Origin of the sequence: Marinifilum sp. D714 (assembly GCF_030851345.1) — a bacterium.
Taxonomy (GTDB): domain Bacteria; phylum Bacteroidota; class Bacteroidia; order Bacteroidales; family Marinifilaceae; genus Marinifilum.
Genome location: NZ_JALPNU010000017.1, coordinates 1 through 89,854, shown reverse-complemented (window position 1 = coordinate 89,854; position 89,854 = coordinate 1). Strand labels below are relative to the sequence as shown.

The window sequence follows — 89,854 nt, the reverse complement described above, 5'->3', positions numbered from 1 at the left end:
GAAAAGGATATGCAGAGTTTTATCCCTTTGCCTTGGTTTTTAACCCGAGGATTTGAAGATGTGTTTTTACAACCCTCCACTAAAGTAGAGGGTATTGGAAAAGGATGTGCAGAGCTTTATCCCTTTGCCTCTGGATTCATTCAGAGGAATTGTTTTGTTTAGTAAAAAGCTGTATTTTTTCTTTAAATAGAAAAATGAAGATTATGCCACATGTTAGGATCTACATTCATGCCGTTTGGACTACCAAATACCGCGAACCTTATTTACATTCCAATTTACTAAGAACTCGTGTTTGGAAACACATTAAGGAAAATGCATTAAATAAGGGTTTATGTGTCAATTTTGTTAATGGATATACGGATCATTGCCATTGTTTAATTGAATTGCAGGCTAATCAGAGTATCAGCAAGGTAATTCAGTTGATAAAAGGAGAGTCCTCTCATTGGATTAATGAAAATCGATTGTGTAAGGGATTTTTCGAATGGCAGAATGATTATTATGCAGTATCGGTTAGCAAATCGATGTTACCCATAGTAAGAGATTATATCAGAAATCAGGAAGCACACCATTCCAAAAAATCATTTGAAGAAGAAGAAAATGCATTGGTTGAGAAATAGGGTTTCGAAAAGGTAATGGGATGATATGCTTTAGAACCTTTCACTAAAGATTGAAAGATGTATTTAGATGTCCCCCTGTTAAAACAGGGGAGATTGTGAAATGGTTTGTGCGGAGTTTATCCTTTGTATTGGGTTTTAACCCGAGGATTTGAAGATGTGTTTTTCCAACCCTCCACTAAAGTAGAGGGTATTGGAAAAGGATGTGCAGAGTTTTATCCTTTTGCCTCTGGATTCATCCCGAGGATTTAATTCAGGCAAAAGCTTTTCTTTGTTACATTTTATGTTGTGAAACATTCTGTAAAGTCTGGAAAGAGTCGTTCTATCCTGAACCTGTTTTTATAACTTTAAGGCTCACACACAAAAAAACAACAAACACGATGAAAAAAAACAGTATTTTGATGCTTGCACTTTTGGTGAGCGGTTTTTTTATGAGTTGCAGTCAAAGTCATGATGAGGAAGAGGTACCCGAGTTGAAAAATCACATTGAGGTGGGCGAGAATTTTTACGAGGACATCCACATGATGCTGGCCTATGCCCCAGATCAAAGCGAGCAGGGAGTAACATCTTGCCCTTTGCGAATCTACTTGTACGAGGGCGATATTGCCTACAGCGACATTGAAGGATTGATAGAGAATGGCTTTGCCAACATTCGCCTCGATTTGCAGGTAAGTCAAAATGGAAAAATAGATGCCGGCACCTACACCTGGGATATGGAGGGGAGCACAGCCTTAAGCATTCGTGATGCCCAGCATCTGACCAATCAGGTAGGCACGCAAATTATTCCGAATACCGGAATTCAGAATACACTCTATCACAAATTTGAGGGGAATGGTATCCGCGAACCTGAGCTAAGCATCAAGATTCTGAACCAAAATCAATATGAATTCCACCTGAAAGCCACAGACATGACTGGCCACAAGGTATCGGCCTATTACAAAGGTGGGATCAGCAGAACAATGATTTATGGGAAATCCTCAAATGAATAAGAAACACGGATCACACAAAATATTTTTATTGTAGGGACACGCCATGGCGTGTCCTTTCATTATTTAAAGGCGTGTCCTTTTTTTATATAAAGGTATGTCCTTTTTGTTTGTTGTTTGTATAATCGGACATGCCATGGCATGTCCCTACGGTGTTTTATGTTTGAAATAATTTATGTAAATTTTGTATTCAAAATTTAATGGCATGAGAGCCCGTAAAAACATTCGATTAAGAAATTACGATTATCGTTCCCAAGGATGGTATTTTATTACCATATGTACCCAAAATCGAGAACATGATTTTGGAGATATTCGTGAAGGTAAAATGGAATTATCTCCCATTGGCAAGCAGGCAAATGTGTTTTTGGAGGAAATCCCAGAACATTTTACACAGGTTGAATTGGGCGAATTTGTAGTCATGCCCAACCACATTCACATTTTAATAGGTATCGGCGTAGGGACACGAGATATCGTGTCCGCTAATAATTTGAACAACATGTCCGGAAATAATATTGACATGCCCGATAATAAAGAACAAATCGAGCAATTCGGAGGATCATTGTCTGGCTCCATCTCGACAATCATAGGTCAATTTAAATCAACATTAAGCCGATGGTGCAATAAGAATGGCTATGCATGGTTTGCATGGCAATCGCGATTTCATGATCATGTGGTTCGCGATCAAAAGGATTACGATCGAATTCAGGAATACATCATCAACAACCCCACCAATTGGACCACCGATAAAATGTTTATCCCGTAGGGACACGCCATGGCGTGTCCTTTTTTATATAAAGGCGTGTCCTTTCATTATAATAGGCGTTTCCTTTTTGTTTGTTATTTGTATGAACGGACACGAGATCTCGTGTCCCTACGGTATGGCAATTTATTATTTAAACGCACATATCATTATGTGTCCCAAAGGAATTGGTTTATCTGAATTTATTCTAAATATAAACTGTATAAAACGATGAGATTATCTTTTTATCTGAAAAGGTTCTCTATCTATTGGATAATGGGGTATTCAGACATTATTATCTTTAATTGCGATTTAAAACACATCTAGATATCTAAACATAACGGGAGTCATACACACCTATATTTCATATATTTATTAGGATTATTGATAGCTAACTCAATAAATAAATCTATGAAACGTCCATGATAAAAGGAATGATCAAGCTACCACATGAATCAAAACCTTCATCATTGGAATGTTCCATCTGCTAAAAAGAAAACCTAAAAGAAACAGATGAACATGGCGAATAAAACCGACAAATCGAGAAGAAGATTCCTGCAAAAATTGGGCATTGCAGGAGCGAGTACCGTTGCCGGATCGGCCTTGCTGCTGCAAGGATGCTCCGATTCGAACAAAGCCAGCGGTAACAAAGTAAAAGTACTTACTGCCGACAATAAATTGGTAGAAGTAGATGTAGCCCATCTAAAACCTGGAGATAAGATTCAGGATTTATCCTACCTACAAAAAAGAGGTCGCGAAGGGATTCCGGGAAAGAAGTTTGTAATGGTGGTTGATTTGGCCAAGTGTAAGAATGCACGTAAGTGTATGAAAGCTTGCCAGAGTGCACATCAGCTAAAGCCAGAAATGCACCACATCAATGTGTTGGAAATGGAAGATCCGGTGAAGAAAACCTCCTACTGGATGCCTAAAACCTGTCAGCATTGCGATAACCCACCCTGTGTATCGGTTTGCCCGGTTGATGCAACCTTTAAGCGTCAGGATGGAATTGTACTCATCGATAACGAGCGTTGTATTGGTTGTAGATTCTGCGTGGCAGCATGTCCTTATTCGGCACGTACCTTTAACTGGACCGAACCTAAGAATTCCGATCAGTATGCAGAAGTAACCTACGATATGGAACTGAATGTTCCTCAGAAAAAAGGTACGGTTACCAAGTGTGCCTTCAGTGCCGACCGTTTGCGCGAAGGAAAACTGCCTTATTGTGTATCGGCATGTCCGAATGGGGTATACTACTTTGGCGATCAGAACGAAGATTTGGTGACCAATGGGACTACCAAGAAAACCGTGCGTTTGAGTCACTTGTTGGAAGAGAATGCTGCTTACACGCTAATGCCTGAATTGGGTACACAGCCTAGTGTTTACTACTTGCCTCCGAGAGAGGATAAAGGATAAGTTTGAGGTTGATGCACCCCTCTGTCCTATCGGACATCTCCCCTTAGAAGGGGAGAAAGAACAAATAAGCGTTGTGCTTATAAATAAGAATCTTTCCCTCTTAGGGAAAGTGCCGACAGGCGAAAGGGTGAAGGAAGAAACCATATACTATTGACTAATTACTAAAAATATGAACGAAACAATAACAAAAGGTCACCTGAGCGAGGAGCAAATTGATCGGGATCTTTTAAAAAATGTGAACTGGGGAGGCACTTTCAAGCTTTGGATGGGATTTCTTACGGTATCACTAATAATCTGCTTGTATTACTATTATCAACAATTGCGAAACGGTTTGGGTGTAACAGGTCTTCACGACTATGTATCGTGGGGCATCTACATTTCAAACTTCGTTTTCTTTGTAGCTACTTCTTTAATCGGGATGCTGGTATCCTCGGTATTAGGCATGATGAAAGTGGACTGGGTACGACCAGTGGCACGAATTGCTGAATTGGTAGCTGTTGCCTTTGCCATGGTAGCAGGTTTAATTATCATTACCGATATGGGACGCCCAGATCGTCTGTTGAATGTATTCATACACGGTAGGGTGCAATCGCCAATTGTTTGGGATATTGCTGTTGTGGTAACCTATGTAGCGATTAGTGCTTTACTCCTTTATATTCCCATGTTGCCTGATATTGCTTTGTGTCGCGATAAGCTAAACAATGTGCCCAAGTGGCAACAGAAAATGTACAAGAGCCTGTCTTTGGGATGGAACAATACAGCAAAACAATTCCGATTGATGAATCGTTACACACGCATGTTGCTGGTTCTGATTATCCCGATTGCATTATCCATTCACACCGTTACTTCCTGGTTGTTTGCCATGACATTGCGTTCGGGATGGGATTCGCCAATTTTTGGGCCATACTTTGTTTCGGGAGCATTCGTAGCAGGTTGTGCTGCGGTAATTATTGCCATGTACTTCTTCCGCAACAATTATAAACTTAAAAATTATATCACTGCCGACCATTTCGACAGAATGGGAAAACTATTGGTTCTGGTTGCTTTGGTGTATGTGTACTTCAATATCAATGAAATTATCGTTCCTGGTTATAAGGCCAACACAGCCGATGCAAAGCATGTTCACGAAATGCTTTATGGACACGATTCGGTAATGTTTTGGTTGGTTCAGTTGGGTGGTTTGGTGATTCCTTTCCTTCTGATTTTGTTCAAGCCAATGCGCAAGCCATTGCCGTTAACCCTTATCTCAGTTATTGTTTTGGCCGGAGCCTGGTTCAAGAGAGTATTGATTGTAGTTCCTACCCAATTGGCTCCTTACTATCCGATTCAGAATGTTCCTGAAGGCTGGACAGGCTATACACCAACCACACCTGAGATTGCGATTACCGTAGCATCATTCATTTTGGTATTGATGATTATCACCGTATTGGCAAAATTATTCCCTGTAGTTCCGATTTGGGAAGTAAAAGAGGACATGAACCACAAAAACAATTAATGCGATGAAGAACAATAAAGGATATCATATAATCATTCTGTTCTGCCTTTGCTTTTTGGCTGTGGCAAATGTGAATGCACAAAGCGATTGGCAAGTACCCGTGGAAGCCAACGAAAAACTAAGCCCTTTCCTTTTCGACGATGATATGGTTTTGGAAGGGAGAGTTGCCTACGAGAATTCTTGTACATCTTGTCATGGTACCCCAAGTCAGGATGATTTCACACCTATGTCGCCACCTCCGGGCGATCCAGCATCAGAGCCATTTCAAGCGCAAAGCGATGGATCGATGTTTTATAAAATTAAAACGGGACGTGGAACCATGCCAAAATTCGCCGATGCTTTCGCCGATGATGAATTGTGGAACATTGTAGCTTACATCCGTAGTTTTAATGAGAACTACAAGCAGGAATTGCCAAATATGGAAGGCATTGTCATTCCAGAATATGCCATGAAATTAAGCTTTGATGAGAACGTTGATAAATTGGTTGTAAAGGTATTCGCTGAAGAGCTGCCACAACCTGAAGTTAGCGTAAGCGCCTATGTAATGGGAACTTTTGGGAAGCATTTATTGGGCAAGGCTCAAACCAACGAATTGGGTATTGCTTATGTAGATGTTGATCCAACTCTGCCAGGTGATGAGGAAGGAAGAGTGAATGTAATGGTAAAAGCCACCAAAGGATTTGCTCGAGCAAAAGTGGAGGAGCACATGGTAATGGCTAAAGCTACAGAACGTCACTCTGCAATAGAAGGACGCCACATTTGGAGTACCGATAGAATGGCTCCAATCTGGCTGAAAATCACCTTCTTCGTTTCGGTATTCGGAGTTTGGTTTGCCCTGCTTTTTATTGTTTTTGGATTGAGGAATATCAAGAAGGCAAGAAAGGAAGCTTAACCAATTTTTGGTTTTTAACACCCTTCTCCCTGCAGGGATCTCCCCTGGAAGGGGAGAAAGAACAAATAAGCTCAGTGCTTTAAAATAAGAACCTTTCCCTTTTAGGGAACCGTAGCAAAGCGGAGTTCGTGAACATATTTAAATTAAAACACGAGTGAACAAAGTGCTGGTAGGCAAAGGGGTGCCGAAGAAGCTTTAGTAACAATTTTAAAAAATAAAAAAATCAAAATATATGAAACTTGCAAGGCGTGATTTTTTAAAGAGTTCGGCAGCCATCGCCGCAGCAACGGCAGTTGGAGTTGCTGTTCCGGAAACTCTGAAAGCAGAAGCTCGTGAGGCCGAAAGTGGCTGGACTTGGGACAAGGCTGTATGTCGATTCTGTGGAACTGGTTGTGGTATCATGATTGCCACCAAAGACGATAAAATACTTGCTGTAAAGGGTGATCCATTGGCTCCGGTAAACCGTGGATTGAACTGTATCAAAGGATATTTTAATGCCAAAATAATGTACGGTGCCGACCGTCTGAAAAAGCCTCTGCTTCGTGTCGACGAAAATGGCAATTTCAGTAAACAAGGAAAATTTAAGGCGATTAGCTGGGAACGTGCTTTCGACGAAATGGAGAAGCACATGAAATCGGCTATGAAAGAATTGGGACCAACGGGGATTGGAATCTTTAGTTCGGGTCAGTATACCATTATGGAAGGATACGCTGCTTCGAAATTGATGAAGGCTGGGTTCCGTTCTCACAACATCGATCCAAATGCCCGTCATTGTATGGCATCGGCGGTAGTAGGATTTATTCAGACTTTTGGTATCGATGAGCCGGCAGGAAACTACGATGACATGGAAATTACCGATACGGTAGTAACCTGGGGAGCCAATATGGCTGAAATGCACCCAATTCTTTGGTCGAGAATTACCGAAAACAAATTGAGCCATCCGGAAAGAACCAAGGTGGTAAACCTATCTACCTATACCAACCGTACTTCTGATTTGGCAGATATTGAAATCATCTTCAAGCCCAATACCGATTTGGCGATCTGGAACTACATAGCTCACGAGATTGTGTACAATCATCCCGAGTCTATCGATTGGGATTTTGTGAAGAAATATACTGTGTTTGCAACGGGTTTTGTGGATATCGGTTACGGAATGCGTACGCCTGATCATCCTAAGTTTACCGATAAGGAAAAAGAGACTGTGAAACATGAGGTGGCCAAGAAGTTGACTGCTGATGAGGGAAAGACTTTGGCTTACCTTGGCTACAAGGAAGGGGATGTGATGGAAATGAAGCATCGCAACAAGGCCGTAAATCACTGGATCATTCAATACGAGGAGTTTAAAAAAGCATTGAAGCCTTATGATTTGGATACGGTAGCCAAAATTGCAAAAGGAGATCCCGAAGAGTCAATTGAAGATTTCAAGAAAAAATTGAAGGCATTGGCCGACTTGTATATAGAGAATGGACGTAAGGTTTGTTCCTACTGGACCATGGGATTCAATCAGCACACCAGAGGTTCTTGGGTGAACGAGCAGGCATATATGGTACACCTATTATTAGGAAAGCAATCGAAGCCAGGTGATGGAGCCTTTAGTTTGACAGGACAGCCATCGGCATGTGGTACCGCTCGCGAGGTGGGAACATTTGCACACCGCTTGCCAGCGGATATGGTGGTTGCCAATGCCAAGCATCGTGAGATTTCGGAGAAATTGTGGAAAGTACCTGCGGGAACCATTAACCCTAAAGTGGGTAGTCACCTGATGAAAATCCACAGGGACATTGAGGATGGAAAGATCAAATTTGCATGGATAAATGTTTGTAATCCTTATCAAAATTCGGCCAATGCGAACCACTGGATTCGTGCAGCTCGCCAAATGGATAACTTCATTGTTTGTTCCGATGCCTACCCAGGAATTTCGGCTAAGGTTTCTGATTTGATTTTGCCTTCGGCGATGATTTACGAAAAGTGGGGAGCTTATGGTAATGCAGAACGTAGGACCCAGCACTGGAAACAGCAGGTAACTCCTGTTGGTGAAGCAATGCCTGATGTTTGGCAGTTTGTTGAGTTATCGAAGCGATTCAAGCTGAAAGAAGTTTGGGGAGCTCAGAAAGTTCCTGGATTGAAGAATGGTTTGCCAGATGTTTTGGAAGGAGCCAAGGCCATGGGTTACTCTCCTGAAGATACCTTATACGATGTGTTGTTTGCCAACCAGGATGCAAAGAAATATGCATGGCCTGATCCGATTGGAGAGGGTAAGATCAATACCGAAGCCGGAGGAGACAAGCGTAAGGTGAAGGGATCGGATGGAAAACCATTTGAAGGCTACGGATTCTTCATCCACAAATACATTTGGGAAGAGTATCGCAAGTTTGGTACGGGCAATGGGCACGATTTGGCTGACTTTGATACTTACCACCACTGTCGTGGATTAAAGTGGCCTGTTGTGGATGGCAAAGAAACGCTATGGCGCTTCAATTCGGAATATGATGTATATGCCAAGAAAGCAGATGTTGGACCATTTGCATTCTACGGAAAGGCATTGAAGAATATGCCACAAGGATCGATTGCAAAGCCTGATATGTCGAAGCCAAAAGTTGATTTGAAAAATAAAGCGAAGATCTTCTTCCGTCCATATATGGAAGCACCCGAGGTACCGGATAAGGAATATCCTTACTGGTTGTGCACCGGTCGTGTATTGGAACACTGGCATTCGGGAACCATGACCATGCGTGTACCTGAATTGTACCGTGCGGTGCCGGAAGCACTTTGTTACATCCATCCGAAAGATGCCGCTGAGCAAGGTTTTACAGAAGGCGATTTGGTTTGGGTTGAATCAAGACGAGGACGGATTAAGGCGCACATCGAAACTCGAGGAAGAAACCGTGTGCCAAGAGGTTTGGTATACTTACCATGGTTCGACGAGAAGGTGTTTGTAAATAAACTTTGTTTGGATGCCACTTGTCCGATGTCGAAAGAGACAGACTTTAAGAAGTGTACGGTGAAAATAAGCAAAGCGTAAAACTCATAATTCCTAATTCATCATTCTAAAAAAAATATGGTGTCAAGAAGAAAAGTAATTCAAAGAGTACTGGAAGGAGCTGTATTTGTTGGTGGTGGCGGTTTAATTTGGGGGAAGTCCATTAACGCAACTACCAAGGCAGACTATGTGCTTCGTCCTCCTGGTGCTTTAAAAGAAAAAGACTTTCTGAAAGCATGTATCAAGTGCGGACAATGTGTTGAAGCTTGTCCGTATGATACGCTGAGTCTTGCAGAGCCAGGTGATGGCATTGCAAATGGAACACCCTTTTTCGAACCAAGAACGATTCCTTGCTACTTGTGTACCGATATACCTTGTACTGATTCTTGTCCTTCGGGAGCTTTGGATTTAAAAAAACTGACCAAAGAAGAAGAGAAGCCAGATATAATGAATTCTAAAATGGGCTTGGCAGTGATTCATAAAGAATCTTGTTTGGCGTATTGGGGAATTCGTTGTGAGGCTTGTTATCGCGCTTGTCCGTTAATTGATAAAGCCATAACGCTGGATTATGAGGTAAATGAAAGAACTGGAAAACATGCCAAGCTACTTCCTGTAGTTCACTCTGATGTTTGTACTGGCTGTGGAGTATGTGAGCAGGCATGTGTTGCCGAGAAGGCTGCCATTTTTGTTCTGCCTTTGGATAAAGCAACTGGTAAAGTTGGCGACCATTACATCAAAAGCTGGGAAAAAGAAGATGAGAAACGAATCCATGAGAAAGTCGAAAAAGATGATAATGACAAGGATGTGAAATCGGCTATCGATTACTTGAATGATGATGATTTAATTGATGACTAAAGATAATTGGATGAAAACGATTAAATATACCATACTAAGACGAATCATTCAGCTGTCCTTTCTGTTGCTTTTTGCTGGAGGAAACTATTTTGGATGGGAAATCCTTCGAGGCAATTACAGTTCTGCCATCATTGCTGATTCTTTACATTTGAGCGATCCTTATGCTGTGCTGCAGATATTGGTGTCTGGATTTATTGCGTCTAGCTCAGTGTTGTTGGGGGCATTATTAATCTTTCTAATTTATGCATTGATTGGAGGAAGAATGTTCTGTTCATGGATTTGTCCGATGAATATTATAACCGATATTGCATTTCGCATGCGCAGAATATTTAAGATAGAAACGGAAGCGAAAGTTTCCATTTCTAGAAATCTGAGGTATTACATTTTGGCTTTAAGCCTAATCGTTTCTGCGGTATTTGGAATGGCTGCCTTCGAAATTATCAGTCCGATATCTATGCTTCACAGAGCCATTGTATTTGGTTCGGGAGCTGGATGGGCAATTGTTGCAGTGGTTTTCTTTGTCGATCTGTTTGTTTTAAAAGCAGGTTGGTGTGGACACATTTGTCCTTTGGGAGGATTCTATTCCCTTATAGGAAAGCAAGCTGTAATCAAGGTGAAGCACGACAAAGAAAAATGTACCCATTGCATGGATTGTTTCGATGTTTGTGTGGAAGAGCCTGTTTTGGATATTGTAGGCAAGGAAAGTGATTTTATACGCGGCGGAGCCTGTACCAATTGCGGCAGATGTATTGAGGTTTGTAATGATAATGCGATGAAATATTCGCTAAAATTCGATTTTAAAAAATAATGAAGAGATTAAATAAAATCTAAAAACATGAAATATCTATCCCTAGTTGCTTTGTTCTTTTTGGTAGCTTGTAATCAGCCTAAAGAGAAACAAATTGATGAAGATCAATTGGGTTTTATTGATGCAGATTTGCATTCGGATGAAACCAACTTTAAAATGAAGGCCAATTTTAATGAGGATAAACCAGAAGTAGGAAAAACCATCGAGCGTTCTTTCGAAAATGCTCCTCCTATGATTCCGCATACAACTGCTGGATTCTTCCCAATTAAAAGGGACAATAACATTTGTTTGAGTTGCCACATGCCCGACAAAGTTGAGGAATCGGGGGCTCGTGAAATCTCTAAAACCCACTTTCAAAGCTGGCGTCCACAGCTGGATGTAAAAGCTGGGGTATATTCAAATCCTAAGGAAGATAACCAAGTGTATGTAAAGGAGGTGAAGGATCTTAATATGGCGTACTTTAACTGTTCACAATGTCATGTTCCTCAGGCGGATGTAAGTATTGATATCGAAAACTTGTTCACCGCTGAATTTCGAGAAAAATTTGGTATTGAGGAATCCAATTTAAAGGATAAAGTTTCTGAAGGAGTAAACAATTAAAAATTAAACAGTAGAGACGCAAAGCCTTGCGTCTCAATATGATATAAAGATTAATAATATGAATATATCCAGTATCGTAATTCGTGTCCTTCCAGAGAATACCGAACATTTGGTAGGTCAACTTAAAGACAGTGATTTGTGTGATTATCACCTGCATGATGAGGGAAAGATAATTGTCACAATTGAAGGAGATGGAATTAGTGAGGAGATTGCCAAACTGAAGAAGATTCAGGCAATGAAAAATGTGCTTTCAGCTGATATGATGTATTCTTATTCCGAAGATGAGTTGAATCAGGAAAGAGACAAGATTGATAAATCTGATGGAATCAAACCCTGGTTGAATGACAACAGCAAAGATGCTGGTATTATTAACTATGGAGGAGATTTGAAAAAGAAGAATTTGTAAGGTGAAGACACGCTGCGGCGTGTCCCTACGGCAATAAATCACAAATCATACCCAATCTTATCCGAAGAAGAAATCACGAAAGTGCTGTTAAATCGAGTAATGTATTCGAACTTCGATAATTTTTCTTGTATAAAATACTGAAAGGCATTCATGTCCTTTACCATGATTTTTAGCATGGCATCAAAATTACCTGAGGTAATGTAAAATTCCATTACTTCGGGAAGTGCCAACACATCCTTGCTAAGCTGATCGACCACATCGCGTGTATGTCGTGTAATCGACACCGAAATGAACACTACCATATTTCTATCGATCTTTTCAGGATCGAGAACAGCTACATAGTTTTTGATAATTCCGCTTCGTTCCAGCTTTTTTACCCTTTCGTAAACGGGTGTATTACTCAGGTGCAGCTTTTCTGCTAACTCCTTAATTGTGATTCTACAATCTTGTTGAAGAAGTTCTAAAATTTTACGATCCGTTCTGTCTAGATTTTCCATAGGAGAAAAATTTTCTATTGATATGCTTGATTTAGGCTTCTGTAAAGATATAAATTCTTTAGAATTACATGTTACATAGAGTAGTTTTCTATATTTATTTAATATGCTAGTAAATCATTTGGTTGATGGGTATTTTTACAAGACAAAATTACGCCTGCGATCAATTAATAATTGGTAAAGACAAAAATAAGTCTTTAGAAGTTGATGTTGAATTTCTCTCCATTTTGAAGTGATTGAGACAGGTAGAGTGGCAATAATTGAATTGAAAAAACAAACACTAAATAGATAATGAAAGAAATCAGATGGCACGGACGAGGAGGTCAAGGAGGATTTACCGCTTCTCGTTTGTTAGGAATTGCTGCCAGTGTTCATGGCGGAAAGCATGCTTTGGCTTTCCCATCATTCGGACCAGAGCGTAGAGGAGCGCCTGTATTGGCATTCACTAAAATTGATGACACAAAAATTCATGATCGAAGCGAAGTTCAGGAGAGCGACTTTGTTGTGGTTATGGACGAAACGCTAATTGTTCCTGGATTCGAAAAAGGAATCAAAGAAAATGCATGTGTATTGATCAACACCAGAGATGTAGAACAATATCGCGAGCAATTGAAAGGATTCGATTTACGAGGAATTGATGCTACCACTCTTGCTATGGAGGTTTTGGGCAGACCAATTACCAACACTGCAATGTATGGTGCTTTGGCTGCTGCTTCAGGCTTGGTAAGCAAGGAAGCTGCAATTGCAAGTATTCATACCGAGATGAAGCCAAAGTTGGCTCAGCTGAATGAGAAGATCGTAGAGAGAGCTTTTGAACTAATTAGTCAATAGTCATTCGTCAATGGTTAGTGGAAAATTAGTGAAACGATTGACTAATGACCAGTTAACCAATGACCAAATAATTGAAAAGATGAGTCGTCCAAAACATACAGAATATAAAACTCCAACTCATATTGATGATTACCCAACCGGGCCACAATACGAAGCCGGATTTCTTCCGGAAAAGAATGCAGGTTGGAGAACCTTTAAGCCTGTAGTGAATCATGATGAATGTATTTACTGCTTGCGTTGCTACTTGCTTTGTCCTGATGGAACCATCATGAAAGACAATGGCAAAATCAAAATCGACATGGATTATTGCAAAGGCTGTGGGGTTTGTGCCCACGAATGTCCTAAGGATGCAATTGAAATGGTGAAAGAGTAAGCTAAACAGTTATCAGTTATCAGTTCCGATTGTCCGTTTAACAGATAACGGAAAACCGATAACCGACAACGAAAAAATCGAAAACAATGAAATCAAATAAAATATTCATATCCGGTGATGAGGCAGTAGCACAAGGCGTGAGACTTTCACGTCCACATGTGGTGGCTGCATATCCAATCACTCCGCAGACCATTACGGTTGAGCGTTTGTCCGAAATGGTAGAGGCAGGCGAGATGGATGCGGAATACATGCATGTAGAGTCTGAGCACTCTGCAATCTCAGCTACAATGGGTGCCAGTGCAGTTGGTGCCAGAACATTTACAGCATCTTCTTCTCAAGGTTTGTTGTATATGGCCGAAGGGCTTCACTACTGTAGTGGTGGTCGCTGGCCGGTGGTAATGATGAATGCCAATCGTTCCGTTGCTTTGCCATGGAGTATCTATGGTGATCAACGCGATTCACTTTCTCTTTTGGATTCAGGTTGGATTCAAGTATATGTGGAAGATGCACAGGAAGCATTGGATTTGATCATTCAGGCATACAAAATTGCTGAGCACAAAGATGTACTAACGCCAATGATGGTGAACCTTGACGGATTTATTCTGACTCACACTTACGAGTTGGTTGATATTCCAGATCAGGATATGGTAGATCAGTTCTTGCCTCCATTCCAAACGCCAAACAAGATGTCATTCGAGAATCCTAAGAACCTTGGATTTAGTTCTCGTCCTGATGACAATACCGAGTTCAAATATCAGCAGAACGAAGCCATGTTCAATGCCATTGATGTTATTCGTAAAACCGATGAGGATTTTGCTGAAATGTTCGGCAGAAAATATCATGGAATGGTAGAGGAATACATGTGCGAAGATGCTGATGTGGTATTGGTAGCATTGGGAAGTGTTTGCGGAACTGTGAGAGTGGTTGTTGACAAGCTTCGCGCTGAAGGTAAAAAAGTTGGATTGTTGAAGATCCGTTACATGCGTCCTTTCCCGGTTGAGGAAGTGAAAGATTTGGCCAGGAGAGTAAAAGCAATGGGTGTTATCGATAAGGATATCTCATTCGGATACGAAGGAACAGTTTACACCAATCTGAACTCAGCCATTTCTCAGATCGACAAATATGTGTACAAAAGCAACTTTGTTGGCGGTTTAGGTGGTCGCGATATCACCAAGGCAGAAATTGAAGACATGTACAACAAATTGTATGCAGGATTGGAGAACAAGAGTGAAGAGACAGTAGAATTTTTCAGCTTAAATGTAGAAGGCAATGACTAAAGTATTAGATATCCCAAAAGTGAATGCGAAAAACATGACCGAGAAGGAGTTTTTCTATGGTCATAAGGCTTGTGCCGGATGTGGCGGTAGTATTGCTGTACGTTTGGCATTAAAAGTATTGGGCGAGCGTACCTATTCTGCTCTTCCAGCTGGTTGTATGTCGGCAGTAGGATTTATTTATCCACAAATGGCATTCAATTCAAATGCAATTATTACAACTTTCCCTGGTTCGGCAAGTATGGCTGCAGGTATTGCTGCAGGTGCCAAAGCTTTGGGACAAAAAGATTTCAAAACGGTAGTATTCGCCGGTGATGGTGGTACTGCTGATATCGGATTCCAGGCATTATCAGGAATGATCGATCGTAACGATGATGTATTGTACATCTGCTACGACAACGAAGCCTATATGAATACCGGAATTCAGAAGAGTGGTTTGACTCCTTACGGAACCAAAACTACGACTACTCCTGCTGGTCAGAATATCCCGGGAACGATAACTCACAAGAAGAACTTGTTTGAGATTATTGCTGCTCATGATATTGCTTATGCTGCTACTGCAAGTATTGGTTATCCTCAGGATTTTATCAATAAGGTAAACAAAGCGAAGCATGTTAAAGGTGCAACATTTATTCATGTTTATGCATCATGTCCAACAGGATGGGGAACTCCAACCGAAACATCGGTAGAGATTGCCAAAGATGCTGTAGATGCAGGATTAATTTTCCTTGCAGAATATGAGGATGGAGAATACAAATTGAACAGAAATCCTAAGGAATTCAAATCGGTTGAAGAGTACCTGAAAAAGCAGGGACGTTTCAAGCACATGAGTGATGCGGATATCCAATGCGTAATTGAAAACCGCGACAAAAAGTGGGAACGCATGCGCAAAAATTGGCTGTAAATCAATTGATAATTATCAATTAGTAATGAATAATTGCACCCCTCTGGCTGTAGCCTCCCGAAAGCATTCGGGATCACCTAGGAGGGGAGAAATCCTAAAATGAATGTAGAACTTCAATTTTAAGTCTTCTCCTTTTAGGGGAAGTGCCGATAGGCGAAGGGGTGCAAGAATCCAAAATAAACAAAACAACAAACAATACAGATGCAAGGCATTGCGTCTCAACAAAACAAAAACCAAACACAATGATCAGCGATTTAAAAGGAACATTTTCCAACATAAGCAACAACATCAAAAGATCTGCTATTCGTGAGATCCTTAAATTGACCCAAAACCCTGAAGTAATTTCTTTTGCAGGAGGATTGCCGGCACCAGAATCTTTCCCTGTTGACAATTTGGATGAGATTATCTCAACCATGTTGAAAGAAGAAGGAGCAGAGGTATTACAGTACGACGCAACGGAAGGGGTTACGGAGTTAAGAGAGCTTCTTTTGAAGAGATATCAGAATGAAGGTGTTCAGTGCGAATTGGACAACATGATCGTAACAACTGGATCGCAGCAAGGTTTGGATTTGGTTGGAAAAGTTTTTGTGAATCAAGGAGACGTTGTGATCTGTGGATTACCTTCTTATCTTGGTGGGATTAGTGCTTTCCAAGCTTATGGCGCTAAAATGGAAGGAGTGCCAATGGATGAGAATGGTATGAGCGCTGAGCTTTTGGAAGCCAAGTTGATAGCATTGGCGGAGCAAGGCATCAAACCTAAATTCATCTATATCATTCCTGATTTCCAAAATCCAACAGGAATCACCATGCCTGAATCTCGTCGTTTGGAGATTATCGCATTGGCACACAAATACGATGTTTTGATTGTTGAGGATTGTCCTTATAGAGAGGTGAGATTCGAAGGAGAACCACAACGCATGATGTATGATTTGGACAATGATGATCATGTACTGACACTGGGAACTTTCTCGAAGACATTTGCACCAGGCTTGCGTATTGGTTGGATTTTAGGTCCGAAAGAAGTAAATGACAAGATTGTGATTGCCAAGCAATCGTCTGACTTGTGTACACCAACTTTCGTTCAGAAAATGGCGATTCGTTACATGAAATCAGAGCATTTTGAATCAAATCTTAAAAAGACCATCGATTTGTATCACCAGCGTAGAGATGTAATGTTGGCAGAGATGGAAAAATGCATGCCTGAAGGTGTGAATTGGACGCATCCGGAAGGAGGAATGTTCCTTTTCATTACTTTACCTGAGCATATGGATGCCTTGGAATTGTTCCACAAAGCAATTGAAAAGAAAGTAGCATTCGTAACAGGTAATGTTTTCTATTGCGATGGAGGTGGAACCAATACCATGCGTTTGAATTTCTCATACGTGAACAACGAAAAAGCGATTGCAGGTATTCAGCGTTTGGCTCAAATCATCGAGGCAGAAATGAAAGTTTGCAATGAAGAATTAGTAAAGAACAATTAATAAATAGAATAGTTGAGATAATATTTCAATTGCCTCGGGTTTTAACCCGAGGATGATATTAATTATTGGGAGTATTTACATGATTCAGATTGTGTATCTGCTCCCTTTTCTTTTTTTTATTAATTTTCCATGAATTTTGAGATTACAAACCTATGAAGACCTATTCAACAGCTTGTCCGAGAAATTGCTACAGCACCTGTAGTATTAAAGTTCGTGTAGAGAAAGATAAAGTGATTGGAATTGACCCACATCCTGAAAATCGTGCTACACCAGAAGGACCATGTATTAAAGGTTTGGCTTATGTGGAACGTGCCAATTCGAAAGAGAGAATTTTGTATCCGCAAAAGCGAATAGCCGAAGGAAAATACGAACGAATTTCCTGGGATGAGGCATTGAATACCATTGTTGAACAGTTGAAGAACTGCAAGGAAACTTTTGGTCCGCATTCAATCCTTTATTTTGCGGCTAGTGGCATGTCTGGTTTGTTGAATGGAGTAGGAGCAAACTTTTGGAAACTGTTTGGAGGCGCAACAACTACTTATGGAAATCTTTGTTGGCCTGCAGGATTGGAAGCTACTCGACTGACCTTAGGTGCCAACAAACACAATGCACCCTGGGATTTGGAGAATGCCAAACTGATTTTGTTGTGGGGAAAGAATCCTGCTGAAACCAATATTCAGGAGATGATTCCTGTTGAGAAGGCACAGGAAAAAGCTGCGAAATTGATTGTGGTTGATCCTCGCAGAACACCTTCCAGCGAGCGTGCGAATTCACTCTTCCAAATCAAATCGGGAACCGATGCAGCCTTGGCTTTAGGCGTTGCAAGAGAATTGATTCAGAATGATTGGATTGATTATGAATTTATAGAGAATTACGTACTTGGCTTTGAGCAATTCAAAGAGCGAGTTGATGAATATACATTGGAAAAAGTCTCTGATATCTGTCGCGTACCAGAGGAAGCCATTCAGGATTTGGCAAAAGAAATTGGAACAACAGATGCCATGACATTGATTCCTGGATACGGCATGCAGCGATATGAAAACGGTGGTCAAACCACTCGCTGTATATTAGCATTGTCGGTAATTACTGGAAATATTGGGAAGCCCGGTGCTTGTTTCCATTATGCAAATCTTCAGAGCTATGTGTTCGATGATTTAAAAGAGCCGGAATCATACTTTCCAGGATGCGAGCATCCAAGTTTCAGGAGGAAGATATCTGTAGCCAAATTGGGTGAGGATTTATTGAATATCAAAGATCCTGAAGTGAAGTTCATTTGGGTAGAAAGGGGAAATCCCTTATCTCAAAATCCCGATACCAATAAAATCCGTAAGGCATTCCGAAAGGCTGACTTTAGAGTGGTTGTGGATCAGTTCATGACGGATACGACATTGGAAGCTGATATCATTCTGCCAGCAAAAAACATGTTCGAGCAATCTGATATCATTGGCTCTTATTGGAATCCGTATGTGCAATTGCGACAGAAAGTAATGGAACCGGCAGGCGAGGTAAAACCTGAAACGGAAATCTATTATCTGTTGGCAAAGCAATTGGGATTTACCGATGAGGAGATCAAAGGAAATATTCCAGAACCTACTGATGAGGCAATTGAAGAATATCTGAACGGATTCCTGAAAGATTTTCCTGAATTAAGTCTGGAACAATTGAAGAAAGGCCCGCAATTGGCAAACTCTTTTGAGGAAATACCATTTTCAGATTATCAGTTCCCAACACCTTCCGGCAAGATTGAGCTGTATAGCGAGAAAGCCAAGAAAATGTGGGGAGTGGATGAACTGCCCGATTACGCTCCTTTGCCTGAGCAAAGTGAATTTGAGTTTCAGTTGATATCACCAAACTCAAAGAATCGAATTCATTCACAGTTTGGCAATTTAAATGTGATCAAGCAATTTGAACCCGAAGCCTATCTTTTTGTTCATCCATTGGATGCTGAAGAGAAACAGATGAAGAATGGTGAAAAGGTTGAAATTTATAATCATCAGGGAAAAGCAGAAGTGAAACTGCAATATGATTTGGGTTTGCGTAGAGGAAATGTAGTGCTGACCAATGGTCATCAATCTCACTTGGGTGCTGCACCAAACCTGTTTACCAAAGGATGCGAAACTGATATGGGACATGGTACCGCTTTTCACAATACGTGGGTAGATTTGAAGAAAATTAACAATGAGTAATTATCAATTGATATTTGAAGTGACTTAAAGTGAGAAGTGCCTAAAATACTTGCAGTGCCTTGAGTACTTAAAGTTGAAAATAAAAATATTCTGAATGTAAGACAAATTAGTACTGTGCCATAAATACTTTAAGTACTTTAGGCACTCAAAGTACTCCAAGTACTAATAATTATATGGAAAAAAACTCATTCATATTCAACACAAACCGATGCGTAGGCTGTAATGCTTGCGTGGCGGGTTGCAGCATAGAAAACGGAACCGATTTTCGTGTGAACTGGCGAGAGGTAAACACTGGAAACAAAATCAAACATCCGGGATTGCCTGTTTTCCATTTTTCATTGGCCTGTAACCATTGCGAGGATGCTCCTTGTATGAAGAACTGTCCGGCGCTGGCTTATACTAGAGATGAAAAAACGGGAGCCATCATTCATCATGCCGAGGCATGCATTGGTTGTACCTATTGCACCTGGGCTTGTCCGTACGATGCGCCAAAATTCAATCCGGCTAATAAGATCGTAGAGAAATGTAATTTCTGTGTGGATAGAATCTCAGGTGGGAAACGTCCTGCCTGTGTGGAAGCTTGTCCGGTAGGAGCACTTGACTTTGGGTTGTTGGACTTGAAAGAAGAAGATCGTGTGACACCAGGTTTTGTGGATATTGGTATCAAACCATCCATTCAATTGATACCACTTAGAGAAGAAAATGCGACACCCAAAGTAGAGAATACCGATAAGGTAGAAATCGATGAGAAAAAGATAGAGGAGTGGCTGCCAAAGCCAAAAGATAAGGTGGCTTTGGACAAGGAATGGACCTTGGTGCTGTTTACCATAGCAGTAGCAGAATTGGTAGCTTGGCAGGCAGCTCATTTGATGGGTGCCATAGGCATGCAGTTGATTCCTTTTGCCATAGTTTCTGTTTTGGCCATTGGATTAACATCGCTGCATATTGGAAAGAAAATGCGCATGTGGCGATTTATTCTCAACCTAAAAGGCTCTTGGTTAAGTAGAGAAATCTTCTCCTTTTCAGGATTCCTTGGGCTTACGGGTTTGCATCTGATTACAGGAAATATTTGGTTTGGAATTTTAGCTTTAGTTTTTGGGATTTGTAGTTTGATATCTGTTGATATGGTTTACAAATTCTTGACGCGAAAAGATGGTCTTCTAGTGCATTCAGGAATGGTAAGTCTTACAGGAATTTTGTTTTTTGTTTGGCTGATTGAGGTGCCGATTGTTATAGAACTTATAATTCTATTAAAAGGAAGTTTATACATTGGGAGGAAAATATCTTTACGTCTAATGAGATTGAAACATTTTCCAGCTCTTTCATTGCTAAGAACGCTCTGTTTATTAATTCCATATTTTCTGTTGGGTACGCAATGGGAATTGAGCTTAGCAATATCTTTAGCCATTATACTCGCCGGAGAAATTATCGATAGGGCAGAATTCTATTATGAATCAGATGTGATAACACCGGAGAAAGAATTACGATATTAAATAGTACAGACGCAAGGCCTTGCGTCTCGACATTATCACCATTATACTATGAAAAAAAACATCAACGCATCGCACACACCGCTTTACCGAGAAGCGGGATTCAACCTAAAAGATTCGAAAACCACCCAGAAAGCATTCGCGGCAGAATTGGATCATCCGCATGAGCCAGAGAATTACATCTATTCGCGCTATAGAAACCCAACTACGGTTGCAGTTGAGCAGCAAATTATGGAACTGGAAGGCTGCAAGTGGGCTTTGTTGGTAGAAACAGGAATGGCTGCCATTGACGTGGCAGTATCGGTTTTCCAAAAGGGAAAAGATACCAGACCATGGCTGTTCTTCCACGAAATTTATGGCGGCACCAATTCATTTATCGATACGGTTTTGATTAAGCGTCGCAACTTAGATGTGCACCGTTTTTATGCCAATGATGGGCTGTACGATTTCGAGGAATTGGAGCGCATGTTGAAGGAGATTCAACCAGAATTCCTGTATTTCGAAGCAGTTTCGAACCCGATGTTGATTGTGGCTGATGTGAAGCGAATCATGGAGTTGGCAAAGCAGTACGATTGCAAAATTATTGTAGACAACACCTTTGGAACTCCATATTTGTGGAAGCCATTAGTGGATGGAGCAGACCTTGTGATCCATTCGGCAACCAAATACATGAGCGGACATGGTAACATTACAGCCGGTGTAATTTGTGGTAACGATGAGGAGCTGATGAAGGAAGCCATTGAGTACCGAAAATGGGCAGGACACTTCCTTAGTCCTGATGATGCCTACCGTTTGGGAACGCAGTTGAAGAGCTTCGACCTGCGCTTTAAGCAGCATTGCGATAATGCACTTGCCTTGGCAGAATACCTGCAAAAACATCCTAAAATTGAAGAGGTATTGTACCCAGGATTGGAATCTCACCCAACCCGAAAAGAAGCTGTTGCCCTATTTGGCGACAAAGGCTTTGGTGGCATGGTCACCTTCGACATCAAGGGAGCATCGGACGAGGACAAACGCGAAAAATGCAACCGCTTTATAGCTGCCTTGGAAGATCATATTCCTTTGGTACCAACCCTTGGAGAAGTAGACACCATTCTTCTGCCGGTAGAACCTGTTTGGGGTGCCAAATATCCACTGCCGGGAACCATTCGATTATCGGTAGGAATTGAGAATATTGAGAAATTGAAGGGGTGGATTGATAAAGCTTTGGAGGAAATGTAAAAGAACAAAAGCTCACTGTAATGTGAGCTTTTGTTAGTGTTTCAAATTATTTTTTTGTAAAAAATTATTCTTTAATAAACTTGGAAGTTAAAATATTTGAATCAGATAACATCTTGATTGTGTATAAACCCTTAGGTAATTGAGAAATATTAACAGATAACTTACGTTGTTTTTTAAAATCATCTTTTAAAATAAGTTGTCCAATCGCGTTATGTATAGATAATTGAATGTTGTTAGAACTACCTTTTATTTCAATATTTATAAAATCTTTTGCAGGATTAGGATAAATGATAAAACTTTCTTTGTTTTTTGTTGGAGTAATAGAATTGGCAATAATTGAATAGCATTCAGAAATTTCCGTACAACCATTTTGAGTTATCATTACAGCATAATTTCCATTTTTTGAAGCAGTAAAAGTTTGATTTATTTCACCTTCAATTGGAATAAAATCCTCATTACATGTGCCCCATTGATATTTATCCGCAGTTTCAGTAGCAGTTAAGCTATATCCATCTTGATAAACTTTTGTATCCACAGAATTAACTATTAAATTAAGATTAACCGTGGAATCACATCCTAATTCAGATTGAAATACTTCGGTATATTCTCCGGATTCTGTTAGTGTTTGGGAACCAAAAATATACTTATTTCCATTACATATCTCAATTGTAGCTTCATTTGTTGTGGGAGTACAATTTTTGTAAATAAATACTAAACCTGAATTCTTCCCATGTAAATCATCCCATGGAGATCCTACAAAAAGATATTTTTTAGATATACCAACTCTTTCGCCAAAGCCATAATGATCATTTTCATTTGAAGAAAGAAACATTTCTGATTGTACGTATTCATCATTGTTAGATTTAAAAAGGAAGGCTTTTTTCCCTTGTGTACCGATAATTAGACTGTTTTCTAAAGCATCAATTTTTATTCCAAATCTATCATATTGAGATCTTTCATTTGATATTATCTTTTGTTTTTCCTCCCATTCCTTACTCTCTGGATTAAATTGAAAAAAGTATACAGAACCTGAATAATCAATTGCATTTTCATTTTCAGATCCACTTTCATCATCCATTGCACCAATAAAAAGTTTGTCATTAATTAATGATACATCGGAACCAAAACCATCATAAGTATCACGATCTTTCGCTGTTAAATTGTATTTTTCAACCCATTTTTTTGAATCATTTTGTTCATATACAAAAACTACTCCACCATAAAGATATGTATCTGAAACTCCTTCAGAAGTAGATGGTGATCCAATAACTAACCTTTTATCATCGATTGCTAGAGACAAAGTTGAACCTGATTGAAAACCATCAACAGAAATTTCCTGTTTTTTAACCCATTCATTTTCGTATTCAAATATATGAACTGTTCCTCTGGTAGCAATTGCAGCATAGTTTTCTGAAATACAAATATCACTTACTTCTTGTTGAAAATTAAAATGATTTACTATGCAATCTTCACCAAAATTATTTTCATCATTCATTTTTAATATATAAGCGTTATTATCATAGTTAGATCTGCCGCTTACTAACAAAAATGGTTTTGAGAAACTAATTAAACCACCAAAATGATCTTCAGAACCTAATGAATTTGGACGAATCTTTTGTTTTTGAACCCATGTGCCATTTTCACTTAATTTAAATAAGTAAACAGCTCCAATATCTGTTAAAGTACTTGTTCCTTTGTTTATATCATCTTCAAATGGAGCTCCTATTAATAATATATTTTTAGATATTGCAATAGAATTTCCAAACCAATCTTCAGTTTCAATGTCATAAGAAGTAAGTTTTTGAATTTCAGCGTAATTTTGATTAAATGCTATAAGGTTTATTAAAAGTAAAGTTGTAGTTAGAAATAGTTTTTTCATAAATAATTGGCGCATAAAGTTCTTTAGGTGTATTCCTAATATGATAAAAATAATAAATCACAATGAATATTAATTACTAATCTTCCCAAAGAATTATTTTAAATAAAACCAATGTCCATTGATACAATCCAATCATCCCACAAACAAAGCCCTATCGCCCCAATGCATATACCTATCTTGAGTTTTGATGTTGCTTTCGGCAAATTAATATGCCTATCGACTGTTTTGGTATTCCTATCGCCAAAATGAGGGGCCTATCGAGTAAATGGACTCACCTATCGCAAAAGAGCTCAACTATCGCAGGGGGTTCAGAAGGAATATAGGGATTAGTGGTAGAAGGCAGCATTAATGCTGTCTTTACATATTTTGTAAATCATCAGCAGCCAAACTTTATACTCCAGATTACTTACAACATACTCCTGCTTACAAAATGAGTCCCCTGATTAATGAATTCATACATCTGATATCCAAATCAAGCCTCCTGATTAAAAACAAGCCAGCAGATATAGACCTTTCAGAAGATTTTAATGCCAATTGTCAGTTCCTAATCCAGTTAGGCATAAATAGCTTCTGTTGCAGAAAATCACCTTCGGTTAGATGATTTTATGCTCCTGTTAGACTCATTACCCTCTAGTTAGCAAAACTACCCTTCAGTTAGGAGATAGACCAACAGATATAGGGCTTTCAGAAAGAGATGTCAGTTTTTATTATCGTACAGACGGCATTTATGCCGTCTCTGCAAAGAATCCCACAACAAAAAAGCCACGAAAAATCGTGGCTCTATATCATCTTTGTTCTTATTAAATAAGAATCTTCGTGCTATTTGTGAGAAACCGAAACTACTCTTTCAATGTCGGAGCATCATCCATTCTATCGATTAAGGCTTGCGGTAGTTTTTTCTTCACCTTAGCACCCAGCTCTCTAATTTTTTCTGCACTTCGAATTAGGTTACCACGACCTTCGGTTAGTTTGTTCATCGAGGTAGCATAGGTTTTCTTTGCCGTATCCATTTGTCTGCCCAGGCTGATCATATCATCAACAAAACCTACAAACTTGTCGTAAAGTGCTCCACCTTGGCGGGCAATTTCCAATACATTTCGGTTTTGATGTTCCTGCTTCCAGATAGAGGCAATGGTACGCAAGGTAGCCAATAGGGTAGAAGGACTCACAATTACAATTTTGTTTTCCCATGCATAATTAAACAATTCCTGGTCAGCTTGTACGGCCATGGCAAATGATGATTCGATTGGCACAAACATCAAAACAAAATCAGGAGAGTTTAATGCTTCTGAACTTTGGTAATGTTTATCGGCCAATTCCTTCACATGCGCTTTCATGGAAATAATGTGATCTTTCAAGAACTTGTCCTTGTCTTCTTCGCCGTTTGAATTTACAAATCGTTCGTATGCTACCAGCGAAACCTTCGAATCAACAATTACGTGTTTCTCTTCGGGCAAACGGATGATCACATCAGGGCGAATGGTCTGTCCTTCGCTATTCTGAGTTACTACTTCGCGCTCGTACTCTTCCCCTTTCGAAAGGCCCGAACGTTCTAGTATTCTTTCCAATACAACTTCGCCCCAGTTTCCCTGTTTCTTCACATCACCTTTTAGGGCTTTGGTTAGGTTATTGGCTTCATCACTAATCTTTGCATTCAGGTCATAAAGCTTTTTCACCTCCTCTTTCAGGCTGATTTTATCGCGCAATTCTTTATCGTAAGTTTCCTCAACCTTCTTTTCGAATGATGTCAGCTTTTCCTTGATTGGTCCAAGAATATCATCCATATTCTTCTGGTTCGAAGTAGTAAATTCTTTCGTGTTTTCCTTCAGGATTTTAGAGGCAATGTTTTCGAATTCGGTCGTGAACTTCTTTTGTAATTCTTCCAGTTCCTGCTTTTGGTTTTCCAAACGCTCTTCCAAATTCTTTCTTTCAGTTGCCGAAATAGATACCGAACGGGTTAGCTTTTCATTTTTCTCCCTTTCTTCGCCCAGTAAATTTACTATTTCCTCTTTTTCGCGTTTTATGTTATTTGCACGCTCTTCCAATATCGATAATTGGTGTGATAGTTCACTTTTTTCGGTGATAAAAGCATTTTCCTGCTTTAGTAATTCCTCACGATGCAGAGATGCTTGATGTGATATTTTTTTTCTGAGAATCAACCAGGCGATAATTACCCCTTTGGCAATTCCAATAGCGATGTATAAAAATTCCATTTCAATATTTTTTGATGTACAGACTACGTCTCTACGATAATCTAAACAGGTTTTTCGAATTCTTTCAATTCCATTACACCATTATCCAACACGGCATAGGTAAAGTGAGTTACCCAATCGCCAGTATTGATGTATCTGCTTTCGCCATTCAAATCGATATTGCAAGGCCAGTGGCGATGCCCGAAAATGAAATAGTCGAAATGTTCCTTTTTTAATTCATCTTTGGCATATAGCACCAACCATTCTTTGTCTTCCCCTCTAAATGTATCTGCTTCAATCTGACCGTTTTTGAGTCGGCTATGTCCCGACCAATTGTGAGCCAGCCAAATGGCAAAATTAGGATGGACTCTGGCAAAGACCCATTGCAGAAATTTATTCGTGAAAATCTTTTTCAGAATCTTATATCCTTTATCGTATGGCCCTAATCCATCGCCATGTCCTAAAAAGAATTTCTTACCCTGAAGTTCGGTTTTTACAATATCACGATGAACGATTACACCAGTTTCGCTTGGCAAATAATCGAACACCCATATGTCATGATTTCCGGTAAAGAAATGCACAGGAATTCCCGAATCGGTAATTTCGGCTAGCTTTCCTAATACGCGTGTAAATCCTCTTGGCACTGCACGTTTGTACTCAAACCAGAAATCGAAAATATCACCCATCAGGTAAATAGCTTCAGCATCTACTTTTACGGTATCCAACCATTTTACAAACAACAATTCGCGTTCGCGATTATTATTTAAAGCGGGAGCTCCCAAATGCACATCAGATGCGAAATAAATTTTTTTGTTTTTACTCATGAGAAAGTATCATATACTTAAAATGCCTAAAGTTTAAAAGTAGTGAAAATAAGTTTTCACCTTTGTACTTTAGGCACTTAATAATATTTTAGTTGTATTACTTTACGTATTCAGCAACTTTTTCTTCCAATCTTCTTGCAAAAAGATCTTTACCAACAATCTCACCTCTCTGGTCGATAAGATAGTTAGCAGGCACTCTTTGTACGTTTAACAAGCGAACCGCATAAGAACTTCCGTTTTCAACATCACAAACATTTGTCCAGTTCATGTTGTCTTCCTTAATAGCTTTTTTCCAAAGCTCTTCATCCTGATCAACAGAAATCTGGTAAATTCTTAATCCTTTGCTTTTATACTTGTCGTAGATTTTCTTAAGCGTTTTATTTTGCTTGCGAGAATTTGGATCTTGAGATGCCCAGAAACTCAACACAATAAATTTTCCTTTTAAAGATGAAAGAGCTACTTCCTTACCATTGGTGTCAGGTAATTTGATTTCAGGAAAACTAGCACCTTTTTCTTTAATCATTTTAACAATATTTAGGTTGGACATTCTCTTTTCAAGAGTTTTGTAGTTGGCTAAAATTGCTTTGGTATATTCATGTTCAGGGTAAAGTGCTCTCATCGATGAAGCTACAATTTTTACAAACTGAATGTCCTTGTTCTCATTTAAGGTGAAAGTATTATCATCAATTTTTTGATACAATGCCATGTAACTTGCTAAAGAAGTAGCATTTTGCATGATAAAATCGACAGAGAATTCTCTTTGTGCCTGAATAGCTTCAACATATTCTGCCACCAAATTTTGCGATACAGTTGAGAAATCAGCATCATTTTTCTTTTCTTCCAATTGCTTGCGGATATATGCAATTTTGGCCTTGGTAACATTTAAAGTATCATTAATCTGTTTTACCAATTTCGAACCTTTGGATCCTTCAACGATATATTTTTTATTCATGTTTTCGGCCTTGCTATACACCAACATATTATCATTTTCTTCTGCCAAAAGGGTAAGCAATTTACCGTTTGATAAGCGCAACAAATAAAATTCAGGCTGTGTAACGTTTAAATCAAATTCAAATCGACCTTCTTCGTCAAGTTTTACCGAATCAACAGTAGTTGTGCTGGCAACATGTAAATGATCCAAATATAAAGTTTTACCTTCTGCGTTATCGATTTTACCTTCGATGCTTACATTTCCTTTTTGGCCACAAGCCCAAAATAAAACTAGTGGAAGTACAAATAATAATTTTCTCATACTATGGATTAGATTGTGTTATTTAAACTGCTAAAATACTTGGTTTCGCTATCAAATAATTTATAATCAAAAGCTTTGGCTGATTTGATCTTAAGGTATCAAATTCTCAAAGCAAATGGGGCACGAAACTTCAGGCGGAAATTTACTAATAATTTCCTGTATAATCATTATCAACCAATGTGAGATATTGAAGGAATCGATCAGGTTCGGGAATTTTTCATATTTTTGCTTTCAGATAAAAAAGGTGAAATTTTCTGCCTCAATATAAAGATGGAATGGATGATTTAGTTTGAATTTCACCTGATACAATTGATATTACTGATGAAGATATATACGGATCTTAAAGATTTTTCTGCTCTAAACCCTGTGGTTACAATAGGAACTTTTGATGGAGTGCATTTGGGACATCGAAAAGTAATACGCCGTTTGCAGGAATTGGCGCATAAAGTGAATGGAGAAACCGTGATATTCACTTTTTATCCTCACCCACGCTTGGTATTGAGCGAAGAGAATAATGGATTACGATTAATCAATACACTGGAAGAGAAGAAGGTTTTGCTTGAGGCGGCTGGTATCGATCATTTGGTAATATATCCCTTTACCAAAGAGTTTTCGAAACTTTCGTATGTAGAATTTGTTGAGCAGATCTTGGTAAAGCAGTTGGGGATGAAATACCTTGTGGTTGGGTACGATCACCGTTTTGGTCATAACCGTGAAGGAAAGTACGAGGATTTAAAGGTGTTTGCTGATCAGTTGAACTTTAAAATAGAGCGCCAGGATGTTTTAAACATGGATGCCATTAATATTAGTTCCACTAAAATCCGTAAAGCCATTGGCGAAGGTGATATTAAAACTGCCAATAAATATTTAGGCTACCGATTCTTTATCAAGGGAGATGTGGTTGATGGGAAAAAATTAGGAAATAAAATAGGTTTCCCAACTGCCAATATTGATCCGCAGGAAAGTTACAAATTGGTTCCAAAAGATGGTGTTTATGCGGTTAAAGTTGATGTTGACGACAAGCGCTATTTGGGCATGTTGAATATTGGTGTTCGACCAACGGTAAACAATCAGTTGGACAACCGATCAATCGAAGTTCATATTCTTGATTTCGATCAGGACATTTACTACAAGAACATTACCATCCATTTCTACAAAAGAATTCGCAACGAGCAGTTTTTTGCATCAATTGATGAGCTAAAAGCCCAACTTGTAAAAGACAAAGAAGCGGTTGTTGAATTGTTAGGGAAATAAAATCTGTATTTATGGAGAGGCAAGGCCTTGCGTCTTTACTTTAAATCAGAAATGTAAAAAACAACCCCGAAGAAATTCCTCGGGGTCATTATTACTATTGAAATCAAATATTTAATTTTTACTAGCTTCAATCGGCTCATTCTGTTGATGATTAGAGCTAATTTTATCATTTTTTATTTCTGGTTTTGAATTAGATTCGTTAATAAGTTTATGTGGAATTCTCATTCCATAGAAAGAGCGATACACAAAGAATAAGCCTATAATCAAGAATAATGTTCCAATGTAAGGTGCAATATTTGTTGCCCCGGTTTTATCAGCTTTAACAATTAATTCTATGGCAATTTCTGCAGCCAACAATCCAAATAAAGTTGAAAACTTAATAATTGGATTTAACGCAACGGAAGTAGTATCCTTGTAAGGATCACCAACTGTATCACCTACGATAGTTGCATCGTGAAGAGGAGTGTTTTTCTCTTTCAAGTCAACCTCAACCACTTTTTTGGCGTTATCCCATGCACCACCGGCATTTGCCATATACATTGCCTGGAATAGACCAAAAATGGCAATAGAAATCAGGTAAGCCACAAAGAAGTTCGGGCTAAAGAATGCGAATGCCAAAGTTAAACTTAGAATTACGGCAAAAATATTCCACATTCCTGTTTGTGCATATTGAGTACAGATCTTTACAACATTTTTAGAATCTTCAATATCAGCTTCAGTTTTGTCCAGATTGATATTTTTCTTGATGTATTCAACCGCACGATAAGCTCCGGTAGTAACTGCCTGCATTGATGCACCAGAGAACCAGAAAATTACTGCACCACCTGTAATTAAACCTAGAATAACAGAAGGATCGGTTAATTGAATTTGTAATAATGATTCTCCTGTAGAAAGAACAGTTCCTTTCAAAAGTAAGATAATGGCGAAAATCATGGTTGTAGCACCAATTACGGCAGTACCAATTAATACAGGCTTAGCCGTAGCTTTAAATGTATTTCCTGCCGAATCGTTTTCTTCCAAATTGTGCTTTCCAGTTTCAAAATTGGGTTCGAAACCAAAGTCTTCGCTAATCTCTTTTTTAATATTTGGAATTTTTTCGATTTGCGATAATTCAAAAACAGATTGTGCATTATCGGTTACCGGACCATAGCTGTCAACAGCAATGGTTACAGGTCCCATACCTAAGAAACCAAAGGCAACCAAACCAAAAGCAAAAATCCCTGGATACTCACCAAAAATTGCAATATCTTGAACAGTGTAGAATGCAATAGCCATTAAAGCCATCATAACCATTCCCTTCCAGAAAGCAGAAAAGTTACCAGCTACCATACCTGAGAGTATAGTAAGAGATGCTCCACCTTCACGAGAAGCAGTTACAACTTCCTGTACATGGCGAGAACCAGAACTGGTAAAAGCTTTGGTTAATTCGGGAATTACAGCTGCTGCGAGTGTACCACAAGAAATAATAGTAGATAATTTCCACCACAATCCTTCCGGAAGATCAGAAATCAGTACATAACTTAAAGCATATGTAACTACAATTGAAATAATTGATGTAATCCATACCAAAGCAGTTAAAGGAGCTTCAAAATTGAATTTATCTAGTTTGCTGTATCTAGCTTTTGCGATAGCTTGATTAACCAGATATGCAAATACCGATGTGAAAATCATTAAGACACGCATTGCAAAAATCCATACAATCAATGTAGATGCGAACCCAACATTAGGAATCAAACCAGTTTCACCAAACATTAAAATGATGAAGGTAATCAATGCCACACCAGTTACACCATAAGTTTCAAAACCATCAGCAGTTGGTCCTACGCTATCACCAGCGTTGTCACCTGTACAATCAGCAATTACACCAGGATTTCTTGGATCATCTTCGCCAATTTTAAATACGATCTTCATTAAATCTGCTCCAATATCAGCAATTTTTGTAAAGATACCACCAGCAATTCTAAGGGCAGAAGCACCAAGAGATTCCCCAATTGCAAAACCAACGAAACATGCACCAGCACTTTCGCCAGGAATGAAAAGAAGGATGGCAATCATCATGATTAGCTCAACGCAAATTAATAGTAAACCAACACTCATACCAGCCTGAAGCGGAATAGACATTACGTCGAAAGGCTTTTTCTTTAGTGCAGCGAAAGAAGTTCTACTGTTTGCATAGGTGTTAATTCTGATTCCGAACCATGCAACTCCATATGAACCAAGTATACCAAGAACGGTCCATAGAAGAATCAGTAATGTTTTTGGAATGCTTAAATCAGACAATGCCAGAAAGTAATAGCCAATAGCTACCCCAATGATCACGAAAAGAATAATCAGGAATTTACCTTGCTGCAACAAATAGGTTTTACAGGTTTCGTAAATAATATTTGAAACTTTTGCCATCGATTTGTGCGTTGGAAGCTTTTTAATGCGATTAAACTGCACCATCCCAAACAATAAACCCAAGGCAATAATGATAATTCCGTAGAGGAGCAAGTCCCAGCCATTCATGCCTCCAATTCCATCAAAGACACTTTGTCTTAAATCCGGAACTACCAAATCGGCTTCACTTGCGAAAGATGCGAACGGCGCACACAAAACCCCGAACACAAGTAGTAATAATGCTTTCTTCATAAGATTAAAAAATTAATTTGAATAGGTGAATTTCCTTTCAAATTATGCATTATTGTTTACCGAGTCAAGGCTTTTTTATAGAAATGTGCAATCAGAAAAACTTTCGTTGATTTGCTTTGTATACTGATTTTGTTATATTTATGATGTCAAAATTAGTTCTGTTGCAAATGGGACTAATTTTTTTGTGTCTTTTACATACTGATTAGTTGTAAATCCTAAGAATATTACCAGATACACTGGTTCGGTATGATTTTAATGGATATTTTGCAACAGACTCACTGGTTGGGTAAGCTCCATTAGAAAATAAAAACTCACTGTTACATATCGGACATTTACATGCACCACTCCATTGTGTATTATCATTTGGATCATTTAATTCAACATGTTCATCGGCTTCAACATCATGAGGACAAGTTGCGTCATAGGCATAATATTGATCATTTGCTCTATATATAAATATGCCATGCCCTTTATATCCTAAAGAATTACCATTATTAAAATCAAAATACTTGGCAGAGTTGTTAGTTAAATCATTGAGGTATGTGAGTTCGAATTCTGTGCTAATTTTTTTATAAGGTACTACTTCGTTAATATCTACAGAATCGGAACTACATGAACAAATACTTATGCACAATGAAAATAAAACGAAAAAATATAGTAAATTTGATTTGTTGACTGACATAATTTTATTGTTTGCATTAATAAACGCAGGTTGATCCTGATTATTATTGTGAAAGCGTAAAACTAACAATTAAATATCAGAACTCTCATGGATGAAGGATGGGGAAATATAATATATCTGATCATATTAGCGATTGTAGGAATTTTTAGTTCTATCAAAAAGAACAAAAAGAAGCCTGTTCCAATTTCTCCGCCCGATGATGGAGAAATTGCCCAACAATCAGCTCCTCAAGCTACAAAGCCACAAAACGATTTTGAATCGGTATTTGAAGCTTTGTTGGGGCAGCAAACGCCAGAACCATATCAAGAGGAAGAAGAATGGGAAACAGAAGCTCCAATTGCGGAACAGGAAGTAGTTTTAGATTCAGTTCCAGAACAGAAAGATCCTCGAGAGAGTAGTATAGAATATAATGAGAAGCGACAAATTTCAACATTCGATGCTTTAAAAAATCTCTATCAGGAAGAAGAGGAAGAGGAGGAAGACAATAGGGAGGAAATTGATTGGCGTCAGGCAATAATTTACAAGGAAATTTTAGAGAGAAAGTACAATTAGTTTTATTTTTTAGTACTTTTATAAGTCCCAGTTTATACCGTATAAAAAGGAGCATAAATATAAATTTGTATATTTGTATTCCTGAAGAGTTCCGAGAAGTCGGGATTCTTTTTGTTTTATAGGTCTTTGGTGATCTGGAAATTAAGAAATCAAGAAAAAATAAATAGGAGGATATTATGTCTGGTTATTCATATGTGACAGCAGATGGTTTAAAAAAACTAAGAGAAGAATTGGAGCAGCTTGAGAATATTGAGCGTCCAAAAATTTCAAAGCAAATTGGTGAAGCGATTGACAAGGGGGACTTGTCGGAAAATGCTGAGTACGATGCAGCAAAAGAAGCTCAAGGTTTGTTGGAAGCAAAAATTGCTCAGTTGAGAGGAGTTATTGCCAACAGTAGAGTCATTGATGAAACAAAAATTGATACATCAAAGGTTCAGATGATGAACAAAGTTACGATCAAGAATCAGAAAAATGGTGCTGTGATGACTTACACTTTGGTGTCGGAAAGTGAAGCTGACTTTAAAAAAGGTAAGCTTTCTATCAATACTCCAATTGCGAAAGGTTTAATTGGAAAGAAAGTTGGTGATGTAGTGGATATTCAAGTTCCTAATGGAATTATTCCTTTCGAAATCATCGAAATTTCTATCTAATAGAAACAAATTGAAAACTTCTTAATACAGATAAAATGGCTTCAATATTCACAAAAATAGTTCAAGGTGAGATTCCTTGCCATAAAATTGCAGAAGACGACAAGTACTTTGCATTTTTAGATATTAGCCCTTTGGCAAAAGGTCATACATTGGTAATTCCAAAGCAAGAAGTTGATTACATTTTTGATTTGGAAGATGATGTGTTAGCAGGTTTAAATGTATTTGCAAAAAAGATTGCCAAAGCAATTGACAAAAGTGTAGAATGTAAACGTGTTGGTGTTGCTGTTATCGGTCTGGAAGTTCCACATACACACATCCACTTGGTGCCATTGAATAATATTGGAGATTTAAATTTTGACAATCCTAAATTGTCTCCAAGCCAAGAAGAACTGGCCGAAGTTGCTGAAGCAATTCGCAAGAATTTAGATTAAGAGAATATTTTATATATAGGAAAGCCGCTTAAAAAGCGGCTTTTTTTCGTTTAAGGAACTATTTTTTCACTCGATTTGGATTGCTTTTTATAAAATCGGCCCATGAGCTGGATTTTTTCGTAGTTACCAATGCATTGTCCTGAAAAAAGTGACAAAGCGCAATTGCTATGGCATCCGATTCATCAGGATTTTGAGGAAAATCTTTCAACTTAAAATAACGCTGAAGAATTACCGCCAATTGTTCTTTCGATGCTGTTCCTGTACCTGTAATTGCCAGCTTAATTTTTCGTGGAGCATATTCAAAAATTGGGATGTTGCGCTGCAAAGCGGCAGCAATGGCAACACCTTGTGCACGACCCAATTTCAACATCGACTGAATATTTTTACCAAAAAACTGAGATTCAATGGCCAATTCATCCGGATGGTATTCGTCTATAACTTGTAATGTGCGTTGAAATATCTTTTGAAGCTTAATATAGGGATCGCCAATTTTTTTCAAATCAAGAACTCCCGAAACCAAGATTTCAGGTTTTCTGTTTACCACTCTAATTAATCCGTAACCCATTAAATTGGTTCCCGGATCAATTCCCATAATTATTCTGTCGTTACTCAATTGAATTGGATTTTTGAACAAGTTTTTGCAGTACAATTCCAGCTATAATAAGAACCAAGCCTGCCAGTGTACTAATATAGATAGATTCTCCGAGAATCAGATTAATAAATATTAATGAGGCAAAGGGGCTCAAGAAAACCAGGTGGCCAATTCTATCGGTTGAAACGGTTAATTTCATAGCTTTCAGCCAAAGTACATAGGCAATTCCACATTCAACAATCCCAATGTAAATTCCAGCCAATAAAGGTTTGGTGTCGGGAAGTGTGAGATCAGAAAATAGTGCTATGGTTAGCAGAATGTAAATGAATCCAAAAATGAAGTTCAAAAATAGCTTGGCAACTTCTTCTCGCTTATCTCTTACATTATAAATCCAATACAAAGCCCAGAAAATCGAACTTCCAATTGCCAATAATACTCCAAAAGGATCTGGCGTTTGCAAGGAAGCAAATGAGCCTTTATTAGCAATTACAACCACTCCTGCGAAGCTGACCAGTATGCATAGAATACTTTTAATTCCAATTTTCTGTTTTAGCAAAGGAATCGAAAGCAAAACCAAAGTAATTGGCCAGATGTAATTCAAGCTCATTGCAAATTGAGCAGGCAAAATGGCATAGGCCTTTAGTAAAACCAGGTAGTATAAATACGGATTTAATAAGCCTAAAATAGCTGAGCTGAAATAATGCTTTTTACTTACCTTAAAACTGTTTGATAATTGATTTTTCAACATCAATAAAACAGAAAGAAAAATAAGAGCAGTACCTGATGAAATTAAAAGCAAGTGCAGAAAGTCCATACCTTTTAAAGCAAACTTAAATGCCGTTGCTACTGTAGACCAACATAGAATGGCCAGTAGTGCGTAAGTATATGCCTTTTTCTGCTGCTTCAAGTGGTTGTATTTAAGCTTCTTGCAAAAGAGAAGAAAAAGTGATTACCTGGTTTTGAAATCTGGCATTAAAAACCGCTTTGGTTCTTGGCTCAAAACTATTGATGTATTTTTCCAACTGTTCGCGAGTTTTGAATAAAAGCTGCAAAGAATAAGTCATTCCGCCATCTTCTTGTGCAACCATTACTTTGCAAAAATAGTTGTTCGAGAAAGTACCGGTTTCCTTTAAAAGAGGAATAAACTTCGTTTTCATCCACTCTACAAAAACAGACTCTAGTTCCTGTTCAAGCAAATAGCTTGTATTGTATAATAACATATCGTATATCTTTAAAAGTCGCGCAAATTTATAAAAATCTATCGCAAAGCATTAACCCTTTGTCTGGCTTCAACGGAAAAAATACTATCTGGATAATCTGTAATAATTGATTTGTAACAATCTAAAGCAGCAGTTGAATTTTGCATTTTTTCAAGTAGTTTTCCTTTTCGGAACAATGCCTTATCCGCAATTGAATCCCAAGGGTGGTCGGTAATTATCTTTTCAAGATTTTCCAAAGCTTCATCCAGTTTATTCAGCTGCAAATAGATTTCATATTTTTTAAAATATACTTCGTCTACCAGGCTATGGGCAGGTTGATTTCTAATCAACTCATCCAATTTGCTCAAGGCTTCATCTTCTTTTTTCTGTAAGAGTAAAAACTCAGCTTCAGCGTAAGTTTTCATTGCTGTGTAACTTGTATCTAATGTAGTATTATCACTAATTAACTGCGATAAAGCAATTGCATCATTGGCAATTAATTTTGAGGTGCTCCCCTTAAGGGCATCCAACTGTGCCTTTGCCCATTTCAATTCACCCATATAGTATGAAACCTTAGCCTTTTTAAACTTTGCCTCGTAGCCTATGGTGTTGTTTTTATTGGCTTTTTCAATCTGAGAATAGAGTAGAATGGCATCCCATTTTTCATCGGCAAACAATTTAATATCTGCCAGTTCCATTTTAATTTCTGATTTAAATTGTGGGTGAATGTTTCGATTTTTTAGAACAGCTTCAAGTTTTTCAATCGCTTCATCGCTTTGATTTAGGTAAGCCGATAATATGTGAGCATGTCTAACAATTGCTTTGCTTGTTTGTCCAATATTTTTTTCCTGGTTTAAGAATTCATCATACGAAGAAGCCAGATTTTTCCACTCTTCTAATGAGCCGTTTTGGCTTTCCTTTAACTGCAAAAATTTGGTTTCTAAATATTCTGTTTTGGCTTTAAAATAGTTTGAAGCTTCAGTACCTTTATTAATAACAATCTGAAAAGCTTCCAATGCCGTTTCGAAATCTTTATATGTTCTTGCTGTATAAGCTAAAGACATTATGCGAAATCCATCTTCCTTTTTTATTAAGTCGATAGATCTGGCTTGTGCCAAGGCAGGTTTAAACTGCTTTTTTTGCATAAAGTACCATTGCAATAATTCTTTCAGAGCAAAATTGTCAGGTTCTGTCTGCATTTTATTCAATAACTGATTTCTGATAATTGGATCAAGGCTTGAATCAATATCCTGAGCAAGTGCAGATTGAAGTCGATTTTGTACAGTGCTAACTTTGGTTGGATCAATGGATACACCAATTAAAAATTCACTAACCATTTTTTCAAAATCTCTTTGATAGAGATAGATGTTTCCCAATTCTATATGATAAAGATGTGGTTGCTTTAACAGTTCTCGTCCTCTTTCATATGCTTTGACAGCAAACTCATATTCACGTTTGGAAATAAATGCATTGGCAATGCCATTAATATCAACCTTAATTGGCTTTAGTTTTTGTAATGCTTTATTGTATTGCTTTATAGCTTCTTCTTTCTGATTCCATTTTTTATAGACATAACCCAAACTAATAATGAAACTGTTATCATTTGGGTTCTTTCGCACCTGTTTCTTTACAAAACTTTCTGCATCCTTAAATTCTTCCAAAGCAATCAAACAATCTACATAGTAGTTGTAATAGGTTTTTGATTTTGTAACATCGTACAAGTCGTAGAAAAGTGTAGAAGCAGGTTTGTACTCTTTGTCGCGAAAGTATTTAAACGCCAACTGGCTTCCCGATTGAATGTTTAATTGACCAAAAGTAGATAGGCAGGTTGATAGCAGTGAAATCAGTAATATGCTTGTTAGTATCTTTTTCAAAATGAAATTTTTATTGATTCAGTACCATAAAAATAAAAAAAAGCCCGACTTTTAGGTTCGGGCTTTAGCAAATATTTTGATAATCGATTAGTCGATCATGTCAAATCCTGTGTAAGGAACCAATGCTTTAGGAACTTTAATTCCTTCCGGCGTTTGGTGATTTTCCAACAATGCAGCTACAATTCTTGGCAAAGCCAATGCACTACCATTTAATGTATGAGCCAATTGTGGTTTTTTCATGTCCTTATCCTTAAATCTTAATTTCAAGCGGTTTGCCTGGTATGATTCGAAGTTAGAAACAGAGCTAACCTCTAACCATTTATCCTGAGCAGCTGAGTACACTTCAAAATCAAAAGTTAAAGCAGCAGTAAAGCTGGTATCGCCACCACACAAACGCAACAAGCGATATGGTAATTCTAACTTTTGAATAATGCTTTCAACATGATTTACCATGCCTTCTAATGCTTCGTATGATTTTTCAGGATGTTGCAATTGTACAATTTCAACTTTATCGAATTGGTGCAAGCGGTTCAAACCACGAACATCTTTTCCGTACGAACCAGCTTCTCTTCTAAAACAAGCCGAGTATGCTGTATTCTTAACCGGAAAATCTTCTCCTTTTAAAATTACATCGCGATAAATGTTTGTAACCGGAACCTCAGCAGTTGGAATCAAGTACAAATTATCTTCTGTAACATGGTACATTTGTCCTTCCTTATCAGGTAACTGACCTGTGCCGTATCCCGAATCTTCGTTCACTACCAATGGAGGAATTACTTCTTCGTAACCAGCCTTGCGGTTTTCATCCAGGAAGAAATTGATTAAAGCTCTTTGAAGAATAGCACCTTTACCACGATAAAGCGGGAAACCAGCACCAGTAATCTTCACACCCAAATCGAAATCGATCAAGTTGTATTTTTTTGCCAATTCCCAGTGAGGAATTGCATCAGGAGCTAAGCTTGGAGCTTCACCAACACTTTTTTCGATTACATTGTCTTCTTCACCTTTACCTGCAGGAACCGATGAATGAGGAATATTAGGAATCTGCAATAGCAAATTGTTTAATTCTTCAACAATGGAAGTTTGCTTGGAGTTTAATTCAGCAATGGAGTTTTTCAACTCACCCGTTTTAGCTTTTGCTGCATTAGCTTCTTCAGCCTTTCCACTTTTAAAAAGCATACCAATCTCTTTCGACAAGCTGTTCATTTCTGCCTGAGTTGCATCCTGTTCCGCTTGAGTAGCTTTTCTTTTTTCATCAAGATCAATAATTTTTCCGATAATTTCAGTAGCATCGAAATTTTTGATCTTTAAAGCCTTAATGGCTTCCTCTTGATTTTCCTGTAAATATTTTAGGCTTAGCATCTATTATCTTTTGTTGATGATTATTCCTGATTTTTATGAAAGTGTAAAAATAAAAAAATCTCCTGTCTTTATACCTTGATAAAGCAGGAGATTTAAATATTTTAATACTGAATTAACTATTCAGCAAGAGGTTCAATAGAAACGTAAGATTTGTTGTCTCTTTTCTTTCTGAAAACAACTGTTCCATCAACAAGTGCAAATAGAGTGTGATCTTTACCACAACCTACGTTTTCACCCGCGTTATGCTTAGTTCCTCTTTGGCGTACAAGAATATTTCCAGCTTGTGCAAATTGTCCGCCGTAAATTTTAACTCCTAATCGTTTACTTTCCGATTCTCTACCGTTCTTCGAGCTACCAACTCCTTTTTTATGTGCCATTTTGTAATATTTTTAAGGATTAAGCTACAATTTCTTCAATTTGAATTTGTGAAAGGTACTGACGGTGACCGTTCAGTTTTTTGTATCCTTTTCTTCTTTTCTTTTTGAATACTTTTACCTTATCACCTTTCATGTGTGATAATACTTTTGCAGTTACTTTAGCACCTTCAACAGCAGGAGCTCCAACTACAACTTCACCTTCGTTATCAACTAAAAGAACTTTAGCGAACTCAACTTGTCCACCTTCTTCAGCTTCTAATCTGTGAACGAAAATCTTCTGGTCTTTTTCAACTTTAAATTGCTGACCCGCGATTTCTACAATTGCGTACATTTTAATACAATTTTACGGTTTGTTCCAGGGGGTGGGCAACCTGCTAATCAAGTTATTCCTCTTGGTGAACCCCCGAAGAAATTATTTTTCGGATTGCAAAAATAGAAAAGAATAATTGATAAACAAAGTTTTATGGATATAAATGCTTGTTTTTCTCAACTTTTTTCTTCTCTAATTGCCTCATTTATAAAATAGGCTGTGAAATCCTTGCAAATGTACAAAGTTTCCTGATTCAGGTTTGGATTATGTAGGCTAATAATTGTATCTTCATGTAATACATTTAGGAAAGCTATCTAATCATTCGGCTGAAGGAATATGGTGGATTTGGTAAATGATTGAATGATCGGTGTTTTGGCCGATTTTGAATTGTGAAATTCTGGAATGCAAATAAATCATGAAGTCTTGTTTCCATTATTGTTAAGAAGCTTCGAAACAATTATTATATTTGCTTCAAGAAAGATGGAAATTTGTAAAAACCTATGGGTAAAATAAAACTAAACGTTCTTGGATTGTCATATAGTCAGACACAAACTGGAGCATATGCATTGGTCTTATCTGAAGAGGATGGCGATCGGCGTATCCCCATTATTATTGGGGGAGTTGAAGCGCAGTCTATAGCTATTCAACTTGAGGAATTAGATCCGCCCAGGCCTTTGACTCACGACTTGTTTAAAAGTTTTGCAGAAGCATTTAATGTAAGTGTTACCGAGGTCAATATATATCGATTAGAAGAAGGCATTTTCTATTCGGAATTAATTTGTGAAAAAGGAAGCAATCGCATTCGTATTGATTCCAGAACTTCGGATGCAGTAGCCATTGCACTTCGATTTAAATGTCCGATTTATACAACAGATGAAATTATTGAGAAAGCAGGAATTGTTTTATCAATTGAGGGTGAACCTCAAGAGCCAACCATTACAGCACCTACTGCGGAATCTGGATCGAGTGAAACCAGTTCAAGAAGCGAGTATAGTGATTACTCCATTGCACAATTGCAAGGTATGCTCGATGATGCTATTAGGGATGAAGACTATGAAAAAGCATCTTTAATAAGAGATGAAATGGATAAAAGAGGAGAGTAAATAGAAAGCGGAAATAAATTACCAAGCTACCCATAAGGATAGCTTTTTTTGATTTTACTTTTTCATCAATGAAATCACATCTCGTAAAATCTCACGCTCTTTTTTCAGATCTTCGATTTCTTTTTTGAGTTGTTCCTTTTCTTTATCCACTGGATTATGGATGTCAATTGCATCTGCCAATTGTCTGAAAATATTCACACCCGTAGCTTCGCAAATTGTCCAAAGTCGCCCAACCTGAACGCCACGTCTTTTTAAAAGATAATGAACCGATGAGTTTCCGATGCCCAGTTTATCGGCTAAGATTACCGTACTCATTCGTGTTTCTGCCATGGCATCGTGTATGAGTTTGTGAAGGTCTACAGGGAGTTTAATGGGTTTTGAAGGTTTCATAAGATATATGTTGTGAGTGTAATAACTGTAATTTAGTGTATTTCAGTTATATTATCAACAAAATATCTAAGTAATAATATTAGGCATGTAGCAATGTGAATCATATGCCGATGAAATAGTCTCTTGCATATAGCAATGTGAGAACTACTCTTGTAATATAGCTTGATGCATATAGTAGCATGAAAACTACACTTATGATATAGTTTCTTGCATATAGGAGTGTGAAAACTACATTTATAATATAGCTTCCTCCAAATAGGATCGTGAAAATAACGACTATGTTATACTATGGATATCATGTCGATAAAAAAGTAAATTAACAAAACTCCCCCTAACTTTCAGTAAAAAGAAAATTAGAGGGTGATGCAGGCCGTAGGCCTTTATTTTTTTAGTGTGCAATATTTTCTACTTGCCTTGGGTCATGTTTGTGCTTGAATAGAATAGCAAAGAATACAGCAATTACCAATGAGTAGATTGCAAATGTATTCCAGATGTCCATCCAAATAAAGTTTCCATCAGTACCAGTAAAGAATGCTCCGATTATAATTCCACTTATCCATGATCCCATGATTGCACCAAAACCGTTTGTCATCATCATGAACAAGCCTTGAGCACTTGAGCGAATGCTTGAATCGCATTGTGTTTCTACGAAAAGGGAACCTGAAATATTGAAGAAATCGAAAGCCATACCATAAATAATACACGATAGAATAATCATCCATAATCCTCCTGCAGGATCACCATAAGCGAATAATCCGAAACGAAGAACCCAGGCAATCATACTGATCAGCATTACTTTCTTAATACCAAATTTCTTTAAGAAGAATGGAATTGCCAATATGAATAAGGTCTCAGATATTTGAGAAATTGACATGATGATGGTCGAATATTTCACAACGAATGAATCGGCATATTTTTCAACGTGTTTAAAGCTATCTAAAAATACATCGCCATACATATTGGTTAACTGTAAAGCTGCCCCTAAAAACATTGAGAAGATAAAGAACAAGGCCATTTTGTAATTCTTGAACAATTTAAAGGCATTCAAACCTAATGTTTCAGCAAGAGGAGCACCTTTTTGTCCCTTGTTTTGAGGTTTACATTGAGGCATGGTAAAAGAGTAAGCCGCCAATAGGAATGATACAAATCCTGCAATGTAAAATTGATTTGCCGATGCTTTTGATCCTGTAAGGTTGGTTACCCACATGGCTGCAATAAAACCAATTGTTCCCCACACACGAATTGGAGGAAATACCTTAATTACATCGTAGTTGTTATTTTTTAAAACGGTGTAAGAAATGCTGTTCATTAATGCAATTGTAGGCATGTAGCAAATCATGGCTACTAAAATTACGGAAATAAATGTGGTAGATGTTTCAATTTGAGGCAGGTAAAGTAAGGCTGCACCTCCAAGAAGGTGAAGAATTCCATATAACCTTTCGGCATTTATCCAACGGTCGGCTATAATACCGGTAAGTGTTGGCATGAATAAAGAGGCAATACCCATTGTTGAGAAAACGGCACCAAATTCGGTAGGCGACCATTGTTTTGTTCCAAACCAATAATTTGCAATGGTTATCAACCATGCTCCCCAGATAAAAAACTGTAGGAAGTTTAATAGCGTCAATCGACCTTTAATTCCCATAATTCGTTGTTTAAATAAATAAGATTAGTAAATGTTTTTCTAAATGGTTTGGTTGTTCTAGTAGTTCAAAATCAATTGATGTAATTGGCTATCAATTTTGAAAGATCCAAATCTAACAAAAAAAGAAGAAAGGTGAAAGCCTTGGTAAAAAGCAGTAAAGCGAAAACTTTGTAACAGTTCTAATAAATGATAAATGTAACCGATGTTGGTTTAAAAAAAATGGTACTTTTGATCCCTAAACAACTACAACTGATGCAGGTAAATAAAAGTTATCAAACAAGGCAATCGGGAAAAGATAAAATAAAAGAGGCGGTAAGAATTGCATTGCCAAAGGCTTATTCTACTACAAAATGGTTGCTTAGTATCATGATTCCGGTTTCTTTTGGTGTTATGATATTGAATTATACAGGAGTTTTGGCTTTAATTTCTTCTTACTTGGCTCCGGCTTTCGAATTAATTGGCTTACCTGGCGAATCGGCATTTGTTTTATTGACAAGCATTTTTACCAATATATATACTGCAATAGCTGTAATTACCAGTCTTGAGATGCAGGGTAGAGTAGTTACCATTTTAGCAGTAATGTGTTTGGTTGCACATGGTTTTGTGATCGAAACTGCTGTTTTGAAAAAAACGGGATCATCGGTTGTTAGGATGATATTGCTTCGAGTACTGGGAAGCTTTGCCATTGGTGCGGTTTTGAACTGGATGATTCCAAGTGAATCGGTACAGCAAATTAGTTCCATTTCAAGGTCAAAGGAATCATTTTCTATCATGTTCCTGGATTGGGCTCAGTCGTCATTATTGCTTAGCATTAAAGTAATTGTACTGATTACTTTATTAATGATTTTTCAAAAAATACTCGAACTGTTTGGCATCATCAGGTGGATTTCAAAATTTCTGAAACCATTGCAAGTTATTATGGGATTACCGGAGTCGACCTCTTTTTCGTGGATAGTAGCAAATACATTAGGCTTGGCTTATGGAGCTGCAATTATAATGGAACAGGTTGAGGAAGGGAAAATGAGTAAGGAAGATGCTGATTTGTTGAATCATCATATTGCCGTGTCGCACTCACAATTAGAAGATCCTCTACTTTTTGCAGCCATTGGTGTTCCCTTGGGATGGATGATTATTCCCAGGTTAATTTTAGGAATAGTAGTGGTTTGGATTTGCCGACTGGAACGTTATCTAAAATATGCATTTGGTAAAAAATGTTAATCTATCGGATTGGTGTTAGATACTCTTTACGAATTAATGTATCTTTAAAAACTAAAATTTCGACTTATACATTATGCAACAATATCTTCAATTATTAGAGAGAGTTCTTGAAGAAGGGAACAAGAAAGAAGACAGAACAGGTACAGGAACAGTTAGTGTTTTTGGGCATCAAATGCGTTTTGATTTGTCTAAAGGATTTCCTGTTCTTACTACAAAGAAACTTCATTTAAAGTCTATTATTCATGAATTACTTTGGTTTCTGAATGGAGATACAAATGTGAAATATCTTCAGGACAATGGAGTGCGTATTTGGAATGAATGGGCCGATGAGAATGGAGATTTGGGACATGTATATGGTTACCAGTGGAGATCTTGGCCAAAGGAAAATGGTGAATCATTGGATCAAATTAAACAAGTGGTTCACGATATTAAAAACAATCCTGATTCGCGTCGCTTAATTGTAAGCGCATGGAATGCGGGAGATATTGAAAATATGGCTTTGCCACCATGTCATGCATTGTTCCAGTTTTATGTTGCAAACGGTAAATTGTCGTGTCAGCTATACCAGCGCAGTGCAGATATTTTCCTTGGTGTTCCTTTTAACATTGCATCCTATGCTTTACTTACCATGATGATGGCTCAGGTTTGTGATTTAGAACCAGGAGAGTTTGTTCATACTTTGGGTGATGCTCATATTTATATGAATCACTTGGATCAGGTTAAGTTGCAATTGACCAGAGAACCAAAAGATTTGCCTCAGATGAAAATTAATCCTGATGTGAAGAGCATTTTCGACTTTAAATATGAAGATTTCTCATTGGAGAATTATGAAGCACATCCTCATATCAAAGGAGCGATATCGATTTAATTACGAATTGGCAATTACGAATGAAAAGGAATAATGTATTGCAACAGAAGAGTTTTGATTTTGCAGTTCGTATTGTGAATTTGTGTAGATATTTAAACGAGGAGAAAAAAGAATATATTTTAACTAAGCAACTTTTGCGTGCTGGTACTTCTATTGGTGCAAATGTTGAAGAGGCAATTGGAGGACAAAGTGAAAAAGATTTCTTTGCTAAACTTACAATTGCATATAAAGAGGCAAGGGAAACGCATTATTGGGTGAGATTACTCACTGCAACTCATTATTTAACAAATAGTGAGGGACAAAGTCTTCTAGATGATACTGATGAATTATTAAGAATAATAGGAAGTATACAAAAGACAATAAAGACTCGTAATTCGTAATTAATAATTCGTAATTCTATGAATATAGCTATTATAGTTGCAGCTTCCCGTAACAATGTTATCGGGAAAGACAACCAATTAATTTGGCGCCTTTCGGCAGATTTAAAAAGATTTAAAGCATTAACGACAGGGCATACCATTATAATGGGCCGCAAAACTTTCGATTCCATTGGTAAGCCACTTCCTAATCGTACTTCAGTAATCATTACTCGTCAGGAAGATTATAAGCAGGAGGGATGTGTTGTGGTCCATTCTTTAGAGGAAGCTTTGGATGCAGTTAAGGATCAGGAAAAAGTATTTATTATTGGTGGGGGAACAATTTATGAACAAGCCATTGACAAAGCTGATGAATTGTACCTAACCTTGGTTCATAAAGAATTTGCAGGCGATACATTCTTTCCGGAAATTAAATCAGCAGAATGGGAATCGGTATCCAGAGTGGATTGTATGCCGGATGAGAAAAATGAATATCCTTATTCATTTATCGATTACAAAAGAAAATAGTATGAATTTTAGATATTTAAAATTAGGCCTTATTGCTTTTTTATTTGCAGGAACAATGAATTCATGTTCTACAGGTTCTGATCCGGAAGATATTATTGATGATATTTTTACGGTTCCAGCGACTTATTGCTTAAACATTAATAATGGAATTAACGATATGGTGATGGATGTTAATGCCATTGTGATGAACAATCTTGATACTAAAAAGGATACAATAGACGATGAAATTGCAAGTTGTGTAACACCAGTCATTCATCGAACAGGAGAAGTAATTGATTCTATTGTTATCGATTATGGAGCATCTAGTTGTACTTCTAATGGTGGAAGATTTAAAGGTAAAGTGGTTGTTGATCCTGTTGATGAAAATTTACAAAATTTTGATGTCCGATTAACTGATTTTTATGCAAATGGATTCGATGTAAAAGGTGAATTTACTTTTAATATTGTTGGAACCACTGCTGGTAGAGATTTTTCGGTATCGTCCAGCACAATAAAATTTTCAATTACTGATTCAGAAAGCAATGTAACTGAATTTCCGGTTACTTCTTTCGAGGCAGATTACAAGTACATAAGAAGTGAAGAGGATAACGTGGATTATGTAGATGATATCTATCATCTCACCAGCGATATTGATATTACATATCCTACTGGAGCTTTAATGTCATTGACTAGTCAAACTGATTTGTTATATGCTTATGCCTGCAAAAATGTTATTGGAGGTACTGCTCTTTTTACTTTGCAGGATATTGGAGATGGAATTGTGAATTACGGTGGTGGTGATACTGTCGAGAATTGCGATGGTGATGCAAGTGTAACTGCTCAAGGTGGTACCATTACAATAAGCATGTAGAGAATTAATATAATATAGTACAAAAAAATACCGGAGTTAATCTCCGGTATTTTTTTATATGATATTCCGATACAATCAGATGATTTTACATTTTAAATCTGGTATCGGTTATGCGACTTTTAAACGCTTTAGATTCACTTTTTCAAGCTTTTCGCTAGCGTATTTACTATCAATCGAAATTTTCTTTTCTTCACCAGAAGGCAATTCAAACATTGCATCCATCATAATAGCTTCGCAAATTGAGCGCAAACCACGAGCTCCCAGTTTGAATTCCACAGCTTTGTCAACAATGTATTCTAATGCACTTTCTTCGAAAGTCAATTCAATATCATCAATCTTAAATAGTTTGGTGTATTGCTTAACTATTGAGTTCTTAGGCTCAGTTAAGATGTTACGAAGAGCTTCTCTGTTTAATGGCTCCAAGTAAGTTAAAACAGGCAAACGACCAATGATTTCAGGAATCAATCCAAATGACTTCAAATCCTGAGGGGCAATGTACTGTAGGAAATTCTCCTGATCAACTTGTTCTTTTTCCTTGCTTGCATTAAAACCAACAACCTGAGTGTTCATTCTTTGTGCAATTTTTCTTTGGATGCCATCAAAAGCTCCACCACAAACAAAAAGAATATTTTTAGTGTTCACAGGAATCATTTTCTGATCAGGGTGCTTACGACCTCCTTGAGGTGGTACATTTACAACCGATCCTTCCAATAATTTTAATAATCCTTGCTGAACACCTTCTCCTGAAACATCACGAGTGATCGATGGGTTATCACTTTTACGCGCAATTTTGTCGATCTCGTCAATGAATACAATTCCTTTTTCAGCAGCCTCAACATCATAGTCAGATGCCTGAAGCAATCTTGTTAAAATTGATTCAATATCTTCACCAACATAACCAGCTTCTGTTAATACAGTTGCATCAACAATGGTAAAAGGAACATGCAACATTTTAGCAATGGTTCTTGCCAAAAGAGTTTTACCGGTTCCAGTTTCCCCTACAAGAATGATATTTGATTTTTCAATCTCGATATCTTCATCGTCTCTTTCCTGAAGTAATCTTTTATAATGATTGTAAACCGCAACTGAAAGGTATTTTTTAGCTTCATCCTGACCAATTACATACTGATCAAGGAAAGCTTTGATTTCCATCGGTTTCAATAATTTAATCTCTTTCAGGTTTAGATCCGAACGATTTTTTAATTCTTCCTGTACAATTGAATATGCCTGGTCGATACAGCTATCGCAGATGTGACCACTAATTCCTGCAATCAGAAGGTTAGTATCTTTCTTCTCTCTCCCGCAAAACGAGCATTTATCCATGATATTGATTTATAGTACTAAAAATGCAAAGTTAATGATTTTACGATTAACTCTGCATTAGGTTTGTTTTGATTTTGAGATGATTGATTATTTCTCGCGCGTTAGCACTTCATCAATCATACCATATTCTTTAGCTTCCATAGCTGTCATCCAGTAATCACGATCAGAATCTTTTTCTACTTTTTCGTAAGTATTTCCTGAATGGTCAGCAATAATGGTATACAATTCTTTCTTTAATTTCAAGATTTCGCGAGCGGTAATCTCAATATCCGAAGCTTGTCCTTGCGCTCCTCCCATTGGCTGGTGAATCATGATTCGCGAGTGCTTTAATGCGGAACGCTTTCCTTTTGTACCTGCAGTTAGCAGTACAGCTCCCATTGATGCAGCCATACCTGTACAAATTGTTGCAACATCACATTTGATGTATTGCATGGTATCGTAAATACCCAAACCTGCATGAACAGAACCTCCTGGTGAGTTAAAATAAATCTGAATATCCTTAGAAGGATCAGTAGATTCAAGGAACAACAGCTGAGCCATGATAATGTTAGCAACATAGTCATCAATTGGAACACCAAGGAAGATGATTCTATCCATCATCAGACGAGAGAAAACATCCATTGATGCAACATTAAGCTGACGTTCCTCGATAATTGTTGGAGAAATGTAGCTGTTGCTAATTGAAGTGTATTTATCTAATGTTAGGCTATTGATGCCCATGTGCTGCGTGGCAAATTTTCTAAATTCGTCTTTTGGTACCATATAGATATGATTTTAAATTTCGTAGACCTAAATTAGTCAAATTTTCTCCATTTGAAAAGAATAGCTTAACAAAAACTTAGATTAGGATCAAAAAGAAACCACGCCTCAAAGAAGCGTGGTTTTTTGTATTGTGAAAAGTTCTTCTTATTCAAACATCTTGTTGAATTCTTCAGTAGAAACTTCTTTTTCTTCAATTTTGATAGCACCTTTTAAGAACTCAACAATTTTGTTGTCGATCATACGTTCGTAGATCTTTCTTTGCTCTTCTTGATTTTGCATCATTTGCTGAGCGTAGTTTGTTAAGTATTCTTCAGGTACTTCCATCATTCCGTATTGCTGGAATTGCATTAGAGCTTGTTGTTTAGCAAACTCCATAACTTCTTCCTGCTCTACTTTAAGTTCGTTTTCTTCAGTCAATCTGTTTTTAATCAACTGCCATTTGAACTCGTCAACGTAGTTTGCGAAATCTTTCTCAACTTGCTCTTCGTTCATTTCTTTGTTGGTAGCAATAATCCAACGCTTCAAGAATGCTTCAGGAAGATCCATTTTCGATTTCTTAACCAATTTTTCTTTTGCGTCGATTAAGAATTTATAGTCGCTATCGTTAACCAATTGTTTTTCGATATCTTCTTTGATTCTGTTCTTGAATTCTTCTTCTGAAGAAACAGTTCCTTCACCAAATACTTTATCGAATAGTTCTTGATTCAATTCAGCGTTAACAAATTTGTTGATTTCTGTAATTGTAAATTGGAAATCAGCATCTAAAGTTTCAGCTTCTTCTTTAGAGATGTTAAGCATAGAAGCTAAATCAGTTTTGTTAGCGAAAGCTTTAGCTGGGTTAAATACCACAACTTCACCTTTTTTAGCGCCAATGAATTTCTTTTTAGCATCTTCATCAGCCATGTATTCTAATGAGATTGCTACATCTTCGCTAGTAATTCCTTCTTCTACAAGTTTACCATCAGCGTCAACTTGTGCGTAGTTACCTTTCAAAAGTTCTTTTTCTTCAACCGCTTCAGCTGGCTCGTTTGATCCGAAACGACGAGCGTGCATTTCAACACCATTCTCGATCATTTTCTCATCAACAGCAATTTTGAAGAAAGTCATCTTATCTCTTTTGCTAAGGTTAAGAGTGTATTCTGGAGTTAAAGCAATATCGAAAGCGAATTCGAAATCAGTATCTTTTTCCCAGTTGATTTCTTTTTGCTCAGTTTCGTTAGGAAGTGGCTCGCCTAAAATTTTCAAATCATTTTCGCGAATGTACTTCATAAGCTCATCGCTAAGAAGTTTGTTCACTTCGTCAGCTAAAACAGGAGTACCATACATTTTCTTGATCACACCCATAGGTACTTTACCTTGGCGGAAACCATTGATATTTGCTTTTTTACGATAGTCTTTTAAAACATCGTTTACACGACTTTCATAGTCTTCTTTAACAATCTGTAATTTGATTACAGCGTTTAAATCATCAATGTTGGTTTTTGTGATGTTCATTTTTTAGCTATTAAAAGATAAAACCTTATTAATTGAAAAAAAACCGCTCAACCATTGATACATTGTATCGTAGTATGGGCGGTTTAAGGTTATTTTTTCTGTAGTGCGGATGAAGGGACTCGAACCCCCACGCCTTACGGCACTAGATCCTAAGTCTAGCGCGGCTACCAATTACGCCACATCCGCGGGTTAATTGCGGTGCAAATATAGAGCTGTTTTTTATAATTTGCAATAGCAATCAGAAAAAAATGAAGATTTTTTACGAAAAAAATTGTGATGAAAATCTACGAGTAAAATGTAAATCCCTAAACCTATTGGAATCCTTTATTTTACTGGTTTTCGAAGCTCAAAGTTCTTTCCTAAGTACACTCTTCGTACGTCTTCATCGGCTGCTAATTCTTCAGCTGTTCCCGATTTAAGAATGTTTCCTTCAAATAAAAGGTATGCTCTTTCCGTAATGGAAAGGGTTTCCTGTACATTGTGGTCCGTAATTAAAATACCAATGTTTTTATCCTTTAAATGACGAACGATATCTTGAATGTCTTCTACTGCGATAGGGTCAACTCCTGCAAAAGGTTCATCCAAAAGAATAAATTTTGGTTTGATGGAAAGTGCTCTTGCGATTTCAGTTCTTCGTCTTTCTCCACCTGACAATTGAATACCCAAACTTTTTCTGATTTTCTGAAGGCTGAATTCATTGAGCATTTCTTCTAGTCGGTGAGCTTGATATTCTTTTGAGAAATCAGACATTTCCAAAACAGACTTAATATTGTCTTCAACACTTAACTTTCGAAAAACAGAAGCTTCCTGCGCCAAATACCCCACGCCAAGCTGAGCTCTTTTGTAAACAGGCTCATTGGTAATTTCCCGATCATCAAGAAAAATTCTTCCTCCGTTTGGTTGAATCAATCCTACTATCATATAAAAAGATGTAGTTTTACCGGCTCCATTTGGTCCTAGTAGTCCAACAATTTCACCTTGTTTTACATCAACCGAAACACCTTTTACAACAGTACGGCTCTTGTATCGTTTAATTAAATTTTCAGCTCTTAATATCATCCTTGTCCAATTTTTTTAATGGTTTGGAGTTGTGCAAATATAAAAAAGATATCCTTAGAAAGTGATTTGTAGCATGGCTCGAATCCCAAAATCTTCAAAATCCTGGTAAGGGTTATCATCCAAATGAGTTAATCGCCACATTGCATCAATTCTGATAAATTTGAAGATGTTCTCGATTCCAACACTTGCCTCGAAATATGGTCTACTAACATCTGACAATCCTTGAGGGAATTGCATGTATGCTTCCATGTTAGCTAGAGATCCATTGTTTTTATCGCTCAATTTACCAATTAGGCCTTTCCCAGAAACCACAGTTCTCCATTTTAGTTTTCTAAATAATGGAATTCGATTTAAAATCAATCCATTAAAATGATGCTCCACAAATAAGCTTGCATATTGGTCACTTGCAAATTCATAGTAATTCATCATATTAAATGCATATGGATCGAAAGCATAAGTTTCGTTTCCTTCGTGCAAGTGCAATAAAGGGTAAGGAACTTTACCAAAAAGTTTACCACCTGAGGCCAAAAAGTACAAGTTTCCAAGAGGCGGAAGTTCAAATGTGTGTTCAACACTTAGGTCAATTTTCTGATAATCGTAATTTGAACCAAGTACATTTTTCATTCCCATAGTTAAATATAAATTCACAATAGGAATAGGTCCGCCTAAATGAACACGTTCAAATTCTCCCATAACAACTTTTTCGTTTTTTGTCCAACGTGTTCTCAATTCCAATTCAGAAGCGGTGATTCTTGATATTGGATTTCCGAAGCGATCTTCAAAAGGAACAAATTCGGTTGGTTTAATATCGCGATACCTGAACTTCAAAGTATTTGAAAATCCTTGAAACCACTCTTTTTCGTAATGGGTTTCAAATTGGTTCAGCATGGTGAGCTTATTGTTAGGATTACGTTTCAACAGTGAAGCCAAAATGTTTCCTTCGGTAAATGCATTTGGACTTTTACCCAATTGATGGATATCGTGTTTGTACTGCATCCCAAATGTTTCTCGGGGCAGTTTGTTAATCATATACAGAAATCCAAGTCCATATTTAAATTTTTCATCTTTGGTACCATAGGCCAAATGACCATTTAGCATGATTTTAGTACTGAATTCATTTGAAGTTCTTCCTCCAAACATGAAGCGATTACCTTCAATTTCGTTGAAACTATATAATTTATAGTATGGACCATATTCAAATTTATCATGAATGTAATAACCTGTTATGAATGTTGTAACTACATCAACAATGTTCTTATAAAGAGGAACATTTTGTATAGAGTCAACCATAGCATAAATACCAGATTCTCTCTCTGACAATTGGTAAGGTCGAGCATCGTCCCAATATTCTGGTGGTTGTGATAATGCATCTTCGTTTACGATAACATTATTGTCTAGTTTTATAATCTCTTCCTTTAAGGGAACGTTAACTTCTACATTTTTATAGGATACCGTTTTTCTACCAAAGAAACCCATTTGTTTTGTTGAGTCTCTTTCGGTAAGCATGAAATCTACAAACAGATTTTGTTTTTTGAGAAACCAGGTTGAGTCGTTTAGCTTTTGAAATTCGTTATTACTTACCAAATCTTTAACCCAGTTTAGGTTTACATCTTTTGCAATACGCATTTGCATATTTTGAATGGCAAAAGTTGTATCGGCAACCCAAAAATCTCCCACAAATGTTGGTTCTTGCTTTCTTTTAGGCTTAAAAGACATATGATAGCACCAATTGCCATCGCGGTATGCACTATCTGTAAGGTAATACTTGTAATATCTTAATCCTCCATCTGCAATTGGACTTACGAATCCCATATCAAACAGGTCGATGAAGTTGTCGTAAACATTGACATTTTGATGAAGTTGACCGGTGAATTGAGCCAAACTGGCATTGTCTTGAATTCCCGACATTTGTGATGCCTTTATTATTTCGCGCTCAACTCTTGGTTTATCTTGGTAATAATAATCTGACAAAGATTCTGTAATAAAAATCGGCAAATATGGTTTGCCAGTAATTACCGAGGTATCCATGTAATCGAAAACAAACTGGAACTGACGCATGATTTTCTTATCCTTAAAATCTTCTTTAATATTATTCAGGTCCATTTCCATCTTGGTATAAGTCTCTGCTTGGAAAGACTTGAAGCGAGATGGATTGTTTTTCTTTTTGTTTTTAATGATTTTGCGCAAAAGTACATGGGCAGGATTCTCACCAGGAACAACTACCACCTCTTGAAGATCGAATGTTTCAGCTTCAAGTTCAACGTTTAAAGTTTGAAATTTACCCTTCTGGACTGCAAATGTTCGTTCTTTATATCCAACAAATGAAATGTAAATAGAATCTCCCGGAGTTCTGGTTTCCAGAAAATAATTTCCATCAAAATCAGTAGTGGTACCAATTGTTGTTCCTTTATAAGCAATGTTTACAAATGGTAATGCTTGTTTGGTTTTAGAGTCAATAACTTTTCCTCTTACTTTAGTGGATTGCCCTATTGCATTTAAACTTAGTAAGGAAAATGTAAGAACGCTTAAAAAGAAAAATCCTTTTTTTAGTATCTGCATCTTAATAAATAAATAATGCCTGAGTGTTTTACATCAAGCTCTAATAATGTTTATTACAATTAGCTGGTTATAACCTAATCTAAATCTAATTCAGCTTGATGTTTTTTCTGAATTCGTTTTGAGATTTTAATGCCAATTTCATAAAGTAACATTAACGGCAAACAAACCAATACCTGACTAAAGATATCGGGAGGAGTGATAATAGCTGATAAAATCAGGATTAATACCACCGAGTGCTTTCTGTACTTTTTTAGAAATTCAGGAGTTACCAAGCCAATTTTACTTAAAAAGAAAATAAGAACTGGTAGCTCGAAAATAACTCCACTTGCCAAAACAATTGAAGTTATTGATGAGATGTAGGATTTTAAGTTTATTTGGTTCATAACTTGATCGCTAACGCTATACGATCCCAAGAAATGAACAGATAGTGGGGTAATTAGGTAATAGCCGAAAAGAACACCTAGAGCAAACAAAAAGCTGGTGTAAAATATTGATCCTCTTGCATGTTTCTTTTCGTTAGAATAAAGAGCTGGTTTTATAAAGCACCAAAACTCGTAAAATATATATGGAAAACTTGCAATAATACCGGCCACCAACGAAACACTGATGTGAGTGGCAAATTGACCTGCCATATTAATATTAATTACCTGAAATGGTTCTGTGTTTATTTTTAAAGCTTCAACTCCCGTAAATTCTGCTACTCTTGCAAACATTCTGTTTGTGAAGAAATCAGGATTTTTAGGAGCTAAAATTAAATAATCAAAAATGAAATCGTAAAATATAAAAGCAGCAACGGCAAAAACAAGTACTGCTATTACAGAACGCATTAAGTGCCATCTTAAAACTTCAAGATGTTCAAGAAAGCTCATTTGGTTGTCGTCTTGCTGTTGTTCTTTTTCTGACATAGTTAATTATTTTGCGAAGCTAAGATATTAAACAATTCCTTCTTTTAAAATATCGTGCAGGTGAACCATGCCAATATATTTTCCTTCATCAACAACCGCTAGACCTGTAATGTTGTTTTTTTCCATGATTTGGAATGCATTAATAGCTAAAACATCAGAGTTGGTTGTTTTAGGAGTTGGAGTCATAATGTCTTTTGCTGTAAGTTGACTCACATCTTCATTTCTTTCCAACATTCTACGAAGGTCTCCATCGGTAATGATTCCCAATAATTCATCTTGTTCGTTCACAACAGCTGTCGATCCCATTCTTTTTGAAGATATTTCAAGAATAATTGGTCTGATTTTTTCATCGATGGCAACTTTTGGAGGATTTTCTTTAGAAACCAAATCGCTCACGCGTAGGTACAATTTTTTACCTAAAGCACCGCCTGGATGATATTTAGCAAAATCACGATCCGTAAACTGACGACATTCCAGTAGTGCAACAGCTAGTGCATCTCCCATAACCAATTGAGCCGTGGTTGAATTTGTAGGAGCTAGGTTGTTTGGACAAGCTTCTTTTTCAATTTTAGCTTTAAGCACATAATCAGAGTTTAAAGCGAGAAACGAATCAAGCCCGGATACCATAGCAACTAAAGTATTTCCCATATTTTTGATAAGTGGCACCAAAACTTTGATTTCTGGAGTATTTCCACTTTTTGAAATGCAGATTACAGTGTCGCTAGGACGAATCATTCCTAAATCTCCATGAATTGCATCCGCTGCATGCATAAAAAGGGCAGGAGTTCCTGTAGAATTTAGCGTAGCAACAATTTTATTAGCAATGTTGGCACTTTTGCCAATTCCTGTAATTACTACTCTTCCGTTGCTTTCCAGGATTAATTCTACGGTTTTAACAAAATCTCCATCAATGTAATTTTTTAATTGATAAATGGAATTTGCTTCCTCTTCAATCGTTTGAATTGCAATGTTTTTAATATCCTCTGATGACTTCACAGTTTCTTGATTTTTTGTTTTTACAAAGCTAAATAAACTCGTTTGTTTTGATTTATCTCATACAGTTAAAATCTGTTAAAAGCTAAAATCGTTTTGAATTGTACAAGTGTTTATCTAAATTTAAAATACAAAAGTATCTAATTTTTGTAATTCGGGGATTGAAGATGGAGTAAAATTCATCTCATAAAAAATTTTTGGTCACTAATAAAATATTAATTTAGCGGGCCGCATAGCAAAATAGTAAGCATATCTAATTAAAGCATGGGAAAAAACTTTGAATTATCTTCTAATTTAAAGAAGTATTTTGGATTTGAGCATTTCAAGGGGAATCAAGAGCCAGTAATTCAAAATATATTAGACGGTAAAGATACCTTCGTGTTGATGCCAACAGGAGGGGGGAAATCACTTTGTTATCAATTGCCTTCATTAATATTGGAAGGAACTGCAATCGTTATATCTCCACTTATTGCACTGATGAAAAATCAGGTGGATGCAATGAGGAATTTTGGAGAGGATGATGGGATTGCACACTTTTTGAATTCGTCATTATCAAAATCGGCAACTTTAAAAGTTAAAGAGGATGTAATAGAAGGACGTACCAAATTGTTGTATGTCGCACCTGAATCGTTGACAAAGGAGAGTAATATTGAATTCTTAAAACAGGTTAAGATTTCTTTTTATGCAGTGGACGAAGCTCATTGTATTTCGGAATGGGGACATGATTTCCGACCAGAATACAGAAAGATCAGGCCGATAGTTCAGGAAATTGGGAATGCGCCAATTATTGCACTAACCGCAACTGCTACACCTAAAGTTCAGCATGATATTCAGAAAAACCTTGGGATGTTGGATGCAACAGTCTTTAAATCTTCATTTAATAGACCAAATCTATACTACGAGGTGTTACCTAAAGTAAATGCGACCAAAGAGATTATCAAATTTATTAAAGGGAATACAGGTAAATCAGGTATTATTTACTGCTTAAGTAGAAAAAAAGTTGAAGAGTTGGCTGAAACGCTTCAGGTAAATGGAATAAAAGCTGTGCCTTACCATGCAGGTATGGATTCCTCAACCAGATCGGGAAATCAGGATAAATTCTTGATGGAAGATGTAGATGTTGTGGTTGCTACTATTGCATTTGGGATGGGTATTGATAAACCAGATGTGCGTTTTGTAATTCACTACGATATTCCGAAAAGTTTGGAGGGTTATTATCAGGAAACAGGTAGAGCTGGTCGTGATGGTGGCGAGGGGCGTTGTTTGACTTTCTATAGCTATAAGGATATACAGAAGTTGGAAAAATTTATGCAGGGCAAACCTGTTGCTGAGCAGGAAATTGGCAAGCAACTTTTAATGGAGACAGTTTCTTATGCTGAATCTGCGGTTTGTAGGCGTACTGTATTATTGCATTACTTTGGAGAGAAACACTCGGATGAAAATTGTGGCAATTGTGATAATTGTTTACATCCTAAAAAGGAGTTTCAGGGTGAAGAATATGTGGTTAAAGCATTAAATCTTGTTAAAGATGTAAAGGAAAGATTTAAAGTAGATCATTTGGTGAACATTTTAATAGGTTCTCAAAATTCTGCAATAAAATCATATAAGCACGATCAACTTGACTTGTATGGAGATGGTGATGAGAAAGACCAGCATTTTTGGAATATGGTATATCGTCGTGCATTAATAAATTCATTTATTGAAAAAGACATTGAGCAATATGGTGTAATTAAAATTCGCCCTGAAGGACATGCCTTTTTGGAGAAACCATATCCATTCATGTTGACTGATGATCATGATTTTGAAGGAGTAGATGCTGAAGCTCCCAAAAGTGGAGGGACTGCTGCAATGGATGAAGCTTTACTGTCGATGTTAAAAGATCTTCGAAAAAAAGTTGCTAAACAAAAAGATGTGCCTCCTTATGTAGTTTTCCAGGATCCTTCTTTAGAAGAAATGGCAATTCATTACCCTACAAATATTGAAGAATTGTCACATATTCAAGGTGTTGGTGCTGGTAAGGCCAAGCGCTTTGGTAAAGATTTTGTTGCGCTTATTTCGAAACATGTTGAGGAAAATGATATTGAAAGACCTCAAGATATGGTAGTTCGTTCGGTAGCTGATAAATCGAAATTTAAGGTATATATCATCCAGAGTATTGATAGAAAATTAGATTTAGAGGATATTGCTGAAGCAAAAGGAATGGAATATGAAGATTTGCTGAAAGAGATGGAAGCAATTGTATATTCAGGAACCAAGCTAAATCTTGACTATTATGTTGATGAAGTTATAGATGAAGATAAGCAGGAAGAGATTCTGGATTATTTCTATGAAGCTGAAACAGATAATATAGATGATGCTCTTGATGAATTAGGAGAAGAAGATTATTCAGAGGAGGATATTCGTTTAATGCGAATTCTATTTCATTCGGAAAATGGATTATAGAGATTTAAATTTAGATAAAAGAAAAGGCTGCAATTTGCAGCCTTTTCTTTTATTGTATGATTTCTGATCGTTTAAATTTTTTCTTCTCATCGAACAGTTTACGATAGGTGTGATGAGTTTTGTATACTTCAGCACCAATGTGTTTCATTAAATGACTCATTCTAGGATTGAAATCACCAATCCAATTCATCTCTAAAGTCCGAAATGGGAATTTTTTATCCAAGCCTGATTTTGAAAATTCGTAAATCATAGCAGCTTCGATTCCTCTTTTTTGAAACTCCGGAACGACACCGAAAATTAAGCCAATTGCATTTTTGTTTCTTTGGAAGTATTTATAGTAAAGGAATCTTAATTTTCCATAAAGTGTAATTTTACCATTAATGTGTTGCAGGTATTCATTCAAGTCCTGAATCATGATAAAAAATCCAATGGGCTGATCTTTATAATAGGCAAACCACATGAGTTTTTCATGAATGATTGGCTTAAGATCATCAAAAAGCGTTTGGGTTTGGTGTTCAGTGATGCCATCGATTCCTGGGATTTCTTTAACCCATGCTTCATTATATATATGTACAAAATCCTTAATAAATCGTTGAGTTTTTGATTTAGAAAAATGCTCAACTCTGTAATCAGGATTTTTACTTAGTCTATCTGCTTTCCATTTAATGATATCGCTTAAGCTATCTGGCGAGAAAATTGTTTTGTAGGTAAACTGTTTAAAGTATACCTGAAATCCGTACTCTTCAAAAAATTCTTTATAGTAGGATTTATGATATGGCATATTGTAAACAGGTCGGTGTTCGCCTTCAACCTGCAAGCCCCACCATTGATGTCTTTCTCCAAAATTTATTGGGCCATCCATGGCTTCTATGTTTCTCTTTTGTAGCCATTTTTTACAATGATCAAACAGGGTAAAAGCAGCGTCTTTGTTTTCTATGCATTCGAAAAATCCCATTCCTCCAGTTGGCTGATCATTCAAATCTTTTGATTTGTAATCAATAAATGCAGCAACTCGTCCAATGGTTTCATTAGATTCATTGGTCATGATCCAACGGCAACACTCTCCTTGTTGAAACATTTTATTTTCCTTTGGGTTGAATGTATTGTTGATTTCAAAATCAAGTGGTCTAACCCAATTCTTTTCGTTTCGATACAATCGAACAGGTAATTCTAGAAATTCTTTTTTAGTATTGTCATCATTTACCTCTATGATCGTATAAGTCCCCATTTTTAGGCTTTTGCTTTGTTGTTAATTAATTCTTTTCTGTTGGCAAAAGGTAGGGCAATAACAGATAATGCTCCTACAATTATTATCATGGCAGTTTGGGCTCCGTGAACAACCAAGGCAAAGCTTCTGGACATGCTTTCGATGTTGTTTACACCAGGAAGATATACTAATAATGTGCCAATTACCATGAAATGCCATGCTCCAATTCCTCCTTGTACGGGTGCTACCATTCCAAAAGCACTCATCACAAATACTGTTAATCCAGCAAGTGCTGGAAGGTTGGAGGTAAAGCCAAAACTAAAGAAACAAATGTAGGTCATTAGGTAATACATCACCCAAATGAAAACAGTGTGCAGAATGAAAGGCCATTTGTTTTCTATTTTTTTAATGGTTCTAAAACCATCCATAAAGTTTTGAAGTGTTTGGTCTATTTTTTTGAAAAAAACAGTATGCCTAAACTTCTTTCTTAGTAACCAAATTACAAGGGTAACTGCAATTAATGTGTATAAAGTATAAGCAGAGGCAAATACATTTGAAAGCTTTTCACTTACCTCAGGGTTGTTAGCGAAAAAGTTGGCAATTACAGAAAACTGAGTAGATAAGGCAATTAATAAGAATACAATAAGCATGATGATATCAAGAACTCTTTCCAGAACAACTGTTCCTACCAATTGAGAAAAAGAAATCTTTTCATATTTACTAATGATTCCACATCTTGAGATTTCTCCCATTCTTGGTAAGGCCAGGTTGGCGAAGTAGCCTACCATTACGGCAAGGAATGTATTTACAGTTCTGGGTCTTTTACCTAACGACTCAATTAATAGGTTCCATCTGATGGTTCTGCTAATGTGACTTAATAAGCCAAAAAACAAAGAAAGAAGAATCCAGTAGTAATTTACATCATTTTTTAATGTGTATAAAAGTTCCGATGCATTTTGATCTCTGTAAGTGATCCAAAATAAAGATGCACCTATTGAAAAGAAGATTAAAAATTTAAGAGTATTTGCGAGCTTTTTCTTCAATTTTGATATTTTTAATGTTAGAATTTATACAGAAAAAACTAACAATGATTAATTTTTCGGCGCGAATACCAACTTATTCGGTATTAAGTCCTAATTTTGCCGAGCATTAAATGTAAGCTACAAAAATAAGTAAATGTTTGAAATCTCCTTTGAAAAGCTGCCGTTTTTAACTTTGATTAATCACAGGTGCATGTTTAAAAGAGGATAAATAAGGAATATGTATGGGATACGTTAGGGCGAAGAAAAATCTGGGACAGCACTTTTTAAAAGACCTCAATATTGCAAAAAAGATTGTGACTGGTTTAAAGGCTGAGAATGTTTCTAAGGTTTTGGAAATTGGCCCTGGGATGGGAGTTTTGACACAATATTTATTGCAAAACGATGCATTCGAAACGCACGTAGTTGAGATTGATACTGAATCTGTAGCTTATTTAAAAGAAAACTATCCGAATTTATCTGATCGCATTATTGGCGAGGATTTTTTAAAATACGATTTGTCAAAGATTTTTAATGAATCTTTTGCAGTTATCGGAAACTTCCCATACAATATATCATCGCAAATATTTTTTAAAATTCTTGAGCATCGTGATCAAATTCCTGAAGTTGTTGGAATGATTCAAAAAGAGGTTGCAGAACGAATGAGTGCTGTGCCTGGAAATAAAACTTACGGAATATTGAGTGTTTTGATGCAGGCATTCTACGATATCGAATATTTATTTACTGTAAGTGAAAAGGTATTTGATCCACCTCCAAAGGTGAAATCTGCTGTTATCAGGATGGCTAGAAATACAACCTCTAACTTGGAGTGCGATGAAAAATTATTCTTTCGAGTCGTGAAGACGGGGTTCAATCAACGCCGTAAAACTTTACGAAACTCCTTAAAATCGATATTGGGAGAATACAAATTGGAAGATGAGCTGATGGCAAAAAGACCAGAACAGTTGAGCATTGAGCAGTTTGTATACTTGACCAATAAAATTCAGGAGTTGCTAAATATGCAGTTAAGAGAATAAAAATTACACCTAAAATTTATTGTTATGCAATTTGAATTGACTCGCGAATATATCGATGAAATTAAAAGAGTAATCGAAGAAAAGAATGAAGCTGAGGCAATTGGTTTAATGGAAGAATTGCATCCAGCAGATATTGCCGAAATCTACGATGAATTAAGTATTGATGAGGCAAAATTCCTATACCTATTACTTGACGGAGATACTGCCGCAGATGTGTTGGCAGAATTAGAAGAAGACGATAGAGATCGCTTTGTAAAAGCACTTCCAGCAGAAGTCGTTGCTAAGAAGTTTATCGACAAGATGGACTCCGATGATGCTGCTGATGTTATCGGTGGTTTATCAGATGAAAAACAAGAAGAGATTCTTTCGCATATTGAGGATATTGAACAGGCCGGAGATATTGTAGATCTTTTGCATTACGACGAAGATACTGCCGGTGGTTTGATGGCAAAAGAGCTGGTCATTGTAAATGAAAACTGGACCGTTCTTACTTGTTTGCGAGAATTAAGTCGCCAGGCGGAGGATATTGATGAAATTTACTATGTGTATGTTGTTGATGATGATGGAATTTTAAAAGGAACATTGTCCTTAAAAAAGATGATTTTGAGTCCAACTTCAGCAAAAATCATAAACATTTACCAACCTGATGTAATGTCGGTACATACCGATGAAGAAGATGAGGAAGTAGCACACATCATGGAAAAATATGATTTGGTTGCCATTCCGGTAGTAGATAGCATTGGACGTTTGATGGGACGAATTACCATTGATGATGTTGTGGATGTAATCCGTGATGAGGCTGAGAAGGATTACCAAATGGCATCTGGTTTGGCTGAAGATGTTGAAGCTAGTGACTCCATTTGGTTGCAGACAAGAGCTCGTTTGCCTTGGCTTGTTATTGGTTTGATTGGAGGTATTTTTGCTGCAATGGTTATTCATAAGTACGAGGATGCCATTGGTCAGATTCCGGCTATGGCAATCTTTATTCCATTAATTACCGCGATGGCAGGTAATGTTGGAGTACAGTCATCGGCAATTATAGTGCAAGGTATTGCCAACAATTCACTTGGTTTCGAAAGTGTTTTTAGCCGAATTATGAGAGAATTGGGTGGAGCTGTAATTAATGGTTTAACCTGTTCTGCATTGTTGTTTGTGTGTAATTACTTTTATTCTGGTGAGTTTACTCTGACAATTGCAGTTTCTGTTGCATTGTTCTCAGTAATAATTTTCGCTGCTATTGCTGGTACTTTAATTCCTTTGATGTTGAATAAAGCCAAAATTGACCCTGCATTGGCAACAGGTCCATTTATTACCACCCTAAATGATATTGTAGGTATTTTCATTTATTTTGGGATAAGTGTTTACTTCTTTAATTTATTGTGATTTTAAGAGGCGAGATTTATTTTCATTAATACGACCATTAGTTTTATTATAACCAGTCTTAATTTATTATGATGGAATAAAAAAGACAAATAAAAATTCTTTTCTTAAAGTGGATTTTTTTAGGTTTTTCTTAACTTTGCATGAGGTTTTAAGGGGTCTTGTAAATTATTGTATATGAATGATTTGCAAAATCCATCAGCCGAAATAGTTTTTCGAAAGGAAAATTAATTTATACCATTTTATAAAATACCTCCAAAAAAAAGAATTATGAAGAGAGCTCTTATCAGTGTTTTTGATAAAACAAATGTTGTTGAGTTTGCTAAGGAACTAACCGAAATGGGTTGGGAAATTATTTCAACAGGTGGAACATCTGCAAAGTTTAAAGCAGAGGGAATTCCTGTAATGGATGTGTCTGATTTGACTAAATTTCCTGAGTGTTTCGATGGTCGTTTAAAAACCATTCATCCACATGTTGAAGGTGGTATTCTTGCAATTCGTGACAATGAAATACACCAAAAGCAAATGGTTGAGTTGGGGATCGATCCAATCGATATTGTTGTTTGTAACCTTTATCCGTTCAAACAAACAGTTTTGAATCCTGATTCAACTCATGAAGATATTGTTGAAAATATCGACATAGGTGGACCAACCATGTTAAGAGCTGCAGCTAAAAATTATAATTTCGTTTCTGTAATTACCGATCCGGAAGATTATTCAAAAGTAATTGAAGAATTAAAGGAATCAGGAGAAACAAGTAAAGAAACAAAAGAATATTTAGCAGCTAAAGTTTTTGAGCATACAGCACATTACGATGCTTTGATCTCTGGTTACTTCAATAAAAAATTGAATGTAAAATCACCAAAAACTTTAACTCTTACATACGAAAAGAAGCAAGATCTTCGTTACGGAGAAAACCCGCATCAAAATGCTGCCTTTTATACCCAGATCCAGGAAACAGAGGGAACATTAACTGCGGCAAATAAAATTCACGGTAAGGAATTATCGTACAACAATATTGGTGATACCGATGGTGCTTTGGAAACACTAAAAGAGTTTGAAGAGCCAACCATTGTTGCGGCCAAGCACGCTAATCCATGTGGAATTGGTAGTGCAGAAACTATTGCTGAAGCATTCCAGAAAGCTTATGATGCCGATCCGGTTTCTATTTTTGGTGGAATTGTTGCAGCAAACCGCGAAATTGACAAGGCTACAGCTGAAATCATGAGCGGAATTTTCTTGGAAGTAATTGTTGCTCCTTCATTTAGCAAGGAAGCTCTTGAGGTGCTTACCAAGAAGAAAAATTTGAGACTTTTGGAATTGCCTGAAATCCTAAAATCGGATTATACTGCTATGAAAGGCAGAACTGTATTGGGTGGATTGTTGATTCAGGATCAGGATCATAAATTGATTGGAGAAGAATTAAAAGTAGTTACCAAAAGACAACCATCAGAAAAAGAGATGGAAGATTTGATGTTTGCATGGAAGACAGTGAAGCATGCAAAATCGAATGGTATCGCCTTAGCAAAAGACAAAACCACTACTGGTGTTGGACCAGGACAGGTTAGTCGCATTTGGGCTTTGGAAAATGCAATTCGCCAGGGAGCAGAAAGAATTCATGGAAGCGTTATGGCTTCAGATGCTTTTTTCCCATTCTCGGATTGTGTTGAAGCAGCTCATAAAGCAGGAGTTACTGCAATTATTCAGCCAGGTGGATCGATAAGGGATGAAGATTCAATTAAAGCAGCTGACGAATTCGGTATTGCTATGGTGTTTACAGGAATGAGACATTTTAAACACTAAGATAATTGCGATTTTGGATACAGAATTTATTTCTGTATCCAAATGCAACTAAAATAAGATAACAGAGATATAGCTACCATATGGGATTATTTTCATTTTTAACTCAGGAGATTGCTATTGATTTGGGGACCGCTAACACGATTATTATTTGCAATGATAAAATTGTTGTTGACGAACCTTCGATTGTAGCTCTCGATCGCCGCACCGAAAAAATGGTTGCGATTGGTGAGAAAGCTCGCCAGATGCAAGGTAAAACACACGAAGATCTGAAAACCATTCGTCCATTAAGGGATGGTGTTATTGCCGACTTTAATGCGGCAGAGCAGATGATTCGAGGGATGATCAAAATGATAAACAAAAAACCTCGATTGTTTCCTCCTTCGTTAAGAATTGTAATTTGTATTCCATCGGGTAGTACCGAGGTGGAGATGCGTGCGGTACGTGATTCATCGGAACACGCCGGAGGTAGAGATGTTTATATGATTTATGAGCCAATGGCGGCTGCTATAGGTATTGGAATTGATGTTGAAGCTCCGGAAGGAAACATGGTAGTGGATATAGGTGGCGGTACAACCGAAATTGCAGTTATTTCTCTGGGAGGTATCGTTACCAACAAATCAATTCGTATCGCAGGTGATGATTTGACTGTAGATATTCAAGAATACATGCGTCATCAGCACAATATTAAAATTGGTGAAAGAACTGCAGAAGAAATTAAGATTCATGTAGGTTCTGCTTTGTCGGAGCTCGAAGATCCACCAGCTGATTTCCGTGTTCAGGGACCAAACCAAATGACAGCATTGCCAATTGAAGTGCCAGTTTCATATCAAGAGATTGCTCACTGTTTAGAGAAATCAATCTCAAAAATTGAAATTGCAATTTTAAGTGCTTTAGAGCAAACGCCACCAGAATTGTATGCCGACATTGTAAATAGAGGTATCTATTTAGCAGGAGGTGGAGCGTTGTTGCGTGGTCTTGATAAAAGATTAACCGATAAGATTAACATTCCATTCCACATTGCGGAAGATCCATTGAGAGCAGTTGCACGTGGAACTGGAATTGCCCTTAAAAATGTAGATAAATTTTCGTTCCTGAGAAGATAATCGGGAACGAAATCATATTTTATACTCAGGAATTGATTTTCGAATGAAGAATCTATTGCACTTTATCGTACGATTTCATTTTACGATTTTATTTATTGTATTCGAAATATTTTGCTTGCTGTTGTTGGTCAATTATAACAACTATCAAAAATCAGAATTCCTGAATTCAAGTAATGCCATTAGCGGAGGAATCTATGAAAAAGTATCCTCCGTTACTGACTACCTTTCCCTAGCCAAAACCAATGAGGAGTTGAATCGTGAAAATGTAAGGTTACGAAACCTTTTACACTCGTCTTATAAATTAACGACCGATTCTTCTTTCGTTTTTTTAGATACAATTTACAAGCAGCAGTACATTTATCGCACGGCAAAAATTATCAACAACTCTGTTAATAAACAATTGAATTACATTACCCTTAATAAAGGTAGAATACACGGAATTGAACGTGAAATGGCAGTTGTTACCGATAATGGTGTAGTCGGTGTTGTAAAAAGTGTCTCAGATAATTTTGCTTCTGTTATTTCTGTTTTAAATGATCGTCTAAGAATTTCGGCTAAACTAAAGGGAAATAATTATCATGGATCACTAATTTGGGATGGCGTTGATTATCGAAAAGCCATGCTTAAGGATATTCCATTTCATGTAAAAATTGCCAAAGGCGATACCATTGTAACGAGTGGCTATTCAGCTATTTTCCCAGAAGGGCTTCAGTTAGGAGTGGTTGATGAGGTTATGACTTCTTCTGGTGGTAATTTTCAGAATATCAAAGTTTTACTTTCAAATGATTTTAAAAGTTTGTCATACGTAAAAGTTGTTGGTGATTTAATGAAAGAGGAGCGATTAAAATTAGAGGAGGAAGCAGCGGAATGAACATCATATTAAAAAATATCATCCGATTTGTTGTTCTTGTATTAATTCAGGTTGCAATTTTAAACAACATACAGGTAAGTGGATTTGTGAATCCATACATGTATATTCTATTTATCTTGTTGTTGCCATTCGAAATACCCAATTGGTTGCTATTGACACTTTCATTTTTTCTGGGGTTTAGTATTGATGTTTTCAGTGGAACAGTAGGAATGCATGCTTCAGCCTGTGTTTTTATGGCCTATGTTCGACCTTACGTATTGAATTATTTATCGCTTCGTGATGGTTATGAAGTAGGAACTTATCCTGGTATTGCACATTTTGGTTTTGCTTGGTTTTTTAAGTATGCATTAACTTTAATTATAGCTCATCACAGTTTCTTGTTCGTTGTTGAAGCATTTTCATTCGCTAATTTTAGTGAAACCATTATGCGTATAATTTTTAGTGCATTTTTCACTTTAACCTTAATAATTACCTCGCAATTTTTGATGTTTAAAAAATAGATCAATCTTATAGCAAATGAATAACTTCTCGAATAGAATATATGTAATAGGAGGAATCTTTGTTTTGGTTGTTCTGATTTTTATGATCAAACTCTTTAATTTGCAAATTGTAGATGATTCCTATAAATTATCAGCAGAAAACAATTCTCAACGACAAGTAACCCAATATCCTGCTCGTGGATTAATTTATGACAGAAACGGAGAACTTCTTGTTTATAACCAGGCAGTTTATGATGTTATGGTTATTCCCAGACAAGTAAAAGTTTTTGATACACTTGATTTTTGTACTCTTCTTGGAATAGAAAAATTAGATGCCATTGAAATGCTAGAAAGGGCTAAAAATTACTCATCCAGGAGAGCATCTGTTTTTTTAAAGCAGCTTTCTTCAGAGAAGTATGCCGTATTGCAAGAGAAACTTTATAAATTCCCAGGATTCTTTGTTCAACCACGTACACTGCGCAAATATCCTCGACAAAGTGCGGCACACGCCTTGGGATATCTTAATGAGGTTAATAATAAGGAAATAAAGGCAGATCCGTACTACAGTCAAGGAGACTATATTGGGAAAAGTGGAATAGAATTGACCTATGAGAAGGAATTACGAGGTGAAAAAGGCAAAAAGATCTATTGGGTAGATGTTTACAACAGGATAAAAGGTTCTTACCGAGATGGGAAATTTGACAAGCAACCAGTGTCAGGAAAAGATTTGGTATCTACTCTGGATATTGAATTGCAGGAATATGGTGAACTCCTAATGCAAAACAAAAAGGGAGGTATAGTAGCTTTGGAACCTTCAACTGGGGAAATTTTAGCCAAAATATCTAGTCCAGGTTACGATCCGGAGATGTTGGTTGGTAGAGGAATGGGTGCTAATTATAAAGCATTGGTGCAAAATGATAGCCTGAACCCTCTTTTCGATCGCGCCTTGATGGCACAATATCCGCCAGGATCAATTTTTAAAATGATTAATGCATTGATTGGTCTGCATGAGAAAGTAATAAGTCCATTTACTCGATTTGAATGTCATGGAGGATATTACTATGGAAATCGTAAAATGGGATGTCATCATCATGTTTCGCCAGTGGATATGAGACAATCCATTATGCACTCCTGTAATGCTTATTATGCAAATACTTTCAGATATATTGTAGAATCTCCAAAATTTGGTTCTGTTAATAATGGTTATGATGTATGGCGAAATCATGTAATGTCTTTTGGTTTAGGTCAAAATCTAGGTACTGATCTTCCACATGAGTTAAAAGGAAGTATTCCTAGTCTTGATTATTATTTAAAAGTTTATCGTAGAAAAAACCTTAAAGCACTTAATGTAATTTCGTTATCAATTGGTCAAGGTGAATTACTGATTACACCTATGCAAATGGCAAATATGTGCGCTGCAATTGCCAATCGAGGCCATTATTATACTCCTCATATTATAAAATCGATAGGAAAAGAAAAGAGTATTGATAAAAAATTTATTGCTAAACATGAAACTAGTATTGATCCTTCCTATTTCCCTTCAGTAGTTGATGGAATGGAAATGGTTGTGACTGGAGGAGAAGGTAATACAGGAGGTTTAGCAGCCATACCAGGTCTTCGTGTATGTGGTAAAACTGGAACCGTTCAAAATCCTCACGGTGATGATCATTCAGTATTCGTTGCCTTTGCACCACGTGAAAATCCCAAAATTGCCATTTTGGTTTATGTAGAAAATGGAGTGTGGGGTTCAAGATATGGAGCACCAATTGCTGGTTTGATGATTGAAAAATACATACGAGGAGAAATTTCAGACAGTAAAAAGTGGATTGAAAAAAGAATGATTGAAGCTGATTTGATTAACCAATCAGAAAAAGAGTAGAAATTAATAATAGACAAATCACAAAAAATAAATATGACCAGAAGAGTAAGCTTAATAAAGAATTTAGATTGGTGGACAATTTTGTTGTATGCTTTGCTTGTTTTTTTGGGATGGATTAATATTTACGCAGCCGTATATAACGAAGAACACCAAAGTATTTTTGATATCAGCCAAAGGTACGGGAAGCAATTAATGTGGATTGGAGCTGCTGCGGTATTGGCAATTGTGATTCTCATTGTTGAGAGTAAATTTTACTCGGCTTTTGCATATCCAACATACATCTTTATGTTGATACTTTTGGTGGCAGTTTTGTTGCTAGGACGGGATATTAAAGGTGCAAAATCCTGGATTGAATTGGGGGCAATTCGTTTTCAGCCAGCTGAGTTTGCAAAATTCGCTACTTGTTTGGCCATTTCAAGGTACATTACGCAGTATAACTTTAAAATTCACAAAATAAAATCACTCTTTATTTCTGCTGTGATTTTATTTACACCAATGGCATTAATTGTATTGCAAGGAGATGCAGGATCTGCATTGGTATATTCGGTTTTCTTGTTGGTTTTGTATAGAGAAGGATTATCTGGAGTTGTATTGTTTCTAGCATTTATTGCCGCCTTATTATTTGTGTTTACCCTATTGTGGTCTAAGTTTACAGTCCTTTTAATAATAGTTTGCACGAGCCTTATTGTTGCCAAAGTATATGGATTAAAATGGCTCTCTTTTGTGAAGGCAATTTTATTGTTAGGATTAGGATTTGCTTTGGTTTGGTTAATTGCTAAAGGAGTGAAAGTAGAAATTTCCAATTATCTTATTTTAATTATTTCTTTGGGGTTAAGTGCTATTCCTTTTTGGGTGCATACCTATAAAAACAAGTTAAAAAACGTTGCTTGGACCATACTCATTGTTTTTGGTAGTATCTTCTATACTTTTTCGGTTGGATATATCTTTGAAAACATCTTAGAGGTGCACCAGAGAACCAGAATTAATGAGCTTTTGGGAATTGAATCAAATCCTTATGGATCGGGTTACAATGTAGCTCAATCTAAAATTGCTATTGGATCAGGAGGTTTTTCAGGCAAAGGATTTTTAAATGGTACACAAACCAAATTTAAATTCGTTCCTGAACAAAGTACCGATTTTATTTTCTGTACTGTTGGTGAAGAATGGGGATTTGTAGGCTCAAGTTTTGTGTTGATTTTATTACTTACCCTGATATTGCGATTGTTATTTTTAGCCGAACGTCAACGATCACCATTTAGTCGTGTTTACGGATATGGAGTAGCCTGTATTTTATTTTTTCACTTGGCTATTAATGTTGGAATGACAATTGGTTTAGCGCCTGTAATTGGTATTCCTTTACCTTTTTTTAGCTATGGGGGATCATCGCTTTGGTCTTTTACTATTTTGCTGTTTATTTTCCTTCGTTTGGATGCCAACCGTTTGGAGTTACTACGTTAATATTGTGTTCATTTCGTACATATATTAATATGTCTTGCATAAATAGTTTGAATTCATTTTCAAAATCGGGGTAGTTGTCTTCCAATGATTTAATTGCATAAGTTGATTTATCAGGTAAACTGGTTCTTTTGGCCATGATATCGAGAGCTGTTTGCAAACCATTCATATTTGCATAACTTTCTAATCGCCTACTTTGAATTAAGAAAGGCAGAAACATTTTAACTTTATTGGGTAGTGATAGGTAGTTTTTAACTAAAGTTTCATGAGAATTTGTCACAAAGTCTTTAATGGGTAATATGTGATAATTCTGCCAATATTTGGCTAGGAAATGATCAAAAATAAGGTCAACAACCACTCCAGAATACCTTCCATAGCCTTCCTTTAACTTTTTCGAGCTATCAAGTACCAAAGGATGTTTGTCTGTGAAATGATCAATATTTCTGTGTAAAATAATTCCTTTTTGGATATCCGGGTGATACTTCTCGTACTTCTTTCCCTTGACATAGTCTCCAATAAAGTTGCCAACTCTCACCTTTTCGGAATCACCAGATAAATACAAATGCGCTAAAAAATTCATGAAACAAAAATACAAAAAAGCAATTTAGATGAGTGGATAGCTTGTGTTTTGATTGTTTGAATAAATGGTTAACCATAGAAGATACGTTTATTTTTTGCCAATGTCAAGTTTTTGTACCGTGTTAAGCAACACGCAGTAAATTAGTGATTAAAACTCGATAAAATTAGCATAATTCCTTTAAAGTGATAATTTTATAAACTCATAAACTAAATGTGAAATTTTAAATAAAGAAGGAGAAATTATGGCTAAAAAAAATGTCATTATTGTTGGTGCTGCGGGTCGTGATTTTCACAACTTCAACACCTATTTCAGAGACAATTCAGAGTACAATGTTGTTGCTTTTACAGCAGCTCAAATTCCAGACATTGATGGTAGAAAATATCCTGCGGAGTTGGCGGGTTCTTTGTATCCAGATGGAATTCCTATTTATGCAGAAGAAGATCTGCCTAAATTAATAAAGGAACATTGTATTGATGACTGCGTTTTCTCTTATTCGGATGTATCGTATAAGACTGTAATGAACGTAAGTGCAATTGTTAATGCAGCAGGATCGAATTTTAAATTATTAGGTCCTGGAGATACAATGATTAAAAGTCATAAGCCGGTTATTGCGGTTGTTGCAACTCGTACAGGTTGCGGTAAATCTCAAACATCACGTAAAGTTATTGAAGAATTAATGGCAAAAGGATTAAAAGTAATAGCCATTCGTCACCCAATGCCTTATGGCGATTTAGTAGCTCAAAAAGTACAACGTTTTGCAACAGTTGAAGACTTGAAAAAACACAAGTGTACTGTTGAGGAAATGGAAGAATATGAGCCACATGTAACAAGAGGGAATGTAATTTACGCAGGTGTAGATTATGAAGCAATTGTACGCGCTGCCGAAGAAGATCCTGACGGATGTGATGTAATTCTTTGGGATGGTGGAAATAATGATTTCGCATTCTACAAGCCAGATATGACGATTACAGTTGCTGATCCACATCGCCCAGGAGCCGAATTAAGTTATTATCCTGGAGAGGTTAATTTAAGAATGGCAGATGTAGTGGTAATAAATAAGATGGATTCGGCTGCCCCTGAAGGAATTCAGGAAGTTCGAGAAAGTATTGCTTATGCAAATCCTAAAGCACAGGTTATTGATGGAGCATCTCCTATAAGTGTTGATGATCCTGAAATGATTCGTGGTAAGCGTGTCTTAATTGTAGAGGATGGACCAACTTTAACTCATGGAGAAATGAAGATTGGTGCTGGTACAATTGCAGCGCGTAAGTTTGGGGCAGCAGAGGAAATTGATGCTCGCCCATATCTTGTAGGTAAATTAAAAGAGACTTACGAAATCTATCCTGAAATAGGAAATATCTTACCAGCCATGGGATATTCTGATCAGCAATTAAAGGATCTTGAAGCTACGATTAATGCTAGTGATTGTGACACAGTTATTATTGGAACACCAATAGATTTAAATCGAATCATTAATATCAAAAAACCAAATACTCGTGTTTACTATGATTTAGAAGAAATTGGTTATCCAAAAATGTCGCATATTATTAACCAGTTTGTAAAAGATCATAATTTAATTCAAGCAACTGTTGAGTGATTATATAATTGATTAAAGGTGATGATAGAGGAACAGATTTTATCTGTTCCTCTTGTTTTGTTTAAATATTGACTTATATCGTTAATACAATATTTTATAGAATAGTCTTGTTAAGGATAACCTTTTTAAAGAAATGGTAGTATAAGAGCTATTGCTGTCCTAAAGTACAGGCAATAAAAATTATTACTAAAAAAACTACTATTTGAGATCTTACGTATGAACGACTCTATTCTTCTTGGACTCATACAAAATGCAGCTATATTATTAAGCTTTAGTATTTTTTGTGAGTATATGTGGGTGAATAATAAGACCAAATTAAATCCCCTTTATCGTCAAGTGCTTTTCGGTGGAATTATTGGAGCCATTGGTATCATTCTAATGATGACATCATGGAGGGCATCTTCTGGAATTGTATTTGATACCAGATCTATCATTCTGTCAGTATCAGGATTGTTTTTTGGTGTGATACCAACAGCTATAACAGTGCTTATTACTAGCATGTATAGGTTCTTTATGGGGGGAGATGGCATAGCAATGGGGATAGCTGTAATAATTAGTTCAGGAACGATAGGAATTATATGGAGAGAACTATTAACACGAGTAGGTAATCAACTAAAATGGATAGAGCTATTGTTAATGGGTTTTGTTGTGCATATTGCAATGTTGTTTTGTACTTTACTTCTTCCTTCTGAAAAAATCTATTCCACGCTATCATATCTTGTTCTGCCACTTCTAACAATTTATCCGGTTGTAAATATGTTGTTGGGCTTGTTTATGCAGCGCCAAATGCAAAATGTGAAGAATAGAACAACTTTATCTTCAACCGAAGAAAAATATTCAAGGTTATATGGAAGTATGTCTGATGCTTATTTTGTGATGGATACAGAATATAATATACTTGAATGCAACAAAGCCCTGCAAGATGTATTAGGATATTCAGAAAAAGATTTGTTAGCAACAAATTTTAAAAATATTACTCCTGAAAAGTGGATTCACATAGATGAAAAAATAATAAAGAATGAGGTTTTACTAAATGGTAGTTCTCAAGTTTATGAGAAGGAGTGTATAAAGGAAGACGGAACTATTGTGCCTGTTGAATTAAGGGTTCATTTAATGAAAGATGAACAAGAAGAAATTGTAGGTTATTGGTCTATTTTAAGAGATATCAGTTCAAGAAAAAACGCTTTACAACAAATAGATAATGAAAGAGCTAGGTTGGAAACAATTTTACAAACGGTTCCAGAAATGATTTGGTTGAAGAGTAAAGATGGAAAATATTTGGCTTGTAATAATAATTTTGCAGAGTTCCTCGGAGTTAAGGAAGAAGAACTAATAGGTAAGTCTGATTTTGTGATATTTAAAAACGCTGAGATAGCTGATTTTTATTTTAAGAAAGATTTGGAAGTAATAAAATCTGGTGATACTATTAGATTTGTAAATTGGGTCAGATCGGTTAAGGAAGATAATAAAATTCTAACTGAGACAATAAAAACTCCAATGTACGATTCTAATGGAAATATCACGGGGGTTTTGGGGGTTTCAAGAGATATATCTGAAATTAAAAAGACCGAAGAAGAACTTAGAAAAGCCAAGGAAAAAGCGGAAGAATCAGATAAGTTGAAATCGATATTCTTGGCCAATATGAGTCATGAAATTCGTACTCCTATGAATGCCATTATGGGATTTTCAGAACTTTTAATTGATTCGGAAATTGAAGAAGTAGAACGTATGCAATATGTCAATATCATTCAACAATCGGGTAATCGTTTGGTACAGATTATTGATGATATTGTTGATCTTTCCAAATTAGAAATGAGTCAAATTACCCTCAAAAAATCTGACTTTTATTTGTTCTCATTGCTGAAGGAAAGTTTAGAGATTCATAAGAATCGTGATCTGATTAAAAGTAAGCCTAATTTGGAATTAGCTATCAAGTTAAATCCCGAGCTAGAAGGATTAGTGTTGCATTCTGATTATACAAGAGTTCAACAAGTTTTGGACAATTTGATTGAAAATTCCATTAAATTTTCTGATTCGGGAAGAGTGGAACTTGGTGGTACTGTTATTGAATCAAATAATCAAGTATTTGTAGAGATATATGTAAAGGATAATGGCATAGGTATTCCCAAGGATAGACATGAAGTAATATTTGAAAGATTTAGACAGGGGGATGAGGAACACTTTATTGATGGGACAGGTTTAGGCCTTAGCATCTGTAAGGGCTTGGTAGAACTGCTTGGAGGAACAATACGATTTGAATCAGAAGTAGGAGTAGGTAGTACATTTTATTTTACGATTCCTGTTGATAAATCGAAGTTTCCAAATAGAAATAATGATTTAGATAATGTTAAAGAGACGATAGGGTCCAAAAAAGTACTGGTTGCTGAGAATGACTACAACTCGTTTCTGTATGTTAAGAAATTATTTGATGACCAGGATGTAGAGGTAATATTTGCTGAAAATAGTACTGAAATGCTTGATAAGCTGAGACAATTATCTCCCGATTTATTAATTATGGATTTAGATATTCCGGGCAGAGATAGTATGGCATGTTTGGATGAAATAAAAAAATCAGAAATATCAATTAAAGTAATTGCTCAAAGTACTTATGTTTTAAAAGAGGAAGAAGAAAAATGTATGAGTGCGGGTTGTGATGGGTACCTGACAAAGCCTTTTAGCAAGGAGGAGTTGTTTACACAAGTGCGCAAAGCATTAGCTTAATTATTTCTTTTTAGAAATGATATCGGCCATGGTAATGGTTAAAATTCCCAAGATGGTTAAGCAACCACCTAACAGCTGATTCACGTTGGGAAGTATTCCCATTAAAAGAAAGGCACCGGCAACAATAAAAATACTTCTCGATGTGCCTATTAAAGTTGTTATGGATGCATCTACATATTTTAGAGATATAAATGTTAGGAGTATCCCTAAAAAGGGTCCTAAAAGTGATCCTGTTGTGATATAGAAAACAGACTGAATGCTATAAGTTGGTAATTCTCCCTTTGCAATCAGGTAAATTGAGAATCCAACAAACAGAAATAAGTTTCTGCAAACAGTTATCATTGTAGTTGGAATATTTTTGATTTCAGATCTGGCAAGCACAAGGCTTACGCCATAAAATAGGGCAAACACCAATGCACTCATACTGGCTGGTGTTAATAAAGTTTGCCATTCAAAATCGGAGTTGTTGGTATTCATCAGAAAAACACCAGATAATGTAATAATTACCCCAAGAATGGAAGTAAATCCATATCTGATTTGATAGAATATAAAGCCAATAAGAATTACAAAAATTGGACTGGTGTTGGCAAGAAAAGATACAACAGCTGGATTCTTGGTAAGCTTGATCGATAGAAAAAATGCGGTTATTGAGATGAATTCTGATAAGCCAATTAGGAGAAGATTTTTTTTTGATTTTTTCGTTAAACTACTTAGGCTCTGTCTTTGCGTGAAAAATCGATTGTAAAGCAAATTGTAAATCAAAGCTAAACCAAACCATAGTATTCCAAAAGAAGCCAAATCGACATCTTTCATGGCCATTTTACTAAACAGATAAACATTTGAAAAGCTAAGTGTTGCAGCTAGTGCAAGAGCTATACCTTTGATTTTAGATTTACAATTCATGGTGATTTGAATAACGGCAACAAATGTATCTAAAATTTGATGATTTATTTAAGTAGCTTGTACTTTGCCAATAATTATTGATATATTCGTTTGTATGGAACTAAATTTGATATTGGCAGCAGTAGCAACCTACATACTCAATTTGCCATTTGGCTATGTTCGTCAGGGATTTAAAAAGTTTTCGGTAATGTGGTTTATTGCCATTCATGCTCCAATTCCCTTTGTTGTTTTGTTTCGTCACATGTTTGGATTAGGATTTGAGTTGTACACCTATCCAATAATGGTGAGTGCATTTTTTCTGGGACAGTTTACTGGTAAAAAGGCAAGGATCCATTTTGACCGCAAAAGGGTAAAAGAAGATGTGAAAATTTACGATACAAAAAAAGACCAGAATTAATCTGGTCTTTTTTAATATCATCAAGCTAGATCTTATAATCTTTCTTTGATTTTTGCAGATTCTTCTTCAAAACCTGGTTTTTCAAGTAATGCAAACATATTACTCTTGTATGCTTCAACACCTGGTTGATCGAATGGATTTACATCCAAGATGTAACCGCTAACGCCACAAGCAATTTCGAAGAAATAAAGCAACTCACCCAAATAGAATTCATTTAGTTGAGGCATTTCAATTTTAAGGTTAGGAACGCCTCCATCAACGTGTGCCAATTGAGTTCCCAACTCAGCCATTTTATTTACTTCATCAACACGTTTTCCAGCAAGATAATTTAACTTGTCCAAGTTGTCTTTATCTTCAGGAATATATACAGTGTGATTTGGCTTGGCAACAGAAATTACAGTTTCGAAAATATTTCTCTGTCCTTCCTGAATATACTGTCCCATTGAGTGAAGATCGCTAGTGAAGTCAACGCTTGCAGGAAAAATACCTTTGTTTTCTTTTCCTTCACTTTCGCCATAAAGTTGTTTCCACCATTCAGCAACATTATGAAGCTTAGGATTGTAATTGGCAAGAATTTCGATGCCTTTTCCTTTTTGGTATAAAGCATTTCTGGTAGCAGCATAAAGTAATGCTGGATTTTCTTCAAAAGCAGCAGCAACAGAGTAATCTTGCATAGATTTAGCACCTGCTACTAAAGCTTTAATATCGTGACCAGCAACTGCAATTGGTAATAATCCAACAGGAGTTAATACTGAGTAACGTCCACCAACATTATCTGGAATTACAAAAGTTTTATAACCTTCCTGATCGGCAAGAGTTCTTAAGGCACCTTTCGATTCATCGGTAATGGCAACGATTCTTTCACGAGCTTCTTCTTTACCAACTTGCTCTTCCAACATTTCTTTCAATAAACGGAAAGCGATAGCAGGTTCAGTTGTAGTTCCTGATTTTGAAATAACACAAATACCAAATTCGATACTTTTCAAAATATCAGTTAATTCGTATAGGTAATCTTCACTAATGTTCTGACCAGCGTAAAGTACCAAAGGATTTTCGTCGCCGGAATTTAGGTGATCAAAACTGTGAGCAAGTGCATCATTAACAGCTTTTGCACCAAGATATGAACCACCAATACCCACAACTACCAAGACTTCAACTTTATCTTTTAATGATTTTGCAGTAGCTTCAATGTCATTTAATTCTGCTTCAGTAATTCTTGAAGGCAAATCAACCCAGCCAACAAAATCATTTCCTTTTCCGGTTCCATCGTGAAGGGAAATAAGGTGTTTCTTACTGCTTTGTTCAAACTTAAAAATCTCTTCCTTACTAACAAAGTCAAGAGATTTGTCAATACTCAATTTAATGTGTTCCATTGTGTAGAAATTAAGCCTTACATTTTACTTCTATCCGAACCGATACCCCTCCAAATAGTTTGATAGATGTAGAATGTAAAAATTGTATTTAAAAAGTTAATTCTTACGTATATCTGCTGCAAAAATACAGCTAAAATCCAAGTCTAACGTAAATCCTCTGTTAATAATTTCACTTCTATAGTAGGAGAAATACGTTCGTATAAAATATTGTAAACAGCCATGGTAATTGGCATATTTACGTTGTAGTGATCGTTAATTTCTTTGATACATTTTACTGCATAATAGCCTTCCGCAATCATGTGCATTTCAAGCTGTGCCGATTTTACCGTATACCCTTTGCCAATCATGGTACCAAAGGTACGGTTACGGCTAAACTGTGAATAACATGTTACCAATAAATCGCCCAGATATGCAGAACTCTTAATGTCGCGAGAAATTGGGTGTACTGTATCAACAAAGCGTTTAATTTCTTGAATCGCATTCGAAATCAATACTGCCTGAAAGTTATCGCCGTAGCGAAGACCATGACAGATTCCTGCCGCAATTGCAAATACATTTTTGAGTACAGCAGCATACTCAGTACCATAAATGTCATCCGAAATGGTAGTTTTGATGTAAGGACATTCCAGATTAAGTGCTAGTGATCTGGCCTTTTTAGTATCCTGACATGCGATGGTTAGATACGATAAGCGTTCCATAGCCACCTCTTCGGCATGACAAGGTCCTGAGATAACACCAATGTTATCTAGAGGTACATTGTAATGTTCATTGAAGAATGTACCAATAATCATATTTTCATCAGGAACAATACCTTTAATCGCCGAAACAATAACCTTATCTTCTAAACTAACCGTTAATCTTTTTAAAGCATCTTTTAAGAATGCCGACGGAACCGCAAATATGATCACTTCCGAATTTAGAACTGCTTCATCCAGATTGTTGTAGAATTCAATTTGATTGAGATCGAATTCAACTCCGGTAAGATATCTTGGGTTGTGACTAAGTTGTTTAAATTGATTGATGGTATCAAGGTTACGCATGTACCAGTTAAGCTTCAAGTCATTTTCGCGAAGTATTTTTGCGATTGCTGTAGCCCAACTACCACCTCCAATAATGGCAATTCTCGACGATTCGTTCATATATTATTGCTAAGTCTTTTTAAAATAGAGAGTTGTTTTTGTAAGTAACAGATCTCTAATTTAATAAATATCGGAGGAAGGGAAAAATTCCCAACCTCCGATCATGTAATATTCTTAATAAAATAAGTTTAAGCTAACCACGCTTTTACTTCATCCTGGCTAGGATTTTTTAAACCCATTTTTAGTTTCTTGTTCAAACCACAAATATCTTGGTGCAGTTTGGTAGCCTTTTCTTCTTTAAGAGCTTCTACAGTTTGGAATCCAGCTTTACGTATAACAGGCATCCACTCTGGAGCAATACCTAGCTCAATAAATTTTTCATCACTATCAACCGCAGCTTTCTTCTCTGGTCTCATTTGAGGGAAGAATAGTACATCCTGAATAGAGTGAGAGTTGGTCATCAACATGGTTAAACGGTCGATACCAATACCCATACCAGATGTAGGAGGCATACCATATTCAAGAGAGCGAACAAAGTCCATATCAATAAACATAGCTTCGTCATCTCCTTTTTCGCTCAATTTCATTTGCTCCTGGAATCGTTCCAACTGATCAATAGGATCATTCAACTCAGAGTAAGCATTACAAACTTCCTTACCATTCACCATAAGCTCAAAACGCTCGGTTAACTCAGGATTGTCTCTATGCTTTTTACAAAGAGGAGACATTTCGATAGGGTAATCAGTAATGAAAGTTGGCTGAATGTAATTTCCTTCACATTTCTCACCAAAGATCTCATCAATTAATTTTCCTTTACCAAAAGTTTCGTCAACCTCAATGTTTAACTGCTTACAAACATCGCGAAGTTGATCTTCATCCATCCCGTTGATGTCAATTCCAGTATGCTCTTTAATAGAGTCAATCATAGAAATGCGCTTGAATGGACGCTTGAAATCAATCTCTTTGTCTCCTACTTGTACTTTAGTTGTACCGTGAAGATCCAAAGCAACTTTTTCAATCATCTCTTCGGTGAAATCCATCATCCAGTTGTAGTCTTTATAAGCTACATAGATTTCCATTACCGTAAATTCAGGATTGTGAGTTCTGTCCATACCTTCATTACGGAAATCTTTAGCGAACTCATAAACACCATCAAATCCACCAACAATAAGTCTCTTTAGATACAATTCGTTTGCAATACGCATGTACAAAGGAATATCTAAAGCATTGTGATGAGTGATAAACGGACGAGCCGAAGCACCACCTGGAATTGCTTGCAAAATTGGAGTTTCAACCTCAAGATATCCCTTGCTGTTGAACAACTCGCGCATTGAGTTAATGATTTTTGTTCTTTTCAAGAACACATCTTTTACATCCGGATTTACAACCAAATCAACGTAACGCTGACGGTAACGCATTTCAGGATCACTAAAAGCATCGTATACTTTTCCGTCTTTTTCCTTCACGATAGGAAGTGGACGAACTGATTTTGAAAGAACAGTCATTTCGGTTGCATGAACAGAAGTTTCACCAACCTTGGTTTTAAATACGTATCCCTTAATTCCAATAAAATCTCCAATATCCAAAAGTTTTTTGAATACTGTATTGTAAAGAGTTCTATCCTCTTCAGGGCAAATAGAATCGCGGGCAATATATACCTGAATTCTTCCTTTTGAATCCTGAAGTTCAATAAAAGAAGCTTTACCCATAATTCTTCTGCTCATTATTCTACCTGCAATACAAACCTCTTGTAGGTTGTTCTTTTCAGGATCGAAATCTTTCAGAATATCTGTAGAATAATTATTTACATGATATTGTGCTGCAGGAAATGGATTGATACCCAAATTCTGCATTTCCTTTAGGGAATTCCTTCTAATGATCTCTTGTTCACTAAGTTCTAACGCATTCATCTTAATCTCAATAAAGTTTATTCGGGTGCAAAGATATAATAACCTGAGCAATTTGTGAATTCATCGCTATAAATACTTGTAAAAAAATAAACTAGTTGTAAAATTTCATGAAGTTAGGCTATTCAAAATGCAGAATATGAGATCATATGCTTAAAAAATCTTAATTGTAATAGAATATGCATGGCAGTGCAATTTTTATTTTTTAATATTGCATCACAATTAGCGGTATTTAGAATGAGTAAAAATAACTTTTAGTATCAAAAACTGGTTAAAAAGCTCTTTAAATAGAGAGCAAATTAAATCCTTTCGAATACCTTTGCATGAATTGAAATTTTATTGCAAAAACTATGAATTGTTGTGAAGTTTTAATGTTGATAATTAATTGGCAAATAGATTGTTGACAGAAATAGAGAGAGCGTAGAAATGAAAATGAAACGAAAGCCAGATTGGCTAAAAATACAGTTACCAAAAGGTGACGATTATGCCTATGTAAACGGCATTGTTCAAGAACACGGATTGCATACAATTTGCTCGAGTGGAAAATGTCCGAATGTTGGCGAATGTTGGGGAAATGGAACTGCAACATTCATGATTTTGGGAAATATCTGCACAAGAGCCTGTAAATTCTGTAATGTCCCTACTGGAAAACCACTTCCTGTAAATACAAAAGAACCCAAACGATTGGCACGATCAATTAAATTGATGAAGCTAAAGCATGCGGTAATCACTTCTGTGGATCGTGATGATTTGGAAGACGGAGGATCAGGCATATGGGCGGAATGTATTAAGGAGATTAAAGAAGCTTGCCCTGGGACTACCTTGGAAGTTTTAATTCCTGATTTTAATGGGAAAGAAGGCGATGTACAGAAAGTTATTAATGAAAATCCAGAAGTAATTTCTCACAATCTTGAAACCGTTCGCCGTTTGACGCCAGAGGTTAGGAGTCGTGCAAAATACGACCTTAGTTTAAAAGTGTTGAAGCAGATTGCAGATTCAGGTATCGTTGCAAAATCAGGAATCATGCTTGGTTTGGGTGAAACCGAAGAGGAAATTTACCAAACCATGGATGATTTGTTGGCTGTTGGAGTTAAAGTAATGACCATCGGTCAATATTTGCAACCAACCCGTAAACATTTGGAACTTCAGGAATATATAAGTCCAGAACAATTTGAAAAATATAAGCAAGTAGGATTGGAGAAAGGCTTTTCATTTGTAGAAAGTACTCCACTTGTTCGTTCATCATATCACGCAGAACAACATGTTAACGCACTAAAATTAAAGCAGGTTTTAAAAAATGACTAATACAATTTTTAGAGACTTGGGCTCCATTGACTATCAAGAAGCCTGGGATTATCAGGAAAGCTTGTTTCAGGAAGTATTGCAATCGCGACAAGCAAATGCAGATCTTCCTGCAGAAGAAAAAAAATTAAGCAATAATTACTTGCTGTTTTGTGAGCATCCACATGTGTATACATTGGGGAAAAGCGGTAAAGAGCAGAATATGCTGCTTAATATGCTGCAACTACAAGCAAAAGAAGCAAGTTTCCATAAAATAAACCGCGGTGGAGATATCACTTATCATGGGCCGGGACAAATTGTTGGTTATCCAATTCTAAACCTGGAAACCTATGATATGGGTATCAAAAAATACATTGAAACCCTTGAGCAGGCTGTGATTAATTGTATTGCTGATTATGGTTTGACAGGAACTCGATTGGATGGAGCTACAGGAGTTTGGTTGGATGTTGGAACACCAAAAGTTCGTAAAATTTGCGCCATTGGTGTTCGAGTAAGTCGATGGGTTAGCATGCATGGTTTTGCTTTTAATGTGAATACCGATTTGAAATATTTCGATTACATAAATCCATGTGGATTTGTTGATAAAGGAGTGACTTCATTAAAAAAAGAGCTAGGCAAAGAGCTTGATATTGAAGAGGTAAAACATAATTTAAAAAATCATATTGCAAATCTGTTTGATATGAAGCTGGAAATTGACTAATTTGGCTAGCTAAAATCTTGCATATGGAAAAGAGATGGGTAATAAATGAGCCGGGCGATGAGGAAACGGTTGGCACACTGATGGAATCATTGGGAGTTGACCGAGTGATTGCCAATCTGTTAGTTCAGAGAGGAATCACAAGCTTCGATATGGCCAAAGCTTTTTTTCGTCCCAGTCTCGACGATTTGCATGATCCTTTTTTAATGAAAGATATGACCAAGGCGGTTGACCGATTGGTTGTCGCAATGGAGAAACAAGAGCGTGTAATGGTGTATGGCGACTATGATGTTGATGGCACCACATCTGTAGCTCTTGTTTACACATATCTAAAATCTCATTTCGATTTTATCGACTATTATATTCCAGATCGCTATTCGGAAGGTTATGGCATTTCCAAAACTGGTATTGATTATGCAGCAGAGAATAATATCAGTCTGATTATCGCATTGGATTGCGGAATTAAAGCTATTGAGAAAATTGCTTATGCTAGCGAAAAAGGAGTTGATTTTATCATTTGTGATCACCATACGCCAGATGAAACCTTGCCCAATGCTGTGGCTGTATTAGATCCGAAAAGAAGTGATTGTGAATATCCTTGTGATGTTCTGTCAGGTTGCGGTGTTGGATTTAAGTTGATGCAAGGATTGGCAAACAGAAAGAATTGGAAGTTCGATACGCTAATTCCTCTTTTGGATTTGTTGGCGGTTAGTATTGCATCGGATATTGTTCCCATTACAGGAGAAAATCGTGTTTTAACCTACTATGGGTTAAAGCAGCTGAATGAGAAACCTCGTTTGGGGTTAAAAACAATACTAAATCTGGCTGGCGTTACAAAAGATTTAAGCGTTAATGATATTGTTTTTAAAATCGGTCCAAGAATTAATGCTGCGGGCAGAATTCAATCGGGTAACCATGCAGTACAACTGCTAATTGCTGAAAGGGAAGAGGCGGCTACCCTAATTGGTGATACCATTAATGGATTGAACGAAGATCGAAAAGAGCTGGATCATAGCATTACCGATGATGCCTTGGAACGTGTAGCGAAAAGTAAAACTCTGCTCGAAAAGAAGAGTACGGTTTTGTTTGATCGCAACTGGCACAAAGGGGTGATCGGAATTGTAGCATCGCGAATGATTGAAACCTATTACAAGCCAACGGTAATTCTTACCGAGTCGAACGGATTTGCAACCGGTAGTGCTCGTTCGGTTGATGGTTTCGATTTGTACAATGCAATATCCGCATGTAGCGATTTATTGGAAAACTTCGGAGGCCATAAGTATGCTGCGGGCCTTACCATGAAAATTGAAAATGTTAGTGCTTTTCAGCAGCGTTTCGAAGAATATGTTTGCGAAAACATAACCGACGATATGCTGGTTCCTCAGATAAAGGTAGATGCCAGCATTAAACTTTCAGATATTACACCTAAATTCTTTCGTGTTCTAAAGCAATTTGAACCTTTCGGACCCAAGAATATGACACCTGTTTTTATTAGTGAAAAGGTAGTTGATTATGGATATAGCCGTCCGGTGGGTAGAAACAAAGAGCACCTTAAACTTTCGGTTGTTGATGATATCCGCGAAGGAGATGTAAAAGGAGGAATTGCCTTTTCAATGGGGAAATTGTATCCTAAGATTTCCAGTGGTTCACCATTTGATGTATGTTACTCGGTTCAAGAGAATGAGTACATGGGAAAAGTGGAAACACAACTGATGGTTCGCGATATCAAATTCTAATCCTCATTTCCGATATTTTATTGTTTTAATCTTACTTAGATTGTGTCTGTTTAAGAAAAAATGATTTTTAAGCTGACGATTTCTAATCAAGGATCTAATTGATTTTTTTGAATTCATGCACTCCTTTGCGTTGATTTATTGAGCTTTTCGAATTTGTCAGTTTCGCGAAGCTTATTATCTTTGCGCCAATTTGTGAATTTTTAAATCCATTTTATGATCCTTACTCAAGAAGCTACGGCTCCGGGATTCCAAAGTCCCACGAAAAGAATTATTTTGGGAGTGCAATTTCTCTTTGTTGCCTTTGGCGCAACGGTACTAGTCCCATTGTTAGTTGGTATTGACCCAGCAGTCGCATTGTTTACAGCAGGAATCGGAACCTTGATTTTTCATTTAATCACAAAAGGTATGGTTCCTGTTTTTTTAGGCAGTAGTTTTGCCTTTATTGCTCCAATTGTTGCCGCAACAAAACTATACGGTTTACCTGGAACATTATCCGGCTTAATTGCGGTAGGTGTGGTTTACGGATTGGTTTCCGGAATCATCAAAGTTTGGGGATTGCGAGTGATCGAGAAAATTTTCCCTTCTATTGTAGTTGGACCAGTTATCATGATTATTGGTTTGTCATTGGCTCCTGTAGCAGTTAATATGGCCAAAACCAATTGGATCATCTCTTCTATTGCCTTGTTAACTGCCATTTTAATTGTGGTATATACCAAAGGAATGCTAAAACTGATTCCTATTTTCTCGGCAATTGTTGTGGGATATGTTGTATCGGTAGTTTTAGGCGAAGTTGATTTTACGCCAATAACAGAAGCTGCATGGTTTGCTTTGCCGGAATTTGTTCGTCCTGAATTAAACTGGAGTGCAGTATTGTATATGATTCCTGTAGCATTTGCCCCAATTATTGAACATGTTGGCGATATGTATGCCATTGGTGGAGTAGCAAACAAAGAGTTTGTGAAAAAGCCAGGTTTAAACCGTACTTTATTGGGTGATGGTGTTGCTACTGCTTTCGCAGGATTTTTTGGAGGACCACCAAATACAACTTATTCAGAGGTTACAGGTGCAATTGCCTTGACTAAGGTTGTTGATCCTAGAGTATTGAGAATTGCTGCAGTTACTGCATTGGTATTCTCATTAATTGGTAAGGTAAGTGCATTCCTTAAAACCATTCCTCAAGCTGTTTTGGGTGGAATCATGTTGTTGCTTTTTGGTATGATTGCAGGTATTGGTATTAAAACCCTTATCGATGCAAAAACAGATTTCACAAAAACCAGAAACCAGGTAATTGTTTCTGTTGTACTGACTGTTGGTATTGGTGGAGCACAAATTTCATACGGTAATTTTTCATTGGCAGGAATTGGTTTGGCATCGGTTGTAGGTGTGGTTTTAAACCTGATTTTACCTGATAAATCGAATCCAATTAAGGGTAGTGAAGTTGTGGAAGAATAATTGAGAATTAGATTATTATTTAAATTTTAATCGGGTTAATAAGTATTCTGTTAAAAATTGATTAAATTTGATTCTGTTAACCTGAATCTAGGTTTAGGTTTTAACATCCCTTTTATATATAAAGCCCCTGTTAAGGGGCTTTTTTAGGACGATTCATATCAGCATCTCAATTTAAGTGTTTTTTTTATTCTCTTATACTCAATATTAATTGGTTCATTTAATTGTTGGTCCTGTATAAAACAACATATGATGCCAAAAATATACTTTCCCTAAGTCTCTTTTTGAAAAGTTCTCATGGTTAAACACTTCAATTAGCAAAAAGGATTTGGAATCAATTGGTTTACCATTTTGTCTTGCTGGTTCCCATTTGTAATTTAATTCTTTTATAGTCTTAATCGCATTTTTATCTAAATTCTTGTTAATTGATTGTTCAATAGTTATATCCTTTAAAATACCTTCCTTACTAATAATAAAAGAATACAAACACGATCCGGATTTGTGTTTTTCCATTAGTTCTCTCGGTAAATTAATCTTTTTTATTATATCAAATGCAGCCTGATTTTCGAATCCAATATATATTTGTGGGTTGTCAACTTTATCCAATACATATTTATCACCTTTTTTTATAAATGTAGAGTCAATTCTATTGCCACTGTTGTAGCTTACCAGTTGGTTACGATCGTAATCATACTCTAAATGAGGAGTAGAATCCTTCTTGTAAAATTTCCATATACCTATTCGTTTATTGTTTAAATACTCACCGGTAACCAATGTATCTTTCGTCCTTGTATTAATTGCATAATAAAACCCTTCTTTTATTTTGCTTTTTTTATCTACCTGGTAAATTTCTTTGTGAAAATGTGTGATTTGATGCTTAACCCTTTTATATTTTTTCTGTCCAAAGCATTGAGTCGAAATCAATAGTAAAGTAAAGGAAAAGAAAGTTGTGAAAGATGTTTTTGTTATTTTCATGAAATTAAATTTAGTTGTGATTTTTGATTAGTATGATTAAAGGAATATTTTAAAACCTATTTATTAATATTCATTGTATGTATATTAATATTATGAAGGTTATTTATTTTAATTCCTTTTTGTGTTTTAAATATACTACTGGTGCGAGTGTTTTCCACTCGTACCTGTATTCAGAGAAAATGTAAATGATTTTAAGCTGTGTTTCATTTGCCTGAGAATATAAAAATTAATGTTTCTTTATACTACATGCGCCGAACAGGTGGGAAAAACGCTCTCACTAGATTTCGTTTTTATAAACTCGGACTATCTGGGATTGTTTACCCTTTTATAGACCAAGAAGCTGTCCAATTTTCTTTTAGGACAGCCTGATTAATGTTAATTTATTATATCCAAGTTATAAAACTCTTAATAATTTTCCAACCCCCTTTATCCTTTTCTAAATAATACCTCTCACCACTTGTTGTATAATCAACTTCAACCAAAGCTTTGTTCTTTCTTTTATTGAAAGACACTTTTTTAATCACCCAATATTCTAAGACAGCAGCTTCACCTTCCCCAGTGTAAATTGAAATATAATTGGAAAGTTTCTTCAATAGCGGATCAAACAAAACTGGAGATTCCAATTTGCTTATTCTTCCATTTCTCCATATGGGTATATTCTATTTTTTTGGACTAGTTGTCGCATTTAAAATAGCCTGATTGCACTTCAATATCACCATATTTTTGCGGTAAACTATCTGTTGCTATTAAATATTTACCCATAAGTGTAGAGTCCGACTCGACAAAAGGATCTCGGTTGAAAATTAATTCATAATATGGGTAATTGTAAGTCTTCTCATCTTCAATATCACTATAGTCTATTGAAGATATTTTTTTAACTTTTCTATGCTTATTCATTAATGTAATATAAATCAATCTACCTGCCAAATCATCATGTGTACCTATTTGTAGATAGTACTCAGATTTCACGCTATCTCTCTTTATATTACAAAGCTCAAAATGATCATTATTTGCGTTTGTAAATAAATCAGGTTGTATAGATATAGCTTGGACAGATCCTGGATTTATTTTTCTTTTGGTTGGTAAATCATAAATTTTAGATTTTACATTCAAGTTGACAATTGAATCAGAAGCTAACCATCCAAAACTAAGTGGAAGATTAATTTTAATAACTCCTTCAACACTGTTCTTTTCAACTACAAACATCTTAACTTGAATATCCTTTGTCTCAATATTTTTTCTTAGTTGATAAGCTCCGTTAAATGATCTTTGCATCGACTTCTTCTCGAATAAACCTTCTTGGAATTTACCATCAACAAAGTAGAGCTTTAGAATTGATTTGGTGGTGTTAGGGATCGGATAGATGTATTCACTTCTGAAATCAATTTCATGCTTTGATTTGTCTAGTGGTAATGTTTTTTCAACCTCAATACAAAGGGTATCACTTATTAAAAATGATAATACATTTGCTTCCAGATGATCAGACTCTGTTTGATTTGAAACCTGAATTGTGTTTCCACTTTGAGAAAAAACATTAATGCTGTGAGTTATTAGCAATAAACCTATGATTAATTTATATATCATCACAATCCCCTTTTTCATTTGATATTTTCTTTTGTAGATCTTTTATTTTTGTTGCGTCTTGGCTTTTAAAAGCACTAGTTTTATGTAATCCCATCCACGACATTGCACTATATTCTGCATCAGAATGTCTGCCTTTATCAAACCATTTCAATAGATTTGCTAAATCTTCAACATACTTTTTTGTCATTAATTCATGTTGAGCTATTTCTAATTTTTTTCCTGAAAGTAAGAATTCTTGCCATAATTCAGGATAGCTTTCTTCAATGTTTGAAGGCTTCCAATTACTTTTTTCAACCCAACGAAATATTTCCGCATGTATTATTTCATGAGCTAGGACAGTCGCTATTTTAAGAGGAGATTCATTTAATATTTGTTCATTAACTTTTATTAAAATTGTATTATCATATGGATTCCTAGGACTTCTGTTAGAATAAGTTCTGCCATTTACTCTTAATCCATTGCTATATGGGATGTATCCAATTTCAAATCTTAATTTAAGTGTACTATTTACAGGTACAAATTCTTTGGTTAAGTTATTAATAAAACTTGTTTCTAGCATCAATCTTTCTTGAACACACCCCGCCTTGGATTTTTTAAACTCGGTTGATGTATTCACAGGCGGTGCAGTAGATGGGCTACCGCTACTACCACCACCAAGAGGATTGGAAATGTCACCAATAAAAGGCTCATGTCCACCGTCCGATTCGCGAGGATCATCAAATG

At 36.6% G+C, this 89,854-nt stretch carries 78 protein-coding genes and 1 tRNA gene; 45 read left to right on the top strand and 34 right to left on the bottom strand.

The features are described 5' to 3' along the window. The first annotated feature begins 194 nt into the window (after window positions 1–194). From tnpA to M0051_RS14620, 11 genes are all read left to right on the top strand, one after another. Window positions 195–617, top strand: a complete 423-nt coding sequence (tnpA, locus tag M0051_RS14670) for an IS200/IS605 family transposase (RefSeq protein WP_306742251.1) — start codon at window positions 195–197, stop codon at window positions 615–617. 428 nt (window positions 618–1,045) lie between these two features. Next, entirely contained in the window at window positions 1,046–1,603 is a 558-nt protein-coding gene (locus M0051_RS14665) for a hypothetical protein (protein WP_306742250.1), read from the top strand. 202 nt (window positions 1,604–1,805) lie between these two features. Then, window positions 1,806–2,363 (top strand): transposase, encoded by a 558-nt coding sequence (locus M0051_RS14660; protein ID WP_306742249.1) that lies wholly within the window; start codon window positions 1,806–1,808, stop codon window positions 2,361–2,363. A gap of 495 nt (window positions 2,364–2,858) precedes the next feature. After that, a complete protein-coding gene (locus M0051_RS14655; RefSeq protein WP_306742248.1) occupies window positions 2,859–3,752 on the top strand; it encodes a 4Fe-4S dicluster domain-containing protein in 894 nt (297 codons plus the stop codon). Between the two features lie 169 nt (window positions 3,753–3,921). Then, window positions 3,922–5,247, top strand: coding sequence for an NrfD/PsrC family molybdoenzyme membrane anchor subunit (gene nrfD / locus M0051_RS14650; RefSeq protein WP_306742247.1), 1,326 nt, complete (start codon window positions 3,922–3,924; stop codon window positions 5,245–5,247). 4 nt (window positions 5,248–5,251) lie between these two features. Beyond that, window positions 5,252–6,139 carry a cytochrome c gene (locus M0051_RS14645; protein ID WP_306742246.1) on the top strand — a complete coding sequence of 296 codons (888 nt, stop codon included), beginning with the start codon at window positions 5,252–5,254 and terminating at the stop codon, window positions 6,137–6,139. A 232-nt stretch (window positions 6,140–6,371) separates the two neighbouring features. Beyond that, a complete protein-coding gene (gene napA / locus M0051_RS14640; RefSeq protein WP_306742245.1) occupies window positions 6,372–9,161 on the top strand; it encodes a nitrate reductase catalytic subunit NapA in 2,790 nt (929 codons plus the stop codon). 15 nt (window positions 9,162–9,176) lie between these two features. After that, window positions 9,177–9,974 carry a ferredoxin-type protein NapG gene (gene napG / locus M0051_RS14635; RefSeq protein ID WP_306742253.1) on the top strand — a complete coding sequence of 266 codons (798 nt, stop codon included), beginning with the start codon at window positions 9,177–9,179 and terminating at the stop codon, window positions 9,972–9,974. A 10-nt stretch (window positions 9,975–9,984) separates the two neighbouring features. Next, window positions 9,985–10,782 carry a quinol dehydrogenase ferredoxin subunit NapH gene (gene napH, locus M0051_RS14630; protein ID WP_306742244.1) on the top strand — a complete coding sequence of 266 codons (798 nt, stop codon included), beginning with the start codon at window positions 9,985–9,987 and terminating at the stop codon, window positions 10,780–10,782. Window positions 10,783–10,809: 27 nt separating this feature from the next. Further along, a complete protein-coding gene (locus tag M0051_RS14625; protein WP_306742243.1) occupies window positions 10,810–11,382 on the top strand; it encodes a nitrate reductase cytochrome c-type subunit in 573 nt (190 codons plus the stop codon). A 58-nt stretch (window positions 11,383–11,440) separates the two neighbouring features. Continuing rightward, on the top strand, window positions 11,441–11,788 hold the full coding sequence (locus tag M0051_RS14620; RefSeq protein WP_306742242.1) for a chaperone NapD: 348 nt from the start codon (window positions 11,441–11,443) through the stop codon (window positions 11,786–11,788). Between the two features lie 38 nt (window positions 11,789–11,826). Here the strand turns inward: M0051_RS14620 and M0051_RS14615 are convergent, their stop codons facing one another. Further along, window positions 11,827–12,285, bottom strand: coding sequence for an Lrp/AsnC family transcriptional regulator (locus tag M0051_RS14615; RefSeq protein ID WP_306742241.1), 459 nt, complete (start codon window positions 12,283–12,285; stop codon window positions 11,827–11,829). 288 nt (window positions 12,286–12,573) lie between these two features. On the opposite strand from M0051_RS14615, the gene M0051_RS14610 reads away from it, so the two are divergent. The 8 genes from M0051_RS14610 to M0051_RS14575 all read left to right on the top strand — a co-directional run bounded on the left by M0051_RS14610 (window position 12,574) and on the right by M0051_RS14575 (window position 22,042). After that, window positions 12,574–13,113, top strand: a complete 540-nt coding sequence (locus tag M0051_RS14610; RefSeq protein WP_110361208.1) for a 2-oxoacid:acceptor oxidoreductase family protein — start codon at window positions 12,574–12,576, stop codon at window positions 13,111–13,113. 79 nt (window positions 13,114–13,192) lie between these two features. Continuing rightward, window positions 13,193–13,486 carry a 4Fe-4S binding protein gene (locus M0051_RS14605; protein WP_268188274.1) on the top strand — a complete coding sequence of 98 codons (294 nt, stop codon included), beginning with the start codon at window positions 13,193–13,195 and terminating at the stop codon, window positions 13,484–13,486. A gap of 86 nt (window positions 13,487–13,572) precedes the next feature. Further along, window positions 13,573–14,763 (top strand): transketolase C-terminal domain-containing protein, encoded by a 1,191-nt coding sequence (locus M0051_RS14600; RefSeq protein WP_306742240.1) that lies wholly within the window; start codon window positions 13,573–13,575, stop codon window positions 14,761–14,763. After that, entirely contained in the window at window positions 14,756–15,664 is a 909-nt protein-coding gene (locus tag M0051_RS14595; protein WP_306742239.1) for a thiamine pyrophosphate-dependent enzyme, read from the top strand. Before M0051_RS14600 ends, M0051_RS14595 begins: the two co-directional genes overlap by 8 nt. A gap of 242 nt (window positions 15,665–15,906) precedes the next feature. Further along, complete coding sequence (locus M0051_RS14590; protein WP_306742238.1) at window positions 15,907–17,145, top strand: PLP-dependent aminotransferase family protein; 1,239 nt, start codon at window positions 15,907–15,909, stop codon at window positions 17,143–17,145. A gap of 152 nt (window positions 17,146–17,297) precedes the next feature. Then, window positions 17,298–19,331 (top strand): molybdopterin-dependent oxidoreductase, encoded by a 2,034-nt coding sequence (locus M0051_RS14585; protein WP_306742237.1) that lies wholly within the window; start codon window positions 17,298–17,300, stop codon window positions 19,329–19,331. A gap of 173 nt (window positions 19,332–19,504) precedes the next feature. Continuing rightward, complete coding sequence (locus M0051_RS14580; RefSeq protein ID WP_306742236.1) at window positions 19,505–20,824, top strand: 4Fe-4S dicluster domain-containing protein; 1,320 nt, start codon at window positions 19,505–19,507, stop codon at window positions 20,822–20,824. A 48-nt stretch (window positions 20,825–20,872) separates the two neighbouring features. After that, entirely contained in the window at window positions 20,873–22,042 is a 1,170-nt protein-coding gene (locus M0051_RS14575; protein ID WP_306742235.1) for a PLP-dependent aspartate aminotransferase family protein, read from the top strand. A 64-nt stretch (window positions 22,043–22,106) separates the two neighbouring features. Here M0051_RS14575 and M0051_RS14570 read toward each other — a convergent pair whose 3' ends face one another. The 4 genes from M0051_RS14570 to M0051_RS14555 all read right to left on the bottom strand — a co-directional run bounded on the left by M0051_RS14570 (window position 22,107) and on the right by M0051_RS14555 (window position 28,189). Further along, complete coding sequence (locus tag M0051_RS14570) at window positions 22,107–23,921, bottom strand: T9SS type A sorting domain-containing protein (protein WP_306742234.1); 1,815 nt, start codon at window positions 23,919–23,921, stop codon at window positions 22,107–22,109. 839 nt (window positions 23,922–24,760) lie between these two features. Then, the gene (gene rmuC, locus M0051_RS14565) at window positions 24,761–26,134 is read right to left on the bottom strand and encodes a DNA recombination protein RmuC (RefSeq protein WP_306742233.1); all 1,374 of its coding nucleotides are present in this window, start codon (window positions 26,132–26,134) and stop codon (window positions 24,761–24,763) included. A gap of 41 nt (window positions 26,135–26,175) precedes the next feature. Further along, window positions 26,176–26,937: a UDP-2,3-diacylglucosamine diphosphatase gene (locus M0051_RS14560; RefSeq protein WP_306742232.1), complete on the bottom strand. Its 762-nt coding sequence runs from the start codon at window positions 26,935–26,937 to the stop codon at window positions 26,176–26,178. Between the two features lie 97 nt (window positions 26,938–27,034). Then, on the bottom strand, window positions 27,035–28,189 hold the full coding sequence (locus M0051_RS14555) for a TlpA disulfide reductase family protein (RefSeq protein ID WP_306742231.1): 1,155 nt from the start codon (window positions 28,187–28,189) through the stop codon (window positions 27,035–27,037). 321 nt (window positions 28,190–28,510) lie between these two features. Here M0051_RS14555 and M0051_RS14550 point away from each other — a divergent pair, with 321 nt between their 5' ends. Continuing rightward, entirely contained in the window at window positions 28,511–29,443 is a 933-nt protein-coding gene (locus tag M0051_RS14550) for a bifunctional riboflavin kinase/FAD synthetase (RefSeq protein ID WP_306742230.1), read from the top strand. Between the two features lie 111 nt (window positions 29,444–29,554). Here M0051_RS14550 and M0051_RS14545 read toward each other — a convergent pair whose 3' ends face one another. Further along, the gene (locus tag M0051_RS14545) at window positions 29,555–32,074 is read right to left on the bottom strand and encodes a sodium-translocating pyrophosphatase (RefSeq protein WP_306742229.1); all 2,520 of its coding nucleotides are present in this window, start codon (window positions 32,072–32,074) and stop codon (window positions 29,555–29,557) included. A 202-nt stretch (window positions 32,075–32,276) separates the two neighbouring features. After that, window positions 32,277–32,756: a hypothetical protein gene (locus tag M0051_RS14540; protein ID WP_306742228.1), complete on the bottom strand. Its 480-nt coding sequence runs from the start codon at window positions 32,754–32,756 to the stop codon at window positions 32,277–32,279. Window positions 32,757–32,843: 87 nt separating this feature from the next. On the opposite strand from M0051_RS14540, the gene M0051_RS14535 reads away from it, so the two are divergent. From M0051_RS14535 to M0051_RS14525, 3 genes are all read left to right on the top strand, one after another. Further along, on the top strand, window positions 32,844–33,308 hold the full coding sequence (locus M0051_RS14535) for a hypothetical protein (protein ID WP_306742227.1): 465 nt from the start codon (window positions 32,844–32,846) through the stop codon (window positions 33,306–33,308). Window positions 33,309–33,484: 176 nt separating this feature from the next. Then, a complete protein-coding gene (gene greA, locus M0051_RS14530) occupies window positions 33,485–33,958 on the top strand; it encodes a transcription elongation factor GreA (RefSeq protein WP_110361193.1) in 474 nt (157 codons plus the stop codon). A gap of 35 nt (window positions 33,959–33,993) precedes the next feature. Next, window positions 33,994–34,389: an HIT family protein gene (locus M0051_RS14525; protein ID WP_306742226.1), complete on the top strand. Its 396-nt coding sequence runs from the start codon at window positions 33,994–33,996 to the stop codon at window positions 34,387–34,389. Window positions 34,390–34,447: 58 nt separating this feature from the next. Here M0051_RS14525 and ruvC read toward each other — a convergent pair whose 3' ends face one another. The 7 genes from ruvC to rplU all read right to left on the bottom strand — a co-directional run bounded on the left by ruvC (window position 34,448) and on the right by rplU (window position 40,124). Further along, window positions 34,448–35,002: a crossover junction endodeoxyribonuclease RuvC gene (ruvC, locus tag M0051_RS14520; protein ID WP_306742225.1), complete on the bottom strand. Its 555-nt coding sequence runs from the start codon at window positions 35,000–35,002 to the stop codon at window positions 34,448–34,450. Then, window positions 34,995–35,888, bottom strand: coding sequence for a DMT family transporter (locus tag M0051_RS14515; RefSeq protein ID WP_306742224.1), 894 nt, complete (start codon window positions 35,886–35,888; stop codon window positions 34,995–34,997). Before M0051_RS14515 ends, ruvC begins: the two co-directional genes overlap by 8 nt. A 10-nt stretch (window positions 35,889–35,898) precedes the next feature. After that, complete coding sequence (locus M0051_RS14510; protein ID WP_306742223.1) at window positions 35,899–36,201, bottom strand: DUF4286 family protein; 303 nt, start codon at window positions 36,199–36,201, stop codon at window positions 35,899–35,901. Between the two features lie 38 nt (window positions 36,202–36,239). Beyond that, entirely contained in the window at window positions 36,240–38,054 is a 1,815-nt protein-coding gene (locus M0051_RS14505) for a tetratricopeptide repeat protein (RefSeq protein ID WP_306742222.1), read from the bottom strand. A gap of 87 nt (window positions 38,055–38,141) precedes the next feature. Further along, on the bottom strand, window positions 38,142–39,416 hold the full coding sequence (gene serS, locus M0051_RS14500; RefSeq protein ID WP_306742221.1) for a serine--tRNA ligase: 1,275 nt from the start codon (window positions 39,414–39,416) through the stop codon (window positions 38,142–38,144). 116 nt (window positions 39,417–39,532) lie between these two features. Next, window positions 39,533–39,793, bottom strand: coding sequence for a 50S ribosomal protein L27 (gene rpmA, locus M0051_RS14495; protein WP_054716802.1), 261 nt, complete (start codon window positions 39,791–39,793; stop codon window positions 39,533–39,535). Between the two features lie 19 nt (window positions 39,794–39,812). Then, the gene (rplU, locus tag M0051_RS14490) at window positions 39,813–40,124 is read right to left on the bottom strand and encodes a 50S ribosomal protein L21 (protein ID WP_171594099.1); all 312 of its coding nucleotides are present in this window, start codon (window positions 40,122–40,124) and stop codon (window positions 39,813–39,815) included. 479 nt (window positions 40,125–40,603) lie between these two features. Between rplU and M0051_RS14485 the strand changes: the two genes are divergently transcribed. Continuing rightward, window positions 40,604–41,206, top strand: coding sequence for a bifunctional nuclease family protein (locus tag M0051_RS14485; protein ID WP_306742220.1), 603 nt, complete (start codon window positions 40,604–40,606; stop codon window positions 41,204–41,206). Window positions 41,207–41,260: 54 nt separating this feature from the next. On the opposite strand, the gene M0051_RS14480 is transcribed toward M0051_RS14485, so the two are convergent. Together M0051_RS14480 and M0051_RS14475 are read right to left on the bottom strand one after the other, a co-directional pair. After that, window positions 41,261–41,596 (bottom strand): helix-turn-helix domain-containing protein, encoded by a 336-nt coding sequence (locus tag M0051_RS14480; RefSeq protein ID WP_306742219.1) that lies wholly within the window; start codon window positions 41,594–41,596, stop codon window positions 41,261–41,263. A 388-nt stretch (window positions 41,597–41,984) separates the two neighbouring features. Next, complete coding sequence (locus M0051_RS14475) at window positions 41,985–43,241, bottom strand: nucleoside permease (RefSeq protein ID WP_306742218.1); 1,257 nt, start codon at window positions 43,239–43,241, stop codon at window positions 41,985–41,987. Window positions 43,242–43,493: 252 nt separating this feature from the next. On the opposite strand from M0051_RS14475, the gene M0051_RS14470 reads away from it, so the two are divergent. The 5 genes from M0051_RS14470 (at window position 43,494) to M0051_RS14450 (ending at window position 47,061) form a co-directional block, all read left to right on the top strand. Next, window positions 43,494–44,459 (top strand): nucleoside recognition domain-containing protein, encoded by a 966-nt coding sequence (locus M0051_RS14470; RefSeq protein WP_306742217.1) that lies wholly within the window; start codon window positions 43,494–43,496, stop codon window positions 44,457–44,459. Between the two features lie 73 nt (window positions 44,460–44,532). Next, window positions 44,533–45,327 (top strand): thymidylate synthase, encoded by a 795-nt coding sequence (locus M0051_RS14465; protein WP_306742216.1) that lies wholly within the window; start codon window positions 44,533–44,535, stop codon window positions 45,325–45,327. 20 nt (window positions 45,328–45,347) lie between these two features. Further along, complete coding sequence (locus tag M0051_RS14460; RefSeq protein ID WP_306742215.1) at window positions 45,348–45,707, top strand: four helix bundle protein; 360 nt, start codon at window positions 45,348–45,350, stop codon at window positions 45,705–45,707. Between the two features lie 18 nt (window positions 45,708–45,725). Continuing rightward, complete coding sequence (locus M0051_RS14455) at window positions 45,726–46,211, top strand: dihydrofolate reductase (protein WP_306742214.1); 486 nt, start codon at window positions 45,726–45,728, stop codon at window positions 46,209–46,211. 1 nt (window position 46,212) lies between these two features. Beyond that, window positions 46,213–47,061 (top strand): hypothetical protein, encoded by an 849-nt coding sequence (locus M0051_RS14450; RefSeq protein WP_306742213.1) that lies wholly within the window; start codon window positions 46,213–46,215, stop codon window positions 47,059–47,061. 108 nt (window positions 47,062–47,169) lie between these two features. On the opposite strand, the gene clpX is transcribed toward M0051_RS14450, so the two are convergent. The 8 genes from clpX to M0051_RS14410 form a co-directional block, all read right to left on the bottom strand. Next, entirely contained in the window at window positions 47,170–48,384 is a 1,215-nt protein-coding gene (clpX, locus tag M0051_RS14445; RefSeq protein WP_306742212.1) for an ATP-dependent Clp protease ATP-binding subunit ClpX, read from the bottom strand. 87 nt (window positions 48,385–48,471) lie between these two features. After that, the gene (gene clpP, locus M0051_RS14440) at window positions 48,472–49,146 is read right to left on the bottom strand and encodes an ATP-dependent Clp endopeptidase proteolytic subunit ClpP (RefSeq protein ID WP_110361176.1); all 675 of its coding nucleotides are present in this window, start codon (window positions 49,144–49,146) and stop codon (window positions 48,472–48,474) included. 144 nt (window positions 49,147–49,290) lie between these two features. Continuing rightward, window positions 49,291–50,640: a trigger factor gene (tig, locus tag M0051_RS14435; RefSeq protein WP_306742211.1), complete on the bottom strand. Its 1,350-nt coding sequence runs from the start codon at window positions 50,638–50,640 to the stop codon at window positions 49,291–49,293. 104 nt (window positions 50,641–50,744) lie between these two features. Then, window positions 50,745–50,826, bottom strand: a tRNA-Leu gene (locus M0051_RS14430). A 138-nt stretch (window positions 50,827–50,964) separates the two neighbouring features. Beyond that, on the bottom strand, window positions 50,965–51,699 hold the full coding sequence (lptB, locus tag M0051_RS14425) for an LPS export ABC transporter ATP-binding protein (protein WP_054716838.1): 735 nt from the start codon (window positions 51,697–51,699) through the stop codon (window positions 50,965–50,967). A gap of 54 nt (window positions 51,700–51,753) precedes the next feature. Next, window positions 51,754–54,258, bottom strand: a complete 2,505-nt coding sequence (locus tag M0051_RS14420; RefSeq protein WP_306742210.1) for a DUF5686 and carboxypeptidase-like regulatory domain-containing protein — start codon at window positions 54,256–54,258, stop codon at window positions 51,754–51,756. A 74-nt stretch (window positions 54,259–54,332) separates the two neighbouring features. Then, window positions 54,333–55,163 carry a twin-arginine translocase subunit TatC gene (gene tatC / locus M0051_RS14415; protein WP_306742209.1) on the bottom strand — a complete coding sequence of 277 codons (831 nt, stop codon included), beginning with the start codon at window positions 55,161–55,163 and terminating at the stop codon, window positions 54,333–54,335. 27 nt (window positions 55,164–55,190) lie between these two features. Then, on the bottom strand, window positions 55,191–56,159 hold the full coding sequence (locus tag M0051_RS14410) for an SIS domain-containing protein (protein WP_306742208.1): 969 nt from the start codon (window positions 56,157–56,159) through the stop codon (window positions 55,191–55,193). A 261-nt stretch (window positions 56,160–56,420) separates the two neighbouring features. On the opposite strand from M0051_RS14410, the gene recQ reads away from it, so the two are divergent. Continuing rightward, complete coding sequence (gene recQ, locus M0051_RS14405) at window positions 56,421–58,598, top strand: DNA helicase RecQ (RefSeq protein ID WP_306742207.1); 2,178 nt, start codon at window positions 56,421–56,423, stop codon at window positions 58,596–58,598. A 49-nt stretch (window positions 58,599–58,647) separates the two neighbouring features. Here recQ and M0051_RS14400 read toward each other — a convergent pair whose 3' ends face one another. Together M0051_RS14400 and M0051_RS14395 are read right to left on the bottom strand one after the other, a co-directional pair. Further along, a complete protein-coding gene (locus M0051_RS14400) occupies window positions 58,648–59,826 on the bottom strand; it encodes a hypothetical protein (protein ID WP_306742206.1) in 1,179 nt (392 codons plus the stop codon). A 2-nt stretch (window positions 59,827–59,828) separates the two neighbouring features. Further along, complete coding sequence (locus M0051_RS14395; RefSeq protein ID WP_306742205.1) at window positions 59,829–60,848, bottom strand: lysylphosphatidylglycerol synthase transmembrane domain-containing protein; 1,020 nt, start codon at window positions 60,846–60,848, stop codon at window positions 59,829–59,831. Window positions 60,849–61,069: 221 nt separating this feature from the next. On the opposite strand from M0051_RS14395, the gene rsmA reads away from it, so the two are divergent. The 8 genes from rsmA (at window position 61,070) to rodA (ending at window position 70,834) form a co-directional block, all read left to right on the top strand. Then, window positions 61,070–61,861: a 16S rRNA (adenine(1518)-N(6)/adenine(1519)-N(6))-dimethyltransferase RsmA gene (gene rsmA, locus M0051_RS14390; protein WP_306742204.1), complete on the top strand. Its 792-nt coding sequence runs from the start codon at window positions 61,070–61,072 to the stop codon at window positions 61,859–61,861. 24 nt (window positions 61,862–61,885) lie between these two features. Next, on the top strand, window positions 61,886–63,244 hold the full coding sequence (gene mgtE / locus M0051_RS14385) for a magnesium transporter (RefSeq protein ID WP_306742203.1): 1,359 nt from the start codon (window positions 61,886–61,888) through the stop codon (window positions 63,242–63,244). A 267-nt stretch (window positions 63,245–63,511) separates the two neighbouring features. After that, entirely contained in the window at window positions 63,512–65,044 is a 1,533-nt protein-coding gene (purH, locus tag M0051_RS14380) for a bifunctional phosphoribosylaminoimidazolecarboxamide formyltransferase/IMP cyclohydrolase (RefSeq protein ID WP_306742202.1), read from the top strand. Between the two features lie 80 nt (window positions 65,045–65,124). Next, a complete protein-coding gene (locus M0051_RS14375; protein WP_306742201.1) occupies window positions 65,125–66,147 on the top strand; it encodes a rod shape-determining protein in 1,023 nt (340 codons plus the stop codon). Window positions 66,148–66,190: 43 nt separating this feature from the next. After that, on the top strand, window positions 66,191–67,018 hold the full coding sequence (gene mreC, locus M0051_RS14370; protein WP_306742200.1) for a rod shape-determining protein MreC: 828 nt from the start codon (window positions 66,191–66,193) through the stop codon (window positions 67,016–67,018). After that, window positions 67,015–67,518: a rod shape-determining protein MreD gene (locus tag M0051_RS14365; protein ID WP_306742199.1), complete on the top strand. Its 504-nt coding sequence runs from the start codon at window positions 67,015–67,017 to the stop codon at window positions 67,516–67,518. Before mreC ends, M0051_RS14365 begins: the two co-directional genes overlap by 4 nt. 16 nt (window positions 67,519–67,534) lie before the next feature. Beyond that, entirely contained in the window at window positions 67,535–69,376 is a 1,842-nt protein-coding gene (gene mrdA / locus M0051_RS14360) for a penicillin-binding protein 2 (protein WP_306742198.1), read from the top strand. Between the two features lie 33 nt (window positions 69,377–69,409). Further along, complete coding sequence (rodA, locus tag M0051_RS14355) at window positions 69,410–70,834, top strand: rod shape-determining protein RodA (RefSeq protein WP_306742197.1); 1,425 nt, start codon at window positions 69,410–69,412, stop codon at window positions 70,832–70,834. Here rodA and M0051_RS14350 read toward each other — a convergent pair. Beyond that, entirely contained in the window at window positions 70,788–71,411 is a 624-nt protein-coding gene (locus tag M0051_RS14350; RefSeq protein ID WP_306742196.1) for an ACP phosphodiesterase, read from the bottom strand. The two genes, rodA and M0051_RS14350, sit on opposite strands and share 47 nt — an antisense overlap. A 241-nt stretch (window positions 71,412–71,652) precedes the next feature. Between M0051_RS14350 and M0051_RS14345 the strand changes: the two genes are divergently transcribed. Both M0051_RS14345 and M0051_RS14340 read left to right on the top strand, forming a co-directional pair. Continuing rightward, window positions 71,653–73,008, top strand: coding sequence for a cyclic 2,3-diphosphoglycerate synthase (locus M0051_RS14345; protein WP_306742195.1), 1,356 nt, complete (start codon window positions 71,653–71,655; stop codon window positions 73,006–73,008). Window positions 73,009–73,224: 216 nt separating this feature from the next. Next, window positions 73,225–75,729, top strand: a complete 2,505-nt coding sequence (locus M0051_RS14340) for a PAS domain S-box protein (protein ID WP_306742194.1) — start codon at window positions 73,225–73,227, stop codon at window positions 75,727–75,729. Here M0051_RS14340 and M0051_RS14335 read toward each other — a convergent pair whose 3' ends face one another. Beyond that, window positions 75,730–76,632, bottom strand: a complete 903-nt coding sequence (locus M0051_RS14335) for a DMT family transporter (protein ID WP_306742193.1) — start codon at window positions 76,630–76,632, stop codon at window positions 75,730–75,732. A 94-nt stretch (window positions 76,633–76,726) separates the two neighbouring features. Between M0051_RS14335 and M0051_RS14330 the strand changes: the two genes are divergently transcribed. Continuing rightward, a complete protein-coding gene (locus M0051_RS14330; RefSeq protein ID WP_306742192.1) occupies window positions 76,727–77,029 on the top strand; it encodes a hypothetical protein in 303 nt (100 codons plus the stop codon). Between the two features lie 32 nt (window positions 77,030–77,061). Here M0051_RS14330 and M0051_RS14325 read toward each other — a convergent pair whose 3' ends face one another. The 3 genes from M0051_RS14325 to lysS all read right to left on the bottom strand — a co-directional run bounded on the left by M0051_RS14325 (window position 77,062) and on the right by lysS (window position 81,391). After that, a complete protein-coding gene (locus tag M0051_RS14325; protein WP_306742191.1) occupies window positions 77,062–78,402 on the bottom strand; it encodes a glucose-6-phosphate isomerase in 1,341 nt (446 codons plus the stop codon). A gap of 143 nt (window positions 78,403–78,545) precedes the next feature. Continuing rightward, entirely contained in the window at window positions 78,546–79,541 is a 996-nt protein-coding gene (locus tag M0051_RS14320) for an NAD(P)H-dependent glycerol-3-phosphate dehydrogenase (RefSeq protein WP_306742190.1), read from the bottom strand. A gap of 128 nt (window positions 79,542–79,669) precedes the next feature. Beyond that, window positions 79,670–81,391 (bottom strand): lysine--tRNA ligase, encoded by a 1,722-nt coding sequence (lysS, locus tag M0051_RS14315; protein WP_306742189.1) that lies wholly within the window; start codon window positions 81,389–81,391, stop codon window positions 79,670–79,672. Between the two features lie 393 nt (window positions 81,392–81,784). Here lysS and lipA point away from each other — a divergent pair, with 393 nt between their 5' ends. From lipA to M0051_RS14295, 4 genes are all read left to right on the top strand, one after another. Next, on the top strand, window positions 81,785–82,693 hold the full coding sequence (gene lipA, locus M0051_RS14310; RefSeq protein ID WP_306742252.1) for a lipoyl synthase: 909 nt from the start codon (window positions 81,785–81,787) through the stop codon (window positions 82,691–82,693). Then, window positions 82,686–83,390, top strand: coding sequence for a lipoyl(octanoyl) transferase LipB (gene lipB / locus M0051_RS14305; protein ID WP_306742188.1), 705 nt, complete (start codon window positions 82,686–82,688; stop codon window positions 83,388–83,390). Before lipA ends, lipB begins: the two co-directional genes overlap by 8 nt. 23 nt (window positions 83,391–83,413) lie before the next feature. Next, window positions 83,414–85,123: a single-stranded-DNA-specific exonuclease RecJ gene (gene recJ / locus M0051_RS14300; protein WP_306742187.1), complete on the top strand. Its 1,710-nt coding sequence runs from the start codon at window positions 83,414–83,416 to the stop codon at window positions 85,121–85,123. A 213-nt stretch (window positions 85,124–85,336) separates the two neighbouring features. Then, a complete protein-coding gene (locus M0051_RS14295) occupies window positions 85,337–86,575 on the top strand; it encodes a uracil-xanthine permease family protein (protein WP_306742186.1) in 1,239 nt (412 codons plus the stop codon). A gap of 213 nt (window positions 86,576–86,788) precedes the next feature. Here M0051_RS14295 and M0051_RS14290 read toward each other — a convergent pair whose 3' ends face one another. From M0051_RS14290 to M0051_RS14280, 3 genes are all read right to left on the bottom strand, one after another. Next, window positions 86,789–87,547, bottom strand: a complete 759-nt coding sequence (locus tag M0051_RS14290) for an energy transducer TonB (protein ID WP_306742185.1) — start codon at window positions 87,545–87,547, stop codon at window positions 86,789–86,791. A 672-nt stretch (window positions 87,548–88,219) separates the two neighbouring features. Then, window positions 88,220–89,149 (bottom strand): hypothetical protein, encoded by a 930-nt coding sequence (locus M0051_RS14285; RefSeq protein WP_306742184.1) that lies wholly within the window; start codon window positions 89,147–89,149, stop codon window positions 88,220–88,222. Continuing rightward, window positions 89,121–89,854, bottom strand: a 734-nt coding sequence (locus M0051_RS14280) for a hypothetical protein (protein WP_306742183.1), incomplete at its 5' end; no start/stop codon positions are given. The genes M0051_RS14280 and M0051_RS14285, both read right to left, overlap by 29 nt.

What these genes read in the sequence shown, in the direction of transcription:
- M0051_RS14645 (WP_306742246.1), top strand. Translation starts at nt 5,252, where the DNA reads ATGAAGAACAATAAAGGATATCATATAATCATTCTGTTCTGCCTTTGC.
- M0051_RS14615 (WP_306742241.1), bottom strand. Translation starts at nt 12,285, where the DNA reads ATGGAAAATCTAGACAGAACGGATCGTAAAATTTTAGAACTTCTTCAA.
- M0051_RS14570 (WP_306742234.1), bottom strand. Translation starts at nt 23,921, where the DNA reads ATGAAAAAACTATTTCTAACTACAACTTTACTTTTAATAAACCTTATA.
- M0051_RS14400 (WP_306742206.1), bottom strand. Translation starts at nt 59,826, where the DNA reads ATGGGGACTTATACGATCATAGAGGTAAATGATGACAATACTAAAAAA.
- M0051_RS14620 (WP_306742242.1), top strand. Translation starts at nt 11,441, where the DNA reads ATGAATATATCCAGTATCGTAATTCGTGTCCTTCCAGAGAATACCGAA.
- M0051_RS14320 (WP_306742190.1), bottom strand. Translation starts at nt 79,541, where the DNA reads ATGAACGAATCGTCGAGAATTGCCATTATTGGAGGTGGTAGTTGGGCT.
- M0051_RS14460 (WP_306742215.1), top strand. Translation starts at nt 45,348, where the DNA reads ATGAAAAGGAATAATGTATTGCAACAGAAGAGTTTTGATTTTGCAGTT.
- M0051_RS14580 (WP_306742236.1), top strand. Translation starts at nt 19,505, where the DNA reads ATGGAAAAAAACTCATTCATATTCAACACAAACCGATGCGTAGGCTGT.
- M0051_RS14585 (WP_306742237.1), top strand. Translation starts at nt 17,298, where the DNA reads ATGAAGACCTATTCAACAGCTTGTCCGAGAAATTGCTACAGCACCTGT.
- M0051_RS14595 (WP_306742239.1), top strand. Translation starts at nt 14,756, where the DNA reads ATGACTAAAGTATTAGATATCCCAAAAGTGAATGCGAAAAACATGACC.
- M0051_RS14450 (WP_306742213.1), top strand. Translation starts at nt 46,213, where the DNA reads ATGAATTTTAGATATTTAAAATTAGGCCTTATTGCTTTTTTATTTGCA.
- M0051_RS14455 (WP_306742214.1), top strand. Translation starts at nt 45,726, where the DNA reads ATGAATATAGCTATTATAGTTGCAGCTTCCCGTAACAATGTTATCGGG.
- M0051_RS14480 (WP_306742219.1), bottom strand. Translation starts at nt 41,596, where the DNA reads ATGAAACCTTCAAAACCCATTAAACTCCCTGTAGACCTTCACAAACTC.
- lptB (WP_054716838.1), bottom strand. Translation starts at nt 51,699, where the DNA reads ATGATATTAAGAGCTGAAAATTTAATTAAACGATACAAGAGCCGTACT.
- napH (WP_306742244.1), top strand. Translation starts at nt 9,985, where the DNA reads ATGAAAACGATTAAATATACCATACTAAGACGAATCATTCAGCTGTCC.
- rmuC (WP_306742233.1), bottom strand. Translation starts at nt 26,134, where the DNA reads ATGGAATTTTTATACATCGCTATTGGAATTGCCAAAGGGGTAATTATC.
- M0051_RS14535 (WP_306742227.1), top strand. Translation starts at nt 32,844, where the DNA reads ATGGATGAAGGATGGGGAAATATAATATATCTGATCATATTAGCGATT.
- M0051_RS14340 (WP_306742194.1), top strand. Translation starts at nt 73,225, where the DNA reads ATGAACGACTCTATTCTTCTTGGACTCATACAAAATGCAGCTATATTA.
- M0051_RS14600 (WP_306742240.1), top strand. Translation starts at nt 13,573, where the DNA reads ATGAAATCAAATAAAATATTCATATCCGGTGATGAGGCAGTAGCACAA.
- M0051_RS14290 (WP_306742185.1), bottom strand. Translation starts at nt 87,547, where the DNA reads ATGAAAATAACAAAAACATCTTTCACAACTTTCTTTTCCTTTACTTTA.
- M0051_RS14605 (WP_268188274.1), top strand. Translation starts at nt 13,193, where the DNA reads ATGAGTCGTCCAAAACATACAGAATATAAAACTCCAACTCATATTGAT.
- recJ (WP_306742187.1), top strand. Translation starts at nt 83,414, where the DNA reads ATGGAAAAGAGATGGGTAATAAATGAGCCGGGCGATGAGGAAACGGTT.
- rplU (WP_171594099.1), bottom strand. Translation starts at nt 40,124, where the DNA reads ATGTACGCAATTGTAGAAATCGCGGGTCAGCAATTTAAAGTTGAAAAA.
- mgtE (WP_306742203.1), top strand. Translation starts at nt 61,886, where the DNA reads ATGCAATTTGAATTGACTCGCGAATATATCGATGAAATTAAAAGAGTA.
- M0051_RS14525 (WP_306742226.1), top strand. Translation starts at nt 33,994, where the DNA reads ATGGCTTCAATATTCACAAAAATAGTTCAAGGTGAGATTCCTTGCCAT.
- M0051_RS14555 (WP_306742231.1), bottom strand. Translation starts at nt 28,189, where the DNA reads ATGAGAAAATTATTATTTGTACTTCCACTAGTTTTATTTTGGGCTTGT.
- napA (WP_306742245.1), top strand. Translation starts at nt 6,372, where the DNA reads ATGAAACTTGCAAGGCGTGATTTTTTAAAGAGTTCGGCAGCCATCGCC.
- M0051_RS14625 (WP_306742243.1), top strand. Translation starts at nt 10,810, where the DNA reads ATGAAATATCTATCCCTAGTTGCTTTGTTCTTTTTGGTAGCTTGTAAT.
- M0051_RS14560 (WP_306742232.1), bottom strand. Translation starts at nt 26,937, where the DNA reads ATGAGTAAAAACAAAAAAATTTATTTCGCATCTGATGTGCATTTGGGA.
- M0051_RS14610 (WP_110361208.1), top strand. Translation starts at nt 12,574, where the DNA reads ATGAAAGAAATCAGATGGCACGGACGAGGAGGTCAAGGAGGATTTACC.
- M0051_RS14665 (WP_306742250.1), top strand. Translation starts at nt 1,046, where the DNA reads ATGAGTTGCAGTCAAAGTCATGATGAGGAAGAGGTACCCGAGTTGAAA.
- nrfD (WP_306742247.1), top strand. Translation starts at nt 3,922, where the DNA reads ATGAACGAAACAATAACAAAAGGTCACCTGAGCGAGGAGCAAATTGAT.
- M0051_RS14325 (WP_306742191.1), bottom strand. Translation starts at nt 78,402, where the DNA reads ATGGAACACATTAAATTGAGTATTGACAAATCTCTTGACTTTGTTAGT.
- M0051_RS14510 (WP_306742223.1), bottom strand. Translation starts at nt 36,201, where the DNA reads ATGTTATTATACAATACAAGCTATTTGCTTGAACAGGAACTAGAGTCT.
- lysS (WP_306742189.1), bottom strand. Translation starts at nt 81,391, where the DNA reads ATGAATGCGTTAGAACTTAGTGAACAAGAGATCATTAGAAGGAATTCC.
- tatC (WP_306742209.1), bottom strand. Translation starts at nt 55,163, where the DNA reads ATGTCAGAAAAAGAACAACAGCAAGACGACAACCAAATGAGCTTTCTT.
- M0051_RS14465 (WP_306742216.1), top strand. Translation starts at nt 44,533, where the DNA reads ATGCAACAATATCTTCAATTATTAGAGAGAGTTCTTGAAGAAGGGAAC.
- M0051_RS14345 (WP_306742195.1), top strand. Translation starts at nt 71,653, where the DNA reads ATGGCTAAAAAAAATGTCATTATTGTTGGTGCTGCGGGTCGTGATTTT.
- tnpA (WP_306742251.1), top strand. Translation starts at nt 195, where the DNA reads ATGAAGATTATGCCACATGTTAGGATCTACATTCATGCCGTTTGGACT.
- clpP (WP_110361176.1), bottom strand. Translation starts at nt 49,146, where the DNA reads ATGGTACCAAAAGACGAATTTAGAAAATTTGCCACGCAGCACATGGGC.
- tig (WP_306742211.1), bottom strand. Translation starts at nt 50,640, where the DNA reads ATGAACATCACAAAAACCAACATTGATGATTTAAACGCTGTAATCAAA.
- M0051_RS14660 (WP_306742249.1), top strand. Translation starts at nt 1,806, where the DNA reads ATGAGAGCCCGTAAAAACATTCGATTAAGAAATTACGATTATCGTTCC.
- M0051_RS14655 (WP_306742248.1), top strand. Translation starts at nt 2,859, where the DNA reads ATGGCGAATAAAACCGACAAATCGAGAAGAAGATTCCTGCAAAAATTG.
- M0051_RS14330 (WP_306742192.1), top strand. Translation starts at nt 76,727, where the DNA reads ATGGAACTAAATTTGATATTGGCAGCAGTAGCAACCTACATACTCAAT.
- M0051_RS14590 (WP_306742238.1), top strand. Translation starts at nt 15,907, where the DNA reads ATGATCAGCGATTTAAAAGGAACATTTTCCAACATAAGCAACAACATC.
- clpX (WP_306742212.1), bottom strand. Translation starts at nt 48,384, where the DNA reads ATGGATAAATGCTCGTTTTGCGGGAGAGAGAAGAAAGATACTAACCTT.
- M0051_RS14545 (WP_306742229.1), bottom strand. Translation starts at nt 32,074, where the DNA reads ATGAAGAAAGCATTATTACTACTTGTGTTCGGGGTTTTGTGTGCGCCG.
- mreC (WP_306742200.1), top strand. Translation starts at nt 66,191, where the DNA reads ATGAAGAATCTATTGCACTTTATCGTACGATTTCATTTTACGATTTTA.
- M0051_RS14540 (WP_306742228.1), bottom strand. Translation starts at nt 32,756, where the DNA reads ATGTCAGTCAACAAATCAAATTTACTATATTTTTTCGTTTTATTTTCA.
- M0051_RS14550 (WP_306742230.1), top strand. Translation starts at nt 28,511, where the DNA reads ATGAAGATATATACGGATCTTAAAGATTTTTCTGCTCTAAACCCTGTG.
- rodA (WP_306742197.1), top strand. Translation starts at nt 69,410, where the DNA reads ATGACCAGAAGAGTAAGCTTAATAAAGAATTTAGATTGGTGGACAATT.
- M0051_RS14420 (WP_306742210.1), bottom strand. Translation starts at nt 54,258, where the DNA reads ATGCAGATACTAAAAAAAGGATTTTTCTTTTTAAGCGTTCTTACATTT.
- lipB (WP_306742188.1), top strand. Translation starts at nt 82,686, where the DNA reads ATGACTAATACAATTTTTAGAGACTTGGGCTCCATTGACTATCAAGAA.
- M0051_RS14475 (WP_306742218.1), bottom strand. Translation starts at nt 43,241, where the DNA reads ATGGGAATTAAAGGTCGATTGACGCTATTAAACTTCCTACAGTTTTTT.
- M0051_RS14335 (WP_306742193.1), bottom strand. Translation starts at nt 76,632, where the DNA reads ATGAATTGTAAATCTAAAATCAAAGGTATAGCTCTTGCACTAGCTGCA.
- M0051_RS14375 (WP_306742201.1), top strand. Translation starts at nt 65,125, where the DNA reads ATGGGATTATTTTCATTTTTAACTCAGGAGATTGCTATTGATTTGGGG.
- M0051_RS14350 (WP_306742196.1), bottom strand. Translation starts at nt 71,411, where the DNA reads ATGAATTTTTTAGCGCATTTGTATTTATCTGGTGATTCCGAAAAGGTG.
- M0051_RS14295 (WP_306742186.1), top strand. Translation starts at nt 85,337, where the DNA reads ATGATCCTTACTCAAGAAGCTACGGCTCCGGGATTCCAAAGTCCCACG.
- serS (WP_306742221.1), bottom strand. Translation starts at nt 39,416, where the DNA reads ATGCTAAGCCTAAAATATTTACAGGAAAATCAAGAGGAAGCCATTAAG.
- M0051_RS14470 (WP_306742217.1), top strand. Translation starts at nt 43,494, where the DNA reads ATGCAGGTAAATAAAAGTTATCAAACAAGGCAATCGGGAAAAGATAAA.
- rpmA (WP_054716802.1), bottom strand. Translation starts at nt 39,793, where the DNA reads ATGGCACATAAAAAAGGAGTTGGTAGCTCGAAGAACGGTAGAGAATCG.
- M0051_RS14485 (WP_306742220.1), top strand. Translation starts at nt 40,604, where the DNA reads ATGGGTAAAATAAAACTAAACGTTCTTGGATTGTCATATAGTCAGACA.
- rsmA (WP_306742204.1), top strand. Translation starts at nt 61,070, where the DNA reads ATGGGATACGTTAGGGCGAAGAAAAATCTGGGACAGCACTTTTTAAAA.
- M0051_RS14575 (WP_306742235.1), top strand. Translation starts at nt 20,873, where the DNA reads ATGAAAAAAAACATCAACGCATCGCACACACCGCTTTACCGAGAAGCG.
- purH (WP_306742202.1), top strand. Translation starts at nt 63,512, where the DNA reads ATGAAGAGAGCTCTTATCAGTGTTTTTGATAAAACAAATGTTGTTGAG.
- M0051_RS14365 (WP_306742199.1), top strand. Translation starts at nt 67,015, where the DNA reads ATGAACATCATATTAAAAAATATCATCCGATTTGTTGTTCTTGTATTA.
- recQ (WP_306742207.1), top strand. Translation starts at nt 56,421, where the DNA reads ATGGGAAAAAACTTTGAATTATCTTCTAATTTAAAGAAGTATTTTGGA.
- mrdA (WP_306742198.1), top strand. Translation starts at nt 67,535, where the DNA reads ATGAATAACTTCTCGAATAGAATATATGTAATAGGAGGAATCTTTGTT.
- greA (WP_110361193.1), top strand. Translation starts at nt 33,485, where the DNA reads ATGTCTGGTTATTCATATGTGACAGCAGATGGTTTAAAAAAACTAAGA.
- M0051_RS14285 (WP_306742184.1), bottom strand. Translation starts at nt 89,149, where the DNA reads ATGAAAAAGGGGATTGTGATGATATATAAATTAATCATAGGTTTATTG.